Raw genomic sequence first — 112,562 nt, 5'->3', positions numbered from 1 at the left:
CGCCCTTCGTGTGGCCGATCAGGCCCACCGGTCCGCGCTTGATCCAGCCCGTCACGTACACGCCCGGGAGCTGGTTCTCGTCCAGGTCCAGCACGCGGCCGGCCTGGTTCGGGACCACGCCGCCGACGTGGTCGAACGGGAGCTCCGGCAGGTGCGACGACAGGTAGCCCACCGCGCGGTACACCGCCTGGACGTCCCAGTCGTGGAACTCGCCCGTGCCGCGCACGTTCCCGTCTCCGGTCAGCTCGGTGCGTTCCGTGCGCAGGCCGGAAACGCGGCCGTCCGTGCCGAGGACTTCCGTCGGCGAGTGGAAGAAGTGCAGGTGCAGCCGCTTCGGGCGCGAGCCGGGCTCGCGGATCGCCCACTCCTGCAGCGTCTTCACGACCATGTCGATCTGCTTCGACGCCCGCAGCGCCGCGATGCTGCCGTCGTCGAACTCGATGTCCTCCGGGGACACGATGACCTCGACGTTCGGCGAGTGGTCCAGCTCGCGCAGCTCCAGCGGCGTGAACTTCGCCTGGGCCGGGCCGCGGCGGCCGAACACGTGCACGTCGGTGATCGGGCTGGTCTTCAGTCCCTGGTAGACGTTGTCCGGGATGTCCGTGGTCAGCAGCTCGTCGGCCGTCTTCGCGAGGATGCGCGCGACGTCCAGCGCCACGTTGCCGACGCCGAGGACCGCGACCGAAGACGCGGTCAGCGGCCAGGTGCGCGGCACGTCCGGGTGGCCGTCGTACCAGGACACGAAGTCCGCGGCGCCGTGGCTGCCGTCCAGGTCGATGCCCGGGATGCCGAGCGCGCGGTCGGCGGACGCGCCGGTCGAGAAGACGACCGCGTCGTAGAACTCGCGCAGCTCGTCGAGCTTGATGTCGGTGCCGTAGTCGATGTTGCCCAGCAGGCGGATGTTCGGCTTGTCCAGGACCTTGTGCAGGGCCGTGACGATGCCCTTGATGCGCGGGTGGTCGGGGGCGACGCCATAGCGGATCAACCCGAAAGGCGCGGGCATCCGCTCAAAGAGGTCGATCGTCACGTCGGCGTCGGACTTGTCCAGGATGTCGGCGGCGTAAATGCCCGCGGGACCAGCGCCCACGACGGCTACGCGAAGAGATCGGCTCACACCCTCCACGGTAAGTTAGGTTGCCCTAACCTAAAATGTGATTTACGGTACGGTCCACTAGTTGAGAGCCGGTAAGCTCGCCGCCATGCGCGTTCTCGTCGTCGACAACTACGACAGCTTCGTCTACAACCTGGTCCAGTACCTGGCCCAGCTCGGCGCCGACTGCACGGTCTGGCGCAACGACGTCGTGGACCTCGACCGCGTGCCCGAGTTCGACGCCGTGCTCGTCTCGCCCGGCCCGGGGACACCCGAACGCGCTGGTCAGAGCATGGATGTCGTCCGCAAGTGCGCCGAGACGCGCACGCCGATGCTCGGCGTCTGCCTCGGCCACCAGGCGCTCGGCGTCGTCTACGGCGCGACCGTCGACCGCGCGCCCGAGCTGCTCCACGGCAAGACGAGCCAGGTCCGCCACACCGGCGCCGGTGTCCTCAAGGACCTGCCCGAAGAGTTCACGGCCACCCGATACCACTCCCTGACCGTGTTGCCCGACACCATCCGGGACGACGTCTTCGAGGTCACCGGCCGCACGGAGTCCGGCATCGTGATGGGCATGCGCCACCGCGAGCTGCCGCTGGAAGGCGTCCAGTTCCACCCCGAGTCGGTGCTCACCGAGGGCGGCCACCGGATGCTGGCCAACTGGCTGGCGGCGGCCGGTCATCCCGTCGACCCGGCCCGGGTGAACGAGCTCGAGCGCGCGACCAAGGCGCTCCAGAAGGCCGCTGTTGCGTGATCCGGCTCGAGGGAGTCGGCAAGCGGTACGGGCGCGGTGACTTCGTCCTCCACGACGTCGACCTGAGCATCGAGCCCGGGCGCGTAGTCGGCGTCCTCGGCAGCAACGGCTCCGGCAAGTCGACGCTGCTGCGGATCATGGCCGGCGTCTCGCACCCGACCACCGGCACGCTCACCGGCGCCCCGCGCATCGGCTACCTGCCGGACCGCTTCCCGGCCGGCCAGCGCATGGGTGCGCGGGCGTACCTGCGGCACATGGCGCGCATCCACGGGCTCGCCGACCTCTCGGTGATCGACCCGCTGCTCGAGCGGCTCGCGCTGGTCGGCGGTCCGACGGCGCCGCTGCGCACACTGTCCAAGGGCAACGCGCAGAAAGTCGGGCTCGCGCAAGCCGTCATGGTGCGGCCGGACCTGCTGATCCTCGACGAGCCGTGGTCCGGGCTCGACGTCGGGACGCACGCCATCCTCGGCGAGGTCGTCGCCGAGACGCGGGCGCGCGGCGCGAGCGTCGTGTTCACCGACCACCGGCCGCAGGTGGTGCACGACCACGCCGACGTCGTCCACCTCATGAACGACGGCCGGCTCACGGCGGAGAGCGCCGAGCCGACGACGCGGATCGTGCTGCGCGGCCACGGAACCGAGTGGGCGGACGAGCCCGGCGTGCGGCACGCGGTCCTCGAGGGCGCCCAGGTCGCGCTCACGGTCGAGGTCGCCTCGGTGGACGCGGTGCTGCTGCGGGCGTTGAAGGACGGCTGGTCGGTGCGGGAGGTGGCGCCGTGCTCGCCCTGACCCGCTACTACCTGGCTCTGCTCGGTCATTCGCAGCGGTACCTGCCGGCGCTGCTGGCTTACCTCGCGCTGTGCGTGATCCTTTACGCAGACCCGCATTCGCCGCCGTTGCCGCTGTTCGGCGTGAGCGCCGGCGGGCTGCTCGTCGTGTCGTGCTGGCTGACGATCGCGCTGCTCGACATCGAGGATCCGGTGCAGCGGCTGGTCACCCTGAGCCACGCGCGGCAGTGGCGGCGGATGATCACCGGCGCGATCCTCACGGTGCTGGCGTTTTCGGTGGTCCTCACCGTGATCACCGAGGCGTGGTCGGCGCTCAAGTCGTTCAAGTTCCAGCCGTCGGCGCTGGGCATCGGCCTGCTCGCCCACCTCGCGTGCGCGCTGCTGGGCATCGCGATCGCCCTGCCGTGCTCGCGGCTGCTCGTGCAGCGGGTCGGCTGGACGGTGCTCGCCGCCGTCGTCACGTTGATCGTCGTGCTGCTGGCGAAGATCCCGCTGGTCCACCCGCTGCTGCACGCCCTGACCGACGAGGAACCGGTCGCCGGCCCGCTCGTCTTGGCGGTGGTGACGTCGGCGGTGGTGCTCGCCGCGAGCTTCTTCGTCGTGGCGCGGCTCGTTCATCGTCGTTCCTGAGTGCAATTTGCAATCTTCAATTTCCGTAGCGGGGTTCCGGCGGGTGCTCGGAGCCGACTAGGGTTCGGGTCCTTCGGTTCTGGGCGAAGGGAGCACGGGTGACGGCTGGGATCGTCGCGATCACCGGGCCGGACTCCGACGGCGAGCTCCAGGACCTGGCCGCCTGGCTGCGCGGCGAGGACGAGCTCCGCGGCCGCGTCCAGCTGTTCGACGCCGTAGTGGTCGGCGTGACGAGCAATTCCGCCGGCGTTTTCTGCCGTTCATTGTTCGCCTGGCTCCGGCGCTACCGCGAAGGCCGCGTCTCCCTGAAGGTCAAACGCTCGGGAGCAGCCGAAGAACTGGAGCTCGACTGCGGTCCCGCGAGCGACGCCGAACAGGTTCTCGGTGCTGTCCAAGGATTTCTCGACAAAGCCTGAACAACGAAGAAGGCCCGCACGGCGAACCGTGCGGGCCTTCTTCGTGGAATCCGCTACTGACCGCCCGTCGACGTCGGGAACAACGGTTCCGACACTCCGACGGTGATGTTCTGGTCCTTGTCGATCTGCGTACCCGGTGACACGCTCTGCTTGGTGATCGTGCCTTCCGGTTTGTTGCTGGTCCGGTCGGCCTGCTCCCGGAGCTGCCCGTTCCAGCCCATGCTCTGCAGCTTCGCGTTGGCGTCTTCGGGCGTCATGCCGACCAGTTGCGGCATCTCGATCTTGTTGTCCGGCTGGCCCGACGACACGGTCAGTGTGATCTGGCTGCCGGCCGGCACCGACCCACCGACCGGGATCTGCTGGATGACCTGGTCCTTCGGCTGGTCGGACTGCTGGTCCACCCGCTTCACGGTGAACCCGAGACCGGTGAGCGTGGAGTTGGCGTCGCTGAAGGACTTGCCGATCACGCTCGGGACCTGCTTCTGCTGCTTGCCCTTGCCGATCGAGATGGACACGCTCTGGCCCTGCTGGACCTCGCTGTCCGCCTGGGGGGTCTGGCTGACGACCTTCCCGACCTGGTCCTGGTCGTTGGTGTCGACCTCCTGCACCGACTGGTTCAGGGTGAGGCCGACTTCCTTCAGCTTCGCCTCGGCGTCGTCGTGGCTGAGGCCCTTGAGCTCCGGCACCTTCACCTTGCCCGGTGCCGTGCCGATCGTGAGCGTGATCTGCGCCGTCGTGGCGACCGGCGTGCCGACGTCGGGGGTCAACGAGATGACCTGGTTGACCTGGTCGTTGGTGCACGGCGTGTTCCCGCTCGCGTCCGGCACCCCGCAGGGCACCGTCTTGTTGGGCGCGAAGTTGTTGAAGCCCTTCTCGCGCAACGTGTTCTTGGCCGCCAGCTCCGACTGTCCCTTGACGTCCGGGATCGCCACCGTGCCCGTTTCGTCGCCGCCGCCCTTGAAGGACCCCGACAGCCACATGATCAGCAGCACCGCGCCCAGCACGAACACCGCGGCCAGCGCGGCCAGGATCGTCCGCCGGCGGCGCTTGGCCTTCGGGTCTTCGTCGTCCGGGGCGTCGTACTCCTCGTAGCGCTGCGGCTGCCGCCGGTCGGTGTTCATCACCTGCGTGCGCTCGTCCTCGGACATCACCATCGGTGCCGCCGGGCGTTGGCCCGAGAGCGTGCGCACCAGGTCCGAGCGCATCTCCGCCGCCGACTGGTAGCGGTTCGCCGGGCCCTTGGCCAGCGCCTTCAGCACGACCGCGTCCAGCTCCGGCGCCACCGCCGGGTTGACCGACGACGGCGGGCTCGGGTCTTCCCGGACGTGCTGGTAGGCGACCGCGACCGGGGAGTCCCCGGTGAACGGCGGCTCGCCCGTGATGAGTTCATAGAGCACGCAACCGGCGGCGTAGACGTCGGAACGGGCGTCGACCGACTCACCGCGGGCCTGCTCCGGCGACAGGTACTGCGCCGTGCCGATCACCGCGGCGGTCTGGGTCATCGCGGACTGGCCGTCGTGCATCGCGCGCGCGATGCCGAAGTCCATCACCTTGACCGCGCCGTTCTTCGTGATCATCACGTTGGCCGGCTTGACGTCGCGGTGCACGATGCCGTGGCGGTGGGAGAAGTCCAGCGCCGCGCAGACGTCGGCCATGACCTCCATGGCGCGCTTCTGCGACATCGGACCCTCGGTCTTGACGATGTCGCGCAGTGTCCGGCCTTCGACGTACTCCATGACGATGTACGGCAGCGGGCCGAACTCGGCGTTCGCTTCACCGGTGTCGTAGACCGCGACGATCGCCGGGTGGTTCAGCGCGGCGGCGTTCTGCGCTTCACGGCGGAAGCGCTCCAGGAACTGCGGATCCCTGGCGAGATCGGCACGGAGGATCTTGATCGCGACTTCCCGGCCCAGACGCACGTCGTGGCCGTGATGGACCTCGGACATGCCTCCGTAGCCGAGCGTTTCGCCCAGCTCGTACCGGTTGGAGAGCAGTCTGGGTGTGCTCATCTCTGGGTGCCGTTCCATTCCGTCCAAGGTGTGGTCATGATGCCTTGCTGGCCATCGTCGGTCGTGCCGGGAGAATCCGCCGGGAACGCGCTCGATACGGGCGATTCCTCCGCGGGCGGCTGTCTGCCCGGGACCACCTGGCTCGTCTGGCTGGTGTGTGGTGGCGAGCCCGAGCTGCCGATCATCTTCGCCACCAGGACTATGGCCGCCACCAGGACAACGAGCAGGATGGCCGCGAGGAGCGCCCACCAGCCCCACTGGGACTTCTTCCGGTGCACCGGAAGCATGGCCGGGCGCAGCACGGGCCGGGACGGCGGGCCGATGGCGACCATCGGGTTCACCGCAGGCGACGGCGGGCCGACCGGCATGTGCTGCTGCTGCGGGACCGGCTGCTGCTGCACCGGTTGCTGCACCGGCTGTTGCTGCTGCGGTTGCTGCACCACCGGCTGCTGGCCCGTCGCGTACGTGGCGTTGACCAGCCCACGCGGCGTCGGCAGCGGCATCCCGGCGCGGACCGCGGCGACGGCGGCCGCGAACTCGCCGCCGCTGTTGTAGCGCTGCCGCGGGTCCTTCACCAGGGTCGCCTCGATCACCGCGCGCGCGGCGGGCGGGACGTCCGGCGGCAGCGGCGGCGCGATGTCGCGGATGTGCATCATCGCGACCGTCACGGCGTTCTCGGACAGGAACGGCCGGTGCCCGGCGAGGCACTCGTAACCGCACACCGCCAGCGAGTAGACGTCGGACGCCGGCTCGGCCGGGTGCCCGAGCGCCTGCTCCGGCGCGATGTAGTGCGCCGTGCCCATGACCATGCCGGACCGGGTGACCGGGGCGGCGTCGGCCGCCTTCGCCACGCCGAAGTCGGTGATCTTCACCTGGCCCGCCGACGTCACCAGGATGTTGCCCGGCTTGACGTCCCGGTGGACCAGGCCCTGTTCGTGCGCGGCCTGCAGCGCGTTGCCCGCCTGCTCGAGCATGTCGAGCGTGAACTCCGCCGACAGCCGCCCGTGCTTGGCCAGCAAGCCGGCCAGCGGGTCGCCGTCGACGAGCTCCATCACCAGGTACGCGATCGACAGGTCACCGTCGAAGATGGTCTCGCCGTAGTCGTGCACCGCGGCGATGCCGGGGTGGTTCAGGGACGCCGTCATCCGCGCTTCGGTGCGGAAGCGGTGGAGGAACTCGGCGTCGCCGGAGAGTTCGGCCTTGAGGATCTTGACGGCGACGGTCCGGTCCAGCCGGGTGTCGCTGGCCTGCCAGACCTCACCCATCCCGCCGACGGCGATCCGGCTCGTCAGCTTGTACCGCTCGGCCAGCAGGTGACCGGAGGACAGCATGCGCTATCCACCCCCGAGTTTCGCGTTGATCGCCGCGCGGCCGATCTCGGCGGCGACCGAGCCGCCGGTGGCCGCGAGCCCGCGGTTACCGCCGTCTTCGACGATGACGGCGACCGCGATCTGCGGGTCGTTCGCCGGGGCGAAGGCGGTGTACCAGGCGTGCGGGAAAGTGTTCTTGGAGTCCGTGCCGTGCTCGGCGGTGCCGGTCTTCGACGCGATCTGGATGTCCGCGCGCTTGCCGCCACCCTTGGTGAAGCCCTCGGAAGCGATCATCATGTCCTTGAGGATCGCGGCGTTCGACGACGAGAGTGCCGCCGTGCCGGTGAGCTCGGTGGGACTGTAGTCCTCGATGGTCGAGAGGTCCGGCGCCAGTACCGACTGCACCAGCTGTGGCTTCATCGCCATCCCGCCGTTGGCCACGGTGGCCGCGAGGAGGCAGTCCTGCAGCGGGGTCAGCCGGACGTCGCGCTGGCCGATGCCGCTCTGGTAGAGCGCGCCCTGGGAGTCGAGCGGGCCCACCGTCGACGGCGCCACCTTCATCGGCACGGTCAGGTCGGTCTGCCCGATGCCGAAGTTCGCCGCCGTCTTCTTCATCTTGTCCGCGCCGAGCTGGCCCGCGAACTCCGCGAACGGCACGTTGCAGGAGTGCGCCAGCGCGTCCTTGAACGTGTTCCCCGGGCAGGTCTCGCCGGCGTAGTTCTCGAGCGTGACGCTCGTGCCGGGCAGCTTCGTGTTCGGCGCCGGGTTGACCGGGGTGTCCGGGCCCTTGCCGTCTTCGAGCACGGCCGAAGCGGTGACCAGCTTGAACGTCGACCCCGGCGGGTAGGTCTCCGAGATCGCCCGGTTCAGCATCGGGTTCTTCGGGTCCTTGACGTAGGAGTTCCAGGCGTCGGTCTGCGCCTTCGACGTGTGCGACGCCAGCTTGTTCGGGTCGTACGACGGCGTCGACACCATCGCCAGGATCCGGCCGGTCTTGGGCTCCAGCGCCACGACGGCGCCGGTGTAGTTCCGCTGCGTCATCAGGTCGTACGCGGCCTTCTGGACGGCCGGGTCGATGGTCAGCCGGACGTTGCCGCCGCTGGGGTCGCGGCCGGTGACCATGTCCGACAGCCGGCGCACGAACAGCCGCGGGTCCGAGCCGTTGAGGACGTCGTCCTCGGAGCGCTCGAGCCCGCCGGAGCCGTAGTTGATCGAGTAGTAGCCGGTGACCGGGGCGTACATCGGCCCGTCGACGTAGGACCGGGTGTACTTGTACTTGTCGTTCGACGGGTCGACCTTCGCCAGCACTTCGCCGTTCGCCTGCGAAACGATCTGGCCGCGCCGGCGGGCGAACTCGTCGTAGAGGACCCGCGCGTTGCGCGAGTCGGTGCGGTAGTCGTCGGCCTTCACCACCTGGATGTAGGTGGCGTTCGCCAGCAGCAGGACGACCATGACGAGCATCGCCATGCCGACCTTGCGCAGCGGGGTGTTCATGCCTGGGCGCCCCCGTCCGCCGGCGGGCGCTGCACGAGCACGGTGTGCGCCTCGGCGATCGGTGCCTGGGGCTGGGCCTGCGGCTTCGGCCGCGCCGCGGGCCGCCGGGCGGCGTCCGAGACGCGGAGCAGCAGCGCGACGAGGATGTAGTTCGCCAGCAGCGACGAACCACCCTTCGACAAGAAGGGAGCGGTGATACCGGTCTCCGGGATGAGTTTCGTGACCCCGCCGACGACGACGAAGATCTGCATGACCATGGTGAACGCCAGCCCGCCGCCGAGCAGCTTGCCGAACGTGTCCCGCACCGCGAGCGCGCTCCGCATGCCGCGCATCGCGACCAGCAGGTACAGCATCAGGACGGCGGCGAGGCCGATGAAGCCGAGCTCTTCGCCGATCGCGGCGGTGATGAAGTCGGTGTTCGCCTCCGGGACCATGTCCGGGCGCCCGGCGCCGAGGCCGGTGCCCCCGATGCCGCCGGTGCCGAGCCCGAACAGGCCCTGCGCGATCTGGTAGCCGCCGCCGAGCTTGTCGTAGGTGGCCAGCGGGTCCAGCCAGTTGGCGACGCGCTGCTGGACGTGGGTGAAGAGGTTGTAGGCGATCAGGCAGCCGCCGACGAAGAAGCTCAAGCCCAGGACGACCCAGATGATCCGCTCGGTCGCCACGTACAGCATCATCAGGATGACGCTGAAGAACAGCAGCGACGTGCCGAGGTCCTTCTCGAACACCAGGATGCCGATGCAGGCGACCGCGGCGATGAGGATCGGGCCCAGGTCACGCGCGCGCGGCAGCTCGACACCGAGGAACTTCTTGCCCGCCACCATGAACAGGTCGCGTTTCGACACCAGGAACGAGGCGAAGAAGATCATCAGCAGGATCTTCGCGAACTCGCCCGGCTGGATCGAGAAGCCCGGCAGCTTCAGCCACACCTTGGCGCCGTTGACCTCGGACAGGCTCGACGGCAGCAGCGCCGGCAAGGCCAGCGCCACGATCCCGACCAGGCCCGCGGTGTAGCCGTAGCGGGTCAGCGTGCGGTGGTCGGTCACGAAGACCAGCACTGCGACGAAGAACGCCAGCGAGATGACCGTGAACAGCACCTGGGCGGTGACGGCGGGGGTGTAGTCCTTGCCGTTCTGCGCGGCGCGCTCCGCCAGTGCCAGGTCGATCCGGTGGATCATCACCAGGCCGATGCCGTTCAGCAGCGCGACGCAGGGGAGCAGCACCGGGTCCGCGTACGGCGCCCACTTGCGCACCGCCAGGTGCGCCGCGGCGAAGATCGCGAGGTAGGCGAGGCCGAGCCAGACGATCGACCAGGTGAGCTGCTGCTCCTGGTTCGCCTCCACCAGCACCAGGGCGATGGTGACGATGAACGCGGCGAACCCCAGCAGCACCAGCTCGGTGTTGCGGCGGGTCGGGACGTCGCGCGGCGGGTTCGTCTGGAACTGCGCGGCGAGCGGCTCGGCGGCGCGCGCGGCGGGCTGGCTCATCAGTTACCGCCTCCCGTCGTCGGTGCCGTCGAACTCGGCGTCGAGCAGTCCCTCCCCGCTGGCTGGTTCGCCGACGACGGAGCAGTGGAGCCGGCCGGGGCCGACGGTGTGGACGTCGGCGAGACCGTGGGGGTCGGCGTCGGGGACGGCTGGCCGCCCGCCGGCGCGCAGTTGTTCAGGCGCTTGTGCAGTTGCAGGAAGTCGTCGATGTACTTCCGGGCGTCGTCGAGGCTGTCCTTCTTGACGCCGTTCTGCACCGCCAGCCGCGCGTCTTCCTGGAGCTGGTCGACGCGCAGCTTGTCCGTGCACACCTGGTTCGGCGGGCACGAGCCCTGCTCGTAGGTGTGCAGGTCGATGCCGAGGATGCTGCCGGGAACGCCGCGGTAGATCACGACCTCCTGGTCCGCACCTTCGCCGACATAGTACTGACTCAGGACGAAGTACCGGGTGGCGATGGCGGCCGCGGCGAGCACGATCAGGACCACCAGCGCCCCGGCGAGCCAGCGGAACCGCTTCCGGCGCTTGGCCTTCGGATCTTCGCTCGGCTGCGGCAGCTCGGGCCGCGGCTGCGGCGCCGGCTGCGTGAGTGCCCTGGCCCGCGCCGCGGGCGAGTCGCCCTGGTGCAGCTCGTCGCTGCCGTCCCCGGCGGCGCCGCCCACGATGGGCGCGTCCTCACCGAAGTCGACGTCGACGACGTCGGCGATGATCACCGTGACGTTGTCGGTGCCGCCGCCCTTGAGCGCCAGCTCGATCATCCGGTCCGCGCACTGCTGCGGGTCCGGGATCTGCACGGCCTCGGTCAGCGTTTCGTCGCTGACCATGCCGGACAGGCCGTCCGAGCAGATCAGGTACCGGTCGCCGGAGCGGGCTTCGCGCACGGTCAAGCTCGGCTCGACCTCGTGCCCGGTGAGCGCCTTCAGCAGCAGCGACCGCTGCGGGTGCACCGCGGCTTCCTCGGGCGTGATCCGGCCTTGTTCGAGCAGTTCGTTGACGAAGCTGTCGTCGCGCGTGATCTGCGCGAACTGACCGCCTCGCAGGAGGTAGGCGCGCGAGTCGCCGACGTGCACCAGCCCCAGCCGGGTGCCGGCGAACAGGACGGCGGTGAGCGTGGTGCCCATGCCGTCCAGGTCCGGGTCCTGCGAGACGAGTTCGGCGATCGCGGCATTGCCGTTCGCCACCGCCTCTCGCAGCTGGGCGAGCAGGTCGTCGCGGGGTTCGTCGTCGTCGAGCGGCGCGAGCGAGGCGATGACGACCTTGCTGGCCACCTCACCCGCCGCGTGGCCACCCATACCGTCGGCGAGCGCGAGCAGGCGAGGGCCGGCGTACACGGAGTCCTGGTTGCTCGAACGCACCAGGCCCCGGTCGCTGCGGGCTGCGTAGCGGAGGACGAGAGTCATGGGCGAAGCTCGATCACCGTCTTGCCGATCCGGATGGGGACTCCGAGCGGGACCCGGAGGGGTGCAGTGACCTTAGCCCGGTCCAGATACGTGCCGTTCGTCGAGCCCAGATCTTCCACGTACCAGTCCTCACCGCGCTGGGCGATCCGGGCGTGCCGGGTCGACGCGTAGTCGTCGTCGAGCACCAGCGTGGAGTCGTCGGCACGGCCGATCAGGATCGGCCGTCCGTCGAGCGCGATGCGGGTTCCGGCCAGCGCACCATGGGTCACCAGCAGCTGCTGCGGCGACTTGCTGTTGCGCGGCTTCTTCTCTTTCTTGCGTCCGAAGGTCGGCACCTGGACGCGCATACCCGACGCCGCGTAGAGGTCCGAGCGGACGACTCTGAGCGCGGCGAACACGAAGAGCCAGAGCAGCACGAGGAAGCCCACCCTGGTGAGTTGTACGACCAGCTCTGGCACTTGGTGTGTCCGCTCCCGACTCGTCCGTGCAGCCGCGACGCGGGTACGCCGCGGTCCCCCCGCACGTCAATTCTGCGGGAACAGTATTCCGTGCCCCCAGTCAGCCCTGTGTACGGAACACGAGGGACGAGTGCCCCACCCGGATGACGTCGCCATCCGCGAGCTGCCAGGTCTGGACCGGAGTGCCGTTCACGGTCGTGCCGTTGGTCGAACCGATGTCGGCGAGCGTCGCGCTCTGGCCGTCCCAGGTGATCTCCAGGTGCCGGCGCGAGACGCCGGTGTCCGGGAGGCGGAAGTCCGCGTCCTGGCCGCGGCCGACGACGTTCCCGCCCTGCTTCAGCGAGTACGTCCGGTTCGAGCCGTCGTCGAGCTGCAGGCTCGCCGCGAGCTGGCGCCCGGCCGCGGGCGGGGCGTACCCACCCTGCTGCTGGGCGTACGGGTCGGCACCGGCCGGCTGGCCGTACGCCTGCTGCTGCCCGTACTGGTCGTAGCCGCCCTGCTGCTGGCCGCCGTACTGGTCGTAGCCGGGCTGCTGCTGGCCGGCGTACTGGTCGTACCCGCCCTGCTGGTAGCCACCCTGCTGCTCGTAGCCGCCCTGCTGGGGCTGGGCGTAGCCACCCTGGTCGTAGCCGGGCTGCTGGGCCTGGCCGTAACCCTGGTCGTAGCCGCCCTGCTGGGGCTGGGCGTAGCCGCCCTGCTCGTAGCCACCCTGCTGCTGGGCGTAACCCTGGTCGTAGGCGCCACCCTGCTGCGGCTGGCCGTACTGGTCGTAGCCGCCCTGCTGCTGGCCGTAACCCTGGTCGTACCCGGGCTGCTGGCCACCCTGCTGTCCGTAGCCGTACTGGCCCTGCTGGCCGTACGGGTCACCCTGGTCGTATTGGCCGTAGCCGGGGGGCTGGCTCATTGCTGGGTCTCCTGCGTTGCTGGGTCGTGCCGACCGCGGTGAACCGGCGCCTGAGGGGCGGGCGTCGGGATCGACGGACGAACGGGTCTTGAACTGTCCAGTATGCAGCGCCTCGTTGCGCTCGAGTGATACGACGACGTCACCATAGGTGTCCAGGCCTTCGGCGGCGAGGTGTTCCGCCACCGCCTTGGCCAGCACCTGGGTGACCCGTTGCTCGTCACCGGCCATGCGCTCGTGGTCAGCCGCCCCCAGGGACACGATGTAGTGATTGGGGGCGAGCTGCCGACCGCCTGCCAGCTCACGAACGTTCTCCTCACTCTCCCGCTCCAGGGCGATCGCCACTTCCTGCGTGACGACGTTGCCACCGAACATGCGCGCGAAAGTGTTCCCCACCAGGTTCTCGAGGCGTCTGTCAAAACGCTCGACGCGGCTCACCGGGGAAAACCTCCTCACACGTGTGCTTCCGCTATCGATCCTATCCGGGTGAGCGAGCCTCGACACGGCCCCCGGTGAAACCGGTGCAAACGACCTGCTAGTCTTCTCCTCGCTGTCGCAGAGAAGCACTCGGGCGAGTGGCGGAATGGCAGACGCGCACGGTTCAGGTCCGTGTGTCCGAAAGGACGTGAGGGTTCAACTCCCTCCTCGCCCACGCTGTTCAGGGGCCCCGGCTGACGCCGGGGCCCCTTTTCCGTTGGCCCTATATCTCCCGGGGGGCCGAGCCCCCCGGACCCCCCACGGTGCCTTACTCAGGTGGGGAATATCACCCGTTTGGCTCTGCGTGGTGTTCGCTCACGGCGGAGTTCGAGGTGTATCAAGCGGTCGTTTTGGCGATCCAGGCCGCCAGGATGTCGGCGCGGCTCGTCGTTTCGATGCCCGCGTGGGGGCAGCCCGGGCCCGTCGCCTCCAGGGCCACGAGTTCGGTCCCCGTGAAGTAGGGGGCTCCTGAGTCGTACGTGCACGCGCTCGTCGTGATCTCGGGAGCCGCGCCGCGGACGCCCAGGGTCGCCGGCTCCACCTTGGCCACCGCCACCGTGCCCTGCTGCATGCGGGAGGCCGGCTTGGGGTCGGTGCCCGTCAGGCTGCCCCAGCCCGCCAGGGTCAGCTGCTGTCCGACCTTCGGCACCGTGCGGTTCACCTTGAGGGGCTGGACCGTCGTCACCGCGGTGTCGAGCTTCACCAGTGCCACGTCGTTCTCTTTGGCCTGGACCACCTCGATCACCTTGCGGGCGACGCCGGATTCGGTGGCTTCGTCGACCAGCCCCAGCGTCGCCGTCGTCGGGTACGGGACCTTGCCCGAGACGCGGTTGCGGTTCGCGTCGTGGAAGCAGTGGCCGGTGGTCAGGACCCAGGCGGGGGCGATCAGGGAGCCGGTGCAGTAGCTGCTGTAGGTCGAGCCGTCCGGGCGCGGGATCTTCGTCATCGCGAGCTTCGCGACGAACCCGAACTGCCCCGGCGGGACGTCCGAGCCGTGGGCGACCCCTGGCGCGGCCAAGGCGGCAGGGGTGGCGGTGATGGTCAGGACAGCAGCGGCGAGCAGAGCGCGCAGGCGCATTCTTCCCCTTCGTCGAGTCGATGATCGACGTTCGACGTTAGGGCCGGGGCGCTCCCCGCGGAATTCCCTGGCCGGGCGTCACCCGATGGCCCACCGGGTGACGCCCGGAAGGAGGTCAGCCGATGTGCGAAGCGATCCAGTCCGCGACGACGTCCACGCGAGCCGTGGTCTCCGCCTGGTCGTGGGGGCAGTCCGGCCCATCGCTCTCGACCGAAACGATCCGGCCGCCCTTGCCCGACGGGACGAAGTACGGCGCACCGGAGTCGTACGTGCACGCGCTCGTCGTCGACGTCGGGGCGAAGCCCTTCACTCCCACGTACTGCGGGTCGACCGTCGCGACCTTCATCTGGCCCTGCTGCAGCTTCGTGCCCGGCGTCGGGTCGACGGAGGTGAGGGCGCCCCAGCCGGCGAGCGTGACTTTCTGGTCGATCGAAGGCGTCCGGCGGTTGAGCGTCAGCGGCTCGATGCCGAAGACCGGCTCGTCGAGCTCCGCGATCGCGATGTCGTTGCTCGGCGACTGGTACACCGTCACGACGTTGCGGGTGACGCCCGGCTTGTCCACGGTCGTCGTGCCCAGCAGGACCGACGTCGGGTACGGGACCGGGCCGGACACCGGGTTGCGGGCCGCGTCGTGGAAGCAGTGGCCGGCCGTGATGATCCACTTCTTGGCGATCAGGGAACCCGAGCAGGCGCTGTTGTACTTGGTGCCGTCGGGCTTCGGGATGTCCGTCATGGTCAGCTTCGCGGCGAACTTGAACGTCCCCTGCGGGACGTCGGAGCCGTTGGCCACGGCCGAAGCCGGTGCCGCGGTGACCACCGCCGCGGCGAGCGCGAAGAGCGTTGCGGAGAGCAAAGCGCGAGTGTGCATGGGAAAAACCCCCGGATCAGGGCCGGCTTCGAGAGCCGGCGACGGGGGCGAGGGTAGCGAAAAACGAAAAGGCGGTGGCGGGAATCCCCGCCACCGCCGGAAAGTCAGTTAACGCCGACCAGGTCGACGACGAAGATGAGGGTCTCGCCCGGCTTGATGACGCCGCCCGCGCCGCGGTCGCCGTAGCCCAGGTGCGGCGGGATGACGAGCTTGCGCCGGCCGCCGATCTTCATCCCGGCGACACCCTGGTCCCAGCCGGAGATGACCTGGCCGGCACCGAGGCCGAAGCGCAGCGGCTCGCCGCGGTTCCAGGACGCGTCGAACTCCTCGCCGGTCGAGTGCGAGACACCGACGTAGTGCACGGTGACAGCCTTGCCGGGCGTGGCCTCCGTGCCGTCACCGACCGTGATGTCGGTGATCTCGAGGTCGGCCGGAGGGTTGCCCTCGGGGCGGTCGATCTGGGGCTTTTCCAAGGTCATGGCACTCACCGTACCCACGCGCGCGAGGCTGCGCCGAACGGACTACGTCCAAGGGCTGAAAAACGCGAAAAGTCTTCACACTTGTCCTACTGGTGGGTAGCGTGCGCTTCGTCACTCTCCTTGACCGAGGGAGCCTTGATGCGACGCGGCATCCGCACCTTGACCTTGACGGCTTTGGCGGGCTTGGTCGCCGGGCTCACCCAGGTCGCTGTCACCGCTCCGGCCGCCGAGGCGGCCGCGGCGCCCAACGACTACTGCGGCGGGCAGTGCAGCGACATCCTGCCGCCCGGCGAAAACGGCAGCGCCACCCTCGCGGACATCCTGGCGCACAAGGTGCTCGGCACCCGCCCGGCGCACGCGAGCGACCAGCTCGGCAAGTACTCGTCCCTGGCCGGCGGCTACCAGACGCTGACCACCGGGGCGATCAACCAGTACTTCAACGACTCGTCGTTCGGCGTCGCCGCCGACCAGGTCGCCAGCACGATCCAGCCGCGCTCCGACGTGACGATCGTGCGCGACAAGTCCCTCGGCGTCCCGCACATCACCGGCACCACGCGCGCCGGCACCGAGTTCGGCGCCGGGTACGCGGCCGGGCAGGACCGGCTGTGGCTGATGGACGTCCTGCGCCACGCCGCCCGCGGCCAGGTGACGTCGTTCGCCGGCGGCGCCGAGGCCAACCGCGAGCTGGAGCAGAGCTTCTTCGCGAACGCGCCCTACACCGAAGCCGAGCTGCAGAAGCAGATCGACAACGTCGCCGCGAGCGGCCCGCGCGGCGCGCAGGGCCTCGCCGACGCGCAGGCGTACGTCGACGGGATCAACAAGTACATCACCGACTCCCACAGCGGCCGCTACTTCCCGGGCGAGTACGTCCTCACCGGGCACGTCGACGCGATCACCAACGCCGGCACCATCGACCCGTTCAAGCTGACCGACCTGGTCGCGCTCGCCTCGCTGGTCGGCGCCGAGTTCGGCGCCGGCGGTGGCGGCGAGGTGCAGAACGCCGTCGCGAAGCTGGCGCTGCAGGAGCAGTACGGCGCCACGCAGGGTGAGAAGGTCTGGCAGAGCCTGCGGTCCGAGGACGACCCCGAGGCCGTCAAGACCCTGCACGACGGCCAGAACTTCCCGTACGGCAAGACCCCGGCCAACGCCGTCGGGCAGGCCCTGCCGGACAAGGGGTCCGTGACGCCGCAGCAGCTGGTGTTCGACAAGACCGGCTCGGCGTCCACCGCGACGCCGTCCACCGTGGACGTCCCGGCGCCGGCCGCGCAGGAGCCCGCCCGCGGGATGTTCGACAACGGCGTGCTGCCGGGCGACATGCTGACCGACAAGCACGGCATGTCGAACGCGCTCGTCGTGTCCGGCTCGAAGACCGCCAGCGGCCACCCGGTCGCCGTCTTCGGCCCGCAGACCGGGTACTTCGCGCCGCAGCTGCTCCTGCTGCAGGAGCTGCAGGGCCCGGGCATCAGCGCCCGCGGCGCGGCCTTCGCCGGGCTGAGCATGTACGTGCTGCTGGGCCGCGGCCAGGACTACTCGTGGAGCGCGACGACGTCGGCGCAGGACATCATCGACACCTACGCGCTGAACCTGTGCGACCCGAGCGGCAAGGCGCCGACGAAGGACTCGAACTACTACACCTACCAGGGCCAGTGCGTGCCGATGGACACCGTGGAGGTCAAGAACTCCTGGAGCCCGACGGTCGCCGACGGCACCGCGGCCGGCTCGTACACCTTGCGCAGCTACCGGACGAAGTACGGCCCGGTGGCCAGCCGGGCGACGGTCGGCGGCAAACCCGTGGCGTACGCGCAGCTGCGGTCCTCGCTCTTCCACGAGGCCGACTCGCTGATCGGCTTCCAGGAGCTGAATGACCCGGGCTACGTCAAGTCCGCGGCGGACTTCCAGAAGGCCGCGGCCGACATCAACTTCACGTTCAACTGGTTCTACGCCGACTCGAAGGACATCGCGTACTTCAACTCCGGCGCCAACCCGGCTCGGCAGTCCAATGTGGACCCGAACATGCCGGTGTGGGGTGACCAGGGGCACGACTGGACCGGCTGGAACCCGAACGGCAACGTCGCGAACTACACCCCGGCGTCGCAGCACCCGCAGTCGGTCAACCAGGACTACTACGTCAGCTGGAACAACGCGCAGGCCAACGGCTACGCGGCCGCCGGTGCGGACAAGTCCGCCGTGCACCGCGTCGACCTGCTCGACTCGCGCGTGAAGCAGCTGATCTCCAGCGGCACCAAGGTGACCCGGGTCAACCTGACCCAGGCGATGGAGGACGCCGCGCTGTCCGACCTGCGCGCCGAGCGCGTCCTGCCGCTGCTGCTGCAGGTGCTCGACAAGACGCCGACCACCGGTGCGGCGGCCGACGCCGAGGCGAAGCTCAAGGCGTGGCTGACGCACGGTCAGCAGCGCAAGGAGACTTCGGCGGGCAGCAAGGCCTACGCCGACGCCGACGCGATCCGGATCTTCGACGCCTGGTGGCCGCTGCTGGTCCAGGCCGAGTTCAAGCCGGGCTTGGGCGACAACGCCTACAACGCGATGACGGGCGTGCTGGGCATCAACGAAAGCCCGTCCGGCTTCCAGAACGGCAACGGCCAGCACACCGGCCAGCCGCACAAGGGTTCGTCGTTCCAGTTCGGCTGGTGGGGTTACGTCAGCAAGGACATCCGGCAGGTGCTCGGCCAGCCGGTCGCGGGCCCGCTCGGCCAGACGTTCTGCGGCGGCGGCAACGTCACCACGTGCCGCCAGGCGCTCGTCGACTCGCTGACCACCGCCGCCGGCCAGGCCGCGAACACCGTCTACCCCGGTGACGCGAGCTGTTCCGCAGGTGACCAGTGGTGTGCCGACACGATCGTGCACAACGCGCTCGGCGGCATCACGCAGGACAAGATCAGCTGGCAGAACCGCCCGACGTTCCAGCAGGTCGTCGAGTACACCGCCCACCGCGGGGACAACATCGCGAACCTCGCGCCGGGGAAGACGGTCAGCGCCACGAGCGCCGAGACGGGCTTCTACCCCTCGCCGGCGTCGAACGCGATCGACGGCAACGCTTCGACCCGCTGGGCCAGCGACTGGAGCGACGACCAGGCGATCACCGTCGACCTCGGTTCGGTGCAGCAGGTCTCGCGGGTGGCGTTGAGCTGGGAATCCGCGTACGGCAAGAGCTACCAGATCCAGACCTCGCCGGATGCGGTGAACTGGACGGACGCGGCGGTCGTCACGGACGGGAACGGCGGGCAGGACAACGTGTCCTTCACACCGACGCAGGCCCGGTTCGTGAAGCTGCAAGGCGTCCAGCGAGGCACGAAGTACGGGTACTCGCTCTACGAGTTCGAGGTGTACTCGCACTGAAGGAGCCAGGCCGGTTCGCCCCTGGACGCGGGGGCGAGCCGGCCGTCTTCGTCACAGTGACCGGGGGATGACCTGCGGTTACCGTGATCGCATGGACGACTGGACGCCCCGCACCAAGGCCATCACCGCCGGCCGGCCGCACGGCCCCGGCGAGCCGCTGAACACCCCGCTCGTCGCCACCAGCACCTACCGGGCCGGTGGCGACTCCGTCTACGCGCGCGGTGACGGGACGCCGACCTGGCACGCGCTCGAAGAAGCCGTCGGGGCGCTGGAAGGTGGCCACGCGACGGCGTTCGCGTCCGGTGTCGCGACGCTGTCCGCGGTGCTGGACCTGCTGCCGGTCGGGTCGCGGGTGGTCGTGCCGACGTTCAGCTACGCCGTGACGCGCGGGGTGCTCGCCCACGCGCAGAAGCTCGGCAAGCTCGCCGTCACCGAGCTCGAGCCGACCGACACCGCAGCTTGGGTCGCCGAAGCCGCGACGTCCGATCTCGTCTGGCTCGAGTCGCCGACCAACCCGACCCTCGACGTCATGGACATCGAGATGATCGCCGCCGCCGCGCGCGGCCGGGTCGTCGTCGACAACACCTTCGCGACGCCGTTGCAGCAGCGGCCCCTCGAACTCGGCGCCGACGTCGTCGTGCACAGCGCGACCAAGCTGATCGGCGGGCACAGCGACCTGCTGCTGGGCATCACGGTGGCCAAAGACCCGGCCGTCGCGGCCGAGCTGAAGGGCGCGCGGACCCGCGTCGGCTCGACGCCGGGCGCGCTCGAAGCGTGGCTCGCGCTGCGGGGCCTGCGGACCATGCCGGTCCGGCTGGCCGAGCAGTCCCGCACCGCCGCGCTGCTGGCCGGGCGCCTCGGCGAGCACCCCGCGGTCCGGCGGGTGCGCTACCCGGGCTTCGGGATGATGGTCTCCTTCGACCTGGCCGACGCCGAGGCCGCCGACCGGTTCTGCGCGTCGACCCGGCTGATCGTCCCGGCGACCAGCCTCGGCGGTGTGGAAAGCCTGGTCGAACGGCGGGCGTGGCTCCCCGGCGAGGAGCGCGTCCCACCGGGGCTGGTCCGGTTCAGCGTCGGTCTCGAGGATCCTGACGACCTGTGGCGGGACCTGAACACCGCGTTAGCGGAGTAACGCCGGTCGACAAATCGTCGATAGTCGCGGCATCGCAGTTCAACCGCCGTTGGGAGTCATCGTGGGTAGAACGCTGAACCGGGTCGCGGGAGTCGTTTCCGCGGCGGTGCTGGCCACCTTCGTCGCCGCGCCGGTCGCGCTGGCGCAGGAGACGGACACCACCGCGCCCGAGTCGCCGACCACGACCGCCACGTCGGAGACGACGACCACCACGGCGCCGAGCACTTCGGAAACCACCACTCCGGTCACGACCACGGAGACCACGTCCGCGGACCCGACGACCGGCGTCACCACGACCAAGCCGCCGAAGACCACGACCACCACGTCGGACGAGTCCGAGCCGCCGGCGGACGACTACCAGGACAACACCGGCGCCGGTGTGGTCGGCGTCGGCGGCGAAGGCAGCCTCACCATCAACTGCGCGGCCGGCGCACCCGGGAACGTGGCGACCCAGTACCTGGACGTCACCGGCGGCCCGGACCAGGACGGGGCCGACGGCCGGATCTGGCACTACTCCGTGCGCGTCGCCCAGCTGCCGCCGGGCACGACCACCGGCAAGTTCAGCTGGACCTGCGCCGGCGTCGACGGAGAGGGTGTCGTCACCTTCGAGCAGGCGCCGCCGCCGGAGACCAGCACCACGAACCCGCCGACCACCACCAGCGTGCCGACCACCACCAGCACGCCGGCGAGCACCACCAGCGTGCCGTCGAGCACCGCGCCCGTCACCACCGCGCCCGTCACCACGGCGACCTCGGCCGCTGCCGGCAACGCCGCACCGAAGGCCCAGGTCAAGGTCACGCCCAAGGGCGGGATCGAGACGGGCTTCGGCGGCACGGCCCGGTGAACGTCCGCCGGGCAGCCGTCGCGGTCGCCCTCGCGCTGACGCTGGCCGGCTGCAGTTCCGCGACGGAACCACCCAAGGCGGCAGCGCCGGTGCCGTCGTCGGTTCCGGTGACCGCGCCGTTCAAGGGCCTGCGGCCGACGTCGGTGAAGATCCCCAAGATCGGCGCCGACTCCAGCCTCATCTCGGTGGGCCTCAAGACCGACGGCTCGATTTCCGTGCCGTCGGTGCACAAGCCGATGCAGGCCGCCTGGTACCAGCTCTCGCCCGTGCCCGGCGACGTCGGCCCGGCCGTCGTGCTCGGGCACGTCGACGGCGACAAGATGCCCGGCATCTTCTACAAGCTCAAGGACCTCGTGCCCGGCGACGAAGTCGACATCGACCGCAGCGACGGCAAGAAGCTGAAGTTCGTCGTCGACCGCGTCACGCAGGTCCAGAAGGACACGTTCCCGAAGGACGCCGTGTACGGCAACAGCGACAAGCCCGAGCTGCGCCTGATCACCTGCGGTGGCGTCTTCGACCACGCCGCGCACAGCTACAAGGACAACATCGTCGTCTACGCGAACCTCGCGGCCTAGACACCGCCCGGGTACGGGAACTCCGGCCGCACCGTCGAACCGGGACAGACCCAGCGCCGCATCCCGGCGTCGCAGACCGCGTACCCCCAGTTGACCAGGCGGTCCTGCACCTGCTCGGACGTCCGGGACAGCCGCGTCTTCGTCTCGGCCAGCTCGCGGGTCCGTTCGATCGGCGCCGGCAGCGCGTCCGGCAGCTCGAAGTGCGTGATGTCGCTGTAGGTCGCCCAGTACGTGCCGGCGAACTGCTTGTCCTGGTAGGACTTCAGCAGCGAGCCGGTGCGCAGCTCGCGGACCTGGTTGTCCATCACGGTCAGCACGCGGAACAGCTGCATCGGCCAGTTGTGCTTCGGCCGTTCCTCGTGCTTCATCTTCTTGCCCGCGTCGCTGACCAGGACGGTCGCGCGCTGGTTCTCGATCGGGTCGAGGCCGAGGTTGTCGTACACGCCCGCGTCGCTGAGCACGATCTTGCGGTCCGGCTGGTGCGGATCCGGGATCACGACCGGCGAGAGCAGCGGCGGGAAGGCCGACGACGCCGCGACCGCGGTCGCCAGCGGTACCTGCCCGTGCGGGCCGGGCTGCCGGAAGAACCACCACAGCGAGCCGTCCTGCAGGCTGGTCGCGGTGAACACGAAGTTCGGGCCGGCCGGGTCGAGGTCCGCGAGGCGGCAGTCGCCGAAGAGGTGCTTCGCGTAGCGGCGGGCCAGTTCCTCGCCGGCACTGCGCCACGGCATCACCATGGCCTTCAGCGTCACCGGGACGTCGAGGTTGGTGCGGGCCAGTTTCCGCAGCGGCTGCACGACTTCCTTGCCGAAGTTCTCCGCGACGCCGTCTTCGCCGAACCACAGCTTGTGCCACGCGTGCGCCAGGACGCCGGCGGCGATCGAACCGCCGGAGACGCTCGAGACGGTGGTCAGCTTCGGCAGCCAGCCGAGTTCGTTGAGCCGCCAGAGCGCGCCGGCGTGGAAGAGCATCGCGCGGTAACCGCCCCCGGACAGCGCGAGCCCGACGCCGTCCCGTTTCGCCGTGTCCATCCAGCCCAGTCTAGGACCGAAGCAACGGCGCGAGCAGCGGCCGTTGCGCGGCGGGTACGTATTCGGCGTAGTTGTCGTACAACGCCTGTTTGGCGAGGTGCGCCGCGCCGGCGCCGTCGGCCGAGCGGATCGCGTCGAGCACTTCGGCGTGGTGGGAGAGCCACGCGCGCATCAGCGACGTCCGGTTGCTGGCGTGTTCGAGCTTGTCCTCGATCAGTTCCAGGACGACCCCGCGGACGACTTCTTCGCTGACCACCAGCAGGGGATTGCGCGAGATGCGCGCGATGACTTCGTGGTAGGCGACGTCGGCGCGGCTGAACTCCGCATAGCCGTGCGAGACGCCTTCGCGCATCGCCTCCAACGCCGTGTCGAGGCCGGTCAGGTCGTCTTCGGTGCGGAGTTCGGCGGCGAGCAGGTGGGCCGAGCCGTCGAGGATCATCCGGAACTGCAGCAACTCCGCCAGCCCGACGTGGTCGGCCCGCGCGAGCCGGTGCATCGAGCGGTGCAACGCGGCGGGGGACGCGGCCAGCACCTCGGGTCCGCGCGGGTCGCCGGGCCGCGAGCGGATCATTTCCGCGGCCTGCAGCACTCGCAAGGCTTCCCGGACCGTCGAGCGGCCGACGCCGAACTGCGTCATCAGCTCGCGTTCGCTGGGCAGGCGTTCCCCCGGCTTGAGCGCGCCGCTGACGACGGCCTCCTCGATCTGCTCGACGACCCGCTCGTACGCGCGGACCGGAGCCACCGGTTCGAACCGCATCTTGACCTCGTCGTCCGCTCAGTGCAGGCTACTGGTCAGACCAGTGTACTGACCTGGAGGCCGAATGAAAGCCCGGATTCCCCTGCTGGCAGCGGTGCTGCTGCTCGTGGTGTCCGGCTGCTCGGCCGGCTCGTCGGCGAGCGTTTCCGCTGGTCCGGACACGCTTTCCGTCGGCTTCACGGCGGAGCCGGCGAACTTCGACTTCACCAAGACCGACGGCGCCGCGATCCCGCAGGCGCTGCTCTACAACGTCTACGAAGGCCTGGTGAAGCTCGACTCGCAGGGGCGCGTGGTCCCGCTGCTCGCGAAGTCGTGGACGATCAGCCCGGACCGCCGCACCTACGACTTCCAGCTGCAGCAGGGCGTCAAGTTCAGCAACGGCGCGCCGTTCACCGCCGAGGACGTCAAGTTCTCGCTGCTGCGCGTGAAGACCGACTGGACGATCTCGATCAAGTCCACGATGGACGTCGTCGACCACGTCGACGTCGTGGCGCCGGACCACGCGCGGGTCGTGCTCTCGAAGCCGTCGAACGGCTGGCTGTTCAGCCTCACCAGCCGGCTCGGCGCGATGTTCAGCCCGACCGGCGTCGCCGACCTGGCGAACAAGCCGATCGGCACCGGGCCGTACGTCGTGGCGGCGCGCAAGCGCGGCGACTCTGTGGTGTTGAAGGCGAATCCCGGGTACTGGGGCCGGGAGCCGGCGTACAAGACGGTGGTCCTCAAGTACATCAAGGACCCGACGGCGCTGAACAACGCGCTCTACAGCAACGGCATCGACGTCATCTCCGCGATCACCGCGCCGGACTCGATCCCGCAGTTCCAGGCGGACGACCGGTTCCAGGTCGTCCAGGGCACGTCGAACAGCGAGGTCACGCTGGCGATGAACAACGCGCGGGCGCCGCTGAACGACGTCCGCGTGCGCCAGGCGCTGACGTACGCGATCGACCGGAAGGCGTTGCTGGACACGGCGTGGGCGGGGCGCGGCACGTTGATCGGCAGCATGGTCCCGCCGACCGATCCCTGGTACGAGGACCTTTCGAACGTCTACCCGTTCGACCCCGCGAAGGCGAAGGCGCTGCTGACCGAGGCGGGTGCGACGAACCTGAACCTGCGGCTGCGGATCCCGAACCTGCCGTACGCGGTGTCGGCCGCGCAGGTCGTCCAGTCGCAGCTCGCCGACGTCGGAGTGCGGACCACGATCGAGCCCCTCGACTTCCCGGCGGTCTGGCTGAAGCAGGTGTTCACCGACCACGACTACGACCTGTCGATCATCCAGCACGTCGAGGCCCGCGACATCACGACGTTCGGGAAACCGAAGTACTACTGGGGTTACGACAGCAAGCGCGTCCAGCAGCTGCTGGCCGAAGCCGACAGCGGGACGCCGGAGCAGCAGGTCGCCGACATGAAGCAGGTGGCGCGGCAGCTCAACACCGATGCCGCCGCCGACTGGCTGTTCCTGTTCCCCAACGTCATCGTCGCGAAGGCGAAGGTCGGCGGGTTCGTGCAGAACCAGGTCAGCGAGTCGTTCGACCTCACCGGATTGGCACCGCGATGACCGCCAAGGTGCTGCGCCGGGTGGCGATCTTCGTGGTCAGCGTGCTGGTCGCGTCGATCGTGGTGTTCCTGTTCATGGCCGTGCTGCCGGGCGATCCGGCGCAGGTCGCGCTCGGTGTCAACGCGACGCCGGAGCTGCTGGCCAAGACGCGTGCCGAGTTCGGCATCGACCGCCCGCTGGTCACGCAGTACTTCGACTGGATCGGCGGCGTGCTGCACGGCGACTTCGGCCGCTCGTACGTCACGCGCGACACCATCGGCCCGCAGCTGCTCGACCGCCTCGGCGTCACGCTCTGGCTGGTCGGCGCCGGGATGGTGGTGGCGCTGGTGATCGCGATTCCCGCGGGCACGTTCGCCGCGGTGAAGCACCGGAAGGCGTCCGGCGCGGGCGTTTCCGTGCTGTCGCAGATCGGCGTCGCGATCCCCGCGTTCCTCGCCGGGATTGTTCTGGTGCAGATCTTCGCCGTGCAGCTGCGCTGGCTGCCGTCAGGTGGCTGGACTCCGCCGAACCAGGATTTCGGCGAGTTCTTCCGCGGCCTGATCTTGCCCGCGCTGTCCCTCGGCCTGGTGCAGGGCGCGGTGCTCACGCGCTACGTGCGCTCGGCCGTGCTGGACACGCTGGGCCAGGACTACTTGCGTACGGCGCGGTCGAAGGGCCTCAGGCCAGGGCAGGCGTTGGTGCGCCACGGGTTGCGCAACGCGTCGGTCCCGGTGGTCACCGTGCTCGGCCTGCAGCTCGCGACGCTGCTGATCGGCACGGTGGTCGTCGAGCGCGTGTTCGTGCTGCCGGGCCTGGGTTCGATGCTGCTGGACGCCGTCGCGTCCCGCGACCTGCTGACCGTGCAGGGGATCGTGCTCGTACTGGTGGTGGGCGTGCTGCTGGTCAACTTCGTCGTCGACGTCCTCTACACCGTGCTCGACCCGCGATTGCGAGGTTCGTGATGCGCAATCTGGTCATCGGCGGAGTGCTCGTCGGCCTGGTCGTGCTGGCCGCGGTGCTGTCGTTCTTCTGGACGCCGTTCGACCCGGTGAAGGTCGACGCCGCGCACCGCCTGCTCGGCTTCGGCGGCTCGAACCTGTTCGGCACCGACAAGTTCGGGCGTGACCTGCTGAGCCAGATCATGGTCGGCGCGCGCACCACGTTGTACGTCGGTGTCGTCGCGGTCGGTATCGCCGCGGTGATCGGCACGCCGCTGGGCATCCTGGCCGGGATGTCGCCGCGGTGGCTCGGCGAGTTCGTGATGCGCGTCAACGACCTCGTGCTCGCGTTCCCCGCGCTGCTGCTGGCGATCATGTTCGGCGCGGTGTTCGGAGCCGACACGCTCACGGCGATGGTCGCGATCGGCATCGCGACCATCCCGTCGTTCGCGCGGATCGCCCGGTCCGGGACGCTGCAGGTGATGAGCACGGAGTTCGTGCTCGCCGCGCGGGCCGGCGGCCGGTCGAAGCTGACCATCGCGGTGCGGCACGTGCTGCCGAACATCTCGGGACTGCTGATCGTGCAGGCGTCGGTGTCGTTCGCGATCGCCGTGCTCGCCGAAGCGGCGTTGTCGTTCCTCGGCTTCGGTACGCGCCCGCCGACGCCGTCGTGGGGCCGGATGCTGCAGGAGTCCCAGGAACTGCTGACGGTCCAACCGCGGCTGGCGCTGGTGCCGGGCATCGCGATCGCCGTCGCCGTGCTGGGCTTCAACCTTCTCGGCGACGGCCTGCGCGACCGCCTGGACCCCCGATTGGTGGCGAAGGTATGACCCTTTCCGTCACGGGGCTCAGCGTTTCTTCGCTCGTTCGCGACGTCTCGTTCGAGATCGGCGCGGGTGAGCGCGTCGGGCTGATCGGCGAGTCCGGCTCCGGGAAGTCGCTGACGGCGTTGTCGATCATGGGCGTGCTGCCCGAGGAACTGCGCGCGTCCGGCTCGATCCGGCTCAACGACCGCGAGCTGCTCGGAATGTCCGAAAAGGACTTTTCGCGCCTGCGTGGCGATGAGCTGGCCATGGTGTTCCAGGAACCGATGACGGCGCTCAACCCGGCCATGCGGGTGGGCCGCCAGGTCACCGAACCCGGGCGCATCCACGGTCGCCGTCAATCCGCTGAAGCGCTGCTCGACGCGGTCGGGTTGCCGGGCACGGCCCGCGCGTACCCGCACCAATTGTCCGGCGGCCAGCGGCAGCGGGTGGTGCTCGCGATGGCGCTGGCCAACGAGCCGTCCCTGCTGATCTGCGACGAGCCGACGACCGCCCTCGACGTCACGGTCCAAGCCCAGATCCTCGCCCTCATCAAGAGCGCACTTTCACGTGAAAGTGCGTTGCTGTTCATCACGCACGACCTCGCGGTGGTGGCGTCGGTGTGCGAGCGCGTCCTCGTGATGCTCGACGGCGAGATCGTCGAAGCGGGCTCGACGCGCGAAGTGCTGACGCAGCCGAAGCACGAGTACACGCGCAAGCTGCTGAACGCCTCGGACCTGGAGGCCCGGCGATGATCATCGAAGTCCGCGACCTCGAACGCCGCTACGCCCGGCGGGACGTCCATGCGCTGCGCGGCGTCAGCTTCGACGTCGAGGCGGGGCAGCGGTTCGGCATCGTCGGCGAGTCCGGTTCGGGCAAGTCGACGCTGGTCCGGTTGCTGGCCGCACTCGACAAGCCGACCGCGGGCACGGTCTCGTTCCAAGGCCGGCGCATCGACAACCTGCCCGAGCGCAAGCTGGGTTTCCTGCGCTCCGAACTGCAGATCGTCTTCCAGGACCCGATGGGTTCGCTCGATCCGCGCATGCGCGTCGCCGACATCATCTCCGAACCGCTGGGGCGCCGGAACCCGAAGCTCGTCGACGAGCTGCTGGCGGCGGTCGGGCTTCCCGTGGACGCGGCGGGGCGGTACCCGCACCAGTTCTCCGGCGGCCAGCGGCAGCGGATCTCGATCGCCCGCGCGCTCGCGCCGAACCCGAGCGTGCTGATCGCCGACGAGCCGGTCAGCGCCCTCGACGTCTCGGTCCGCGGTCAGATCCTCGACCTGCTCGCGTCGCTGGTGGAGCAGTTCGCGCTGACGCTGATCTTCGTGTCGCACGACCTCGGCGTCGTCCGGCACGTCTGCGACCGCGTCGCCGTGATGCGCCGTGGCGAGATCGTCGAGCTGGGTGACGTGGCGCAGGTCTACGACGCACCTGAGCACGAATACACCCGGGAACTCCTGGCCGCCGCGCCGAACCTGCGTGCGGAACTGGCCCGGTTGAGCGGAGGTGACGATGGCTGAGTACCCGGACGGCCTGCCGGTCGGCGCGGACTGGGTGTCCACTGTGGACGCCGCGGAAATCGTTTTCCCCTACGACGGGAGCGTCGTCGGCACCGCGCCCATCGGGACACCCGAGCTGGCGAAGCGCGCTGTCGACGAGGCTGTCGCCGTTGCGCGCGAAGTGGCTTCGCTGCCTTCGCGGACCCGCCGCAAGCTGCTCAACGACGTCGCTGCGGCACTGGCCGAGCGCCGCGAGGAGTTCGAGAACCTGCTCGTCCTCGAGACCGGCAAACCGCTGGTCGACTGCCGGGTCGAGGTCGCCCGCACGATCGTCACGTGGGAAGCCGCGGCCGAAGAGGTGTCGCGGCTGCACGGCGAGACCGTGCCGCTGGACCTCCTGCCCTCCGGCGACGGCTTGGTCGGGTTCTGGAAGCGCAAGCCCATCGGCGTGGTCGTCGGCATCGCGGGCTTCAACTACCCGCTGCTGCTCGCGTCGCACAAGATCGCGCCCGCCATCGCCGCGGGTTGCCCGGTGATCGTCAAGCCGGCACCGCAGACCCCGCTGGCCACGCTCTGGCTGGTGCACCTCGTGCGCTCGGCCGCGCCGCTCGTCGCCATGGTCCAGCTGGTCACCGGCGACGCGTCCGTCGGCTCCGCGCTGACGACCGATCGCCGGATCGGCGCGGTCTCGTTCACCGGATCGGCCGCGGTCGGGCACCGCATCGCGCGGGACGCGGCCCCGACGAAAACGCTGCTGGAGCTGGGTTCGAACGCGGCTTTGGTCGTCGCCGGCGACGCCGACCTCGAGGCCGCGGTGGACGCCGTGGTGCGTGGCGGCTTCTACGCGTCCGGCCAGGCGTGCATCTCGGTGCAGCGGGTCCTGGTCGTCGCGTCGGTCGCCGAGGAGTTCACCGAACGGCTGCTGGCCCGGCTCGACGAGGTCGTCGTCGGTGATCCCCGCGACGAGAAGACGCGGGTGTCCGCGCTGATCGACCCCGCGTCCACCGAACGCGTCCAGGCGTGGATCGAGAAGGCCGGTGCTCGCCGGGTCGGCGGGGGTATCGACGGCACCGTGCTGCGGCCAACCGTCCTGCTCGACGTCCCGGACGGCGTCGAGGCCTGGGACGAGGAGATCTTCGGCCCGGTCGTCTGCCTGCGCACGGTGTCCGATGTGGACGAAGCGTTCGCCGCGGTGAACGCGTCCCGCTACGGCCTCCACGCCAGCGTCTACAGCCGCTCCCTCAACACGGCGTTCCGCGCGCTCGACGAACTGGACGTCGGTGGCGTCGTCGTCAACGAGGTGCCCGGCTTCCGCTCGGACACCATGCCCTACGGCGGGGTGAAGGACTCCGGCATCGGCCGCGAAGGGCCGCGGTTCGCCGTCGAAGAGCTGACCGTGACGAGGATGGCGGTGCTGCGCCCGTGAACTACGAGAACCTGTTCCGGCTGGACGGCCGCCGGGCCGTCGTGCTCGGTGCGGGCGGGATCGGCCGTGAGGCGGCGCGAGCGTTGGCCGCCCACGGTGCTTCAGTCGTGTGCGCGGACCGGGACGTCGAGGCCGCGCGCGAGTCCGGCGTCGGCGAGGCGTACGAGGTCGACCTGCTCGAACCCGGCGCGATCGACCGCGCGGCGACGGACCTCGGCCCGCAGGACATCGTCGTGCTGACCGCCGCGACGAACGTCCGCAAACGTTTGCTGGACTACACGCGGGAGGAGTTCGACCGCGTCATCGCGCTGAACCTCGGTGTGTCATTCGAGGTCGTCCGCGTCTTCGGCGCCGACATGGTCGCGCGGGGGCGGGGGAGCATCATCGGCTTCTCGTCGATCCGCGGGACGACCGTCGAGCCCGGTCAGGGCCCGTACGCGGCGACGAAAGCCGGGCTCGTCCAGCTGTTCCGGACGGCCGCCGCGGAGTTCGGCCCGGCCGGGGTGCGGGTCAACGCGATCGCCCCCGGCGTCGTCGAGACCCCGCTGACCGCGCAGATCAAGGCGAACCCGGAGTGGTACGACGCGTACGCGCAGAAGGGCGCGTTGGGCCGCTGGGCGCGTCCGGACGAACTGGCCGGCGCTGTCGTCTACCTCGCTTCGGACGCTTCGTCGTTCGTGACCGGCTCCGTGCTCGCGGTCGACGGTGGCTGGACCGCCGTCGACGGCCGCTTCGAACCGCCCGCCTCTTGAGGAGCGTTCATGCCTGAGTTGCCCGACCTGACCGCTGTCGACCTCGTCGCGCAGTACCGCGCCAAGACGCTCTCGCCGGTCGAGGTGACCGAAGCCGTTCTCGCGCGCATCGAGGCGCGAGAGCCTGAGTTGCACGCGTTGTACGCGTACGACCCTTCGGCGGCTCTCGATGACGCGAAGGCGTCCGAAGCTCGCTGGGCGTCCGACGAACCACTGGGCCCGATCGACGGCGTCCCGCTGACGCTCAAGGAGAACATCGCCACGCGCGGCACCCCGGTGCCGCTGGGCACGGCGGCGACCGCGCTGGTCCCGGCCGCCGAGGACGCACCGGCGGCCGCGCGCGTCCGCGAGTCCGGCGGCGTGCTGCTGGCCAAGACGACGATGCCGGACTACGGGATGCTGACGTCCGGGCTGTCGAGCTTCCACGAGACGGCGCGGAACCCGTGGGTGACGTCCGCGAGCCCGGGCGGGTCGAGCGCGGGTGCGGGTGCGGCGGCCGCGGCGGGGTACGGCCCGCTGCACGTCGGCACCGACATCGGCGGCTCGATCCGGCTGCCCGCGGGCTGGTGTGGCCTGGTCGGGCTGAAGCCGAGCTTCGGGCGCGTGCCGGTCGCCCCGCCGTTCCTCGGCCGCGTCGCCGGCCCGATGACCCGCACGGTCGCCGACACGGCGTTGCTGATGAGCGTGCTGTCGGCGCCGGACGCGCGTGACCACCTGAGCCTGCCGCCCGCCGACCTGCCGTGGTCTTCCCTCGACGGCTCCCTCGAAGGACTGCGCGTCGGCCTGCACCTCGACCCCGGCGTCGGTCTCCCGGTCGACCCGGCGACGCGCGACGCGGTCACGGCCGCGGCGAGGGCTTTCGAAGCCGCGGGCGCGCTCGTCGAGCCCGTCGGCCCGTTTCTCACCCGCGACATGCTCAGCGGCCTGGACGTTTTCTGGCGCACGCGTGCGTGGTCGGACATGCTCGGGCTGTCGGCGGAGCGGCGCGCGAAGGTCCTGCCGTACATCGCGGACTGGGCCGCGGGCGGCGCCGAGGTGTCCGGAGTGGACGTCTACCGCGGCTTCGCCCAGATCGACGTGATCAGCGTGGCGGCCCTGCGCGCGACGGCTCCTCATGACGTCGTGCTGTCCCCGACGTGCCCGGTCGCGGCCCCGCCGGCGGAGTGGGCGTCCCCGACGAACGACCCGGCGAGGCCGTTCGAGCACATCGCGTTCACGGTGCCGTACAACATGTCCGGCCAGCCGTCGGTGTCCGTGAACTGCGGCTACACCGACGACGGCCGCCCGATCGGCCTCCAGCTCACCGGCCGCCGCTTCGACGACGTCGGCGTCCTGCGCGTCGCGGCCGCATACGAGCGCCTTCGCGAGCCGCAGCGGCCCTGGCCGATCGGATAGGGAAGAAGATCCGGGCCCGCGGCGAAGTGGTGGTGGAACTGTCGCCGACGGGAAGGATCTCCATGACAGAGGCAGCCACATGACGGCGGCCCCGGTGCTCGGCACCGAGCTGTTCACCGAGGTGCACGACCGGCACTTCGCGGCCATCTACCGGTATGTCGCCGGACGGCTCGGCGCCCAGGCGGCGGAGGACGTCGCGGCCGAGACGTTCCTCGTCGCCTTCGACCGCCGGAAGACGTTCGACGCCACCCGCGGCGACCTGCGCGCCTGGCTGTTCGGCATCGCCACGAACCTGGTGTCGAGGCATCGCCGTAAGGAGGCCCGGCACTATCGCGCGCTTTCGCGGCTCGAGGTGCCCCGGCCCACCGAGGGGCACGAAAACCGCGTCCTCGACGCCGGTCGGCTGGGAAAAGCGTTGTCGCGGCTGACCGCGGGGGAGCGTGACGTCCTGCTGCTGGTCGCTCTCGCCGACCTCGGGTACGCGGAAGTCGCCGAGGCACTCGGCATCTCCCCGGGCACGGTCGGCTCCCGGCTCAGCCGCGCCCGCAAGAAGCTCACCCCCGTACTCGCCCAGGAGGCGCGTGATGAATGACCTGCAGACGCTGCGTGCGGCGCTGACCCCCGACGAGCCCGCCCAGGACGTCGCCGACCGCAGCCGGCACCGGCTGCAGAACCACATGCTCGGCGGCGGCCGCCGCCGACGCGTCGGCCCGCTGGCGATCGGCGCCGGGCTCGCCGCCGCCGCGGCGGCCGTCGCGGTCGTGGTGACGACCGTGCCCGGTCCGCCGGCCGCACCGCCGCCTCCCCAGGCCGTGGCGCCGGTCGACCCCGGCCGGCAGATCCTGCTGGCGGCGGCCACGGCCGCCGAGCACGCCCAGGTCGGCACCGGCAAGTACTGGCACACGACCACGAAGGTGGGCAAGGCAACCTGGGAGTACTGGACGACCACCGACGGGCAGGAGTGGTACCGCGGCGAGAACACCCACGGCAAAGCCGAGCTCCTGCCCCGCGCCCGGCCCATCCGGATCAACGGCGACGACGACCTCACCCTCAGCACGATCCTGACGCTGCCCGCGGATCCGGCGGCCTTGCGTGACTGGCTCGCGGAGGGGCTGACGCGGCACGGGACCCCCGCGAACCAGCGGGACACGGCGGTGCTCCAGTCCTTGATCGACCTGGTCTCCGTCGTGCCGTCGCCCCCTGCGGTCCGGGCGGCGGCGTTCCGCGCGGTCGCCGAGTACCCGGGCGTGACCGGGCTACCCGACGGCAAGGGCGTCCGGCTCCCCGGCGGTGGCCGTCTCGTCGTCGACCCCGCGACCGGCCAGGTGGACAGCTCGTCGGTGTTCCTGGGCCCGGACGGCAAACCGGCCCACGACGCGAACGGTGACACGTACGCGGTGAGTGGCGAGTGGACGGACGACCTGCCGAAGTGAACCGGCCCGAGGCCGTCAGCTCTTGACGGCCTCGGCCAGCGCCAACACTCGCCGCGCGTTGTCGACGTGCAGGTTCTCGATCATCCGGCCGTCCACAGTGACCACGCCGCTGCCGGCGTTCTCGAAGGCCTCGATGATCCGCCGAGACCGGTCGATCTCCGCTTCGGACGGCGCGAAGATCCGGTTGCACGGCTCGACCTGGCCCGGGTGGATGAGCGTCTTGCCGTCGAAGCCGTACTGGCGGCCCTGGACGCATTCCTCTTCGAACCCGGGAAGGTCCTTCACGTCGTTGTAGACGCCGTCGAGGATCACCTTGCCGGTCGCGCGCGCGGCCAGCAGGCACAGCGACAGCCCGCCGAGCAGCGGGCCGCGGCCCGGGACGAACTCCGCGTGCAGCTCCTTGGCCAGGTCGTTCGTGCCCATCACCAGCACGGTCAGCCGCTCGGACGCCGCCGCGATCTCCTCGGCGTGCAGCATCGCGACCGGCGTCTCGACCATCGCCCAGATCTTCGTGTGCTCCGGCGCGCCGCCGAGTTCCAGCGCGCGCTCGATGTTGTGCACTTCGGACGCCGAGTTCACCTTCGGCACGACCACCGCGGCCGGGCCGGCGGACGCGGCCGCGCGCAGATCGGCGTCGTGCCACTCGGTGTCCAGGCCGTTGACCCGGATCGTCACTTCCCGCGAACCGTAGTTCCCGACGGCCGCGCACACCCGCTCGCGAGCGGCTTCCTTGGCGTCCGGCGCGACGGCGTCCTCGAGGTCGAGGATCAGCGCGTCCGCCGGGATGGTCTTGGCCTTCTCCAGCGCGCGTTCGTTGGCGCCGGGCATGTAGAGAACGGAACGTCTCGGCTTCAGCTCGGTCATCCGAGGATCTCCTTGGTGGCGGCGTCGTAGGCGGCCGCGAGCTCGGGGTCGTCCGCCGCGAGGGCGTCGGCCAGTTCGGCGACCACGCGGCACTGCTTCACCGACGCGTCGTCCTGCATCTTCCCGTCGATCATCACCGCGCCGGTGCCGTCGCCCATCTCGGCGATCACCTTGCGCGCCCAGGCCACATCGGACGGCGAAGGCGAGAACACCTTCTTCGCGATGTCGATCTGCACGGGGTGCAGGCTCCACGCGCCGACGCAGCCGAGCAGGAACGCGTTCCGGAACTGGTCTTCGCACGCGACGACGTCGCGGATGTCCCCGAACGGCCCGTAGTACGGCAGGATCCCGTGCATCGCGCAGGCGTCCACCATCCGCGCGACCGTGTAGTGCCAGAGGTCCTGCTGGTAGGTCGTCCGGCCTTCGGTCAGGTCGTCGCCGATCGGGTCGGTGCGCACCAGGTAGCCGGGGTGACCGCCGCCGACGCGGGTCGTCTTCATGCGACGGCTCGCGGCCAGGTCGGCCGGGCCGAGCGAGATGCCCTGCATGCGCGGGCTCGCGCCGGCGATCTCCTCCACATTGGCCACGCCGCTCGCCGTCTCGAGGATCGCGTGCACCAGCAACGGCTTCGTCAGCCCGGCGCGCGCTTCGAGCTGGGCCAGCAGGCGGTCGACGTAGTGGATGTCCTGCGCGCCCTCGACCTTCGGCACCATGATCACGTCGAGCTTGTCGCCGATCTCGGTGACGAGCGTCACCAGGTCGTCGAGCACCCACGGCGAATCCAGGCTGTTGACCCGGGTCCACAGCTGCGTCTTCCCGAAGTCGTTGGCCTTGGCGATGGCGACGAGCCCGGCGCGCGCGGCCTCCTTGCGGTCGGCGCGCACGGCGTCCTCGAGGTTGCCGAGCAGGACGTCTACCTTCTTCGCGATGTCCGGCACCTTCGCGGCCATCTTCTCGTTGCCCGGGTCGAAGAAGTGGATCATCCGGGACGGCGTCACCGGGATCTCCCGCACGGGGGCGGGCGCGCCCAGGGCGAGCGGGGCGAAGAAGTCCTTCGGGGAGCGCATCGGTCCTCCACGGCGACGACTAAGTGACTGATCGGTAACTTTAGTCCGGGGCGCCCGGCGCCGCTGCGGCGCAAGTCACCGCCATGTGGGTGACGGTGGACATGCGCAGCTCAGCGGCCTGCGTCCACTGTGGATTTTCCCCGGGTTGCGCCGAACGGACCAGTCGGGCGCGAAGCGCGATTCCTGCCCCCGGTAGTCGGTCGCGGGCGGACGGTAGTGCCACTCACCTCGCGATCACTCGGTTGGCCGCACCGTTCGACCGAAGTCGGATGACCGCCTACCGACCGGTCATCGACCGCTGGGCGCCGCCGATCGCAGCCACTCGCACTACCCGGCGACGCCGCGCCGCCACGCTGTTAGACAGATTGGGTGCCGGTTTTCACCGGTCACGAAGCGGTGCAGGTTAGAAGGAGGCGGACTCGTGGCGGCTACACCTCAGAACACCGAGCGCTCGACGGTCGCCGGTGGCGCGAAGCGCAGCCGGTCGATGCCGAGCCGGGTGGTGCCGCCGATCGAGCTCCCCGCGAGCGTCGACGAACTCGCCCGCACCGCCGCCGCCCAGCTGGGCTGGAACGGCGTCGTCCTCCCCGAGACCACGATCCTCGGCCGCAAGGTCTGCGTGGTCGCCAAGCTTCGCACCGACGTGCACGCCGAACGCATCGCGATGGGTGCCGGCCCGGTGGCCGACCGCGCCACCGTCGACACCTGGACCTGGCCGGAGCTGGCCGGAACCGCCCCCGCCCCGGCCGCCGAGATCGTCGGCGTCCTGGCCGTCGCGCGCCACTGGCGCACCGCGATGGCCTCCGCGGTTCCGTTCGCCCGCTACGGCGAGGCCGCGATGGTGCTGCCGTCGCCGGCCGTCCTCACCGAGGACTACGTCGGCAACTGCCTGCCGCGTGCCCGCGCGTACGGCCTCGCCGTCGTGACGGCCGACCCGAACGCGGTCGTCGACCTCGACCTCGAGGGCCGCACCGAGCGCGTCCTGCTGGCCGAGGACCCGGTCTCCCGCCTGGTGAACGAGCTCGTCTACGACCACCTGCTCCGCACCGCCGAGGCCCCCGCTTCCCTCGACTGACGGTCTTGATCGATCCCTACTAGGGTCGGGCTCATGCGAGTCGTCATTGCAGGTGGACACGGTCAGATCGCGCTGCGGCTCGAGCGGCTGCTCGCCGCGCGCGGTGACGAAGCGGTCGGGATCATCCGGAACCCCGCCCACGCGGCGGACCTTGAGGCCGCCGGCGCCCAAGGCGTCGTGCTCGACCTGGAGAGCTCCGATGTGGACGCCGTCGCCGAGGTCCTGAAGGGCGCCGACGCGGCGATCTTCTCGGCCGGCGCCGGCCCGGGCAGCGGCACCGCCCGCAAGGACACTGTGGACAGGGGTGCCGCGGCGCTGTTCGCCGAAGCGGCCGAGCGCGCCGGAGTCCGGCGGCACATCCAGGTCGGTTCGATGGGCGCCGACAACCCGGACAACCCCGACGTCACCGAGGAGTTCCGCCACTACCTGCGCGCCAAGCGCGCGGCGGAAGACGACCTCAAGGCCCGCGACCTCGACTGGACGATCCTCCGGCCGGGGCAGCTCACGGACGACGCCGGCACGGGCTTGGTCCTGCTGGCCGGGAAGACCGGCCGCGGCCCGGTGCCGCGCGACGACGTCGCCGCGGTGCTCGTCGCTCTGCTCGACACGCCCGCGACGGCGCGGCGGACCTTGGAACTGATTTCCGGCGAAGACGCGATCAGTAAGGCGATTTCAGCACTGTGATCACTCAGGCATCGAGAGAAATCGCCGTCTTCAGCGGCAGCGCGCACCCCGAACTGGCCGAAGAGATCTGTGAGCACCTCGGCATCCCGCTGCAGCCGACGGAGATCCGGCGGTTCGCGAACGACTGCCTCGAGGTCCAGTTGCAGGCGAACTGCCGCGAGCGGGACGTCTTCATCATCCAGCCGCTGGTGAAGCCGGTGCAGGAGCACCTGGTCGAGCTGCTGCTGATGCTCGATGCGGCGCGCGGGGCGTCGGCGTCGCGGATCACCGCCGTGATGCCGCACTACTCGTACGCGCGCTCGGACAAGAAGGACGCGCCGCGCATCTCCCTCGGCGGCCGGCTGGTCGCCGACCTGCTGACGACCGCCGGCGCGAACCGCGTGCTCGCGATGACCCTGCACTCGCCGCAGGTCCACGGCTTCTTCAGCGTCCCGGTCGACCACCTGCACGCGCTGCAGGAGCTGGCCAAGCACTTCCGCCAGTACGACCTCTCGCGCACCACCGTCGTCTCACCCGACCTGGGCAACGCGAAGGAGGCGTCGCACTTCGCGCGGCTGCTCGGCGTCCAGGTCGCGGCCGGCGCGAAGGAGCGTTTCCCCGACGACCGCGTCCAGATCAGCTCGGTGATCGGGGAGATCACCGGCCGCGACGTCATCGTGCTGGACGACGAGATCGCCAAGGGCAGCACGGTCATCGAGCTGCTGGACAAGCTCACCGAGCTGGAGCCGCGGTCGGTCCGCGTCGCCTGCACGCACGGGCTGTTCGCCGCGAAGGCCATCGAGCGCATCGGCAGCCGGGCGGAGGTGCTGGAGATCGTCTGCACCAACACGGTTCCGGTGCCGGAGGAGGAACGCACCGAGAAGCTGAAGATCCTGTCGATCGCGCCGGCCATGGCCGAGGCGATCCGCCGGATCCACAACGGCGAATCGGTCTCGGCGCTCTTCTAGGCCGGGCCCAGCACCCGGTCCAGGTAGGTGTTCGTGAAGACGCCGTTCGGGTCGGTTTCCTTGCGCACGCGCAGGAAGTCGTCGAAGTGCGGGTAGCGCGAGCGGAGGACGCCGGCGTCGAGGTCGTGCATCTTGCCCCAGTGCGGGCGGCCGCCGACCGCGCCGGCGATCTTCTCGAACGCGCTGAAGTACTCGCGGTACGGCATGCCGGTGAACTGGTGGATGGCGATGTAGGCGGAGTCGCGGCCCTGCGCGGTCGACAGCCAGATGTCGTCGGCCGCGGCGACCCGCACCTCGACCGGGAACATCACCGGGTCCTTCAGCGTCGGCACTACGGCCCGTAGTTCGGCGAGCACGTCGAGCACTGATTCACGTGGAACAGCGTATTCCGTTTCGGTGAAGCGGACGTTGCGCGCGGTGACGAAGACGCGGTGCGAGATGTCGCTGTACTCGCGCGCCGAGAGCATGTTCGACGCGAAGCTGTTCAGCGGGCGCACGAGCCGCGGCATCAGCCGGCCCGTACGGCAGAGTCCGCCGAACGCGACGTTCTCCATGATCTGGTAGTCGACGAACTCGCGGACCTTGCTCAGCGGCTCCGCGGTCTCGCACCGGTTGTTGCGCTTGACCAGCGCGTTCTTGCCGTAGGGGAACCAGTAGAACTCGAAGTGCTCGTTCTGGTCGGCGAAGTCGTGGAAGCCTTCGAGGACCTGCTCCAGCGGCTCCGGCCGTTCCTGCGCGCGCAGCACGAACGACGGCTCGCACTGGAGCGTCACCGTGGTGATCACCCCGAGCGCGCCGAGGCCGACGCGGGCGGCCGAGAAGAGGTCGGGCTTTTCTTCCGCCGAACAGGTGACGACCGAGCCGTCGGCCAGGACGAGCTCGAGCGCGGCGATCTGGGTGGCGATGCCGCCGAGGCGCGCGCCGGTGCCGTGGGTGCCGGTGGAAATCGCGCCGGCGATGGTCTGTGCGTCGATGTCGCCGAGGTTGGTCATGGCCAGCCCGAGCACGTCGAGCTCGGCGTTGAGCTGCTTGATCGTGGTGCCCGAGCGGACGGTGACCTGGCCGGTTTCGAGGTCGACGCGGTCGATGCCGGTCCAGTGGCGCAGGTCGAGCGCGTCGGAGTCGGCGACCGCAATCGCGGTGAAGGAATGTCCGCTGCCCCAGGGGCGCACGGTGCGGCCGGCCGCGGCGATGCCTTCGACGGCCGCCGCGATCTCGGCCGCGCTGCGCGGCTGGTGAACGTGTTGTGGCGAGGCGGACGCCGTGCCCGCCCAGTTGGTCCACCGGGTCATGCGCGCGCACCCTTCATCCGTCGAGTGCCCGAAACAGTATGTGAACAGTATTCGCGTTTCAAGCCTTCGTGTCGTACTTTAGACCTCGTGACCAGTGCGACGGTGTACGACTTGGCGACCAAGGACCTCGATCCGCCCTTGGCCGTCGTCGACTTGGCTGCCTTCGACGCGAACGCGGACGACCTCCACCGCCGCGCGGCGGGCAAGCCCATCCGCGTCGTCAGCAAGTCGGTCCGCTGCCGGGCGTTGCTGGAGCGCGTGCTCGCGATGCCGGGCTTCCAGGGCCTGATGTGCTACTCGCTGGCGGAAGCCATCTGGCACGTCGAGCAGGGCACGACGGACGACGTCGTCGTCGCCTACCCGACGGCCGACCACGAGGCGCTCCGCCGCCTGGCCGCGTCCGATCTCGCTCGCGCGTCGATCACGATCATGGTGGATTCGCCCGAGCACCTGGACCTGGTGGACGCCGCCCTCGGCCATGGCCACCCGGAGATCCGGGTGTGCCTGGAGCTGGACGCGTCGTGGCGCCCGGTGCCCGGGATCCACGTCGGCACCCGGCGTTCCCCGATCTTCACGCCGAAGCAGGCGTCGACGTTCGCCCAGCAGGTCGTGGCGCACCCGGGTTTCCGCCTGGTGGGCGTCATGGCGTACGAGGGTCAGATCGCCGGCCTCGGCGACGCGGTGGGCCGCCGGGTGAACCAGGCGGTGATCGGCTGGATGCAACGCCGTTCGGCGGCGGAGCTGAACCGCCGTCGCGGCGAAGCGGTCCGCGCGGTCGAGGCGGTGACGCCCCTGGAGTTCGTGAACGGCGGCGGCACGGGAAGCATCGAGTCCACGGGCGCGGACGCGGTGGTCACGGAGATCGCGGCGGGTTCGGGCCTGATCGGCCCGACGCTCTTCGACGGGTACACGCGTTTCAAGCCCCGCCCGGCGGCGCTGTTCGCGTTGCCGGTGGTCCGCCGCCCGACGCGCAAGATTGCCACGCTGTACTCCGGCGGTTACATCGCTTCGGGGCCCACGGGTCCTTCGCGCCAGCCGACGCCGTACCTCCCGACAGGCCTGAAGTTCCTCGGTTTCGAGGGAGCGGGCGAAGTCCAGACCCCGGTGACGGGCCGAGCGGCCCGCACCTTGAACCTGGGCGACCGGGTTTGGCTGAGGCACGCCAAGGCAGGCGAGCTGGCGGAACGCTTCACGCACTACCACCTGGTGATGGGCGACCGGGTGGAGCGAACGGTCCCGACGTACCGGGGCGAGCACCGGAACTTCGGCTGACCCAGAGGTTGTCCACAGCTGTGCATACCTGTGGACAACTTCTGTGGACAGCTAGGACTGCTCCCCGAACCGAGCCGCCAAATACCCCTTCACCACGTACTTGGCCTCGGCGACGATCTTCTCGTCCCCGCTCGGCTCCTGCCGGAAGGCCAGCTTCAGCAACGCGTCGGCCACCTCGTTGGCGATGCCGATCGCGAACCGGAGGTCCTCCACCGGCCGATCCACCTGCGTCGCCACCAGGTCCGTCAGCGAATCGACGAGCACCGCGTTGTTGTCGCGGGTCTCGTCCAGCAGCTGCCGGTCGATGATGTCGCCGAAGTGGACCTTGGAGAAGCCCGGCACGGATCGGTGCATCTCCAGGTAGATGTCGAGGATCGAGTCCACGACGTCCCACCAGTGCTCGGGCCCGAGCTGCTTCAGGCGCTCGTTGACCGCGCCCACGAACCGGTCCAGGTTGCGGGCGGTAAGCGCTTGCACGACCGCTCGCTTGTCCGGGAAGAACTGGTACAGCGAACCGACTGCCACGCCCGCTCGTTTGGCGATCAAGGTCGTCGTCAGTGCGTCGTAGCCGAGCTCGTCGATCAACGCCGCGCTCGCGTCGAGCATCTGCTCGACCCGCTTCGCGCTTCGCTGCTGGACCGGCTGGCGACGCAAGGGGGTGGCTTCTGCCGGCACCTTCGCGGCCTGGATGTCGGACACGGCACTCCTCCTCGTCTGATCTGGGACTTTATCGTGCCGACGGGCTTCCCCACGGACGAGTGAAGACCTAGTATATGAGAACTTTTCATGTTCACCCAGAAGGGTGGCCTGACGAAAGGGTCAGCACCGGTGCAGAACCCGATCTTCCCGCCCGGCTTCCTCTGGGGTGTTTCGACTTCGGCGTTCCAGATCGAGGGCGCCACCAGCGAAGGTGGGCGCGGACCGTCCATCTGGGACACGTTCACCGCGACCGAGGGCAAGATCGCCCGCGATGAGACCGCAAACGTAGCGGCCGACCACTACCACCGCTACCCCGAAGACATCGCCCTGATGGCGGAGCTCGGCGTCGGCGCCTACCGGATGTCCATCGCCTGGCCTCGCATCCAGCCCGACGGCAAGGGCGCACCCAACCCCGAGGGGCTCGGCTTCTACGACAAGCTCATCGACGCCGTCTGCGAAGCCGGAATCGCTCCCGCCGTCACGCTCTACCACTGGGACACCCCGCAGGCGATCGAAGACGACGGCGGCTGGCTCTCCCGCACGACCGCTGAGCGCTTCGCGGAATACGCTCACATCCTCGGGGAACGCTTCGCCGACCGGGTGAAGCTGTGGATTCCGCTCAACGAGCCGATGGTGATGTCCATCTTCGGCTACGCGATCGGCGAGTACGCGCCCGGCAAAACCCTCCTGCTCGACGCCATCCCGACCGCACACCACCAGAACCTCGCCCACGGCCTCGCCGTCCAGGCCCTCCGCGCGGCGGGCGCGACCGAGGTCGGCACGGCCAACAACCACTCGCCGATCTGGCCGTCCGACGACTCCGCCGAGGACGAAGCAGCCGCCGAGTGGCTCGACGCGCTGCTCAACCGGCTCTACGCCGACCCCGTGCTGCTCGGCAGCTATCCCGAGCAGCTCCACGAGCACCTCCCCGCCGGGTTCGCCGACGACCTGCCGACCATCGCGCAGCCGCTCGACTTCTACGGCGTCAACTACTACGAGCCGCAGGGGGTCGCGAAGCCGAGCCCGGGCAACCCGCTGCCCTTCGACCTTCGCCCGATCGAGGGTTATCCGATGACGACCAACGACTCGCCGATCGTCCCGCACGCCCTGCGCGAGCTGCTGCTCGACTTCCACCGGCGCTACCGCGACAAGCTGCCGCCCGTCCAGATCACCGAAAACGGCTGCAGCTTCGCCGACGTCGTCGCCGAAGACGGTGGCGTGCACGACCCCGAGCGCATCGACTTCCTGCACAGCCACCTCGTCGCGCTGCGCGAGGCGATGGATGCCGGCGTCGACGTCCGGGGTTACTTCTGCTGGTCCCTGATGGACAATTTCGAGTGGTCCAAGGGCTACGCGCCACGCTTCGGCCTGGTGCACGTCGATTACGAAACCTTGCGGCGCACGCCGAAGGACTCGTTCCACTGGTATCGGAAGCTGGTGCGGGATGAGCAGTGAGACGACCGAGGCGACCGGCCTGCCGGAAGCCCTCGCCGAGCCCGTCGTACGGGTGCGCCCCGGCTGGATGAGCCTGCTGTTCTTCGCGAACATCGCGCTCTGGCTGGGGATCTACGCGCCGATCCAGGTGCTGCTGCCACAGCAGGCCGAACTGCTCGACCAGGTGAACAAGGAGTTCGTGCTCGGCCTGGTGATGGGTGTCGGCGCGATAGTGGCGCTGGTCGTCAACCCGGCCGTCGGGCTGCTGTCCGACCGGACGTGCTCGCGCTTCGGCCGTCGCCACCCCTGGACGGTCATCGGCGCCGCCGTCGCGGCTGCCGGGCTGCTGGTGCTGGGTTTCGCGCCGAACGTCGCGCTGCTGATCGTCGGCTGGTGCCTCGTGCAGGCCGGGCTCAACGGCATGCTCGCCACGCTCATGTCCGCCATCGCCGACCGCGTCCCGGTGGGGCAGCGCGCGCAGGTCGGCGGGCTCGTCGGCATCGCTCAGATGCTCGGCACGGTGCTGGGCGCGGTCGTGGTCGTCGTGATGCTCGGCATCGCCGGGATTCCGCTGGCGTACGCGGTCTGCGCGGTGATCGTCGTCGTGGGCGCCGCGTTCTTCGTGCTGCGGACGCCGGACGCGCGGCTGCCGGTCGAGTTCCGCCCGTCGTCGCAGGCCGGCGAGGTCCTGCGCAACCTGTGGGTCTCGCCGCGCCGGCACCCGGACTTCGCGTGGGCGTGGTCGTGCCACTTCATGATCAACCTCGGCAACGCGTTCGGGACGCTCTACCTGCTGTTCTTCCTCAAAGACGCGGTGCACTACGAGGACCCCGATACGGGGCTGCTCATCATGATGGGGCTGTACGGCGTCGCGCTCGTCATCGGTGCCGTGCTCGCCGGCCACTTCTCCGACAAGTCCGGACGGCGTAAGCCATACGTCCTTGCGGCGTCCGGTGTGATGGCGTTGGCCGCTTTGCTGCTGGTCATTTGGCAGAGCTGGCCGGTCGCGCTCGCCGCGTCCCCGCTGCTGGGCGTCGGTTTCGGTGCGTACATGGCCGTCGCGCTGGCGATGCTGACGCAGGTGCTCCCGACGGCGCAAGACCGCGCGAAGGACCTGGGTGTCATCAACATCGCGAACTCGCTGCCGCAGGTGGTCGCGCCACTGCTGACCCCGCTCGTGCTCGCCTACCTGGGCGGCTACTCGGGATTGTTCGCGGCTTCGGCCGTCGCGACGCTGCTGGCCGCGGTGCTCGTGCTGCGGGTGAAGGCAGTTCGCTAGAGAAATGGAACCGCGGGCCGGTGCCGGTCGGGGGAGGGGAGTGCAACGGCACCGGCCCGCGGAATTCAGGGGCCGCTCACAGGCGGGTCACGTCGAGGCGAACCAGTGGTCCAGGCCTCTTCGATGATCAATCTAGCGGGGGATTACCGCCTGGGCTAGGCCTAACGCGTAATTTTTTCGATTAATCGCGATGGGGACCGGGGTGAGGCGGCCGGGGACCGGTTCGCGCTGCTCGGGGGTGCGGGCGAAACAGTCCCCGGCCGGGCGAGAGCCGGCACGGGTCGATGGGGCGATCGGCCCGGCCGCAGTCGCCGGATCGGGGGCGGAACGGGGTCCGGGGCCGCCACCGCGGGAGGTGGCGACGGCCCGGGTCCGTCAGGCCGTGACCGCTCGGCGCGGGTTCACCAGCGCGTGGCGACCGGTGGTCTCCGCCGCGGTGGGGGCCGGGGCCGGCCGTCCCTGCGCCGGAACCGGGCTGGTGCGGCGGCCCTGCAAGCGGCTGTCCGTGGAGGCCTGCTGCTGCGGAGCGAGCCCGCCGGCCACCAGGTGTTCGTGGGCGACCTGCCAGACCGAGCACGGCGCCTTGCAGCGGTGCCACCGGGTCGAACAGGTCGGGCAGTCGCCGCGCTCGTCCGGCTCGTGCATCTTCAGCATCGCGCGCCACGCCTCCGTCAAGCGGGGGAGTTCGGAGCGCGCGACCGAGACGAGCGACTGGGCGTCGGCGCGGTTCGCCAGGTCGGTCAGCATGTCGAGGCGCTCCCAGACCGCATTGCGGAGGACCTGCCCGAGTACCTGATCCATGTCAGCTCACCGTTACCTTTCCGCCATCTTGGCGGCTTCGTTGAGCGCGGCGCGCAGCTGTCCGAGCTGGCCGGACGTCAACCGCGCGGTCTCGCCGGGGGGCGAGACCAGTACCACCTGGTTGTCCTCGACGAACACCGTCACCGCGCGTTCGCGGCTGATGAGGTCGCCGCACTGCACGCGCCACACCAGCTGACCGCCCTCGTAGTGCCGGACGTTCGCGGTGCGGGGGTCCACCGCGGCGGCGGGGGTGACCGGGCGGACGGCGGAGATGGGAGAGACCACCGGCCGCACGGCGCGGGTCGCCGTTCCGGCATGTCCCCCTACTGCGAACGAGTCCACGAACTCCACGCCCTTCTCCGCTCTGTCGTGCCGTCTCCGAACCCCTCGGGGCTCTGAAGATGCCTTCTGCAACATCGCCTTGTCATAAGCACTGCGGTTTTCGTAGCTCTCCGTGATCGCTGCCGGTGTCCGGGCGGTGACGGAGATCTGACAACTACAGTGAGGTGAAACCGGGTGCGATAGAAGGTCGAAATGGCGTCATAGCGGTGACCGGACCAGGTTCCACGGTAAGCGGTCAACGGACTTCGCCCGGACCGATCAGGGCACCAGTTCGGCTGTTCACACGGTTCCGCAGGTTTGCCTACGCTGTTTCACAGACGCCCGACCGGACAGTGGAGGGGGCGCGATGGACGCCAGTAACGGTGGCAGTGCCGACGCCCGGCAGAGCCACGCAGTTCCCGCTGACGCGTGGGAGCAGCCGGAGATGAGAGCGGCTCTCGCGTCCCGCGAGATCAGCGCCGTCTACCGGCTCCTGCGCAAGCACGGTGTCTCGCAGCGCCAGATCGCCGCGATGACCGGCCAATCCCAGTCCGAGGTGTCGGAGATCCTCAAGGGTCGCCAGGTCATGGCCTACGACGTCCTCACGCGGATCGCCGACGGCCTGGGTGTCCCCCGTGGATACATGGGCCTCGCCTACGACGAGGCCACGGCGATACGCGTCGTCGGCTCCGCCGACGGCCAGCAGGCTGAGGAGGACGAGTCCGTGAAGCGACGGAGGTTCCTCGCGCACGCCGCCCAGGTCACGATGGGTGCGGCGGTGTTCGGTCCGGAATCCGGCACGTGGTCGGCGGGGCCGGCGCGCACGCCGGCGCCCGGGCGCATCGGCATGACCGACGTGCGGCAGGTGGAGGCCGCCACGCGCGCCCTCCGCGCGCTGGACTACCAGTACGGCGGCGGGTTCTGCCGCGACGCCGTCGTCGCGCAGCTGTCCTGGGGACAGCAGATGCTCGAGGCGCACGGCACGGACATCGTCAAGAACCGGCTGTACGTGGCGCTCGCCGACCTCCACTCGCTGGCCGGCTGGACGTCCTTCGACACCGGGCTGATGGACTCCGCCCGCGGCCACTTCGCGAACGCGCTGGACCTGGCCAAGCAGGGCGAGAACCACCCGCTGGTGGCCAACGTCCTCTACCGCATGGGCCGCGTCTACCTGCACCAGGACGCCCCGAACGACGCGCTGAAGCTGTTCCAGCTGGGCCAGATCGCCGCCCAGGAATCCGGCTCCGAGCTGGCGGTTTCCGTGCTCTGCGCGAACGAGGCCTGGGCCTACGCGATGATGGGCAACGAGGAGCAGGCGGTGAAGCTGCTCGGCCGGAGCAAGGACGAGTTCGAGCGCGCCAACCTGGCCGAGGCCGAGTCGTGGGTGAAGTTCTTCACCGAGACCGACGTCTACGCCATGGTCGGCACCGTCCACACGGTCCTCGCGCAGCAGAACTCCGAGCACACGAAGTACGCGATCCCGGCGCTGACCAGGGCCGTCGAGTCCTACGACGACGAGATGGCCCGCTCCAAGACGTTCATGCTGAGCGCGCTGGCCACCAACCACCTGCTGGACGGCGACCTCGACCACGGCGCGAAGGTCGGCGGCAAGGCCATCGACTGCGCCGAGGGCATCAAGTCCGAGCGGGTCAAGGACCGCATGCGGCCTCTGCAGGACGAGGCCGAGCGCCGCCGCAACAACGCCGACGCCCGTGACCTCGCCGACCGCCTCAACGCTTTCTACGCCGCATAGCGCCGAAGGCGCCGGCGTCTTGGACGGCCGGTTCACCTCCGGCAAGCTGCGTGGCGTACTGGCCGAGACGTGCGCGCTGCTGGGTTTCGACCCGGCGGGCGCACGGCTGCTGCGGTTCACCAACAACGCGGTGTACGCGCTGGTCACCGCGCCTGTCGTGATCCGGATCGTCGGCTCGACCCGGCTCCGGCACCGCGTCGAAACCGTGGTGCGCGTGGCCCGGCACTTCGAACGCCACGACGTCCCCGCGATCCGGCTGCTCGGCTCGATGGAGCAGCCGCTGCCGGTCGGCGAGCACCTGGTGACCGTGTGGCACCAGGTGCCGAGCATCGGCCGGCCGGCGACGTCCACCGACCTGGCCCGGCTGCTGCGCCAGGTGCACGCGCTGCCCGCGCCCGACGGTCTCGCCGAGTGGGCGCCGTTCGCCGCGGTCCGGGCCCGGGTGTCCGACGCCGAAGAGCTCACCGCCGGCGACCGCGAGTTCCTGCTCGACCGCTGCGCCGAGCTCGAAGCCGCGCTGGCCGAGCTGGAGTTCCCGCTGCCCAGGGGCCTGGTCCACGGCGACGCGTACCCGGGCAACGTCATCCCCGGTCCGGACGGGCCGGTGCTCTGCGACTTCGATTCGTCGTGCGTCGGCCCGCCGGAGTGGGACCTGACGCCGCTCGCCGTCGGCCGTGAGCGGTTCGGGGACCCGGCGGTGCGCTACCGGACGTTCGCCGCGGCGTACGGCTTCGACGTCACGTCGTGGTCCGGGTTCGCCGTGCTCCGGGCGATCCGCGAGCTGAAGCTGACGACGAGCGTGCTGCCGATCCTGCGCAGCCGCCCGCGGGTTCGGCCCGAGCTCTACCGCCGTTTGGACGATCTCCGGAACGCCCGGACGGACTCGCGGTGGACCCGTTACCGCTGACCGTGATCTGTCACTTCATGTGACCGGCGCCACAATCTGCACGTGCATTCGACGACGGCAAATGACCGTTCGTCGCTTCCGAAATGCGGTCAGCTCTGGGTAGAAAGTTCGGTCCGACAGGTCGCCCCCAATGGTCTACCCCTCATCCCAATGCGCAAGTTGCAGCTACTCGCCGTGACCTGAGACCGGCTCTACCAGCGGGGAAGGGCTTTCAGGACGCGACGACCGGCGCCCGCGTCAGCACCACGGCGAAACCGAACGCCAGTCCCATGACGGTCAGCTCGAGCGTCGCCCACGCGGCGAGCGCCGTCCGGTTGTGCCGGACGATCTGCGGCAGCAGCCGGAAGCGGGTGTACGCGCCGAGCAGCGCGATGACCCCGGTGCACAGGAACTTCAGGACGAAGAGCTGCCCGTACGGCGTCGTGAAGATCGCCGCCCAGAACCCGATGGTCGGGTTGAGCGAGATCTCGACGAGCCCGTTGAACAGACCGGTCGCCGCGGAGAGGACCAGGCAGAGCGTCGCGAGCTTCGAGAACCGGGGCAGCGCGTGCGCCAGCAGCGTCCGGTTGGCGACGAGGAGCACGGTCATCGCGCCGAGGCCGCCGGTCCAGGCGACGGCGCTCATGACGTGCAGCTCCATCGAGATCATCGTGTAGTCGTGGTAGTTCCAGTTCGACGCGTGCCCGGTGACCGGCAGCGGCAGCAGCGCGAACAGGCCGAGCCCGACCCGGACCTCGGCGGGCACCTTCTCGCCGAAGCGCAGGGCCAGTGCGCCGATCCCGGCGTGGACGAGCGCGAGCACCGCGACGATGACGAGCGCCTTGCCGGCGCCGACGGCCGCGATGTAGTCGCCGATGTCGCCCGGCGAGAGCGTCGACGAGCCAGGCTTGAACTCCGCGGTCTGCAGGATCAGCGCGACGACCGCGGTCGTGGCCCAGACGAGCGCGGCCGCGACGCCGGCCGGCCGGGCCAGCCGCATGATCGGCTCGGTGAGCTTCGGCCGGTCGTAGCCGACGAGCACCGACAGCAGCGCCAGGCCGATGGTCGTGACCGCGGCCAGGTCGAGCAGCACTCGCACGAGGGGGATGCCGGCCGAGACCACCGCGCTGGGCTGCACCACGCCGGGGACCGGGGTGGTGGCCATGAGCGCGACGCCGATCAGGGCGCCGAGCAGGCCCGCCGTCACGACGCACAGCAGCGTCGAATAGCGGGGTTTCGCGGTGGTCTCGGCTTGGGTCATCGCTACTTCTTCTCTTCGACGGCCTTGCCGCCCGACCGTAGGGCCACGGTCAGCCCGATCGCCAGCAGGACGACCGCGCCGGCGATCCAGACCCAGATCGGCACGCCGGTCGAGCCGGACTGCGGGGCCGCGGACGACGAGCTGCCCGGCGACTTCGCCGCGTCGACGGTCGCCGGCGTGCCGGTGCCCGCCGAGGTGAGGGTGAACGTGAGCTCACCGGTCACCGGGTGGCCGTCCGCGGACAGCACGCGGTAGCCGATGGTGTACTTCCCGGCCGGGCCGAGCGGCCGCAGGGGCGCGCTGATGACGTTGTTCACCACGCTGATCGGTCCCTCGGCCCACTGGCCGCCGCCGGGTCCGGTCACCGCGATCTGGTTGACGTCCGCGCCCTGCACGTACTGGTCGAACGTCAGGCTGATCTTCTGCGGGCCGGCGGCGACGGACGAGCCGTTCGCCGGGTCCGAAGAGATCAGCACGTTGTGCGCCAGCGCCGGGGTGGCCGTGCCGAGGACCGGCCCCACCCGCCAACCCCCCCCGCCCAGCGCCCTCCGCAATTAGCTGTTGCCTCCCGGCTTCGCCGTGGCCTTGCGGGCCCGGATGGTGGCGCCGGCTCCGACGCCGAGGCCGACGGCCCCGACGAGCAGGCCCGCCCCGCCGAGCCAGCGGGCCGTGTTGTCCGACGTCGCCGCGGCGGCTTCGGAATGCTCACCGGTCGTCGACGCCGTGTCCGCCGACATCCCGGCGTGCTCGTCACCTTCGGCGGCCTTCGCGGCCAGCTTGACGGACGGCGCCGGGTGCTCCGGCTCCTCGCCGCCCGTGGGGGTCGCCTGGTTCCAGTCGACGACCTTGCCGTCGCTGTAGGTCTGGTGCGCGGGGAACTCCACCTGGTCCACATTGGTCGGCAGTGGGCCGAAGCTGACCTCGAACTCCTGGTAGTTCACGGCCTTGAGCTCGCTGCCCGCCTGCGCGGTCCACGTCACCGCGGTGACGGCTTCGGTGATCTGGGTGCCGTTGTCCTTGGTGATCGGCGTCGGCAGCTTCGACTTCGTGACTTCGGCGGTCCAGCCGGGGACCGGCTTGGTCCGCACCGAGCCGATGCCGTAGTCCGCCTTGAAGTCGACGGCCACCTTCGTGGTGGTGATGGGGTCCTTCTCCTCGCTCGGCACGCGGAACACGATCGCCGCGTACCCGCCCTTCGTCGGCTGCGCGCCGTAGACGTTGGCGGTGACGTGCGCGGAGGCGACGCCCGCACCGAGGAGACCGGCGACACCGACGGTGGCGGCGAGGAAACCGGCGCGCTTGAAGACGTGCTGGGACATGGTGGGTTCACTCCTGATGAACTCAAGAAAGGGCAGCGAACTCGGGGGTTCGCTGTTCGGGGGATGAGCTGGGTCTCAGGAGTGGACGGGTGGGCCGCGCCGCCCGCGGATCCGGCGCAGGTCGACGCCGACGAGGTGGCCCGGCGCGTCGACGCGCACCGGGACGAGCGCGGGAGCCGCCGGGACCGGCAGCGGAGTGAGCAGCCGCGGCAGGATCGCGCGCAGCACCGCGAGGACGGTGAGGAGCATCGCGTCCGCGCGGGCGAGCAGGAGCGCCGTGACCAGGGTCGCGACCGCGTGCGCGGCGACCATGCCGAGCCCGGTGCTGCCGGGCATCGCGTACATGTCGTGGTGCCCGGCGAGCGTGGTGAGCAGCAGGTGCATCACGAGCTGGGCGGCGCCGAGCAGGGTGATCGTGGTGACGGTCCCGCGTGCCTTGCGGGCCAGCGCGCTCGCGGTCCAGCCGAAGAGGCCGGCCAGCAGCACGGTCATCGCCGGGTCGGGCAGGCCCCCGTCGGCGAGCCGGTGCGCGGTCACGGAGAGCACCCCGGCGCACACGGCGAGCGACATGCCACGGGTAGCACCCAGCGCGGCGGGACGCCGGGCCGGAACGCTCATGAGGAGCAGCCTAAGGGACTTGCTCCCGGCTGAACGTGTGATCCCGTGAAGTGAGCACACACCCGGTTCACGGCCCGCGCCACGCCGTGGTTCAGGTCATTTCTTGCCGATCACGCTCGGAAAGGCCAAGGTTGGCGAAACCGGTAGGCCGAAGCGGGGGTTTGGTCCGGCGTCGCGCTGGGTACTGAGCCGTCGGTCAGGAACTAGCCCGATCGGGTGAAGGCCTGCGCAAAGGCGGGAGAGCGGACACGGATGAACCTCTTCGACTACATCTCCGACCGGGCGAGCAAGCTCTGGCTGGAGGCTTACCTGCACACCAGCATGGTGGTGCAGTGCACGATCCTCGCGGCGGTCCTCGGCGTGCTGATCGGGGTGGCGGTCTACCGCAGCCCGATCGGTTCGGCGGTGGCCACCGCGCTGGCGAGCACGATCTTGACGGTCCCGTCGTTCGCCCTCCTGGGCCTGCTGATCCCGATCTCCGGGCTCGGGCCGACGACGGCCGTGATCGCGCTGGTGCTCTACGGCCTCCTGCCGATCGTCCGGAACACCATCGTCGGGCTCGACGGCGTCGACCCGGCGATCACCGATGCCGCGCGCGGCATCGGGATGAGCCGCTTCGGCGTGCTCACCCGGGTCGAGCTGCGGCTGGCCTGGCCGGCGATCCTCACCGGCATGCGGGTGGCCACGCAGATGCTGATGGGTATCGCGGTGATCGCCGCCTACGCGAAGGGCCCCGGCTTCGGCGCCGAAGTCTTCTCCGGGCTCACGAACGCGGGGAGCACGAACTCCCTGAACCAAGCCGTCACCGGCACGGTCGGGGTGGTCATTCTCGCCCTGCTGCTCGACGGCATTTACGTCCTGATCAAGCGTTTCACCATCTCTAGGGGTGTCCGTGGCTGAGAACGAGGAAGTCTCCGGCGTCGAGATCGAGCTGGAGCACGTGACCAAGCGGTACCCCGGCACCCGCGAAGCGGCGGTCGACGACTTCTCGATGGTCGTGCCCGCCGGCAAGATCGTGGTCTTCGTCGGCCCGTCCGGCTGTGGCAAGACCACGACCATGCGGATGATCAACCGGCTGGTCCAGCCCACGTCCGGCCGGATCACCATCGGCGGCGACGACGCGCTGAAGCTCGACGTCGACACCCTGCGCCGCCGGATCGGCTACGCGATCCAGCAGGCCGGCCTGTTCCCGCACTTCACCGTCGCGCAGAACATCGGCGTGGTGCCCGGCCTGCTCGGCTGGGACAAGAAGAAGGTCAACGACCGGGTCGAGGAGATGATGGACCTGGTCGGGCTGGACGCGGGCGACTTCCGCGACCGCTTCCCTCGCCAGCTCTCCGGCGGGCAGCAGCAGCGCGTCGGCGTCGCGCGGGCGCTCGCCGCGGACCCGCCGGTGCTGCTGATGGACGAGCCGTTCGGCGCGGTCGACCCGATCACCCGCGGCAACCTGCAGGACGAGCTGCTGCGGCTGCAGAGCGAACTGAAGAAGACGATCGTGTTCGTCACGCACGACTTCGACGAGGCCGTGAAGCTCGGCGACAAGATCGCGGTGCTCGGCAACCAGTCGTCGATCATGCAGTACGACACGCCCGAGGCGATCCTGGCCAACCCGGCGAACGACACGGTCGCCGGCTTCGTCGGCGCGGGCGCGTCGCTGAAGCAGCTGACGCTGCTGCGGGTCCGGGACGTCGAGCTGGCCCAGGACGCGCTGACCGCCGGGGTCGACGAGGACCCGGCCGAGCTCCGCAAGAAGCTCGAAGACCAGCGCAAGCACTTCGCGCTGGTGCTGGACGCTCGCCGCCGGCCGACGCGCTGGGTGCACGCCCGCGACCTGACCCCGGGTGCGTCGCTGGCCAACGCGGGCAAGCCGCTGCGGGACATCGTCAGCCTGCAGTCGACGCTGCAGGACGCGCTCGAGGCAATGCTCGCCGAAGGCGGTTCGGTGCCGGTGACCGGCGCGCGCGGCGAGTACGCGGGCACCATCCAGCTGGACACCGTGATCGCGACCATCCAGCAGCTGCGCGAGGAGCACACGAACGGCGAGGAGGTGTCCGCATGACGGCTGCCGTCGATACCGGTTTCAGTACCGAGTCCGGCTCCAAGCGCGCCGAACGCGTCCGGCTGTTCGCGCAGCCCGTCGTGGTGCTGGTGATCGTCGCCGTCACGCTGATCTGGGTGTTCTCCAGCGGGCTGACCGCGACCGAGAAGGAGACGCTCAACGCCTCTTCGCTGTTCACGGCGTTGTGGGACCACGTGCTGATGACGCTCGTGGTGGTCGCGATCGTCGTGGTGGTCGCGGTGCCGCTCGGGGTGATCGTGACTCGCCCGTGGGCACGTTTCCTCGCGCCGATCTTCCTGGCGATCGCGAACATCGGCCAAGCCGCGCCCGCGCTCGGTGTGCTGGTGCTGTGGTTCATCGTCACCGGCTCGGTCGGCGGGCTGTGGGTGGCGGCGCTGCCGCTGGCCTTCTACTCGCTGCTGCCGGTGCTGCGGAACACGATGGTCGGGATCCAGCAGGTGGACCCGGCGCTGATCGACGCGGGCCGCGGAATCGGCATGTCGGCGGCCGCGGTGCTGTGGCGGGTCGAGATGCCGCTGGCCGTTCCGCTGATCCTGGCCGGCCTGCGCACCTCGCTGGTGCTGGCGGTCGGCACGGCGACGTTCGGCATGTTCGTCAACGCCGGCGGCTTCGGGCTGCTCATCGACACCGGGTACAAGCTGAACCTGACCTCGGTGCTGGTCACCGGCTCGGTGCTGGCCGTGGCGCTCGCGCTGCTGGTCGACTGGCTGGGCGCGGTCGCGGAACAGTTCTTCGGACCGAAGGGGCTGCGATGAAACTCCGCCGGATGAAGGCACTCGCCGGGGTGGCCCTGCTCTGCGGCACGCTCTCGGCGTGCGGTCTGTCGATCAACCAGGGGGTGCCCTACGACATCCAGCCGGGCACGATCCAGCCGATCCCGTCGCTGAACGGGCTCAAGGTCACGGTGGGGTCGAAGGACTTCACCGAGAACATCATCCTGGCCTACATGGCCGAGATGGCGTTGACCGCGTCGGGCGCGGACGTCGTCGACCTGTCGGACATCAAGGGGTCCAACTCGTCGCGGCAGGCGCTGCTGTCCGGTCAGACGGACGTCACGTGGGAGTACACCGGCACGGGCTGGATCAACTACCAGGGCAACGAGCTCCCGGTGCCCGGCGGCGAGAAGGCCCAGTACGAGGCGACGGCCAAGGCGGACGAAGAGAAGTTCGGCGTCACGTGGCTGAACTACTCGCCGCTCAACGACCAGTACGCGTTCGCCGTCACCGAGGCGTACGGCGCGCAGAACAACCTGAAGACGACGTCCGACCTCGCGGCGTTCATCAAGCAGAAGCCGGACCAGGCGGTGTTCTGCCTGGAGACGGAGTTCACCAGCCGCCAGGACGGGTTCCCGGCCGCGGTGAAGGCCTACGGCTTCCAGAACCCGAAGATCGAGAACTTCGGCATCGGCACGATCTACTCGGCGGTCGCGGGCGGCACGTGCCCGGTCGGCGAGGTGTTCACCACCGACGGCCGGATCTCCGGGCTCAACCTGCGGGTGCTCGAGGACGACAAGAAGGCGTTCCCGCAGTACAACGCGGTCGCGACGCTGCGCACGGAGTTCATCAAGGCGCACCCGGACCTGCGCGGCCCGCTGGAGAAGATCAGCGCGGCGATCACCAACGAGCAGATGGTCCAGCTGTGCAAGCAGGTCGACGTCGACGGCCAGGACGCGGGCAAGGTAGCCCACGACTGGATGGTCTCGAAGGGCTTCGTGAAGTAACCCGGACCGAAACGGCCCCCGGTGCGCGCACCGGGGGCCGCTTTCGTCTCCGGGTCAGATCCCCAGCCGGTTGAGCAGCTTGCCTTCCAGCCGCTCCAGCTCGCCGGCCACCGCGCGGTGCACGGCCTTGCGCCGCGCCGCCGGCATCCGCTCCGCCGCTCGCACCGACGCCGACAGCTGCTCCAGCGTGCTCAGCGACTCGCTCACGAACGTCTTGTCCGCGGCCGACGCCTTCTCCGACTTCTCGAGATCCCGGCACCCGTCGGCCAGCCCGGCGATCCGGGCGTGCAGGGCCGCGCCGCGACCGGTGTAGGACCCCAGCTGGTCGACCGCGACGCCGAGCTTGCGTGCCTGGTAGCGGTCGTACAGCTCCCGGGCGGAGCCCGCCGCGCGCACCGCGAACGGCGCGACCACCGGGATCACGACGGGGCCGAGCACCTTCGCCACCGCGACCGCGTTCTTCGCCTTCTTGGGGGTGAACCTGGCTTCACCCTCGACCTTGGCCTTGCGCGCCATGGCACCTCCTGCGACGTGTCGAGGTCGAACTTACTGGTCGCCCGGGTGGCGGGCATGTCGGCTCGGCGGTGGGAATCTAGAGTGATCTCCATGAAGGGCGAGGTGGTACTCGACGCGGGAGCGGTGAGCCGCTGCCGCCGTCGCGTGCACCTGGAGCACGACCCGGCGATGCGCGAGGTACCGCTTTCCCCGCCGGACCCCACCGCGCAGCAGCGGATCGACGACGCCGCCGCCCACCGCGAGGACATCGTCACGCGGCTGATGGCGGCCAACCCCGGCCACTGGGTGAAGATCGGCCGCGACCTCCCGGCCCACGAACGCGTCGAGCTCACCGAACAGGCTTTCGCCGCCGAAGCGCCCTACATCTGGGGCGCGCTGCTGCCGGTCGACCCGGCCGGGCACCGGCGCGGCGGCATCGACCTGCTCGTGCGCACGGGCCGCGGTTACGTCCCGGTGCTCGTCGTGCGCCACCGGATCTCCGACCGCGGCACCGGCGCGATCGTCACGGACCTGACCGACCTCGACCCGGCCCACCGCGGCGCCGACGAGAGCCGCAAGGTCCGGTCGCAGCCGCGTGACCAGCTCCGGCTCGTGCACATCCGCCGCATGCTGCAGACGCTCGGGCAGGCCGACGAGAGCCTCACCCTCGGCGGCGTCATCGGCCTCGACGCCGACGTCGTCGTCTGGCACGACCTCACCGCGGGCACCTGGCCGGGCGGGCGCAGCGCGCTCACCGAGTACCAGGCCCGGTTCGCCGACCGGCTCGCGATCGCCAGCGCGGCCGCGAACGGCGAGGAGCCGCTGGCCGAGCCGTCGCGCGTGCTGGAGTGCCGTCGCTGCCCGTGGTGGCCGACGTGCGAGGTGGTGCTCACCGAGACCCGCGACGTCAGCCTCGTGGTCCGCGGCGAGGACGCGGTGGAGCTGCGCCGCGCCGGCGTGTCCACTGTGGACAAGCTGGCCGCGCTCGACCCGGCGGGCGAGGCGCCGGAGATCAACTGGACCGGCGTGACGTTCCCGGACGCCGTCGTGCTCGCCCGCGCCTGGCTGGCCGACCTGACGCTGGTGCGCCGCGTCGACCGCGTCGAGGTGCCGCGCGCCGACGTCGAGGTCGACGTCGACATGGAGAGCTTCGGCGACGCCGGCGCGTACCTCTGGGGCTGCCTGCTGACCGGGGCCGACATCGGGCTGGAGCCCGGCTACCGCGCCTTCGCGACGTGGGATCCGCTGCCCACCGACGACGAAGCCCGGTCCTTCGCCGAGTTCTGGGCCTGGCTCACCGACGTCCGCGAGCGCACCGAAGCGGCCGGGCTGACCTTCCGCGCCTACTGCTACAACGCGCTCGCCGAGAACCGCTGGCTCTTCGGCTCGGTCGAGCGCTTCGGCGAGCACCCGGGCGTCCCCACGAAGAAGGAAATCCAGTCCTTTGTGGACTCCGAGGAGTGGGTCGACCTCTTCCGCAGCGTCACCGACCAGTTCCTGTGCTCCCAGGGCAAGGGCCTGAAGGTGATCGCCCCGGTCGCCGGGTTCGCCTGGCGTGACCCGGAGGCGGGCGGCGAGGCGTCGATGCGCTGGTACCGCGACGCCGTCGGCATGGACGGCGAGACGCCGGACGCCGGCCAGCGCGAGCGACTGCTGCGCTATAACGAGGACGACGTCCTGGCGACCCACGCACTGCGGGAGTGGATCGACGTGCGGGCGCAGGCCGAAGTGCCGTACATGTTCGATCTCTGAGTAGTTCGCCGACTAAGACACTTGCCTGCTGGCACGTCTTGCGTATACTCGTCTGCGAGTACTCGTGAACGAGGAGTCGACATCAAGAAGCGGAAAGTCGCCAGCATGCTGGGCCTGGCCGTGTTGTCCGTCGCGCTGGAACGCGCGATGCACCCGTACGAGATGGCGGCCGTGCTGAAGGAACGCGGCAAGGACGCCGACATGCCGATCAAGTGGGGCTCGCTCTACACGGTCGTCGCGAACCTGGAGAAGCACGGCTTCCTGGAGGCCGTCGAGAGCGTCAAGGACGGCGGGCGGCCCGAGCGGACCGTCTACCGGATCACCCCGGCCGGGCGGGCGGAGTTCGAGGACTGGGTCCGCGAGCTCGTCGGCACGGCCGAAAAGGAACCACCGCGGTTCCGGGCCGGGCTGTCGATGATCGGCATCCTCGGCCCCGACCAGGCGATCAGCCGGCTCCGGCAGCGGCTTGCCCAGCTCGACGACCACGTCGAGGCGCAGCGGGCGGCCCTGGAGCAGCTACGGCCGTTGATGCCGCGGCTGTTCCTGGTGGAGGTCGAGTACGACATCGCGATGACGGAGGCCGAGGGGCGCTGGGTGCGCGGCTTCCTCGAAGAACTGACCACCGGCGCCCTGCCCGGCATCGAAGCCTGGCGGCGCTTTCACGAAACCGGCGAATTCCCGGACGACCTGGGGGAGTTCGTGGAGAGGTAGGAACCGATGGAGACGACCCGCAAGCACCGCGTGCCCGAGATGGAGGGCTTCCAGGCGCGCTGGTACGCCAAGAACCGGGGCACCGAGCCGCAGCTCGCGCAGTACCGGCGGCAGGCCGCCGAGGTCACGTCCGGGCTGGCGGAGGGCGCCGACGTCCTGGAGGTGGCACCCGGGCCGGGCTTCTTCGCTGTGGAGCTGGCGAAGCGCGGCTTCCACGTCACCGGGCTCGACATCAGCCACACGATGGTGGAGATCGCGCTGGAAGAAGCGCGCAAGGCCGGGGTGGACGTCGACTTCCGGCAGGGTGACGTCACACGCGCGCCGTTCGCCGACGAGTCGTTCGACTTCCTCGTCTGCCAGGCGGCGTTCAAGAACTTCCGGCAGCCGGTGGCCGCGCTGAACGAAATGCACCGGGTGCTGCGCCCGGGTGGGTTCGCGGTGATCCACGACCTGAACCACGAGGCCACCGGCGCGGACATCGGCCGCGAAGTCGCCGGCATGAACGTCGGCGCGGTCAGCGGCTTCACCGTGCGGCAGACGCTGGGGTGGCTGCGACGCCGGGCGTTCACGCGGGAGCAGTTCGAGGAGCTGGCCGCGGAGAGCGCTTTCGGCGGCTGCTCGGTGACGACCGACGGCATCGGCCTGGAGGTCCGCCTCACCCGCTGAGGGCCCAGGGCGGCACTTTCCTGACGAAAGTGCCGCCCCTGGCGTCAGCGCGGGGCCATCCGCAGCGAGCCGTCCATGCGGACGACCTCGCCGTTCAGGTAGTCGTGGTCGATGAGCGACAGCGCGAGCTGCGCGTACTCGTCCGGCCGCGCGAGGCGCTTCGGGAACGGGATGCCGGCGGCGAGCGTCGCGCGGAACTCGTCGCTGACCGTGGCGAGCATCGGGGTGTCGACGATGCCCGGCGCGATGGTCAGCACGCGGATGCCGTGCGAGGCCAGGTCGCGGGCCGCGGGGAGCGTCATGCCGACAACGCCGCCCTTGGACGACGAGTAGGCGACCTGTCCGATCTGGCCGTCGAAGGCGGCGATGGACGCGGTGTTGATGACGACACCGCGGGCGTTGTCCTCGAGCGGCTCGGTCTTCGCGATCGCTTCGGACGCGACCGTGAGCACGTTGAAGGTGCCGATCAGGTTGATCTGGATGACCTTCGCGTACAGCGCGAGGTCGTGGCGGCCCTTCTTCGACAGGATCCGCGCGGACGGCCCGATGCCGGCGCAGTTCACCACCGTCCGCAGCGGCACCCCCGACCCGGCCGCGGTCGCGACGGCCGCCTCGACCTGCTCGACGTCGGTCACGTCGGCCTCGACGTAGGTGATGCCGTCGACCTGCTCGGCCTTCTCGATGGACGGCGCGAGGTCGAGCGCGAACACCCGCGCGCCCTTGGCCGCGAGGGCCTTCGCCGTCGCCCCGCCGAGGCCGGACGCGCCCCCGGTGACGAGCGCCGCGGTGTCGGTGATCTGCATCTGTGCGGTTCCCTTCGCTGCTCTGACTCGAGACACAGGTTAACGCTCGTTCGCAGGGGCGATTCGTGTCTTCGCTCACCGCTTTCGGGTACGACCGGTTCCGTTAGCGTCGTGGTCAACTCCGGCTGTCACCTTCAGCACCATGACGCCAGCTCGGATCGTGGTGGTAGGTACCGGTTACGTCGGCTTGACCACGGGGGCCTGCCTGGCCGGCCTGGGTCATTACGTCACCTGCGTGGACGTCGACCGCGCGAAGGTGTCCCGGCTGAGCGCGGGGCGCGTCGACATCCTCGAACCCGGGCTGACCGACCTGGTCGCCCGCGGGATCGCGGCCGGCCGCCTCCAGTTCGTCGTCGGCGCGCGCGACGCGGTCCGCGACGCCCAGGCGGTGTTCCTCTGCGTACCGACGCCGATGGGGGCCGGTGGCTCCGCGGACCTGCGCGCGGTCGAGGCGGTGGCCGCCGAGATCGGCGACGTCCTGCCCGCAGGTTGCGCGCTGGTCACCAAGTCGACCGTGCCGGTCGGCACGTCGAAGCGGATCGAGGAGATGCTCGGCCGCACCGACGTGCCGGTGGTGTCGAACCCCGAGTTCCTCCGCGAAGGCACCGCGGTCGCGGACTTCCTGGGCCCGGACCGGATCGTCGTCGGCTCGGACGACCGCGCGGCCGCGCACTGGGTCGGCGAGCTGTACGCCGAGCTGGACGCGCCGGTCGTCGTCGCCGATGCCGCCAGCGCCGAATTGGTCAAGTACGCCGCGAACTGCTACCTCGCGCTGAAGCTCTCGTACGTCAACTCCATCGCCGAGCTCTGCGAACGGCTCGGCGCGGACATCGACCTCGTCACCGAAGGCATGGGCCACGACCGCCGGATCGGCCGGACGTTCCTCAAGCCCGGCCCGGGCTGGGGCGGCTCGTGCCTGCCGAAGGACACGAGTGCGCTGGTCAAGGTGGCCGAGTCGGTCAACTACGACTTCCGGATGCTGACCTCGGCGATCGACGAGAACATCGCCCAGCGCGACCGGATCGTCGCGAAGATCGCCGGCGCGGTCGGCGGCACGCTGGCCGGCGCGCGCATCGGCGTGCTGGGCCTGGCGTTCAAGGCGGGCACGAACGACCTGCGCGACTCGCCCGCGCTCGCCGTGTCTTCGGTGCTGTGCGCGCTGGGCGCCGAGCTGATCGCCTACGACCCGGCCGTCGACGGCGGGATCGACGGGATGACCGTGGTCGACGACGCCTACCAGGTCGCGAAGGACGCGGACGCCGTCGTCGTGCTGACCGAATGGGCCGAGTTCAAGCACCTCGACTGGGCGGCGATGGCCGAGCTCATGGAGGGCATCGACGTCGTCGACACGCGCAACCTGCTCGACCCGCGGGTGATCGTCGACGCGGGACTGTCCTGGCAGGGCGTCGGGCGGCCGCGGGCGGCGGCGCGAATCAAGGTTTCTTGACGGCCGCCTCTTGGCTAGGCTGGCCGCACGGCATCGCGTGTCGGTCACCGGCTGGGTGAGGCATGGAGGTGGCGGGAGTGCCCCGGAGGCATTTCACTCGTGTCAGTATCCGTTTCCGTTGAATTGAACCATCTGATCGTCCCGTCCCGGAACCACCGGGAATCCGCCGAATTCCTGGCGACCCTGCTCGGCCTCGAAGTCGGGGAGGAATGGGGTCCGTTCATTCCCGTCGAGACGCGCAACGGCGTCCGGCTGGACTTCGCGACCATCCCTGAGCAGGACCTTCGCCTGCAGCACTACTGCTTCCTGATCCCGGAGGACGACTTCGACGCCGTGTTCGCGCGGCTCGTCGAAACGGGCGTGACCTACCACGCCGATCCGATGGGGAAGCAGATCGGCGAAATCAACCACAACCACGGCGGCCGCGGAGTCTATTTCCTCGACCCCGGCGGCAACGGGATGGAAATCATCACGCAGCCGTACGAGCCGGAACGGCGTCGCCCGGCTCGCTGGTAAGTTCCTTAGCTTTGCGTACTATCGGGGCATGTTCACGACGAGGCCCGAGCTGGCCGGCACCTTCGGGATGGTGGCATCGACGCACTGGCTGGCTTCGGCCACCGGGATGGCGGTGCTGGAAGACGGCGGCAACGCGTTCGACGCGGCGGTCGCCGCCGGGTTCGTCCTGCAGGTCGCCGAACCGCACCTCTGCGGCCCGGCAGGCCAGGTACCCGGCCTTTTCGTGACGGCGGACGACCCGACCCCGCGGGCGCTGGCCGGTCAAGGCCCGTCGCCCGCGGGGGCCACGCCGGAGCACTTCGCGTCGCTGGGGCTGGACCTCATCCCGGGCAGCGGCCTGCTCCCGGCGACCGTCCCCGGCGCTTGGGACGGCTGGCTGTTGCTGCTTCGCGACTACGGCACGAAGCCGCTTCGCTCGGTGCTGTCGTACGCGATCGGCTACGCGCGCAACGGCACCCCGCTGGTGTCGCGGGTCGGCGACACGATCCGAGCCGTCGAGCGGCTGTTCGTCGAGCACTGGCCGACGTCGGCGTCGCTCTGGCTGCCGGACGGCAAGCCCGCGTCCGGCCTACACCGGAACCCGACCCTGGCGGACACCTGGGAACGGCTGCTGAGCGAGGCGGAGTCCGTCTCGGGTCGCGAGGCGCAGATCGACGCGGGACGTCGTGCCTGGTCACAGGGCTTCGTCGCCGAAGCGATCGAAGCGTTCAGCCGGACGGCGTTCCGCGACGACTCCGGCCGCGACCACGCGGGCCTGCTGACCGGCGAGGACCTGGCGTCGTGGTCGGCGTCGTACGAGGACGCGGCGTTCGTGGACGTCGACGACTGGCGCCTGGTCAAGATGGGCGGCTGGACGCAGGGGCCGGCGTTGCTCCAGCAGGCGTTGCTTATGCACGGCTTCCGCGACGAGCTGTCCTATGTGGACGGCGTGCCCTCGGAGCGCACGGTGCACCTGGCGACCGAAGCGGCGAAGCTGGCCTTCGCCGACCGCGAGGCCTGGTACGGCGACACCGACGTCCCGCTGGACGTGCTGCTTTCGGCTGCTTACACGGATTCCCGGCGTGCCCTGATCACCGATACGGCGTCTGCCGAGCTTCGCCCCGGGGACGCGCGTGGTCCGGCCCGGCTCCCGGCGATCCTGGATTCGCTGCAGGGCGTGAAAGCGGAAGGCGGCGCGACGGGCGAGCCGACGGTCGGCCCCCAGGGCGAAACCCGCGGCGACACGGTCCACCTCGACGTCGTCGACGCGGCGGGCAACCTGGTCTCGCTGACCCCGTCGGGCGGCTGGCTGCAGTCGAGCCCGACGATCCCGTCACTCGGGTTCTGCCTCGATTCGCGCGGGCAGATGTTCTGGCTGGAGCAGGGGCTGCCCAATTCGCTGGCCCCGCGCAAGCGCCCCCGCATCACGCTGTCGCCGTCCCTGGCCCTGCGCGACGGAGTCCCGACGCTGGCATTCGGCACCCCGGGCGGCGACCAGCAGGACCAGTGGCAGCTGTGCTTCTGGCTGGCCCACGTGTACGGCGGCCTGAACCTCCAGGAGTCGATCGATTCCCCGGCCTGGCACACGACGGCGTTCCCGAGCTCGTTCTACCCGCGCTCGTGGAACCCGCGCGAGCTGGTGGTCGAGTCCCGCCTGGGTACGTCCACTTTGGACGCCCTCCGCGACCGCGGCCACTCCCTGATCGACGCGGGCGACTGGGCTTTGGGCCGCTTGTCAGCGGTCTCCCGTTCCGACGGCCTGCTGCGCGCGGCGGCCAACGCCCGAGGCATGCAGGGCTACGCGGCGGGACGTTAGCTGCCTGGGCGTTCCCAGAGCCAGAACTCGATGCCCTGGTTGTCGGTGCAGTCGGCCGTGGTGCCGTACGGGTGGTTCTCGACCTCGCCCGCCCGGCCGCCCTGCTCGCCGACCCGCGTCAGGGCCGCCGCGAGGTCGTCGACCGCGTACATCAGCTTCCAGCCGACCTGCCGGTCGCCCGCCCACAGGCCGCCTTCGAGGCCCGGGCCCGAGAACGACCAGGCGTCCGAGACCGAACCCGGCGTGAACTCCCAGCCCAGCACCGCGCCGTAGAACGTCTTCGCCGGCTCGGCCTCCGGGACCTGGAACGTGAAGTACATGGCCTCGCCCGGCTTCGACGCGGGTGCCGGCTTGGGCGTCGCCTGCGAAACCAGCCAGCGCTGGCCGAACGGGTCGCGGAACGAGCCGCCCCGGCCGTACGGCGAGTCGCTCACCGCGCGGATCAGCGTCGCCCCCAGCTCCAGAGCCCGGGTCACGCTGACGTCCGCGTCCGGCACCTCCACCCGCACCGACGCGCCCCCGGCCTGCGGGGCGACGTGGCCGATCTCCGGGTACTCCTCGGCGAGCATCAGCACCGCGTCGCCGATCGCCAGCTCGGCGTGCCCGATGCGGCCGTCGTCCATGAGGATCGGCTCGCCGCGTCGCACGGCGCCGAAGACGTCGACGTAGAAGTCGAGCGCGGCGCGCGCGTCGGACACCGCGAGGTAGGGCGTCAGCGAGCGCAGTTCGGCGTCGGTGGCCGGTGCCTCGGAAGTGGTCGTCATATCGGCTCCGTTCAAGATGACGCGACGCAGGTTGTCGCGCAGTTCGGCGGCGAAGTCCGGGTCGGGGGCGACCCGCTCGGAGGGCCGGCGAAGCGCGTCGAAAGGCTCAGGCATCGCGACCCTCCTTCTCCTCGTAGGCGCGCCGGAACGCGGCACGGGCCCGCACGAGCAACGCCTCGGTGGCGTGCACGCTGCGTCCCAGGTGGCCGGCGACCTCGGGCACGCCGAGGCCGTCGACGTACCGCAGGGTCAGGGCCGCGCGGTGGTGCGACCCGAGGGAATCGAGCACCTGTCTCGCGCGCAGGGCGTCGAGCCGCTCGTCCCACGGGTCGTCGACGTCCGGTTCACTGTCGTGCACCAGCCGCAGCCCGCGTTCCTCACGTTCTTTGCGCCGCCAGTGGTCGGCGAGCTTGTGCCGGGCGACGCCGATCAGCCACCCGGTGCTCACTGGAGGTGCGTACTCCTTGCGACAGGCGGCGACCGCCCCGAGGAACGTCTCGGACGTGAGTTCCTCGGCGAGCGTGCGGTCACCGCACCGGGACAGCAGGTACCCGTAGACCTCCGGCAGCGCGGTCTCGTAGAGCCCGAGCAGCGCGAAGGCCGGGTCCGGTCGTACCCGCGGTTCCGTCACACCCTCATAGTCGTCCGGCGCGCACCTTTTCCGACGGGTGAATCCCGGACTTTTTCAGACCCGCGGGTCGGGCAGCCGCCGCCCGGTGACCGCGACGATCGCCGCCAGCACCGCCACCACGCCGATCACCAGCGCGAACGCGTCCCGGCTCCCCAGCGAACCCGAAAGGGAGGCGTACAGACTCCCCAGCGTCGCCACGCCCAGCGCCAGCGCCGTCTGCTGGTTGGTCGTCATCACGCCCGACCCGACCCCGGCCAGGTCCGTGGGCACGTGCGACAGCACGATCCGGAACAACGTCGTCATCGCGAGCGCGTTGCCCACGCCGATCGCCACCATCGCCGGGGCCAGATCGAGAATCGTCACGTGCGGCCACGCCGCCAGCGTCGTGCACAGCAGGGCCACCATGCCGAGCGCCGTGATCGCGCCGCCGATCGGCACGACCTTCTGGCCGTAGCGCGCCACCAGGCGGCTGCTCAGCATCGACACCGTGAAGTACGCGACCGCCAGCGGGGTCAGCGCGCCGCCCGCGCCGAGCGGCCCGAAGTGCAGGCCCTCCTGCAGCGTCATCGCGAACACGAACATGAACGAGCCGAACGCGGCGAAGAACGGCACCGCCACCATCAGCCCGCGCCGGACGCTCGGCAGGCGCAGCACCGACGGCGGCAGCAGCGGCGTTCCCCCGAGCCGCTCCGAGCGCCGTTCGACGTGCACGAGAGCCGCGGCCGAGAACGGCGACAGCGCCAGCAGCACGATCGTCCACAGTGGCCAGCCCAGTGCCCGGCCCTCCATCAGCGGGACCAGCAGCGACAGCAGGGTCACCGCCAGGAGGAGCGTGCCGAGGCGATCGACGCCCAGCGGGTTGTGTGCGCGGCTCTCCGGCAGCCGGCGGGCCATCACCAGTACCACCAGCCCGATCGGCACGTTCAGCAGGAAGATCGGCCGCCAGCCGGTGCCGAACAGGTCGGCCGCCACCAGGCCGCCGCCGAGGAGCTGGCCGACCACCGTCGACAACCCGCCCGTCGCGCCGAAGAGCCCCAGCGCGCGCGAACGTTCTTCGCCGGACGTCGTCGCCTGGATGATCGACAGCACCTGCGGCAGCAGCATCGCCGACGCCGCCCCCTGCGCGGCGCGGGCGATCACCAGCGTCGTCGCCGTCGGGGCGATTCCGCAGGCCAGGGACGTCAACGTGAAGAGCCACAGGCCCACGAAGAACAGCCGCCGCCTGCCGAACGCGTCGCCGAGGCGGCCGCCGACCACCAGCAGCACCGCGTACGCGATGCCGTAGGCGGCCACCACCAGTTCGAGGGTCGCCGTGGACGCGTGGAGGTCGGCATCGATCGTCGGTAGCGCGACGTTGACGATGAAGAAGTCGATGATCGGCAGTGCCGCCCCCAGCAGCACGGTGACCAGGCCGGCGGGGGTCAGTCCCGGCCGGGCAGGAGCGCCGAGGGTGGTCGGCGCGAGTTGAGTCGTGGTCATGGGTACTACGATCGGCCCACTTCCAAACTGGTACCAGTTGTTGTTTATCCAGGTACCATCACTACCTGGTACCAGTTTCGGGCGCGTGCGATCCTGGCACCATGACCACCGCCGTCGAATCCGAACTCCGCCGCCAGGAGCTGGCGAGGTTCCTGCGCAGCCGGCGTGAGCGGATCACGCCCGAGCAGGTCGGCCTCCCGCTGCTGGGCCGCCGCCGGACGCCGGGGCTGCGCCGCGAAGAGGTCGCGCAGCTCGCCGGCGTCGGGGTCACCTGGTACACGTGGCTCGAGCAGGGGCGCGACATCAACGCGTCCGAGCAGGTGCTGCAGGCGATCGCCCGCACGCTGCGGCTCGACCCGCACGAGCACACCCACCTCTTCCGCCTGGCCGGCGCGCCCGAGCCGGAGAGCGAGAAGGACTGCCAGGTCATCTCGCCGCAGCTGGAGCTGATGCTGAAGAAGCTGGAGCCGTACCCGGTCGCGGTGCGCAACGCCCGCTGCGACCTCCTGGGCTACAACCGCGGCTACAGCTGGCTGATGGGCGACGTCGACGCGATCCCGTTCGAGGACCGCAACACCCTGGTCCAGTGCCTGCTCAACCCGCAGTGGCGCGAGCGGATGCTCGACTGGGACACGAACATCCCGCGCGTCATCGCGTCCTTCCGGGCGGCGATGGCCGAGCACGTCGCCGAGCCGGCGTGGAAGAACCTGGTCAAGCGGCTCAAGGCGGAGTCGCCGCTGTTCGCCGAGCTCTGGCCGCACCACGACGTCAACTCCGAGCCGATCCGCACGAAGCGGTACCTGCACCCCGACGTCGGGCTGCTGCAGTTCAACTTCACCTACCTCTACTCGGGCCGCCGCTCGGAGATCACGGTGTCGACCTACACCCCGGCCGACGAGGAGACGGCGGCCAAGCTCCCGCTGATGTTCGACTGACGACGTACGCGGACTGTCGCTCTGTGACGGACGCGCGGACCCGCGGCGACCGGTAGTTTTCGCGACATGAGATGGCAACCGGGCTGGTCCCCGTGGGTGGGGCGCGTGGTGCGCACCATCGTGGTCACGGGGTTCGTGCTCGGGGCGACCAGCGGGGCGTCGCGATGGGATCCCAGCTCGCCGCAGATGACGCCGGGCGCCGGGCTGTGGCTCGTCGCCACCACGCTGACCCTGCTCGTCGTGCACCGCTTCCCGCTGACGCTGTTCCTGGTGACGGCCGCGTCCGCGTTCGGCTACTACACCTCGGGGCTGCCCGGCGGGCCGATCATCATCGTGCCGACCATCGCGTTGTTCGTGCTGACCCGGCAACGGGGGCCGCTCACGGCGGGCATCACCGGCTCGGCCGCGCTCGCCGCGGCCTACCTCGCGCACATCGTGACGACCGGGTCGTTCACGCTGGCGGCCGGCGCCGGGTTCGTCGTGGTGTGGCTGATCGCCGTCATCGGGGTCGGGACCGCCGTCCGCTACCAGCTCGACGCGCTCGCCGCCCGCCGCGAGCAGGCCGACGAGCACCGCCACCGGCTCGCCGAGCAGGAACGGCTGCGGATCGCCCGCGAGGTGCACGACGTCGTCGCGCACAGCCTCGCCATGATCAACGTCCAGGCGGGCGTCGCCGCGCACGTCGCCGACCGGCGGCCCGAGCAGGCGAAAGAGGCGCTGCTCAACATCAAGGCGGCCAGCGCGTCCGCGCTCAAGGACCTGCGCGCGACCCTGGCCGTGCTGCGCTCGGGTGAGGACAAAGCGCCCGCGCCGAGCCTCGCCCAGGCCGCCGAGCTGCTGGAACACGCGCGGGACGCCGGTCTCACGGTCGACGTCCACGGCGAGCCCGGCGACCTCCCGGCTCCCGTCGACGCGGCCGCGTACCGGATCCTGCAGGAGTCGCTGACCAACGTCGTCCGGCACGCCGACCAGCCGAAACGCGTTGACGTCCGGTTCGAGCGGAAGCCGGGAAGCTTCACGCTGCGAGTGCGTGACGACGGCCGCGGCACCGCCCCGCCGACACCGGGCCACGGCCTGCGGGGGATGTGCGAACGTGCCGCCGCGCTGGGCGGCCGGTGCACCGCCGGGCCGGTCGACGGCGGTTTCGAAGTGTGCGTCGAGCTACCGATCGAGGGGGAAGCATGATCCGCGTCCTGCTGGCCGACGACCAGGTTCTGGTCCGCGCCGGGTTCCGCGTGCTGCTGGAGACCGAAGACGGCTTCGAGGTCTGCGGCGAGGCGGGTGACGGCGAGCAAGCCGTGGCCGGCGCGATCGCGCACAAGCCGGACATCGTGGTGATGGACGTCCGGATGCCCGGCGTCGACGGTCTCGAAGCCACCCGCCGGATCACCGCGAACCCCGACCTCGCCGCGACGAAAGTGCTGGTCCTGACCACTTTCGACGTCGACGAGTACGTCTATGAAGCCCTGCGCGCGGGTGCCAGCGGGTTCTTGCTGAAGGACACCGAGCCGGTCGAGCTGCTGCGCGCGCTGCGGGTGGTGGCGAGCGGAGAGGCGCTGCTGGCGCCGACGGTGACGCGGCGGCTGATCCAGGAGTTCGTCGGCCGCCCGGAGAACCGGCGCATCGACACGAGCGCGGTCCGCGAGATCACCGACCGCGAGCGCGAGGTGCTGGGCCTGGTGGCGGGCGGCATGTCGAACGACGAGATCGCGGCCCACCTGGTGATCTCCACGGCGACGGCGCGCACCCACGTCAGCCGCATCATGACGAAGATCGGCGCCCGCGACCGGGCGCAGCTGGTGGTGCTGGCCTACGAGTCGGGGCTGGTCACCCCGCGCCACTCCGCCTGACCCGGCGCACGACGCGGAACGCCCGGAACAGGAACACCACCGCGAGGGCGGCGACCAGGCAGATCCAGATCATGTCGCCTCCTTCCCCCGGCCGATGCTCTGCTTACAGGGCGTTCGGGAGTGGGACGGCGTTCACCGACACGGCGGAAGTCACACCTTCGGGCTACTCGGAGACCTTCTGCAGCCAGATGTTCCCGCCGGAGTTACCCGCCAGCTCAGGGACCCGGCCCTCCAGCAGATCGCGGTGGCAGGCCCACATGAACTGCTGGTACCAGCGGATCTCGAAGCGCCGGTTGTACATCAGGAACGCCCGGAGCAGGTAGTCCTCCTGCCACGCGCGCCCTTCGACCAGCCAGTCCATCGGGTACTCGAACGGGAAGAAGACGTCGTGGACGTGCACCCACACGCCGTCGTTGAGCCGGGGGAGCACCTCGAAGAACAGGTAGTTGACGTCGGAGCCCGCCTTGACCACGTGGGTCGAGTCGATGAACAGCACGTCACCGGCCTGCAGCTGCGCGAACGTCTCCAGCGGGACGTCCTGCACCGCCTGGCCGAGCACCCGGACGCGCTCTTCGTCGCCCGGCCGGAACAGGCTCTCCAGCAGCTGCGGGTACGGCTCGACGCAGGTCAGCTCCAGGTCGGGGAGCCAGCCGTCGGCCGTGTCGAGCGTCATCGCCGTCGAGTAACCCGAGCCGACCTCGATCATCCGCTTCGGGCGCAGGTGCCGGAGCATCGTGTGCAGGACGATCGCGTCCGACCACGAGTACGCGGTGTTCTCGTAGAAGTACCGGTGCTTTTCCGTGCGCTCGGCGGTGAACGGGAGGTCGGCGGCGAGGTCCGCGAGCGTGCCGAACAGCTCGATCTGCTCCGCCTCCCGCAGGTCGACCGCCGGCGGGCGGGCGGTGATGTCGAACATCGCCGCGGCCCGGTTCCCGATCTCCTCCTTGGAGGCGAACGGCGAGTAGAAGTGCCCGGGCGGCACCCACGTGCGGTACTGCTCCTCGAACGCCTGCTTCTCCTCGACGACCTCGGCGTGGCGCGCCAGCAGCTCGTCGTGGTGGTTCATCAGGCTGTCGTAGCGCGCGGACAGCTGGTCCAAGCGCGCCGTCAGCCGGCTTTCGCGGACCTCGAGGTCGTCGTACGACTTCCGGGCGACGGCGTAGCGCTTGACCAGCTTGCGGAGCCGCTTCTCGAGCTGCATGTCAGTTGTTCGTGCGCTCGGTCGGCGGGGCCTTCTGGACCTGTGCGTTCAGCAGGGTCTTGAACGAGTCGAGCGTCGCGTCCTTGTCCGTGCCGTACGCGTCGACGATGATCACCCGGCTGTACAGGACGTACACCGCGCGGTAGACCGTCTGGCCACCGCCGTCCGGCGCGGCGAACACCGGCACGCCGTGCAGCGACAGGTCGCGGCTGGCGGTCAGGCCACCCTCCTGCTGGGCGTTCGCGTACTCCTGGGCCACCGGTCCGGTGGACTGCTTGTCCGGCATTTCGAGCGCGTACAGGCCGAGCGTCACGTCGCCGTCGGTCGTGGTCTTGAGCAGGCCCTCGGTCATCCCGCCCTGCTTGAGCCGTTCGGTCACCGTGGGCGGCAGGAACTTCGCCGACTCCAGCTTCGCGATGTCGAACGTGCCCCCGCCGGCGCGGGTCTTGCCGGCCGGCGTCACCAGCGACGCCGCGTTGTCGCTCGGCTCGGACTTGGCGGCGGGCGGCTCCGGCAGCGGCTTGGTCGTCGGTGCCGGCGGCGGCTGCTGGCTGGTGCTCTGGGCGACCGGGGTGGTCCCGCCGTTGTCCTTGATGAACAGCGCCCAGACGCCGAACCCGAGGCCGGCCAGCACGACCAGCCCGATCGCGGCGAACGCGATCTTCTTGCCCTTGCCGGACGAAGGCTGGGTCTGGAACGTCTCGGGGCCCTGGCTGATCCAGCCCGCGTTGCCGGCGTTCGGCGGCCCCATCGGCGGGAAGTCCGAGCCACCCCACGGCGGGCTGACGTCCTGCGGGGCCGCGCCCCACGGTTCCGGCTGCTGCGGCCGGGCGAACCCGCCGGCGGGCGAGGGCTGGTTGTAGTTCGGCTGCTGCATCGGCTGGGGGAACCCGCCCGAGGGCGAGTTCGGGTGCTGCTGCTGCCACGGCTGCACGACCTGGGTGCGCTCCCCGCCGCCCGCGTCGGCGTTGGACACGACCTGCGTCGCGTCCGCCGAGCCCGCCGAGTCGGAGCCGGGCTGGTGCTGCTGCGCCGGCGGTGACACCGGCGTGATGATCTGGGTCTCCGCGGCGGTCGACGGCTGCTGCTGCGACGGGCTGTCGTTGGCCGTGACGGCCATGCTCAGCACGCGATCACGCCGGGTCCGGTACTCGTCCGCGGTCAGGCTCCCCGCTGCGAGCTCCTCGTCCAGCCTGCGCAGCTCTTCCTGCCAGGTCACCCCGGTACCCCCTTCGGGTAGGTCGTCCCGAAACCATGCGAACGTGCGGCCGAACACCTTCCTGGCCGCACGCAGTCATTGTGCACGGGTGCTCTCACTCGTTGGCGGCCACCACCCCGTCGTTACCGACGTGAGTCGGTAGCCGACCGGCGAGGTCAGCGCGGGTGCCGGGCGAGTGCGTTCGCCAGCTCCCCGATCGTCTGGTCGCGCAGCAGCGACGACGACCCGCCGGTGACGCTGCGCTCGACGAATTCGAAAGTGACGACGTCCCGGTCGGCGAACATCTCGGCCAGCTGGGCTTCGTTGCTTTCGGCCACGGTGTCGCCGTGCACGATGGTGACGTCCTGGCAGGTGGCGGCCAGGTAGGGCGTCGCGAACTGGGTGAAGGAGTCGGCCACGATGCCGACCTTCGGGGCGATCGAACCGACCGGCCGCGCGCCGTCCGGCTGCGTCAGGTGCAGCGGCGACCGGAAGTCGCTGGCGATGTAGCGGGTGCGGTCGACGCCGCCGTCGGTGCTGAGGCTGTACGTCGGCAGCTGGCGCTGCTCGGTGCGGCCGAGCACGCGGGCCAGGTCCGCCGGCCACGGCCGGACGCCGTCGGGCGCGGCCCGCCAGTTCGTCGTGCTGCCGGGCGTGATCGCCTGGCCCAGCGCGTAGGTCATGACCAGGCCGCCGTCGTAGGACCAGTGCGTGTCGTTCGGGTCGTAGAGCGGCCGGCCGAGCCGCTGCTTGGCGTCGGCGAGCGCGGGGCGCAGGTCCAGCCCCCCGGTCTCGCGCGGCACCCGGTTCCAGAAGTCGGTGGTCCTGGCCTGGGCGCAGGACTTGCCGACGTAGTCGTCCGGCAGGTGGGACGGCTCTTCGGTGTACTTGTCCGGCGCGAAGACCAGCACGAACTTGCGTCCGGAGTTCTCGACGGCCGCGCGCAGCCGCTGCAGCGCGGAGACGACGTGGTCGATGTCCATCACCGGCCGGCACTTCGCGTTGACGTCCTCGCCGAGGTACAGCCAGCCGTCCTTGCCCGGGATCACCTGCGGGTAGACGTACCCGGGGACGTCGCCGGTGCCGGCGGGCCGCTGGCCCTGGTCGATGCCGACGGTGTCGTGGTTGGTCCCCTGCCCGGAGCCGGGCGGGTCGCCGAAGACGCCGGTGCCGATGCCGTCCGCGGCCTGGACGCCGGCCTGCCGCAGCGGCAGGTGGTCGGTGGCCCAGCCGGTCAGCCCGGTGAAGAACCCCCAGCCGTCGCCGAGGCTGGGGAACGGCCGCAGCGGCCGGTTCTCGAACGCCGTCGGCTGCACGCCGACGACCCACAGCAGCACCGGGGCCATGAAGAAGACGATCGCGCACGTCAGCGCCGTGCGCTGCCGGCTGCTGTGCCGCGGGCGGTAGAGGTTGTGCTCCTTCGGGAGCCACGACTCCGGCGTCAGCGGCAGTTTCCCGGTGGCGGGTGACTGCGGACGGAGTCGGGACGGCACGCCCGTATCCTAGCGCCGGGCCGGAACCGGACGAGCCGGAACCGGGGATGCGGGGATGGCGATGAGCGACCGGGGACCCGGCTACGAGCAGCGTCTGGCGCGCGAGCGGGAGACGTTCGCCGGTCAGGTCGAGGTGCACGGCAACCTGCCGCCGTCGGCGCACCACTGGTCCGAGCGGCACACGCGGCCGAAGCTCGAAGCACTCGGCGTCCCGAGCATCGAAGAGCTGATCGTCGGCGAGATCGCCGAGCGGGCGCAGCGGCTCGACCGGGACGTCGTCGTGCTCTCGCTCGGCAGCGGCAACGGCGACCAGGAGCTCGGCTGGCTGCGCACGCTGGCCGCGGCCGGGCAGCACAACGTGCGGCTGCGGCTGCTGGAGCTGAACCCCGACATGCAGGCGCGCGCGGAAGCGTCGGCGCGGGAACTGGGCTTCGCCGGCCGGGTCGAGCTGATCACCACAGACTTCAACACCTGGCGCGCCGACACCGCCCACGACGTCGTCGTCGGCTACCAGGCGCTGCACCACGTCCTCGACCTCGAACACCTCTACGGCCAGATCCGGGCGGGGCTCGATCCCGCCGGCGTCCTCGTCGTGCACGACATGATCGGGCGCAACGGCCACCGCCGCTGGCCCGAGGCCCTGGAGGTCATCGACCGGATCTGGGCGACGCTGCCGCCGCGGCTGCGCCGCAACGCCATGACCGGCGAGGTCGACGAGCGGTTCGTCGACATCGACTGCGCGGCCGACGGGTTCGAAGGCATCCGGGCCCAGGACGTGCTGCCGGTGCTGCTCGACCACCTGCACCCCAGCCTCTTCTTCCCCTACGGCAACGTGATCGACCCGTTCGTCGACCGGATCTACGGCCCCGGCTTCGACCTCGCCGAACCCGCGGACGTGCGGCTGCTCGACCACCTCGGCACCCTCGACGACACCCTCGTCGACCTGGGCGTCGTCAGCCCGACGCACCTCATCGGGCTCTTCCACCCGACCGAGCAGCCCTTGCGGGTGCACGGCTCGCGGACGCCGGAGCGGTCCGTGCGCGACACCGGTGTCGTCGATCCGGCCGGGCGCGTGTCGTTCCGGCCCGGCACGCCCGGCGACCGGCTGGTGCGCGGCGCCGGCGTGGTGACCGGCCGGATGAACGGCGTCGCCCACGACGACTGGGCCGCGCCGTCGGTCGAGTTCCCGCTCCTCACCACGGCCGCGATCGGGGCGCTCGAGCTGCGGACCTTCGTCCCGGACGAGTCCGCCGACCACGGCAGCGTGACGATCGCGGTCGACGGCGTGCCGGTCGCGAAGGCGGACGTCGGCCCGGGGCTGGTCGAGCAGGTCGTGCCGGTCCCGATCGACGCGCACCGGCAGGTCCGGCTCTCGTTCGACGCCGACTGGTCGATCACCGCCGGTTCCGGCGCCGACCGGCGCACGCTGTCCTACATCCTGGTCGGGCTGCGCCTCCTCGAAAGGTGAGGCCCGCCCCCGCGTCCCTGCTCGGACGGCTAATCTGCCCGCCATGGGCAAGGGGACGAACGGCGAGCGGCTGATCGAGTGGACCGGCGAGCGGTGCGTGCCGTGGACCGAAGATCTCCAGGTGATCTACGAGCACTACCACCGCTACGCGTTCGCGGCCCGCTTCGTCGCCGGCAAGCGGGTGCTCGACCTGGCCAGCGGCGAGGGCTACGGCAGCGGGCTGATGGCGAAGTCGGGCGCCGAGGTCGTCGGCCTCGAGCTGGACCCGGTCACCGTCGAACACGCCAGGAAGAACTACCCGGGCGTCCGCTTCGAGACCGGTTCGATCACCGACCCCACGGCCCTCGACGGCGAACGCTTCGACGTCATCACCTGCTTCGAGGCGATCGAGCACGTCGACGAGCAGGACCGGCTCATGGAACTGGTTCGCAACCGGCTCACGCCGTCCGGGATCTTCCTGTGCAGCACGCCGGACATCGAGGTCTACTCCCACGACCACGGCAACGAGAACCCGTACCACGTGCACGAGCTGACCGGCCCGGCGTTCCGCTCGCTGCTCTCGGAGAGCTTCGAGCACGTCGTCGTGCTGCGCCAGAACGTCGCGGTCGGTTCGCTGATCCACGACGACGGCGCGGGCACCGGCGCCGAAGTGCTCACCGTGCGGCCGGACGACGCCGACGGCTGGGTCGTCGAGCCGGGGGCGCCGCACACCTACTTCATCGCCGTCGCGTCGGCCGGGCCGGTCGAGGTCCCCACGACGTCCGCGATGCTCGACCCGAAGCTGACGCTCGTCGCGCGCGCCGCGGCCGAAGCCGGGCGCCTCCACGCCGAGCTGGCCCGTACCGAAGCCGAGCGTGAGCGGGCCGCGGCCGCCGAGACGCGCCTGACCGCCGAACTGGCCGACGCCACCACCACCGGACGGCAGGCCGCCGCCGAGCGCGACGAGGCGCTCGGCCAGGCCGAACGCGCCCGCGTGGACCGGCGTCGCGCGGCCGAAGAGCTGAATCTCCTCAAGCGCAAGGCCGGTTACGACACCGAACGCCTCGCGTGGCTGGCGGGCAACAACACCGGGCTCGCCGACACGATCGGCCGGCTCGCCGCCGAAAACGACAAGCTGCGCGCGGAGACCTCCGCCCTGGCCCAGCGGCTGATCGGCAAGTACCGGGGGTCGATCGAGAAGTTCGCCCCGCGCGGCACGCGCCGGCGCGACCTCTACGAGACGGCGCTGGGGCGTCAGGCGGGCGCGGCGCCGGCCACGCCGGCGGTGCCCGGGCCGGTCACGGTGACCACCAGCGACCAGCCGATCGTCAGCGTCGTCATCCCGGTCTACGGCAACTGGGCGTTCACCCGGACCTGCCTCGACTCGATCCAGCGGCACCTGCCCGCGACGCCGTTCGAAGTGATCGTCGTCGACGACGCCTCCCGCGACGACTCGGCCGACCGGGTCGCCGGCTGCGCCGGGGTCCGGCTGGTGCGCGCACCGAAGAACCTCGGGTTCGTCGGCGCCTGCAACCTGGGTGCCGAGAACGCGCGCGGCGACTTCATCTTCTTCCTCAACAACGACACCGAGGTCCGGCCGGGCTGGCTCGACGAGCTGGTCGCCGTGGTCGAGTCCCGGCCCGACGTCGGTCTCGTCGGCTCGAAGCTGGTCTACCCGGACGGCCGTCTCCAGGAGTGCGGCGGCATCATCTGGGCCGACGGCACCGGCTGGAACTACGGCAGGCTGCAGTCGCCGGACGCGCCGTGGTTCCAGGCCCTGCGCGACGTCGACTACTGCTCGGGCGCGGCCGTCCTGGTCCGCCGCGAGCTGTTCGAGCGCGTCGGCGGCTTCGACAAGCGCTTCGCGCCCGCGTACTACGAAGACACCGACCTCGCCTTCGCCGTGCGGGCCGCCGGGTACCGCACGATGGTCCAGCCCGCGTCGGTCGTCGTGCACCACGAAGGCATCACCAACGGCACGGACGTCTCCTCCGGCGTGAAGCGCCACCAGGAGCTCAACCGCGGCGTCTTCGTCGACAAGTGGAGCGTCCAGCTGCGCGACCACTTCCCCGAGGCGAGCCCGCGCGCGGTCTGGGCCGGGCGGCAGCGCACGAAGGACGGCCACCGCGGCGGCACCGTGCTGGTCGCCGACCACCAGGTGCCGATGCCGGACAAGGACTCCGGCTCGGTGCGGATGTTCCGCATCCTCGAGCTGCTCGTCGGCCTCGGCCACCGGGTCGTGTTCATGCCGCTCAACAACGCCCTCCCCGAGCCGTACGCGGACGCGCTGTACCGCGCGGGCGTCACGGTGGTGACCGGGCTCGGCGAACAGCAGGAGTTCCTGCGCGACGCCGGGGCCGACCTGCGGCTGGCGGTGCTGTCGCGGCCGCACGTCGCCTGGCAGCTGCTGGAGCAGGTCCGCGAGCACGCCCCGGACTGCGTCATCGCCTACGACACCGTCGACGTCCACTTCGTCCGGCTCAACCGGCAGGCCGACCTGGCCGCGCGGCTCGGCGAAACCCGGGAGGAGCTGACGCTGCGGCGGCGGGCCGAAGTGCTGCGCGAGTCCGAGCTCGGGCTCACCCGCGCCACCGACGTCACGTTCACCGTGTCCGATGTGGAGCGTGCGCTGCTGCGGGAGCTCGTGCCCTCGGCGCGCGTCGAGGTGCTGTCCAACGTGCACCACGCCGACGCCGTGCCCGCCGTCCCGGACGGCCGCTCGGGCGTGCTCTTCGTCGGCAGCTTCGACCACGTGCCCAACCGGGACGCGGCGCGCTGGCTGGCCACCGAGATCATGCCGCTCGTGCGGCGCCGGTGCCCGGACGCGGTGGCGCAGATCGTCGGCAGCAACCCGCCGCGGGAGATGTTCGACCTCGCCGGCGAAGGCGTCGTCATCCGCGGCTGGGTCCCGGACCTCGACAGCGCTTACCGCGAGGCCCGGGTCGTCGTCGCGCCGCTGCGCTTCGGCGCCGGGGTGAAGGGGAAGCTGGGGGAGAGCCTCGGTTACGGCGTCCCGGCGGTCGTCACCCCGCTGGCCGCCGAGGGCATGCACCTGACCCACGGCCGCGACGTCCTCGTCGGCGGCACGGCCGAGGAGCTCGCCGAGGAGATCGTCACCCTGATCGAGGACGACAAGCTGTGGCAGCGGCTGTCCGAAGAGGGCAAGACCGTGGTGGACCGCCTCTTCGGCGCCGACGTCGCCCGCCGCACGCTGGCCGGGCTCCTCGACCAGCCGGCCTGATCAGCTGGGCGGCAGCGCTTTCTGGAACACGGCGAGCGCGTTGTCCAAGCTGGTCTTCAGCTCGTTCTTGTCCTGCGCGAACGGCTGGGACGCCCAGAGCACGAGCGCGACCTTGCCCGAGGTGTACCAGGTGCCGTCCATCCGCCGGTCGCCGCTGCGGCCGGTGACGGCCTTCGGATCGGCGGCGACCGGGACGAACCCGCCCGCGTCGGCGGCCGCGCGCAGGTAGTCGATGACGGCCTTCGCGTCGTCCGCCGAGCGGGTGGGCAGGGCGAACGCGATGTACCCCGTGTCCCCGGTGGCCGAGCCGCGGTAGACGAACTGCGTGACGCCGTGCTGCGAGAAGACCTGGGCGCTCTCCTTGGGGTAGAGGTTCAGGTCCAGGCCCTTGGCCAGCGACATCGTCGAGCTCTCCGGGTACTGCTTGCCGGGCAGCGGCGGAACCTGGTCCTCCAGCTGCGGCTGGGCCGCGGCGGCCGGGGGCTGCGGCACGAAGGTGGTCAGCGGGTCGTCGGGCTTCGGGTCGTCCTGCCCGAGCCACATCGTCCCGCCGATGATCATGCCGAGCACCACCAGCACGCCGAGCGCGATGAACGGCCAGGCGCGCCAGGACGACGAGCCGTCCCCGCCGAAGCGGTGCTTCCCCGGCGGCTCTTCCGATCCGGCGTCCCGCGGCGGCGGCAGGTGGGTTTCGCCGCGGGGCGGGGTGATCGGCGGGAACCGGCTGCCCGGCTCGTGGGCGGCCGGGCCGTCGATGCGCAGGTAGCGGGTCGGGACGATGTCGGCCGGGCTCGGCGCCGTCATCATGTGGTCCGGGATGGCCGGCACCGGGCTCGAATTCGCCGACACCGGCAGCCCGGTGCGCTGCCAGGGCGGGTGGGGCTTCTGGTACGGCACCGCGGGCCGCGGCGATTCGACGCGCTGCGGCGGCGGCACCGGGTGGCTGACCGGGTGGCTCGCGGGGTTGGCGCTCCGCCAGGTGTCACCCGGACGGCGCAACGGCGAGGGGACGGGTGAGGGCACGGTCGAACCGGAGGCCTGCGCGAGCAGCTCGTCGCGTTGTTTCCGGTGTTCAGCAGGCTCGATGCGGCCTTCGGCAAGCTCCGCGTCGAGGCGGCGAAGCTCTTCCTGCCAGCTCATCCATGGACCCCCATCCACCATTCGGGGCATCAGTTTGGCACGTGGGGCCGACCTGCGAGGTTGCGGTTCGAGGTTGATCGGCAACTTAGCGCAAGTCAGCGCGTTCCGGGAGTCCCCGCCACCCGTCACCTCGTCGGCCGCCGAAAACTGTCGTACATATGTTCTAAAATAGGCGTTGTCCAGGGGAGATGCCACCCGCGTGCGCGGGTGGTGCGATGGAGGAAGGCAGGGCCATGGCCTACATCACCCTGCCCACGTTCGTGGGCTACAGCGCGAGTACCGGTCCGTCGCGGTCGTCGTTCGTCCGGCGGCAGCGCAAGTTGTACGAAGACCCGGCGCGAGCGGCGTTCAACTACTACCGGAGGGCGGCGAACGCCGTGCGGTCCGGGCGGGCGGCGGGGCAGGACGCGACGGCGTTGCGCGCCCTCGTCAACGCCGCCGACGACCGGACGAAGCCGCATTACGCGGCGATAGCCGAGGGCTGGCTGCGCTACCTCGGCCGGAAGTCGCCGCGGCTGGTCGAGGTAGGGCGCGGCCGCTGCCGGATCGGCGACCTCGAGATCGGTGTCAGCCCGCAGCTCGGGCTCCGCAAGAGCGACGGCCGCCGGTACGCGACCTGGCTCTACTTCAAGGAGGAACCGCTGACGAAGAACTCGGCGCAGCTGGCGCTGTGGGTGCTGGAGCAGGCGATGCCGGACGTCCTGCCGGGTGGCCACGCGCTGGTGATCGACGTCCGCCGGAGCAAGGAGTTCCAGCTCTCCGCCCGCGACCGTGAACGGCTGCGGCCCTGGGCCCGCAGCGAGGCTTCGGCGTTCCTCACGCTCTGGGACGCCGCCTGAGCCGGGGAGGCGCCGGGTCCGTCCGGCGCCTCCCTTAGCATCGCCCCCGAGCGTTCAGGGGGGCGACGATGAGACTGGTCGCGGGACGGTACGCGATCTCGGCCGAGCTGGGCCGCGGCGGCATGGGCGTCGTCTGGCGCGCCGAAGACACGGTGCTCGGGCGGCCTGTTGCGCTGAAGGAGCTCGCCACTCCGCCGGGCGCGTCGCCGGCGCACCTCGAGCGGGTCATGCGCGAGGCGCGCACCGCGGGGCGGCTAAACGATCCTGGTGTCGTCACGGTCTACGACGTCGTCAGCGAGCAGGGCGCGACTTTCATCGTCATGGAGCTGGTGATCGCGCCGACGCTCGCCGACGTCATCGGGCGCGAAGGACCGCTGGCGAACGACCGCGTCGCCGCGCTCGGCCTGCAGGTGCTGGGCGCGCTGGAGAGCGCGCACGCGGCCGGCGTCGTGCACCGGGACGTCAAGCCCAGCAACATCATGGTGCTGCCCGGCGACCGCGTGAAGCTCGCCGACTTCGGCATCGCACGGGCGATGGACGACCCGTCGCTGACCCAGACCGGCGGCGTCATGGGCTCGCCCGGGTACATGGCGCCCGAGCTGTTCGCCGGGGCCGGGCCGTCGCCCGCGTCGGACCTCTGGTCCCTGGGCGCGACGCTCTTCCACGCCGCCGAAGGCCGCGCGCCCTTCCAGCGCACCACCACGGCCGCGACCCTGCACGCGATCATGTACGACCAGCCGGTGCTGGAGCGCTGCCGCGGCCCGCTCGCCGACGCCGTCCGCGGGCTGCTCACGCAGTCCGCTTCGGACCGGCTGACCGCGCCGGGCTTGCGTGGGCTGCTTTCCGCCGCGCGCAGCGCGATCACCGACTCGCCGACCCAGGCGGTCGACCCGGCTTCGCTGCCGACGATCGTCTTCGAGCCGGTGACGGCGAAGGTGGCGGCGCCGTCACCGACCACTGTGGACTGGGAGCGGCCCCGGAAGAAGCGGCTGCCACTGGTGTTGACGGGGGTGGCGGTCGCCGTCGTGGCCGCGCTCGGCGCGATCTTCTTCCTCAAGCCGGACAAGACCACGCCGGCGGCCGCGAGCGCCCAGGGGCCCGCGTCGACGTCGTCGTCCGCGCCGTCGACGACCAAGAAACCCAGCAGCAAGAAGCCCACACCGTCCCCGAGCACGTCGGCGTTGCCGGGCGCGAGTTCGACCACGCCGACTTCGACCGCCGGCGACAAGCCACACCCGGCCGAGGTGCCGCTGATCCGCTACCACCAGCCGGACGGCGGGCACTTCAGCGGAACGAAGAAGATCGGCCCACCGGCCGGGTTCACGAAGGAGGGCGTGTTCGGCAACCTCGTCGCGACGGACGAGCCGGGCACGCGGAAGCTGTTCGCCTGCAAGGTGAAGGACCAGAAGGACTGGTTCACCTCAACCGACCAGAGCGGCAAGTGCGAGGGCCAGCAGTCGCTCGGCCAGCTCGGCCACATCTACGCCAACCCGCCATCGTGGGGCACCGCGCGCCCGATCTACCGCTGCAACGCGGGCGCGAGCCACTTCGACTCGCTCGACGCGGGCTGCGAGGGGAAGACCAAGGAGTTCGTGATGGGCTACGTCATCGTCTGAACCACGCCGGCCACCAGCTCCGACTGTGGCTGTCGCCGCGCGAATCGGCCTTGCGGCTCGGCAGCACCGCCGCTGAGCTGCGCAAACCGTCTCGGACGAACGCGCCGTGGACGAAGAGGACTCGCATGGTGACAATCTGCCCGAACCCACCCGGTCGAGTGACACAGTTCGCGCCGAGCGAATGAGGGCTGGACAAACCGGATGCCGAACACGAAGCTTTCGCGTGTTCTTTCGTGCCCGGCCAAGTCAGAGGTCCTCACAGTGAATGCTGCCTGGGAAGCCGTCTCCCGCGTCGCCGACGAACCCGCTTGGTACTGGGTGTACGACAAGCTGGGGTTCTGGCCGAGCACCTACGCCCACGCGTGGCCGGGCTTCCGCGAGCCGGCGCCGTCGCGGACCTGGGACCTCTCGCCCGGCGATCTGGACCGCGCCTCGGCCGAGTTCCGCCTCGGCCCGTACGCGGTCGAGGAGCACCAGGTCTCGGCCATCGCGATGGCCGCGTTCCGTGAGGCCTGCGGCCCCGACGACTGGATGTGGGCGCTGCATTGGCAGCACCAGTCCTACCGCGTCCGCCCGCACCTGATGACCCCCGGCGCGCGCTGGCCGGTGCCGGTCTTCCCACGTGCGGACTACCACCTGTTCCTGGCTGCGGACTTCTCCTTCGGCACGCTCGGCCACCCGTGGGAGCGCACGCTCTGCGTGTTCGGCGAGAAGCTCGTGCCGGCGTTCGAGCGGCACGGCGAAGGCGTCCTGACGAACGTCCTGCGCAGCGATGGGAAGCCGTCCGCGCTGGCCCGCTGAGCTCGCGGTTGATCTCTTGCTACCGTTCTCCTGGTGTTCGAATATCACGGCTGGGTGACCATCCAGGCGACCGCGAGCGGCGATGACGACGCGGCGCTCCTGGAGCGCCTGGTCGACCGCGTGCACCGCGCTGTCCGCGACGCGGGTGACTTCGACCTGATCGACCTCCGCTGGAGCGCGGGCATGCCGATGCTCCACCTCGCGGGCTTCGACAAGCACGGCGGCCCCGGCTTGGAACTCCTCGACCTCTTCACCAGGGTCGGAGAACTGGCCGCGGGCTCGTACGGCCTGCTGCACGTGTGGGACGACCAGGACACCGAGCACGACAACGAGTTCCGCGTCTACCGGATGGCCCGGGGCCAGGTGACGGAACGCGAAGACCCGCACCTGACCCCGGTCGCCCCCACGGTTCTCGACGTCTACGAGCTCTAGCGGCGCGGCACCCGCGGCCGTCCGCCCGGCTCCTGCTTCGGCGGCTTCTGGCCGGTGCCCGGGAACGTCGGCGCCGGCAGGTTGGCCTGCTCGTAGCGGGACAGCGTCAGCGGTCCCGACGTGTCGGGCAGCACCGGCGGCTGCGCCTTGTGGTCGTCGAACCGGAACGCCGAGGTCAGGTCGCCGAACGTGTGGCGCCGCCACTGCGAGATGTTCGGCTCGGCCACGCCCGTCACCTTCTCCAGGAACTGCAGCGTCGACGTGTGGTCGAAGTTCTCGCTGCACACCCAGCCGCCCGCGGTCCACGGCGACACGACGATCGCCGGCACGCGGTAGCCCGCGCCGACCGGGAGGCCGTTGCCCGGGGTGCCGCCCGGCGACGTCTTCGTGACGAACTCGCCCGGCGTCCCGGCCGGCGGCGTCGGCGGCACGACGTGGTCGAACAGGCCGTCGTTCTCGTCGTAGTTGAGGATGAACACGGTCTTGGCCCAGACCTCGGGGTTGGCGGCGATCGCGTCGATCTTCGACGCGACGAACGCGGCGCCCTCGGCCGGCGTGTACTGCGGGTGCTCGGACGCCGTCGAGGTGCAGATGATCCACGAGACCGTCGGTAGCTTGCCGTTGCGCGCGTCGTACTCGAACTGGCCTTCGGGCCGGTGCGTGAGGCCGTTGACCGCCAGCGGCGAGTCCGCGGGCGCGTTCTTGAAGTTCGCGAAGTTCTCCAGCATGTTGCAGCCGTAGGTGTCGCTCTGCTCGTACACCTTCCAGCTGACGCCCGCCGCCTGCAGCCGCTCGGCGTAGGTCGTCCAGGTGTAGCCGCCGGCCGGAGCCTTGTTGTCGAGGATCGGGCCACCGTGCTCGCCGTCCGGATCGATCGTGCCGGTCATCCACATCATCCGGTTCGGCCAGGTCGGGCCGAACACCGAGCAGTGGTAGCTGTCGCAGATGGTGAACGCCTCGGCCAGCGCGAACTGGAACGGCAGGTCGGCGCGGGTGTGGTAACCCATGACGTAGGGGCCGTTCTTGCCGTCGGCCTTGCGGTGCGCCGGCAGCCAGCTGTCCATCTTCCCGCCGTTCCAGGCGTCGTGCTGGACCTGCCACGCGTGCGACGTCGACGGGATCTTCTGCGCGTTGGTGGCGTGCGTGTCCAGGTGGAACGGCAGCGCGTAGCCGGCGGGGTTCTCGGCGTCGGGCTGGTAGAAGATGGGCTTGCCGTTCGGCAGCCGCGCGGCGTGCGGGTCGCCGAACCCGCGCACCCCGGACAGCGTGCCGAAGTAGTGGTCGAAGGACCGGTTCTCCTGCATGAGCAGCACGACGTGCTCGATGTCGTCGAGCGAACCGTGCTTGGGGGCGCCCTGGGCGAGCGCCCGCTGGACGTTCGGCGGCATGAGGGTGGCGGCAGCGGCGGTGGCGGCGGCACCGGCGGCCCCACCGAGGAGACGACGACGGGTCAGTTCGGTCATGCTCAGCACGATCACGTCCGAGCATCACCCGAAGAGGTGGCATCGCGAAAACGTGGCCGGAACACCAGATGAAAACCATTGCCGAACCGGCACGAATCCGGCCAGAAGGCAACCGTTCGTCTGTGACGGCAGTCACCCGTGCGTCCGGGGCTTGGGGCCCAACGACAAAGAACCGCTGCCCGGGCGTCCCGAGCAGCGGTTCTTTGATCTTGAGCGGATGACGGGATTCGAACCCGCGACCCTCACCTTGGCAAGGTGATGCGCTACCAGCTGCGCTACATCCGCACTGCCTTGCTGATGAGAAGTACTCTACATCGTCTCGAAACTGCTCCGATGAGCGGGTCCCCCGGTGCCCTGACCCGGTACTTCGGCGTCACAGCTGGCGTACAAGGGGTGACGACGGCTGATTCCCTCCGTATGGTGTCCCCATTCGACCGAACGGGGAGACCTTCGGGGAGGAGGTGCCGGGCCGGATGACCGAGCTGGGCACGGCGCCGCCACCAGCGGCCTCGGAATCCGACGAGCAGGCACTGCTGCAACGACTTCGAAACGGCGAGGACGCCGCGTTCGGGGAGCTGTTCGAGCTGCACGCCGCCGCCGTCCGGAGACTGGCGCAGAGCCTGGCTTCCGACCGGTCCGAGGCCGAGGACATCACCGCGGAGACGTTCTTCCGCGTGCTCCAGGCCCTTCGCCGTGGCTCCGGCCCCCGGGACTACGTCCGCGCCTACCTGCTGACCGTCGCCCGCCGGGTCTCCTGGGAGTGGCACGGTGCCCGCCGCGACGTCCCCGTGTCGGACGACGAGCTGACGTTCCGCGCCGGCGCGGGTGCCGACACGCACGCCCGCACGGCCGAGCACACCCTGATCACGACGGCGTTCACCAGCCTGCCCGAGCGCTGGCGGACCGTCCTGTGGCAGACCGAGGTCGAGGGCGAGCAGCCCGCCATGGTCGCCACCCACTTCGGGTTGAGCGCGAACGCCACGGCCGCGCTGGCCCGGCGTGCCCGTCAGGGCCTCCGCGCGGCGTACTTACAGGCACACCTTTCGGTGAATCGCGGGCCGGATTCGTGCCGCGCGGTCGTCGAGAAGCTCGGCGGGTTCACCGCGGGCAGCGTCACCGGCGCCGAGGCGGAGCGGATCAAGGCGCACCTGCACGGCTGCCCGTCGTGCCGCGCGACCCAGGACGAGCTGCGCGACGTCTGCTCGTCGCTGCGCGCGCACGCCGGGGTGCTGGTGCTGCTGGTGCCGGCGGCGGGTGCCGCCGCGAGCGGCAGCGGCGTGCTGGCCGGGCTCGGCGCGACGATCAAGGGCGTGCTGGTCGGATCGAAGGTCAAGGTCGGGCTCGCGCTGGCGTCGACCGCGGCCGTGGGTGCCGTCGGCGTCGCGGCCGGTCCCGTCCTGTTCGGGACGACACCGGTGCAGGACGTCAGCCTGACCGGCGGCGCGCCCGAGCTCGTGGTGGTGCCGCCGACCGAGAGCCAGCACCAGCCGCCGCCTCAGCTGCAGCAGGACCCGCAGATCGGCATCGGCGTGCTCAACGGCCGCGGCACCGGGGCCGTCCCGGTCCGCCAGCGGAGCGGGAGCCGTCAGCTCGGGGCCAACGAAGTGCCCGACGTGCCGGGCGGCGACGTCCCGGCCGGGGACACCGGCACCGGCACCGGCGGCGACGGGCTGACCCCGCGCGACGACGTCACGTCGTCGACGTTCAGCACGCCCGACCACTCGTCGACGTCACCGAGGCTGGACTCCGAAACGCCGACCCCGGACCTGACGATCACCGAATCCGGTGACCCGACCGTGCCGGAGAGCGCGGACGCGCCGGAGCTCTCGCCGGACGGCTCGCCGACGGTGACCGGCAAGCCCGAGCCGACGGACGGGGACACCGGGACCACGGAGCCGTCGACCTCGGTGACCCCGACGTCGGGGAAGCCGTGCCCGAGCAGCACGTCCACCGTCACTGGTTCGAGCGAACCGGGCGATTCGACCTCGACCGGTCCGTCGGGTTCCTGAACTGCGGTGATCAACTTCCTCGGGGTGGGATGTCCGATTCCTCCCTCGCGCGGGCGAGCCCGGGCACGGTACCGTTGTGGGGCTCACCCTGCGGGCGTCCCGGGAGGCAACTGAATGAACCGGCTGGTGCGCGGCGAAGACGGCCGCGACTGGGTGGTCCGTGCGCAGATGGAATGGCGCGCACCGGCGACGGCCGACGACTTCGAGCACGATGTCGCCGGCAGCTACGGTCCCGGCATCGCGATGATCGTGGTGACCGTGCTGCTCGCCGTGATCCTCGTCGTGTGGACGCCGAACGAGGTGAACATCCCCGCGTGGGTGCTGCTGGCACTGCTGCTCGTGGTGCTGTTCTTCCCGCTGCGGTGGATCCTGCGCCGGCCGTGGACGGTGGTCGCGGAGACCGAGGGCGACATGACCGGCGACCGGCCGTCCGAGCGCTGGGTCGGCACCATCCGCGGCATGTTCACCGTGCAGGGCGAGGTCAAGAAGATCTCCAAGACGATCCAGCGCCACTCGCTGCCGGACTTCGACGGGCCACTGCACCCGGTCGAATAGCCGGTACCGGAATTCGGCCGAAGGGGTGAAACTGGGGGCATGCCCGAGCTACCCGAGGTCGAAGCGCTGGCGCACCACCTGCGTGAGAACGCGGTCGGCCAGACGATCTTCCGCATCGATGTCGCATCGTTGAGCGTCCTGAAGACGGCGACCCCGCCGTGGACCGAGCTGCACGGCCGCGAGATCACCGGCGCGACCCGGCACGGCAAGCACCTCGACGTCGTCGCGGGCGACCTGCACCTGGTCGTGCACCTGGCCCGCGCGGGCTGGCTGCGCTGGTCCGACGGCCTGGCCGCGGCGCCGCTCAAGCCGGGCAAGGGCCCGATCTCGCTGCGCGTGCACCTCGAGTCCGCCACCGGGCCCGGCTTCGACCTGACCGAAGCGGGCACGAAGAAGGGCCTCGCGGTGTGGATCGTCAAGGACCCCCAGGAGATCGCGAGCGTGGCCCGCCTCGGCCCGGACGCCCTTACGGTGGACGCCGTTCAGCTGCGCGAGCTGTTCGCCGGGCGGAACACCCGGCTGAAGTGGGCGCTGACCGACCAATCGCTGATCGCGGGCATCGGCAACGCGTACTCCGACGAGATCATGCACCGCGCGAAGCTCTCCCCGTACGCGACGATCGGCAAGCTCGACGAAGGCGCGCTGGAGACCCTGGCGGAGGCGATCGTCGAGATCGAGTCCGACGCGGTCGGGCGCTCGGTGGGCCAGAAGGCAGCGCGCCTGAAGGGCGAGAAGCGCTCAGGCCTGCGCGTCCACGCGCGCACGGGCCTCCCGTGCCCGGTCTGCGGCGACACGATCCGCGAGATCTCGTTCGCCGACAAGTCGTTCCAGTACTGCCCGACCTGCCAGACGGGCGGCAAGCCGCTCGCCGACCGACGGATGTCGCGGCTGCTCAAGTAGCCGGGTGACACCTGTGGTTACCACGTCACGCACCGGGATTCCCCCGTTCGGCCGCAGGTGCTGTGCCGTCGGCGGCCCGGACCCCGGCAGCCCCGCGATCGCCCTCAGCGAAACCGCCCTCTTCCTGGGACTTTCCCCGGATCCGGTGGAACAGGACGCCCCTCCCGCGTGTTGCGGACAGTGATCGGTCGGCCGGTCAACCGACTCTTAGTAGGGTCACCCCAACCCTCGGTCATCACAGTTGGACAGAAAGTGGGATCAGGCCTTGCACCCGGTTGGTCGAGCGCAGAGCATGGACGCCGTGTCCGGGTTTCCGCTTGCGCAGGTCGTCCCCTGGGGGGTCGCGGCCCTGCTCGGCATCGTGGTGATCGTTTTGCTCGTCAAGCAGCGCAAGCCGGCCAGTGTGGTGGAGGACGCCATGCTGCAGGCCGTCCACCGGATGTCGAAGGCCGCGCCGAACCTCCGCTCCGGCCTGGACGAGGACGCCGCCGACAAGATCACCACCCAGCTGCTGCAGATGCTCGACTGCGTCGCCGTCGGCATCACCGACAGCGAGGGCACGCTGCTGTCGTGGGACGGCGAGGCGAACGAGCACTACGTCGACCTCGTCGACGCGATCGGCGCGGCCATCCGCAAGCACCGCCGTGAGGTCGTCGCGCACGACCGGATGCCGTGCAACCACCGCGGCACCTGCCGGATGAAGACCGCCGTCATCGTGCCGCTGCTGGTCGAGGGCGAGACCGAGGCGGCGCTGATCGTCGTCGGCCGCACCCGCGGACGCCTGGTGCAGATGGCCGACGCCGTCGCCCAGTTCGTCTGCACGCAGTTCGAGCTGTCCCGGCTCGACGAGTCGAAGCAGCAGCTCCAGCAGGCCGAGATCAAGGCGCTGCGCGCGCAGATCTCGCCGCACTTCGTCTACAACGCGCTCAACACGATCTCCGCGCTGATCCGCACGGACCCCGAAGAGGCGCGAGAGCTGCTTCAGGACTTCGCCGACTTCACGCGCTACTCGTTCCGCTCGTCGGGCATGTTCACCTCGCTCGCCGAGGAGCTGCGCAACATCGACCGCTACCTGACCATCGAGAACGCCCGCTTCGGCGGCCGGCTCGAGGTGCGGATGAAGATCGCGCCCGAGGTGCTCAGCGTCGTCGTGCCGTTCCTGATCATCCAGCCGCTCGTCGAAAACGCGGTCAAGCACGGCCTCGCCAGCAAGCCCAGCGGCGGCTGCGTCACGGTGATCGCGCAGGACCACGGCACCGAGGCGCTGATCAGCGTCGAGGACGATGGCATCGGCATGGACCCGCGGCGGCTGAAGGACGTCAAGAACGCGCACAGCACCGGCGCGCACGTCGGGCTCGGCAACATCAGCCAGCGCATGCAGCAGGTCTTCGGCAACGACTACGCGGTGATGGTCGAGACCGCGCCCGGCGCCGGCATGAAGGTGACGCTGCGGGTGCCGAAGTTCGTCCCCGGCGTCCGCCCGAACATGCCGGACTACAGCTCCGAAAACGACACCGCGCCGGCCGACGTCCCGTCGCAGGGCGGTCCGGTCCAGCTCAACGGCGCCGAGGTGAACGGCGTCAACGGCACCCGGTCGGGCATCCTCCCCATGGGCTGAATCCCGGCTAGCCTGGCGTTATGAGCGTTACGGACAAGCTGGCTTCGCGGATCCCGGTCCTCGCCGACCGCGTGGAGCGCAAGGACGTCGTGGCCGTGGTGAAGCTGCACGGCGTGATCACGCCGTCGCCGTCGCCGCTGGCCAGGGGCGCGATCAACCTCGCCGCGGTGGAGACGGCGCTGACCAGGGCGTTCGGCCACGAGCGGCTGAAGGCGGTCGCGCTGCTGATCAATTCGCCGGGCGGCGCGCCGACGCAGTCCGGGCTGGTCGCGGAGCGGATCCGCCAGCTGGCCGACGAGAAGGGCGTGCCGGTCCTGGCGTTCTGCGAGGACGTCGCCGCCTCCGGCGGGTACTGGCTGGCCTGCGCGGCCGACGAGATCTACGCGCACCGCACGTCGATGGTCGGCTCGATCGGTGTGATCAGCGGCGGCTTCGGGTTCACCGGGCTGCTGGAGCGCTTCGGCATCGAGCGCCGCCTGCACACGGCGGGCGCGAACAAGTCGCGCCTCGACCCGTTCTCGCCCGAGAAGCCCGAAGACGTCGAGTGGCTGAAGAAGATGCACTCCCAGCTCCACGAGCTGTTCGTGAGCTGGGTGAAGGAACGCCGCGGCGACCGCCTGACCGGGACCGAGGACCTGTTCACCGGCGACGTCTGGCTCGGCGCGAAGGCGCAGGAGCTCGGCCTGATCGACGGCTTGGGCAGCCTCCGTCAGATCATCACCGAGCGCTACCCGGACGCCGAAATCTCGGTGGCCGAGCCGAAGCGGCCGTTCCTCGCCCGCCTCGGCATCGGTGCCCCGGCGGCGGCATCGGCGGTGCTGGACGCGGTGACCCAGAAGGCCGCGTGGTCCCGCTTCGGCCTCTGAAACCGGGTGTCCGGTTTGGGTACTTCCGGGCAGACTTTGTGACCTGTATCACTCTTCCCGCGTAACCCCTCTGGAGTTGCCGTGGGGCGTCGGGTGTCCTTGTGAACGGGCTTTGTTGCGATCGGCAACAAATCCGGACGACGAGGAGGTCGTACCCGATGCCCCACTCCCGAAGACTCGCCCTCGGTGCCGTGCTCGGCGCCGCGCTCATCGCCATTCCGCTGACCTTGCCCGCCGCCGCGTCCATCCCGCCGCCCGAATCGGGCTGGACCACGGTCTTCGCGGACGACTTCACCGGCGGCGCGAACACCCTGCCGTCGGGCTCGAACTGGATCATCGACACCGGTCACGCCTACCCCGGCGGCCCCGGCAACTGGGGCACCGGCGAGATCCAGAACTACACGTCGAGCACGTCGAACCTCTCCCAGGACGGCGCCGGCAACCTCCGCATCACGCCGTTGCGGGACGGCTCCGGCACCTGGACGTCGGCGCGGATCGAAACCCAGCGCACCGACTTCAAGCCGCCGGCCGGCGGTGTCCTGCGGATCGAAAGCCGGATCCAGATGCCGAACGTCACCGGCGCGGCCGCGCTCGGCTACTGGCCGGCCTTCTGGGCCCTCGGCGGCCCCTACCGGGGCAACTGGTGGAACTGGCCCGCCGTCGGCGAGTTCGACATCATGGAGAACGTCAACGGGATCAACTCCGTCTGGGGCGTCCTGCACTGCGGCGTCAACCCGGGCGGCCCGTGCAACGAGACCACCGGCATCGTCGCCAACCGGGCGTGCCCCGGCAGCAGCTGCCAGTCGGCCTTCCACACCTACCGCTTCGAATGGGACGCGAGCGTCAGCCCGCAGGTGTTCCGCTGGTTCGTCGACGGGCAGCAGTTCCACTCCGTCAGCCAGAACCAGGTCGACGCGACGACGTGGGCCAACATGACCAGCCACTCCGGTTACTTCGTGCTGCTGAACGTCGCGATCGGCGGCGCGTTCCCCAACAACAACTCCGGCACGACCACGCCGGGCGCGGGGATCGTGCCGGGCCGCCCGATGGTCGTCGACTACGTGACGGTCACCACCCGCGGCGGCGGTGGCGGCGGCACGACCACCCCGCCGACCACGACGACTCCGCCCGGCGGCGGCAGCAGCGCGTACAGCACGATCCAGGCCGAGTCGTACACCCAGCAGACCGGCCTGGCCAAGCAGACGACCAGCGACACCGGCGGCGGCCAGAACATCGGCCCGGCCGGCAACGGTGACTGGGCGCTCTACCCGAACGTCGACTTCGGCGGCAGCGCGGCGACGAACTTCCAGGCGCGCGTGGCGTCCGGGGCCGCGGGCGGGGTCAGCGGGCTGGTCGAGGTCCGGCTGGACAGCCTGTCCAACGCGCCGATCGGCAGCTTCGCGGTCGGCAACACCGGTGGCTGGCAGAGCTGGCGCACCGTCCCCGCGAACATCAGCGGGGTGACCGGGACGCACAACGTGTACGTGACGTTCACGAGCGGCCAGCCCGCCGACTTCGTGAACCTCAACTGGTTCACGTTCGTGCATTGATAGCGAGGGACCCCGCTGGTGGCGGCGTCACCGGCGGGGTCCCGCCACATCAGGCGGACGGGGGCTGGACATTGCACTCGGCAATGGGCAGGATGCGTTTCACTGTGAGTGCTCACGATGACACCCGGAAGCTCGTGGTCCTGGCTGTGGACGACGAGCCTCGAGGTCTGGACGAACTAGTCCACTGCCTGCGCAACAGCCCGCACGTCGCGAAGGTGTTCCCGGCGATCGACGCGTCGGAGGCCCTGCGGCTGCTGTCGACCGACGACCCGAGGCTACGCGACCGCAAGGAGCGTGGCCTGCCGATCGTCGACGCCGTCTTCGCCGATATCGACATGCCCGGATTGTCCGGGATGGAGATGTCCCGCGTGTTCGCCGCGCTCCGGCCCTCGCCGGCGCTCGTGTTCGTCACGGGGCACGCCGAAGAGGCGGTCAACGCCTTCGACCTCGGTGCCCTGGACTACGTGCTGAAGCCGTACCAGCAGGATCGCCTGGACCGCGCGATCTCGCGGGTGATCGAGAAGCTGGCCTCGGCCGCGGCGCCGGCCCCCGGCGCTCTCGGCGGCGAGCCGGGCGTGAAGAACGACGACGAGGTCATCCCGGTCGAGCTGGCGGGCACCACCAAGCTCATCCCGCGCTCCTCGGTCCGCTGGGTCGAAGCGCAGGGTGACTACGCGCGGTTGTTCACCACCGAAGGCAGCCACCTCGTCCGCATCCCGCTGGCCCAGCTGGAGGAACGCTGGGAGAAGGCCGGGTTCGTCCGGATCCACCGGTCGTTCCTGGTCGCGCTGCCGCTCATCACCGAGCTGCGCATGGGCCAGGGCGGCTACCAGGTCGTCATCGGCAACGAGGAGAAGGTGCTGCCGGTCAGCCGGCGGCACACTCGCGCGCTGAAGGACCGGCTGGTCGGTTCGGGCCGGAACGGCTGAGCCGGGCCAGGGCATGAGCGACGACTTCTACGACCGCCGCGCGAACGGCGTGCGAGAGCCCGATCCGACGCTCGGGCGGCGCGTCCGCCCGCAGCGGCCGCTGCCGCAGCCGTCGGAGCAGGCCGTCGTCGAGTCGCTCCCGCCGGCGCCGGAGAACGAGCCGGCACCGAAGCCGGACCACCACGCCCGGCCCAAGCGCGAACGAGTGATCCTCAACGACCCGCGTCGCGGCAGCGGCACCCTGCGCGCCCGGGTCGAGCTGGAAGAGCAGACCAGCTGGGGAAAGCTGCTCGTGAAGGACCACCTGGTGAAGGTCCAGCTGCGCACGGCGTTGCTGCTGGCCGGCCTCGTCGTCGTCGTGTTCGGTTCGCTGCCGGTGCTGTTCTACTTCCTTCCCGGGTTCTCCCGGCTGACCGTGGTCGGCATCCCGGTGGCCTGGCTGATCCTGGGCGTCCTGCCGTTCCCGTTCCTGTTCGGCGTGGGTATCTGGTACAACCGCCTGGCCGAACGCAACGAGCGCGCGTTCGTGGACATGATCGAAAACTAGTTTCCGCACGACTCGTGCGAGGATTCCCCCGTGCAGCTGAACCCGTGGGCCTTGACCGGCATCGTGCTGGTCGCCGTGGTGACGTTCTTCCTCGGCCACCGCTCTTCGCGTTCCGCCACGAGCACGCACGACTTCCTGGTCGCCCGGCGGACCGTGCGGTCCCGCCGCAACGCCGCCGCGATCTCCGGTGAGTACCTGTCCGCGGCGTCGTTCCTCGGCATCGCGGGGATCGTGCTCAAGGACGGCGCCGACGCGCTGTGGTTCCCGATCGGCTTCACCGCGGGTTACCTCGCCCTGATGCTCTTCGTCGCTGCGCCGCTGCGGCGCTCCGGCGCGTACACGCTGCCCGACTTCGTCGAGATGCGGCTCGGCTCGAAGGGCCTCCGCCGGTTCTCCACGGCGTTCGTCGTGTTCATCGGGATCCTCTACATGGTCCCGCAGCTGCAGGGCGCCGGCCTGACGCTGGCGACGATCCTGCCGGTGCCGGTCTGGGCCGGCGCGGTCGTGGTGATGATCCTGGTGGCGTTCAACGTGATCGCCGGCGGCATGCGCGCGATCACCGTCGTCCAGGCCTTCCAGTACTGGCTCAAGCTGTTCGCGATCTCGGTGCCCGCGTTCGCGCTGTGCATGGTCTTCTTCGCCGGCGGCGGCCCGGACGGCTTCCGCCCGCTCGGCGCGGCCGCACCGCCGGTGTTCACCAGCGACACCACAGTGGACGTCCAAACCGACGTCACCCTGCACGTCCGGAGTGACACCTACCTCTGGGCCTACGGGCGCACCGACAACGGCCCAGCCGCCGGGCCGACGCACTGGACCCCGCTGGCCCCGCACGTGGTTTCCGAAGGCACCACGCTGAAGTTCCTGGCCGGCACGCCGGTGCCGGTGGTCAGCGACGCGAGCGCGGACAACGCGAACTGGCTGCACCCGGGGTCGGGCAGCTTCACCGACCTGCTCCAGACGTACTCGCTGATGTTCGCGACGTTCCTGGGCACGATGGGCCTGCCGCACGTGCTGGTCCGCTTCTATACCAACCCCGACGGCAAGGCCGCGCGCCGCACCACCGTGCACGTCCTGCTGCTGCTCGGCCTGTTCTACCTGTTCCCGACGCTGCTGGGCGCACTGTCCCGGATGTACGTCCCGGAGCTGCTGGTCACCGGCAAGACGGACGCGGCGATCCTGCGGTTGCCCTCGGCGATGCTGCCGGGCGTCGGCGGCCAGCTCCTGGGCGCGGTCACCGCGGCCGGCGCGTTCGCCGCGTTCCTCTCCAGCACGTCCGGGCTGCTGGTCAGCGTCGCCGGGGTGGTCTCGACCGACCTGCTGCCCGGCCGGGTCCGCGACTTCCGCGTCGCGACCGGGCTGGTCGCGCTCTTCCCGATCGCGCTGGCGGTCGCGTTGCGGCCGGAGGACATCTCGCTGTCGATCGGGCTGACGTTCGCGCTCGCCGCGTCGACGTTCAGCCCGCTGCTGGTGCTGGGCATCTGGTGGCGCAAGCTGTCCTGGCCGGGTGCGCTGGCGGGGATGTTCGTCGGCGGCGGGCTCGTGCTGGCCGCGCTGATCGTCAACGTCGTGAGCGGCTACACCGGCGGCTGGGCGCCGTGGTTCGTCAACCAGCCGGCGCTGATCACCGTGCCGGCCGCGTTCGTGACGACGTACTTCGTCAGCCGCGCGACCGGGTACGGCCGGCCGGACCACGTGCACGACATCATGCTGCGGTTGCACGCGCCCGATCCGCTCGGCTTCATGCGGGACAGGGCGGTCGCGCGATTCGGACAAGCCGAAGAAAAGACGCGAATCGCCGGCCGGGGCCGGCACCGCAAGTAACGCGCTGACAGTCAGTAAGAAAGTATTACCCGATCGAGGGATTACGAACAACACGGTCGCCCCATACGTTCCGTTGGTTTCTGCCAGTACGGCCAGTACGAAAACGGAAAAGAGGTGGAGATCCGCTGTGAGCAGCACCGAACACGACGTCGGTGGCGCGGAGCCGCAGACCGACTGGGAGAGCATCCAGGGGAGTCCCGAATTCACGGACCTGCGCCGCCGATTGCGGGTGTTCGTGTTCCCGATGACCGCGCTGTTCCTGCTTTGGTACCTCCTGTACGTGCTCCTCGCCGACTACGCGCACGGCTTCATGAGCACCAAGCTGGTCGGCAACATCAACGTCGGCCTGGTCTTCGGCCTCCTGCAGTTCGTGTCGACGTTCGTCATCACGGGCCTTTACGTCCGCTACGCCAACCGCAAGCTCGACCCGGTCTCCGACGAGATCCGTGCCCAGATCGAAGGAGAGCCCGGCAAATGACCCTCGCGGCGGGCGTGGAGGGCAGCAACTCCACGCTCAACATCATCATCTTCCTGGTCTTCGTCGCGATCACGCTGGTGATCGTGTTCCGGGCCAGCCGGAACACGAAGACGGCGTCGGACTACTACGCCGCCGGCCGCGCGTTCACCGGTCCCCAGAACGGCATCGCGATTTCCGGCGACTACCTTTCGGCGGCGTCCTTCCTCGGCATCGCGGGCGCGATCGCCGTCAACGGTTACGACGGCTTCCTCTATTCGATCGGTTTCCTGGTGGCGTGGCTCGTCGCGCTGCTGCTGGTCGCGGAATTGCTGCGCAACACCGGCAAGTTCACGATGGGCGACGTCCTCGCGTTCCGCATGAAGCAGACGCCGGTGCGCGCGGCGGCCGCGATTTCGACGCTGGTCGTTTCGTTCTTCTACCTGCTCGCGCAGATGGCGGGCGCCGGTGGTCTGGTCAACCTGCTGCTGGGCATCGAAGGCGAGGCCGGGCAGGACGTCGTGATCGCCGTCGTCGGCGTGATCATGATCTTGTACGTGCTGATCGGCGGCATGAAGGGCACCACCTGGGTGCAGATCATCAAGGCGGCGCTGCTGATCGTCGGCGCGTTCGCGATGACGCTGTGGGTGCTCGGCAAGTACGGCTTCAACCTGTCCAGCCTGTTCCAGGCCGCCGTCGACAAGGGCGGCAAGGGCGGCGCGGCGTTGCTCGACCCGGGCAAGCAGTACGGCAAGACGGGCACGACGAAGCTCGACTTCCTGTCGCTCGGCATCGCGCTGGTGCTCGGCACCGCGGGCCTGCCGCACGTCCTGATGCGCTTCTACACGGTCCCGACCGCGAAGGACGCGCGGCGCTCGGTGGTCTGGGCCATCGTGCTGATCGGCGTGTTCTACCTGTTCACGCTGGTCCTCGGCTACGGCGCGGGCGCGATCGTCGGGCCGGACAAGATTTCCAAGGCCCCGGGGACGACGAACGCGGCGGCCCCGCTGCTGGCTTTGGAACTCGGTGGCCCGGTGCTGCTGGGGTTCATCTCCGCGGTCGCGTTCGCGACGATCCTCGCGGTGGTCGCCGGCCTGACGATCACGGCGTCGGCGTCCTTCGCGCACGACGTCTACGCGAACGTGATCAAGAAGGGTCAGATCTCGACCGGCGGCGAGGTCCGCGTCGCCCGGATCACGGCGCTGGTGATCGGCGCGCTGGCCATCGCGGGCGGCATCCTGGCGAAGAGCCAGAACGTCGCGTTCCTGGTGGCCCTGGCGTTCGCGGTGGCGGCGTCGGCGAACCTGCCGACGATCCTGTATTCGCTGTTCTGGAAGCGGTTCAACACCCAGGGCGCGCTGTGGTCGATCTACGGCGGCCTGGTCGTCACGATCGTGCTGATCGTCTTCTCGCCGGCGGTCTCGGGCAAGCCGGTGGACGCGAAGACCGGCAAGAGCGCGTCGATGATCCAGGGCGTCGACTTCCACTGGTTCCCGCTCGACAACCCGGGCCTGGTCTCGATCCCGGCCGCGTTCCTGCTCGGCTGGCTCGGCACGGTCCTGTCGAAGGAGCGCAACGCCAAGAAGTACGCGGAGATGGAGGTGCGCGCGCTGACCGGCGCGGGCGCCGAGAAGGCCGTCACGCACTGATTTCCCGGCGAAAGGGCCTCCCGGTGTCCGGGAGGCCCTTTCTCTTGTCCACCTCACGCGCGGGCAACGCCCCCGCATGGCAGCATGGAGATCGTGGTGAGCCCTGCTGAACTGCCGACCGCCGAGGTCCGCGACCTGCCCAAGGACGGCCTCGTGCTGCTCGACGTCCGCGAAGACGACGAGTGGGCCGCCGGACACGCGCCCGGCGCGGTGCACATCCCGATGGGGGAGCTGCCCGCCCGCGTCGGCGAGCTGACCGGACTGCCCGACGACCAGCCGATCCACGTGATCTGCCGCAGCGGCGGCCGGTCCGCCCGCGCGACCGCGTGGCTCAACCAGAGCGGCTGGGACGCGGTGAACGTCGCCGGCGGCATGGGCGCGTGGCAGCGCGAAGGCCGGCCGATGGTCGGCGAGCACCCCGGCATCGATCCCGAAGTGATCTAGCCTTGCAGCCGGGTCAGTCTCCGATGGGATCCCAGTACCCCCCGGGGTACTGGCCGCGCCAAGCGCCGCCGCCGAACGCCCAGCAGCAGCAGGGCCGGACGCTGGCCGCCCAGCCGGAGCCGTACCCGTACCACCGCCGTCCCGCGCACCGGCCGAAGCTGCGCTGGGTGGCGACCCCGCCGCCGGGCGCGTGGCCGCGTCGCCGCGTGACCCCGCCGGAGCGGTACTACGGGCCGCCGTCGTACCCGGTGCCGCCGCGCTGGGGCTTCCCCAACCTGGTCTGGCGCCGCCCGACGTCGGTGCCCGGCACGGCGTCCGACGAAGTCCGCCCGATCGACCGGATGCCGGTGCTCAGCCGCAGCCTGATCGGCGTCCTCTTCGCGTTCGCCGTCCTCTCCGTGGTCGCCGCGGGCGCGGAGGTCTGGCGGTACGTGCTGCTCGTCCAGGGCCGCGAGTCCGCGCTGAACCGCTCGGTGGTGGCGTTCTCCGACGGCTTCGTGCTCACCGCGGGCCTGCTGGCCTCGATCCTCGCGCTGCTGCCGTCGGGGCTGTCGCTCTGGTGGCTGCTGGTCGCCCGCCGGGCGGCGGCGGACGTCTCGGGCGACGACCCGCCGCGGCCGGTGTGGCAGGTGCTGGTCGGTGTCCTCGTCCCGATCGCGAACCTGCCGATGGCGCTGTCGGTCGCCGGCGAGCTGGAGCACGCGGTGCTGGGCCGCCCGCGCGACGTCCGGCCGAAGCCGTCGCGGCAGGTGCTCGTGTGGTGGGGCGCCTGGCTGCTGAACTGGGTGCTGCTGGGCGTGACGATCGTCTGGCGCTTCCGCGACGACGTCCAGTCGATGGCCGACAGCGTCGTGCTGGTCGCGCTGACCGACCTGGCGGCGGCTGCGCTGGCCGTGGTCACGGCGCTGGTCGTGCGGCGGTTCTCCGCGCTGCTGGCCCCGTCGGACGCGCGGGCTGTGCGCTCGATGCGCGTGCTGAAGGTGGCCGGGGCGCCGGAGCCCGAGCTGCGCAACGCGCGGCCCGCCGGCGCCGCGCGCTAGTACCGGCCGAGCACCGGTTCCAGCTGGTCGAAGGCCAGTTCGGCGGTGGGCCACACCGCGTCGGCGATCCCCTTCTCGTCTTCGAGGGTCCGGTCGGAGACCTCCTGGAAGAGCACCCGCAGCACGGTGGCGAGGTGCGCGGCGGCGAGCACCGGCTCGAGCCCCCGCTCGGGGTGGCGCCGGATCAGGAGGTGTGTGAGGGCGGCCTCGCGCTCGCGGTGCATCTCGTGCAGGGCGTTCGTCAGGACCTGGCTCTCCTTGATCATCCGCACGAATCCGGGACCCGAGAAGCCGACCAGCGCGTGCTCGGCGCCCAGCGCTTCGAAGTAGAGCTCGCGGGTGTCGTGGAAGACGCTGTCGCGGACCAGGGTGGCGGGCCAGGCCGTGAAGTCCGCGCGGATGTCGAAGACCAGGTCTTCCTTGCGCGGGAAGTGGTTCGTCACGGTCATCTTGGCGACCCGCGCCTCGGCGGCGATCTCGGCGATCGTCACGTCCTCGAAGCCGTTGCGGATGAACAGCTTCGTCGCCACGTCCGAGATGGTCTTCCTGGTCTCGTGCTTCTTCTGGGCCCGGAGTCCCTCGCTCATGGGTGTCACTCTACTGGGTCGGACCCAAGATTGTGCTTGACCCAGTGAGTGGGTCGGACCTAATCTGAGGTTCGACCTAATGTTCTGGGGGGTGGATGTGACGACGGCTGTGGCCCGGCCCGACGCGGCTTTGTGGAAGCTCGGTGGCGTCCTGATCATGGGCGCGGTGCTGTCGATCCTCGACGCGACGATCGTGACCGTCGGGATCGACTCGATCGCGCGTGACCTGGGCAGTCCCGTGACGACGGCGCAGTGGGTGGCGAGCGCGTACCTGCTCGCGGCGTCGGCGGCGATCCCGCTGTCGGGCTGGCTGACCGACCGCTTCGGCGGCCGCGCGGTGTGGCTGACGGCGGTGGCGATCTTCACGGCGGGCACCCTGCTGTGCGGCTTCGCGTGGTCGGCTCCGGCGCTCATCGCGTTCCGGGTGCTCCACGGCCTGGGCGGCGGGCTGATGCAGCCGGTCGGGCAGGCGGTGTTCGCACAGGAGGCCGGGCCGGCGCTGGGCCGCATGATCGGGGTGATCACGCTGCCGGCCACGGTGGCCCCGGCACTGGGCCCGCTGCTCGGCGGCGCCCTGGTGGCGGACTTCGGCTGGCGCTGGATGTTCTTCGGCGTCGTCCCGCTGGGCGTGGCGACGTTCGTGGTCGCCCGCCGGCTGCTCCCGGCCCCTGCGCCTTCCGGTGCTCGTGCGCCGTTGGACGTCCGTGGGATTCTGCTGCTCTCGCCAGGGCTCGCCGCGTTCGTCTACGGCCTGGCCGAGGGCGTGGCCATCGCCTGGATGGCCGGAGCTGCGCTGCTGCTGGTGTACGGCATCCACGCGTCCCGGACGCCGTCGCCGGTGCTCGACCTGAAACTCTTCCGGGACAGGGGGTTCACGGTGGCTTCGGTCAGCACCTTCCTGCTGGGCGCGTCGCTGTACAGCTCGATGTTGCTGCTGCCGCTGTACTACGAGCAGGTGGAGCACGCGAGCCCGTGGGAAGCGGGGTTGCTGCTGGCTCCCCAGGCCGTCGGCTCGGCGGCGGTCCTGCTCGCGGGCGGCCGGCTCTTGGCCTGGTTCGGTCCCCGGCGGATGATGCTGGCCGGAATCGGCTTGTCCTTGCTGGGCACGGTCGCGTTCACTCAGCTCGGCTCGGCACCCAGCGGAGTCCTGCTGACGGTCTCGCTCCTGATCCGGGGAGCCGGCCTGGGCGCGGCGACGGCACCGGGAATGACCACGCTGTACGGCTCTCTCGAGCGGTCCCGCATCCCGCGCGCTGCGAGCGCGTTCAACGTGATCAACCGCGTCGGCGGTTCGCTCGGCACGGCCCTGCTGGCGGCGATCCTCCACCACGCACTCACGTCATCGGCGCCTCCCACGGCGTTCGGCACGACGTTCACGTGGGCGCTGGCGCTGTCCGCCTTGACCCTGGTTCCCGCGGCTTTCTTCCCTCGGAGGAGTACCCGATGACCTTCCGTCTCTTGAGCGTCCACGCCCACCCGGACGACGAGTCCAGCAAGGGCGCGGCGACCCTGGCCCGTTACGCGGCCGAGGGCGTCGACGTCCTGGTCGCCACCTGCACCGGCGGCGAACGCGGCGACATCCTCAACCCGGCTGTGGACACTCCCGAAAACCGCGCGGACCTCCCGGCGGTCCGCCGTCGCGAGATGGCCGCGGCAGCCGAGATCCTGGGCGTCCGGCACCGTTTCCTCGGCCTGGTCGACTCCGGCTTACCCGGCGAAGGGGAACCACTACCGGAAGGCTGCTTCGCCGCCCTCCCGTTGTCGACGGCGGCCGCTCCGCTGGTCGCGCTGATCCGCGAGTTCCGCCCGCACGTCGTGATCACCTACGACGAAACCGGCGGTTACCCCCACCCGGACCACATCCGCACCCACGAGGTCACGCTCGAAGCCTTCACAGCGGCCGCCGACCCCACCCGCTACCCGGGCACCGGCGAACCCTGGCGTCCCCAAAAGCTGTACTACCAGGCAACCCTGAGCCGAGCGTGGTTCCAAGCCCTGCACGACGCGACCCTGGCCGCCGGCCTGGAGTCCGCGATGGCTGACGTCCTGGCCGAACTCCCACTCGAAGACCCCTTGCCCGTCACCACCCGAATCCGCTGCGAGTCCCACTTCGCGACGCGCGACCAAGCCCTCCTGGCCCACCGAACCCAGGTCGACCCGGCCCACCCGTTCTTCTCCCACTCCCGCGAAATCGAACGAAAAGCCTGGCCCCACGAGGACTACCACCTGGCCCACCCAACCCCAGGCCCCAACCTGGAGGAGGACCTCTTCACCGGAGTTACCCCATGAGACCCCGTGTCGCCCCTTCAATCACGCGTGATGCCTCCCCAATCACGCGTGATGCCTCCCCAATCACGCGAGATGCCTCCCCAATCACGCGTGATGCCTCCCCAATCACGCGAGATCCCCCTCCAATCACGCGAGATCCGCCTCCGATCACGCGAGTTCCGTGTCCAGTCACGCGAGATCCGCCCCGGATCACGCCGGATCCGGCTCACACCGTGACGCGAAGCTCCCGCAGACCCCGGATCACGAACTCGGGCCGTCGCCGCGGAGCCTCGGCGATCCGCAATCCCGGCAGCTTCGCGGCCAGCGCACTCAACGCCGCGGCGATCTCCACCCGAGCGAGAGGAGCCCCCACGCAGTAGTGGATCCCCAGGCCGAACCCGAGGTGCGCGTTCGGCGTCCGTCCGATGTCGAGGGTGTCCGGCGCGTCGAACACCTTCGGATCGCGAGCCGCGGCACCCAGCAGCGCGCCGATCTTCTGCCCCTGCGGGACGACATGTCCGCAGATCGACACGTCCTCGGTCGCCGTCCGCTCGAACAGCTGCAACGGCGCGTCGAACCGGATCAGTTCCTCGACGCAGGAATCCAGCAAGGAAGGAGCCGCCAGTAAGCGTTCCCACTGGTCCCGGTGCGTGAGCAGCGCCGTGATGCCGTTGCCGAGCACGTTGACTGTCGCCTCGTGGCCGGCCATCAGCAGCAGCACCGCGGTCGCGACCAGCTCGTCCGGCGTCAGCTCGCTGCGCAGGAGGTCGCTGATGATGTCGTCCCCCGGGGCGTCGGCGCGCGCCGACGCCACCGACCGGACGTACTCGACGAACTCGGCGGACGCGCGCTCGGCGGCGTCGCGGCCCTCCTCGGGCAGGCCGTACTCGTACATCTTCACGATCGCGTTCGACAGCTCGACCATCCGCGGCCCGTCGGTGCCGGGGACGCCCAGCAACTCGGCGATCACCGCGACCGGCAGTGGCTGGGCGAGGTGTTCGAGGAGGTCAGCGCTGCCGTCGGCGGCGATCGCGGCCGCGAGGTCGCCGACCATGCGGTCGGCGAGCGTCGCGACCATCGGCCGCAGCCGCTGCACGTGGCCGCGGCCGAACGCGCCCGCGATCAGGCGGCGCAGGCGGGTGTGCGCCGGCGGCTCGTTCTCGAGCAGCGAGTTGCGGTGGAGCAGGTTGAACGACGCGAACCGTTCGAGCGGCTGCGCGTCCTGCCAGATCCGGCCCAGCCCGCGATGCCGCAGCACCGCCGACGACGCGGCGTGCGACACCGCCACGGCGAGACCGAGCTCGTCGTGGAAATGGACGTCGCCCTTCTCGCGCATGGCGGCGAATGCCGGGTACGGGTCTTCCAGGAACGCGGGATCGCGGGGGTCGAACACGTCGCGAGACTAACCCTTCGATAGCGTTCAAAGCTGAGCCAGAGGAGGCAGCAGTGGGCAAGGGCGCGCGCAAGAAGGGTCCCAAGCAGGCGACGGACCGCAAGCCGAAGGTGCGCGACGTCTTCGTCGGCCAGCCGTTCGAGGGACTGGTGGCGGAGCCCGAGCTGATCGCGCTGCGCGAGTTCGTGCCGTCCGCGACGGCCAAGCTGACTCTCGCCGACGGCGGCGACGTCACCCTCGGCACCGTGCTGCCGATGGCCGCGGCCGCGTTCGTCCGCTCGGACGGCGAGCGGTACCTCGGCCTGCAGGTGCAGACCCGCTCCTCCGACATCAGCCGCGACCTCGGCCGTTCGCTGAAGTGGCTGCTGGACGCCAAGGAGGGTGACGTCCTCGGCGTGCCGGACACGACGACCCCGCCGTCCGCCGACGAGAACGCCCGCCTCCAGGACTTGCTGACGCCGGGCGCCGAGCTCGACGTCACGCTCCACAAGGACTTCGCCTGGTGGCTGCCGGAGGACGCGGACGCGACCGGCGACGTCGCGGTGTCCCTGGAGCGCGCGAACGCCGCGATCATGCCGACCGAACGGCTGGGCTCGGGTGCGTACTGGGTCCTCGCCGGCGAGAAGGCGCACTTGCGCTGGGTCCGTCCGGAGCCGGAGAACCTGCTGCTCCAGGCGCTGGCCCGGCTGTCCGCGGCCGGCGAGCTCGGCCTCGGCGAGGGTTCCCGCTACGCCGGTTCGTTCCGGGCGCACGGCCTGCTGGTCCCGGTCTGGGACCTCGACTCCGAGGCCCACGCCCGCGAGTGGGCGGACGCCAAGGACGCCCTCGGCACCCGCCTCGAGACGGCCCTGAAGTCCCTCGACGCGGAACCGCTGAACGCGGCCGAGCGCCGCGCCCGCGACGGCCTGATCGGCCGCCAGCTCACCCTGCGCTGACCGCGCGCGAGACGACGCCCGCCGCCGAGCACCCCGCTCGGCGGCGGCCCGATCGCGCGCTGGGCGGCGGCTGACAGATGCGCCGCCCGGGGCGCGCGCGATGGTTATCGCTCGGCTGCGGCCCGCGCGCGGGCCATTATCCGGAGGCAGCCGCGCCTCGCGGCGGCTATCCGGCAGCAGCCCGCTCGCGATGGCTATCGCGCGGCGGCGGTCCGCGCGCGACAGCTATCCGGCGGCAGCTCCCGCCTCGCGACAGCTCCCGCCTCGCGACAGCTATCGACGGCAGCCCCCGCCTCGCGGCGGCTATCCGGCAGCGGCCCGCTCGCGGAGCGGCCTGCCCGCGGCGGCCAGGCCGGACCTGCCCCGGGATAGCCCACCCGCCCGCTGCGCGCGGCGCCAGATCCAGCCGGCTGCTCCAAGCGGCCTCACCGCCGCGCCCGGGCGGCCCAAACCGTCGCCGACCCGGTCGGAAAGCACCGAACCGCCGGTTCGTACCGGTGACCGGAAACCGCTCGATGAGCGTTCAACCAGGCCTTATGTGGCGCACGAGACACCGCCGCCGGATCGCCGTGGTGGGACCATTCTTCGCGTGATACTCCACATCTGCGGGGCGGCCGACTGGGCCGAAGTGGGCGAAGACGGCGAGTACAAGCCGTCTTCACTGGGGGAAGTCGGGTTCGTCCACTGTTCCGACTTCGGCACGGCGCACCTGCCGGCCAACGCGCTCTACCGGGGCCGTACCGATCTGGTGCTGCTCGAGATCGATCCGGCCAAGCTCGACGTCGCCGTCCGGTGGGAAGACGGCGAGCCGCCGCATCCGGCCGGTGTCTGGTTTCCGCACGTCTACGGGCCGATTCCGCACGCCGCCGTCGTCGGTGTGCACCAGTTCGCCGAAGCGGCTGACGGTGGCTTCCGGCTGCCGGACTCGCTCGCGCATCGCTGACGTGGGCAACTCATCACCCGTCCGGGCGTCTACGAATCCGGGCGGGAACGCAGGCAACCTGAGGGGGCTGTGATGCGTGTGCAGGGGGAAAGCGACTGTCCGACCCCGATGGGAGGCGATACGGTGACCGCTGCGGCACCCGTCTTCACCGGGGGAGATACCTGGGTGACCAGCGCAGGCCGAGGGAGGGCCGCGACGTTGCCGGGTGAGCTGGTCGACTTCGGCGACTTCGTGCAGGCCACCCTGCCGGGGCTGCTGCGGTACGGCCACGCGCTCACCGGCAACCCGCACGACGCGGCGGACCTGGTGCAGACCGTGCTGGAGAAGATCGGTTCGCGCTGGACGTACGTGCACGAGAAGACCGGCGACCCGCTGGCCTACGTCCGCCGGTCGATGGCGAACGCGCACGTCAGCCGGTGGCGCCGCACGCGCCGCGAGAACCTCGTGGCCGATCTGCCGGACACCAGCCCGCACGTGCCGGACGACCCGTTCGAGCACGAACCACTGTGGCGCGCGTTACGAACGCTGCCGCCGAGACAACGGGCCGTCATGGTCCTGCGTTACTACGAAGGTCTCTCGGAAGCGGAGATCGCCGGTGCCCTCGGCGTCACACAGGGCACCGTCAAGAGCCAGGCCAGCAAGGCGATCACGTCACTGCGGTCGAAGCTGACCGTTGCCGACATCCAAGGCGAAGGGAGTGACGCGGGTTGAACATCTCCGAGGACGAGCTGGAGCAGCGCCTGCGTGAGCTGTTCGCCGACGAGCGGCTGGACCTGCCGCCACCGCCGGAAGCCGGCACGACCATCGTCGCCGGTGCGCGACGGCGTCGTCGCCGTCGTCAGGGCGTCCTGGCCGTGACCGGGGTCGCGGCGGCCGTGGTGGCCGTCTCGGGCGGGCTCACCATGGTGCGCCTGCACGCCGAGGACGGCACCGCGGTGATGTCCGCCGACGGCTCTTCGATCAGCGTCAAGCCGCCCGAGAACCTCACGGCCGGGCGGCAGCCGCAGACCTCGGTCCCGGGACCGACCAGCACCCAGGACATCGAGGCCTCCTCGCCTCCCGCTCCGCCGACGTCGAAGGCTTCACGGCCGCCGTCGGCCCAGCCGCCGTCGAAGCTGCCGCCCGTGCTGAGCGGGCCGCTGCTCGGTTCGGACGGCTTCGGCACCATCAAGCTCGGCATGTCCGAGACCCAGATCGCCGCGCAGGGCGTCACGCTCACCGAAGCGCAGGCCGGCGCGAGCTGCACCGTCTACACCGCGCAGGGCAGCGGGGTGCCGTCGGTCGCGACCGTCGTGGTCTCGAAGGCAGTCGGGCTCACGGTCGTCACCCCCGAACAGGTCGCGCACACCGCCGAGGGCATCGGCGCCGGGTCGAGCAAGGAGCAGGTGCTCGCGACCTACCCGGCCGCGAAGGACGAGTCGGGGGGCGTCGTCGCCCCGGCCACCGACGCCGCCGACTACCACTTCCGGCTCGGCGACTCCGGGGTCGTGCAGACCAGCCTGATGAGCGTCAGCCAGGACTGCGCCGGCTGAACGCCGGCGACATGCGAAAACCCGGGCTGTCCACAGGGGGAGAGCCCGGGTTTTCGATCCTCGTGGTGGGAGGCTGTCAGAGTGCCCCGCCGGCCACCGGCGGCATCTGCGAGTCGGAGCCGCCGTCGCCGACGGACTCGCGGTGCAGGTGGTTCTCGACCTCGAACAGGTTGCCGTTCGCGCGCTTGACGACGTTCAGCAGCGTGCTCATCTGGGAGATCTCTTCGACCTGCTCCTTGAGGAACCACTGCGTGAACTGCTCGCTGATGTAGTCCTCTTCGGCGCGGGCGGCCTTGGCCATCGCGGAGATGTCGGTGGCGACTTCCTTCTCCTGCTCGAGCGCGAGCTCGATGACCTCGGTGACGCCGGAGAAGTCGTTGCGGACTTCACCCGTGCCGGGGATCTCGACGTGGTGGTCGCGGTCGAGCATGTACTGCACGAGCGCCATCGCGTGGTTGCGCTCTTCGACGGACTGCTTGTAGAAGTGCTTCGCCAGCTGAGGCAGGTCCTCGGCGTCGAACCAGACCGCGAGCGCGATGTACTGCTGGGACGCGTTGAACTCGTTGTGGATCTGCGCCTGCAGCAGTTCATAGAACTTCGAGCGCGGTTCTTTTTTCTTCGTGAGGGCCATGTGAATCAGAATAGATCAAGTTTCACTCGAATGCCACTCGGGACTGGTGATCTACCACCTATTAGGGTTACCATTCCTAAAGAAGACGAACCTAATTTAAGTAAGCCTTCCCTAAATCGTCGAAACCATTTAGGGAAGGCTTACTTCATTCAGCGCAATGGTTCCCGGCGGATCGGGCAGGACATGCACCGCGGCCCGCCCCGGCCGGAGCCCAGCTCGGACCCGGCGATCGGCAGCACCTCGATGCCGGCCGCCTCCAGGCGCTCGTTCGTCTCGACGTTCCGCTCGTAGCCCACGACCACGCCCGGCGCCAGCGCCAAGGTGTTGTTGCCGTCGTCCCACTGCTCGCGTTCGGCCGTCACCGGGTCGAGGCCGGTGTCGATGACGCGCAGCCGGTCGATCTCCATCGCCTCGGCGGCGGCCACCAGGAACGGCGAGGGGCCGGCCACCTTGACGCCGCCGTCGCCGGTCGGGCGGATGGTGAACGCCGTCAGCGAGTCGCGGGCCAGCGGGTACATCACCACCGCGTCGGCGTCGACCATGGTGCACACCGTGTCCAGGTGCATCGTCGCGCGGGACTGCTCGATCGGCACCGCCAGCACGGTGTGGGCGATGCCGTCGGCGAACACCGACCGCGCGAGCGACTCCGCGCCGGCCGCGGTCGTCCGCTCGCCGACGCCGATGGCGAGCACACCCGGCGCCAGCAGCATCACGTCGCCGCCCTCGATCGGCGCCGAATGCGCGCCGTACGCGCGGGCCGCGTGCCGGAAGTACGGGTGGTAGGCGTAGATCAGGTCGAGCACCGCGGTCTCGCGGCGGCGCGCGGGCATGGTCAGCGACGAGATCGCGACGCGGTCGGCGATCCACGCCGACGAGTCGCGCGTGAACAGCAGGTTCGGCAGCGGGTCGACGGCGAAGTCGTGCGGGTGGTTCATCATCCGCACCAGCGACGCGCCCTCCGCGGACGGCAGCTCCTCGAACGTCATCCCGGCCATCAGCACCTCGGCGAGGCCGGGCGCGGTGACGCCGGACAGGTGCGAGCGCAGCGAGTCCGCGAGGTCGCTCCCGAGCCGCCGGTCGTCGACCGCCGCGTGGACGCCGGCCGCGTGGGCGCGGCTGTCTTCGAGGGCCGTTCGCAGCGCGTCGGCCAGCAGCAGTACGTCGACGCCGCGGCTGCGCAGCACGTCGGCGAACGCGTCGTGCTCGGCCTGGGCCCGGTCGACCCACGGGATCGAGTCGAACAGGAGCTGGTCGTTGTTGCGGGGCGTCAGCCTTTTGAGCTCGTTGCCGGGCCGGTGCAGCAGCACCGCGCGCAGGGGTCCGACTTCGCTGTCCACCCGGGGAGGTGTCGTTTCGTCGATCACCCCCCGAGCTTAGTCAGGGCAACCAGGAAACGTGCCCCTTCAGCAGGGCATATCCGACGAAAGAAACGAAGTCGAACAGCGTGTGCGCGGCGACGAGCGGCCACAGCCGGTTCGTCTTCTGCCACAGCCGCCCGAACACCAGGCCCATGATCAGGTTGCCGACGAAGCCGCCGAAGCCCTGGTACAGGTGGTACGACCCGCGCAGCACGGCGGCGCCGAACAGCGCGTTGTTCTCCCGGACGCCGAGCTGCCGCAGCCGGGTCAGCAGGTAGCCGATGACCAGGACCTCTTCGGCGAACGCGTTGCCGAACGCCGACAGCGTCAACGTGATCGGGCGCCACCACGTGTCGTTCAAAGTGGACGGTTGCACCGCCAGGCTGAACCCCAGGTGGTAGGAGATGAAGTACAGCGCGAGGCCGGGGATCCCGATCAGCGCGGCCAGCCCGAGGGTCAGCAGCGCGTCGCGGCCGGGCGACCGGCGGTCCAGCCCGACCTGCGCGATCTTGATCCCGGCGCGCCACAGGAAGTACAGCCCGAGCGCGCCCCAGCCGACCAGCTGGGCGGCCGAGAGCAGCTGCTTGAGCAGGTCGATCAGGCTCGCCGCGGCCTGGGGCACGTTGAGCTGGACCTGCTGCTGGGCCAAGGGCGTCGGCTGCAACAGGGAGTCCACAAGGGACAGCAGGCTGCGCACGCCGGACAGCCCGAGCGTGATGCCGAAGACGATCAGCAGCTCGAGCTTGATCGCGCGGCGCTCCCGCGGGTCGTCGATCGGTTCCGGGAACGCCGGCCGGGCCGGGGCCAGCCACGATCGCGCGGTGAACGTCATGAGCGCACGCTACCTTCGGGGTATGCCGAGGAGCATCGCCACCAACGAAACCGTCGACCGCGCAGCGCTCGTCGAATTCCTGTCCACCCGCCACCGCGCGATCCTGCTGGCCACGAAGGCCGACGGGAGCCCGCAGCTCTCGCCGGTGACCTGCGGCGTCGACGCCGAGGGCCGGCTGGTCATCTCGACCTATCCGAAGCGCGCCAAGGTCGTGAACGTCAAGCGCAACCCGAAGGTCTCGGCCTGCATCCTCTCCGACGAGTGGAATGACCAGTGGGTACAGCTCAACGGGACCGCCGAAGTGCTGGACATCCCGGACTCCGTCGAGCCGCTCGTGGAGTACTTCCGCGCCATTTCGGGCGAACACCCGGACTGGGACGAATACCGCGAAGCCATGGTCAAGCAGGGCAAGAGCATCATCCGCGTGACGATCGAGAGCTGGGGTCCGCTCGCGAAGGGCGGCTTCCCCGCCGAACTAGCCTGACGCACCCCGCAGGAACGGGCAGCCGACCAGCCGCCGCAGCTCCATCGCGAGCTGCGGCGGGCTGTCGACGGACTTCGAGAACGCCAGCCGGACGTCGTGGTCGCCGGCCTCGGACTCGACGCGCAGCCGCAGCCCGAACCGGTCGAGCCCGAGCGGGCGGATCCGGCCGCCGCGCAGCTCCGCCGGCAGGTGCTTGGCCAGCTGCTCGACGACGTCGGAGTGGTCGCTCTCCAGATGTCGCAGCCACTGGGCCTCGTAGTCGTGGAACGGGTCGGGTGGCGCCGCGCTGAACATGTGCGGGCGCAGCGAGTGCGTGCCTTCGGCGTCCGCGAGCACGAGTGACGCCGGGGTGAGCCGCAGCAGCGTGACGCCGTGGCCGACGTCGAGCAGCCGTTCGTCCGGCCGCGACTCGGCGATCGACAACGCCCGCGCGCGGGCCGACACCGGCGAGAGCGGCCGCAGCCAGCCGGTGATCCACAGCAGCCCGCGGATCGGCTCCCGCAGGGCGACCGGCGCCTGGTCGGCGAGCTCGACCATCACGGCCAGCTCGCCGCGCTCGGTCTGCTTGGCCGCGCGGACCATCGCGTGGTCGTCGGGCAGCAGCACGCTCACGCTCCCGCTGTGGTGCACGTGGTGCAGGACCGGGACGACGCGCTCGCCGTCCAGACCGGCGCGTTCGCAGGTGGGCATCAAGGACGCCGGACCGTTGCGGGTCGCGATCGTCTTGGCGCGCTCGGCGGGGTTCGGCGCCGGCGGGCGGCGGATGGATGTCGGGGCCTCGGTCACGGCTCACCTCCTACTTAGGTGAGCCTAACCTGAATCCGGCGGTCTGGATAGTCGCTCGATTGCGGTCCGGGTCACGCGGGCGTTCCGCTGAACGGAGTATCGGTAACGCCGCTGTGCAAAATTCCGAAAAGACCGGTGACCAGTGTCGACACGGTGGGGGCCAGCGTGCAGATCGTCCCGGTTCCCGAACGCGTGCCCGCGTTCGAACTCGACCCCGCGATGCCGTCCGGCGCGCTGCCGATCTTCGGCGAGTACCTCGACCGGATCGGCCGCGACATCGCGAACCAGCGGGTGCTGGCGTGGTTCTTCCTGGCGTTCGGGGTCGCCCAGTTCTTCACCGGGGCCGGGGTGGCGCTGGCGATCGGCACGATCGCCCTGGCCGGCTCGGTCGAGGTGTGGTGGCTCTACCGCGCGTACGTCCGGGTGCCCGAAACGCGGCTGAAGCGGGAGGCGTTCCGGCGGGTCGACCTCACTGCCGACGCCTTGGTCGCGGCGGGGCGGACGGTCGGCCTGCGCCTGCCGGACGGCCGGTGGCTGCGCGTCCGGCTCGACGAGGCGCACCGGTTGCTGGTGGCCGGGCACCGGCGGGTCTGGCTGCTGGGCCGCGGCCCGAAGGTGTTCGTCGGCTTCTCCGGCGTGGTGCGGCTCCGCCGCGCCCGGATCCACGACGCGCCGCCGGCGGGTGCCGTGGCGGTGCCGGAGCCGGCCGGGTCCGCCTCCCCGAGGCTCGATCCCGTGCTGACCGCGCACCGCCGCGAGATCGCCCGCGAGCAGCGCGCGACGGCCGCGTTCCTGCTGGTGCTGGCGGGTTTCGCGAGCTGGGTCCGGCTCGACTTCCCGATCATGGGCTGGGTCGCGTGGACGTTCGCGGCCGGCGCGCTGCTGGGCGCGCTCGTGACCGCGGCGCGCGCGTTCGCCTACCGCCGTCCGCTGCCGGCGGACCACTGGACGGAGCTGCGCGCGGTCCTCGACGGCCCGGTCCGCATGGGCCGCCACGGCACGGCCCGGCTGAGCGGCCTGACCATGCTCGCCGACGGGACGGTGATCGGGTTCCGCCTGCCCCGGGCCGACCCGTCGATGGCGGCGAACATCGCCGCGACGGGCCGCCTGTGGATCGCGGGCGTTCCCCGGCCGGGCGCGGCGAAGACGGGCGTGCCGGGTTACCCGGTGCTCGGCACCGTCTGGCTGGGCTGAGCGGGCGTCCGGTCTCGGCGGGGCAGCAGGAGCGGCGTCCCCAGCACCAGAACCCCGGCGACGCCGATCGCGACGCGCGTGCCGGTGAAGCTCGCGAGCACACCCCAAAGCGCCGTCAACGTGGCGATCGACGCCTTGGTGCTGACCGACCACGCCGAGAGCGTGCTCGCCACGCGGTCCGCCGGCAGCTGCTCGAGCCGGTAGGTCGCGAGCACCGGGTTGAACACGCTGCAGGAGACGATCAAGCCGAGCTCGACGAGCATGACGAAGGCGAGCCCGCCGGGGCCGGCCGGGAGGAAGGCCAGGGCGAGCAGCCAGCACGCCCTGACGGCGCCGGCCACCACCAGGACGGGATGCCTGCCGAACCGCTGGACGAGCCGTGGAGTCAGCCGTGAACCGGCGAGCCCGCCGAGGCACGGGACCGCGAACGCGAGCCCGTACTGCCACGGCGTGAACCCGAGCTGGTTCAGCATCAGCACGGCGAGCAGTGGCTCGGTGCCCATGATCAGGCCGTTGAACACCAGGACGTTGAAGTACAGCGGCCGCAGCCCGGGGTGCGTCAGGATCGTGCGCCACCCCTCGGCCAGGTCCCGCGCGCGCAGGCGAGTGGTCTGCCGCGGGCGCGGTTCGTCCCCGCCGATGGCCCGGATCCCGAGCGCGGAGAGCAGGAAGCTGACGGCGTTGGCGGCCACCGACGTCACCGGCCCGAAGAGCGCGAACGCCGCCCCTCCGAGCGGCGGGCCGAGCGCGGTGGCCGTCCAGCTCGTCGACTCGAACCGCCCGTTCGCGACGAGCAGGTCTTCGGGCGGTACAAGGCCCTTGAGGTAGGCGCCGCTCGCGGAGGTGAAGGTGATGTCCGCCGCGGCGACGATCACGGACACGACGAGGAGCTGGCCGAAACTCAGCGACCCGAGGGCGTAGAGGGCAGGCACGCTGATCAGCGCGCCGAACCGGACGAGGTCCATGGCCACGAGCACCGGCCGCTTGCGCCGCCGATCGACCCAAGGCCCCATCGGCACGGCCACGAGAGCACCGACGGCCGGCCCGACCGCGGCGAGCGTGGAGACGGCCGCGGGCCCGGCGTGCAGCACGAGGATCGCCAGCATGGGAAAGGCCCCGAAGCCCAGCCAGGTCCCGAACGCGCTCACGGCGTAAGCCGTCCACAGCCACCTGAACCGCCGCCCGAGCCGCCTGCGCATCACCGAAGGATCAAAGCGAAAGAGGGGCGCGGGAGCAACCAGCCGCGCGGCGAGCCGTTGCACCACAAGGGTTATCCACAGCCATCGCCGAATGTGGACAGCTCCGCCGCCGGCAGTCGTTTCGGGCTTTTCCGTCGCATCCCGCCGATAGACTGGAGCCGGGGACGCCCCCCTGGGAGGGCGGTTTCTAGCGGTCGTTGCAACATTGCTGTTGGTGGGCGGTGTTGAGTAACTGTGTCACGCGTTCGGCTGGGCTGTCCCAGCCGAGGGTCATCCGGGGGCGGTCGTTGAGCTCGGCCGCGACGGTGTCGAGGTGCCCGGCGGTGTGGGTGGCGAGGTCGGTGCTTTTGGGGAAGTACTGGCGCAGCAGGCCGTTGGTGTTCTCGTTGGAGCCGCGTTGCCAGGGTGCGTGCGGGTCGCAGAAGTAGACCGGCATCCCGGTGGCCTGGGTGAACTGGCCGTGCAGGTGCATCTCGCTGCCCTGATCCCAGGTCAGCGACCGCCGCAGCTGATCAGGCAGCGTCGCGATCTTCGCGATGAGGGCGTCGCGGACCAGGGCCGGGGTGTAGCCGGCGGGCAGGTGCAGCAGCATCACGTAGCGGGTGGTGCGTTCAACGAGGGTGCCGATCGCCGTGCGGTTGAACGCTCCCATGATCAGGTCGCCTTCCCAGTGCCCGGGCACCGCCCGATCCGCGACCTCGGCGGGCCGGTCGCTGATCATCACCATCGGGGTGGCCATCCGCGGCCGCCGCTGGTCCGGGCGCACGTGAGGCCGCCGCTGGATACGGCCGGACCGCAGCCACCCGGCGACCTCACGCCGCAAACCGCCTCGGGCCTGCAC

General features: G+C 70.5%; 107 protein-coding genes and 2 tRNA genes (1 of these 109 running past the window's edge). 67 read left to right on the top strand and 42 right to left on the bottom strand.

Annotation, left to right across the window (positions count from 1 at the left end; genetic code table 11):
- On the bottom strand, nt 1-1,087 hold the 5' portion of the coding sequence (locus QQ657_RS18420) for an FAD-dependent oxidoreductase (RefSeq protein WP_284743397.1). It extends 233 nt beyond the left edge of the window; the window shows 1,087 of its 1,320 coding nt (coding positions 1-1,087); it begins with the start codon at nt 1,085-1,087; its stop codon lies off the left edge, out of view.
- 112 nt (nt 1,088-1,199) lie between these two features.
- Here QQ657_RS18420 and QQ657_RS18415 point away from each other — a divergent pair, with 112 nt between their 5' ends.
- From QQ657_RS18415 to QQ657_RS18400, 4 genes are all read left to right on the top strand, one after another.
- Nucleotides 1,200-1,844, top strand: coding sequence for an aminodeoxychorismate/anthranilate synthase component II (locus QQ657_RS18415; protein ID WP_284743396.1), 645 nt, complete (start codon nt 1,200-1,202; stop codon nt 1,842-1,844).
- Nucleotides 1,841-2,632 carry an ABC transporter ATP-binding protein gene (locus tag QQ657_RS18410; RefSeq protein ID WP_284743395.1) on the top strand — a complete coding sequence of 264 codons (792 nt, stop codon included), beginning with the start codon at nt 1,841-1,843 and terminating at the stop codon, nt 2,630-2,632. The genes QQ657_RS18415 and QQ657_RS18410 overlap by 4 nt, the downstream gene beginning before the upstream one ends.
- A complete protein-coding gene (locus tag QQ657_RS18405; RefSeq protein ID WP_284743394.1) occupies nt 2,620-3,261 on the top strand; it encodes a hypothetical protein in 642 nt (213 codons plus the stop codon). Before QQ657_RS18410 ends, QQ657_RS18405 begins: the two co-directional genes overlap by 13 nt.
- 98 nt (nt 3,262-3,359) lie before the next feature.
- Complete coding sequence (locus QQ657_RS18400; protein ID WP_284743393.1) at nt 3,360-3,677, top strand: effector-associated constant component EACC1; 318 nt, start codon at nt 3,360-3,362, stop codon at nt 3,675-3,677.
- Nucleotides 3,678-3,730: 53 nt separating this feature from the next.
- On the opposite strand, the gene pknB is transcribed toward QQ657_RS18400, so the two are convergent.
- The 7 genes from pknB to QQ657_RS18365 all read right to left on the bottom strand — a co-directional run bounded on the left by pknB (nt 3,731) and on the right by QQ657_RS18365 (nt 13,168).
- Complete coding sequence (pknB, locus tag QQ657_RS18395) at nt 3,731-5,686, bottom strand: Stk1 family PASTA domain-containing Ser/Thr kinase (RefSeq protein WP_284743392.1); 1,956 nt, start codon at nt 5,684-5,686, stop codon at nt 3,731-3,733.
- Nucleotides 5,683-7,017: a serine/threonine-protein kinase gene (locus tag QQ657_RS18390; protein ID WP_284743391.1), complete on the bottom strand. Its 1,335-nt coding sequence runs from the start codon at nt 7,015-7,017 to the stop codon at nt 5,683-5,685. Before QQ657_RS18390 ends, pknB begins: the two co-directional genes overlap by 4 nt.
- Nucleotides 7,018-7,020: 3 nt before the next feature.
- The gene (locus tag QQ657_RS18385; protein ID WP_284743390.1) at nt 7,021-8,490 is read right to left on the bottom strand and encodes a peptidoglycan D,D-transpeptidase FtsI family protein; all 1,470 of its coding nucleotides are present in this window, start codon (nt 8,488-8,490) and stop codon (nt 7,021-7,023) included.
- Complete coding sequence (locus QQ657_RS18380; protein ID WP_284743389.1) at nt 8,487-9,974, bottom strand: FtsW/RodA/SpoVE family cell cycle protein; 1,488 nt, start codon at nt 9,972-9,974, stop codon at nt 8,487-8,489. Before QQ657_RS18380 ends, QQ657_RS18385 begins: the two co-directional genes overlap by 4 nt.
- Nucleotides 9,974-11,371 (bottom strand): PP2C family protein-serine/threonine phosphatase, encoded by a 1,398-nt coding sequence (locus QQ657_RS18375; RefSeq protein WP_284743388.1) that lies wholly within the window; start codon nt 11,369-11,371, stop codon nt 9,974-9,976. Before QQ657_RS18375 ends, QQ657_RS18380 begins: the two co-directional genes overlap by 1 nt.
- On the bottom strand, nt 11,368-11,829 hold the full coding sequence (locus QQ657_RS18370) for an FHA domain-containing protein FhaB/FipA (RefSeq protein WP_003079002.1): 462 nt from the start codon (nt 11,827-11,829) through the stop codon (nt 11,368-11,370). The genes QQ657_RS18375 and QQ657_RS18370 overlap by 4 nt, the downstream gene beginning before the upstream one ends.
- 100 nt (nt 11,830-11,929) lie before the next feature.
- The gene (locus QQ657_RS18365; protein WP_284743387.1) at nt 11,930-13,168 is read right to left on the bottom strand and encodes an FHA domain-containing protein; all 1,239 of its coding nucleotides are present in this window, start codon (nt 13,166-13,168) and stop codon (nt 11,930-11,932) included.
- A 131-nt stretch (nt 13,169-13,299) separates the two neighbouring features.
- Here QQ657_RS18365 and QQ657_RS18360 point away from each other — a divergent pair.
- Nucleotides 13,300-13,382: transfer RNA gene (locus QQ657_RS18360), tRNA-Leu, on the top strand.
- A gap of 162 nt (nt 13,383-13,544) precedes the next feature.
- Here the strand turns inward: QQ657_RS18360 and QQ657_RS18355 are convergent.
- The 3 genes from QQ657_RS18355 to QQ657_RS18345 all read right to left on the bottom strand — a co-directional run bounded on the left by QQ657_RS18355 (nt 13,545) and on the right by QQ657_RS18345 (nt 15,632).
- Entirely contained in the window at nt 13,545-14,285 is a 741-nt protein-coding gene (locus tag QQ657_RS18355) for a S1 family peptidase (protein WP_284743386.1), read from the bottom strand.
- Between the two features lie 115 nt (nt 14,286-14,400).
- Nucleotides 14,401-15,153, bottom strand: coding sequence for a S1 family peptidase (locus tag QQ657_RS18350; protein WP_284743385.1), 753 nt, complete (start codon nt 15,151-15,153; stop codon nt 14,401-14,403).
- Between the two features lie 104 nt (nt 15,154-15,257).
- Nucleotides 15,258-15,632 (bottom strand): FKBP-type peptidyl-prolyl cis-trans isomerase, encoded by a 375-nt coding sequence (locus tag QQ657_RS18345; RefSeq protein ID WP_284743384.1) that lies wholly within the window; start codon nt 15,630-15,632, stop codon nt 15,258-15,260.
- Between the two features lie 138 nt (nt 15,633-15,770).
- Here QQ657_RS18345 and QQ657_RS18340 point away from each other — a divergent pair, with 138 nt between their 5' ends.
- The 4 genes from QQ657_RS18340 to QQ657_RS18325 all read left to right on the top strand — a co-directional run bounded on the left by QQ657_RS18340 (nt 15,771) and on the right by QQ657_RS18325 (nt 21,540).
- Nucleotides 15,771-18,989: a penicillin acylase family protein gene (locus QQ657_RS18340; protein ID WP_284743383.1), complete on the top strand. Its 3,219-nt coding sequence runs from the start codon at nt 15,771-15,773 to the stop codon at nt 18,987-18,989.
- A 91-nt stretch (nt 18,990-19,080) separates the two neighbouring features.
- Nucleotides 19,081-20,121 carry a trans-sulfuration enzyme family protein gene (locus QQ657_RS18335; protein ID WP_284743382.1) on the top strand — a complete coding sequence of 347 codons (1,041 nt, stop codon included), beginning with the start codon at nt 19,081-19,083 and terminating at the stop codon, nt 20,119-20,121.
- A gap of 61 nt (nt 20,122-20,182) precedes the next feature.
- Nucleotides 20,183-20,965 (top strand): hypothetical protein, encoded by a 783-nt coding sequence (locus QQ657_RS18330; RefSeq protein WP_284743381.1) that lies wholly within the window; start codon nt 20,183-20,185, stop codon nt 20,963-20,965.
- Nucleotides 20,962-21,540 carry a class F sortase gene (locus tag QQ657_RS18325; protein WP_284743380.1) on the top strand — a complete coding sequence of 193 codons (579 nt, stop codon included), beginning with the start codon at nt 20,962-20,964 and terminating at the stop codon, nt 21,538-21,540. The genes QQ657_RS18330 and QQ657_RS18325 overlap by 4 nt, the downstream gene beginning before the upstream one ends.
- Here QQ657_RS18325 and QQ657_RS18320 read toward each other — a convergent pair.
- The gene (locus QQ657_RS18320; protein ID WP_284743379.1) at nt 21,537-22,571 is read right to left on the bottom strand and encodes a patatin-like phospholipase family protein; all 1,035 of its coding nucleotides are present in this window, start codon (nt 22,569-22,571) and stop codon (nt 21,537-21,539) included. The two genes, QQ657_RS18325 and QQ657_RS18320, sit on opposite strands and share 4 nt — an antisense overlap.
- A gap of 10 nt (nt 22,572-22,581) precedes the next feature.
- A complete protein-coding gene (locus QQ657_RS18315; RefSeq protein WP_284743378.1) occupies nt 22,582-23,328 on the bottom strand; it encodes a FadR/GntR family transcriptional regulator in 747 nt (248 codons plus the stop codon).
- A gap of 64 nt (nt 23,329-23,392) precedes the next feature.
- Here QQ657_RS18315 and QQ657_RS18310 point away from each other — a divergent pair, with 64 nt between their 5' ends.
- The 10 genes from QQ657_RS18310 (at nt 23,393) to QQ657_RS18265 (ending at nt 33,110) form a co-directional block, all read left to right on the top strand.
- A complete protein-coding gene (locus tag QQ657_RS18310; protein WP_284743377.1) occupies nt 23,393-24,883 on the top strand; it encodes an ABC transporter substrate-binding protein in 1,491 nt (496 codons plus the stop codon).
- Nucleotides 24,880-25,824 (top strand): ABC transporter permease, encoded by a 945-nt coding sequence (locus tag QQ657_RS18305; protein WP_284743376.1) that lies wholly within the window; start codon nt 24,880-24,882, stop codon nt 25,822-25,824. The genes QQ657_RS18310 and QQ657_RS18305 overlap by 4 nt, the downstream gene beginning before the upstream one ends.
- Nucleotides 25,824-26,630, top strand: coding sequence for an ABC transporter permease (locus QQ657_RS18300; RefSeq protein WP_284743375.1), 807 nt, complete (start codon nt 25,824-25,826; stop codon nt 26,628-26,630). Before QQ657_RS18305 ends, QQ657_RS18300 begins: the two co-directional genes overlap by 1 nt.
- Nucleotides 26,627-27,358: an ABC transporter ATP-binding protein gene (locus tag QQ657_RS18295; protein ID WP_284743374.1), complete on the top strand. Its 732-nt coding sequence runs from the start codon at nt 26,627-26,629 to the stop codon at nt 27,356-27,358. The genes QQ657_RS18300 and QQ657_RS18295 overlap by 4 nt, the downstream gene beginning before the upstream one ends.
- Entirely contained in the window at nt 27,355-28,125 is a 771-nt protein-coding gene (locus QQ657_RS18290; protein WP_284743373.1) for an ABC transporter ATP-binding protein, read from the top strand. The genes QQ657_RS18295 and QQ657_RS18290 overlap by 4 nt, the downstream gene beginning before the upstream one ends.
- Entirely contained in the window at nt 28,118-29,530 is a 1,413-nt protein-coding gene (locus tag QQ657_RS18285) for an aldehyde dehydrogenase family protein (protein WP_284743372.1), read from the top strand. The genes QQ657_RS18290 and QQ657_RS18285 overlap by 8 nt, the downstream gene beginning before the upstream one ends.
- A complete protein-coding gene (locus QQ657_RS18280) occupies nt 29,527-30,282 on the top strand; it encodes an SDR family NAD(P)-dependent oxidoreductase (RefSeq protein WP_284743371.1) in 756 nt (251 codons plus the stop codon). Before QQ657_RS18285 ends, QQ657_RS18280 begins: the two co-directional genes overlap by 4 nt.
- Nucleotides 30,283-30,291: 9 nt before the next feature.
- Nucleotides 30,292-31,677, top strand: coding sequence for an amidase (locus QQ657_RS18275; protein ID WP_284743370.1), 1,386 nt, complete (start codon nt 30,292-30,294; stop codon nt 31,675-31,677).
- A gap of 79 nt (nt 31,678-31,756) precedes the next feature.
- Nucleotides 31,757-32,269: an RNA polymerase sigma factor gene (locus QQ657_RS18270; RefSeq protein WP_284743369.1), complete on the top strand. Its 513-nt coding sequence runs from the start codon at nt 31,757-31,759 to the stop codon at nt 32,267-32,269.
- Complete coding sequence (locus QQ657_RS18265) at nt 32,262-33,110, top strand: CU044_5270 family protein (protein ID WP_284743368.1); 849 nt, start codon at nt 32,262-32,264, stop codon at nt 33,108-33,110. The genes QQ657_RS18270 and QQ657_RS18265 overlap by 8 nt, the downstream gene beginning before the upstream one ends.
- Nucleotides 33,111-33,125: 15 nt before the next feature.
- On the opposite strand, the gene QQ657_RS18260 is transcribed toward QQ657_RS18265, so the two are convergent.
- Complete coding sequence (locus tag QQ657_RS18260) at nt 33,126-33,974, bottom strand: HpcH/HpaI aldolase/citrate lyase family protein (RefSeq protein ID WP_284743367.1); 849 nt, start codon at nt 33,972-33,974, stop codon at nt 33,126-33,128.
- Nucleotides 33,971-35,041 (bottom strand): HpcH/HpaI aldolase/citrate lyase family protein, encoded by a 1,071-nt coding sequence (locus QQ657_RS18255; protein WP_284743366.1) that lies wholly within the window; start codon nt 35,039-35,041, stop codon nt 33,971-33,973. The genes QQ657_RS18260 and QQ657_RS18255 overlap by 4 nt, the downstream gene beginning before the upstream one ends.
- A 421-nt stretch (nt 35,042-35,462) precedes the next feature.
- Between QQ657_RS18255 and QQ657_RS18250 the strand changes: the two genes are divergently transcribed.
- From QQ657_RS18250 to QQ657_RS18240, 3 genes are read left to right on the top strand one after another with little or no spacing between them, the layout of a single operon-like run.
- Complete coding sequence (locus QQ657_RS18250; protein ID WP_284743365.1) at nt 35,463-36,116, top strand: hypothetical protein; 654 nt, start codon at nt 35,463-35,465, stop codon at nt 36,114-36,116.
- Nucleotides 36,117-36,149: 33 nt separating this feature from the next.
- Complete coding sequence (locus QQ657_RS18245; protein WP_284743364.1) at nt 36,150-36,800, top strand: SDR family oxidoreductase; 651 nt, start codon at nt 36,150-36,152, stop codon at nt 36,798-36,800.
- Nucleotides 36,797-37,747: a ribose-phosphate diphosphokinase gene (locus QQ657_RS18240; RefSeq protein ID WP_284743363.1), complete on the top strand. Its 951-nt coding sequence runs from the start codon at nt 36,797-36,799 to the stop codon at nt 37,745-37,747. The genes QQ657_RS18245 and QQ657_RS18240 overlap by 4 nt, the downstream gene beginning before the upstream one ends.
- On the opposite strand, the gene QQ657_RS18235 is transcribed toward QQ657_RS18240, so the two are convergent.
- Nucleotides 37,744-39,039: a D-arabinono-1,4-lactone oxidase gene (locus QQ657_RS18235; RefSeq protein WP_284743362.1), complete on the bottom strand. Its 1,296-nt coding sequence runs from the start codon at nt 39,037-39,039 to the stop codon at nt 37,744-37,746. The genes QQ657_RS18240 and QQ657_RS18235 overlap by 4 nt on opposite strands.
- 87 nt (nt 39,040-39,126) lie before the next feature.
- On the opposite strand from QQ657_RS18235, the gene QQ657_RS18230 reads away from it, so the two are divergent.
- The gene (locus QQ657_RS18230) at nt 39,127-40,311 is read left to right on the top strand and encodes an amino acid deaminase/aldolase (RefSeq protein ID WP_284743361.1); all 1,185 of its coding nucleotides are present in this window, start codon (nt 39,127-39,129) and stop codon (nt 40,309-40,311) included.
- Between the two features lie 51 nt (nt 40,312-40,362).
- Here the strand turns inward: QQ657_RS18230 and QQ657_RS18225 are convergent, their stop codons facing one another.
- A complete protein-coding gene (locus QQ657_RS18225) occupies nt 40,363-41,010 on the bottom strand; it encodes a TetR/AcrR family transcriptional regulator (protein ID WP_284743360.1) in 648 nt (215 codons plus the stop codon).
- 129 nt (nt 41,011-41,139) lie between these two features.
- Between QQ657_RS18225 and QQ657_RS18220 the strand changes: the two genes are divergently transcribed.
- Nucleotides 41,140-42,465, top strand: a complete 1,326-nt coding sequence (locus QQ657_RS18220) for a GH1 family beta-glucosidase (protein WP_284743523.1) — start codon at nt 41,140-41,142, stop codon at nt 42,463-42,465.
- Complete coding sequence (locus QQ657_RS18215) at nt 42,455-43,723, top strand: MFS transporter (protein WP_284743359.1); 1,269 nt, start codon at nt 42,455-42,457, stop codon at nt 43,721-43,723. Before QQ657_RS18220 ends, QQ657_RS18215 begins: the two co-directional genes overlap by 11 nt.
- 375 nt (nt 43,724-44,098) lie before the next feature.
- Here the strand turns inward: QQ657_RS18215 and QQ657_RS18210 are convergent, their stop codons facing one another.
- The gene (locus QQ657_RS18210; RefSeq protein ID WP_284743358.1) at nt 44,099-44,524 is read right to left on the bottom strand and encodes a hypothetical protein; all 426 of its coding nucleotides are present in this window, start codon (nt 44,522-44,524) and stop codon (nt 44,099-44,101) included.
- Nucleotides 44,525-44,536: 12 nt separating this feature from the next.
- Nucleotides 44,537-44,875 (bottom strand): hypothetical protein, encoded by a 339-nt coding sequence (locus QQ657_RS18205; RefSeq protein ID WP_284743357.1) that lies wholly within the window; start codon nt 44,873-44,875, stop codon nt 44,537-44,539.
- Nucleotides 44,876-45,212: 337 nt separating this feature from the next.
- On the opposite strand from QQ657_RS18205, the gene QQ657_RS18200 reads away from it, so the two are divergent.
- Nucleotides 45,213-46,598 (top strand): helix-turn-helix transcriptional regulator, encoded by a 1,386-nt coding sequence (locus tag QQ657_RS18200; protein ID WP_284743356.1) that lies wholly within the window; start codon nt 45,213-45,215, stop codon nt 46,596-46,598.
- Nucleotides 46,599-46,617: 19 nt separating this feature from the next.
- The gene (locus QQ657_RS18195; RefSeq protein WP_284743355.1) at nt 46,618-47,505 is read left to right on the top strand and encodes an aminoglycoside phosphotransferase family protein; all 888 of its coding nucleotides are present in this window, start codon (nt 46,618-46,620) and stop codon (nt 47,503-47,505) included.
- 211 nt (nt 47,506-47,716) lie between these two features.
- On the opposite strand, the gene QQ657_RS18190 is transcribed toward QQ657_RS18195, so the two are convergent.
- From QQ657_RS18190 to QQ657_RS18175, 4 genes are all read right to left on the bottom strand, one after another.
- Nucleotides 47,717-48,745, bottom strand: coding sequence for a copper resistance D family protein (locus QQ657_RS18190; protein WP_284743354.1), 1,029 nt, complete (start codon nt 48,743-48,745; stop codon nt 47,717-47,719).
- Nucleotides 48,746-48,747: 2 nt separating this feature from the next.
- Entirely contained in the window at nt 48,748-49,299 is a 552-nt protein-coding gene (locus QQ657_RS18185; protein ID WP_434056749.1) for a copper resistance CopC family protein, read from the bottom strand.
- Nucleotides 49,300-50,064, bottom strand: coding sequence for a YcnI family copper-binding membrane protein (locus QQ657_RS18180; RefSeq protein ID WP_284743352.1), 765 nt, complete (start codon nt 50,062-50,064; stop codon nt 49,300-49,302).
- 75 nt (nt 50,065-50,139) lie between these two features.
- Entirely contained in the window at nt 50,140-50,682 is a 543-nt protein-coding gene (locus QQ657_RS18175; RefSeq protein ID WP_284743351.1) for a hypothetical protein, read from the bottom strand.
- Between the two features lie 252 nt (nt 50,683-50,934).
- Here QQ657_RS18175 and QQ657_RS18170 point away from each other — a divergent pair, with 252 nt between their 5' ends.
- From QQ657_RS18170 to QQ657_RS18155, 4 genes are read left to right on the top strand one after another with little or no spacing between them, the layout of a single operon-like run.
- Nucleotides 50,935-51,582 carry an ABC transporter permease gene (locus QQ657_RS18170; protein WP_284743350.1) on the top strand — a complete coding sequence of 216 codons (648 nt, stop codon included), beginning with the start codon at nt 50,935-50,937 and terminating at the stop codon, nt 51,580-51,582.
- Nucleotides 51,575-52,741: an ABC transporter ATP-binding protein gene (locus QQ657_RS18165; protein ID WP_284743349.1), complete on the top strand. Its 1,167-nt coding sequence runs from the start codon at nt 51,575-51,577 to the stop codon at nt 52,739-52,741. Before QQ657_RS18170 ends, QQ657_RS18165 begins: the two co-directional genes overlap by 8 nt.
- A complete protein-coding gene (locus QQ657_RS18160) occupies nt 52,738-53,517 on the top strand; it encodes an ABC transporter permease (RefSeq protein WP_284743348.1) in 780 nt (259 codons plus the stop codon). The genes QQ657_RS18165 and QQ657_RS18160 overlap by 4 nt, the downstream gene beginning before the upstream one ends.
- Nucleotides 53,514-54,482 carry a glycine betaine ABC transporter substrate-binding protein gene (locus QQ657_RS18155; RefSeq protein WP_284743347.1) on the top strand — a complete coding sequence of 323 codons (969 nt, stop codon included), beginning with the start codon at nt 53,514-53,516 and terminating at the stop codon, nt 54,480-54,482. The genes QQ657_RS18160 and QQ657_RS18155 overlap by 4 nt, the downstream gene beginning before the upstream one ends.
- 54 nt (nt 54,483-54,536) lie before the next feature.
- Here QQ657_RS18155 and QQ657_RS18150 read toward each other — a convergent pair whose 3' ends face one another.
- A complete protein-coding gene (locus QQ657_RS18150) occupies nt 54,537-54,998 on the bottom strand; it encodes a DUF6474 family protein (protein ID WP_284743346.1) in 462 nt (153 codons plus the stop codon).
- A 90-nt stretch (nt 54,999-55,088) separates the two neighbouring features.
- Here QQ657_RS18150 and QQ657_RS18145 point away from each other — a divergent pair, with 90 nt between their 5' ends.
- The 3 genes from QQ657_RS18145 to QQ657_RS18135 all read left to right on the top strand — a co-directional run bounded on the left by QQ657_RS18145 (nt 55,089) and on the right by QQ657_RS18135 (nt 58,106).
- A complete protein-coding gene (locus tag QQ657_RS18145; protein WP_284743345.1) occupies nt 55,089-56,729 on the top strand; it encodes a TM0106 family RecB-like putative nuclease in 1,641 nt (546 codons plus the stop codon).
- A gap of 81 nt (nt 56,730-56,810) precedes the next feature.
- Nucleotides 56,811-57,440: a PadR family transcriptional regulator gene (locus QQ657_RS18140; protein WP_284743522.1), complete on the top strand. Its 630-nt coding sequence runs from the start codon at nt 56,811-56,813 to the stop codon at nt 57,438-57,440.
- Between the two features lie 6 nt (nt 57,441-57,446).
- The gene (locus tag QQ657_RS18135) at nt 57,447-58,106 is read left to right on the top strand and encodes a class I SAM-dependent methyltransferase (RefSeq protein WP_284743344.1); all 660 of its coding nucleotides are present in this window, start codon (nt 57,447-57,449) and stop codon (nt 58,104-58,106) included.
- A gap of 44 nt (nt 58,107-58,150) precedes the next feature.
- Here QQ657_RS18135 and QQ657_RS18130 read toward each other — a convergent pair whose 3' ends face one another.
- On the bottom strand, nt 58,151-58,909 hold the full coding sequence (locus tag QQ657_RS18130) for an SDR family NAD(P)-dependent oxidoreductase (RefSeq protein WP_284743343.1): 759 nt from the start codon (nt 58,907-58,909) through the stop codon (nt 58,151-58,153).
- A gap of 142 nt (nt 58,910-59,051) precedes the next feature.
- On the opposite strand from QQ657_RS18130, the gene QQ657_RS18125 reads away from it, so the two are divergent.
- From QQ657_RS18125 to QQ657_RS18115, 3 genes are all read left to right on the top strand, one after another.
- Nucleotides 59,052-60,356: a UDP-glucose dehydrogenase family protein gene (locus tag QQ657_RS18125; RefSeq protein WP_284743342.1), complete on the top strand. Its 1,305-nt coding sequence runs from the start codon at nt 59,052-59,054 to the stop codon at nt 60,354-60,356.
- 123 nt (nt 60,357-60,479) lie between these two features.
- Nucleotides 60,480-60,872 carry a VOC family protein gene (locus tag QQ657_RS18120; RefSeq protein ID WP_350310683.1) on the top strand — a complete coding sequence of 131 codons (393 nt, stop codon included), beginning with the start codon at nt 60,480-60,482 and terminating at the stop codon, nt 60,870-60,872.
- Between the two features lie 28 nt (nt 60,873-60,900).
- Nucleotides 60,901-62,667 (top strand): gamma-glutamyltransferase family protein, encoded by a 1,767-nt coding sequence (locus QQ657_RS18115; protein ID WP_284743341.1) that lies wholly within the window; start codon nt 60,901-60,903, stop codon nt 62,665-62,667.
- Here QQ657_RS18115 and QQ657_RS18110 read toward each other — a convergent pair.
- Genes QQ657_RS18110 through QQ657_RS18100 form a run of 3 tightly spaced genes read right to left on the bottom strand, consistent with a single transcriptional unit; the run spans nt 62,664 to nt 65,541 of the window.
- The gene (locus QQ657_RS18110) at nt 62,664-63,545 is read right to left on the bottom strand and encodes a VOC family protein (RefSeq protein ID WP_284743340.1); all 882 of its coding nucleotides are present in this window, start codon (nt 63,543-63,545) and stop codon (nt 62,664-62,666) included. The two genes, QQ657_RS18115 and QQ657_RS18110, sit on opposite strands and share 4 nt — an antisense overlap.
- Complete coding sequence (locus QQ657_RS18105; RefSeq protein WP_284743339.1) at nt 63,538-64,062, bottom strand: RNA polymerase sigma factor; 525 nt, start codon at nt 64,060-64,062, stop codon at nt 63,538-63,540. Before QQ657_RS18105 ends, QQ657_RS18110 begins: the two co-directional genes overlap by 8 nt.
- A 54-nt stretch (nt 64,063-64,116) precedes the next feature.
- Nucleotides 64,117-65,541 carry an MFS transporter gene (locus tag QQ657_RS18100; RefSeq protein ID WP_284743338.1) on the bottom strand — a complete coding sequence of 475 codons (1,425 nt, stop codon included), beginning with the start codon at nt 65,539-65,541 and terminating at the stop codon, nt 64,117-64,119.
- Nucleotides 65,542-65,642: 101 nt separating this feature from the next.
- On the opposite strand from QQ657_RS18100, the gene QQ657_RS18095 reads away from it, so the two are divergent.
- From QQ657_RS18095 to QQ657_RS18085, 3 genes are all read left to right on the top strand, one after another.
- Nucleotides 65,643-66,476, top strand: a complete 834-nt coding sequence (locus QQ657_RS18095; RefSeq protein WP_284743337.1) for a helix-turn-helix transcriptional regulator — start codon at nt 65,643-65,645, stop codon at nt 66,474-66,476.
- A gap of 66 nt (nt 66,477-66,542) precedes the next feature.
- Nucleotides 66,543-67,661 carry a sensor histidine kinase gene (locus QQ657_RS18090; RefSeq protein ID WP_284743336.1) on the top strand — a complete coding sequence of 373 codons (1,119 nt, stop codon included), beginning with the start codon at nt 66,543-66,545 and terminating at the stop codon, nt 67,659-67,661.
- Complete coding sequence (locus QQ657_RS18085; protein WP_284743335.1) at nt 67,658-68,326, top strand: response regulator; 669 nt, start codon at nt 67,658-67,660, stop codon at nt 68,324-68,326. Before QQ657_RS18090 ends, QQ657_RS18085 begins: the two co-directional genes overlap by 4 nt.
- A 163-nt stretch (nt 68,327-68,489) precedes the next feature.
- Here the strand turns inward: QQ657_RS18085 and QQ657_RS18080 are convergent, their stop codons facing one another.
- From QQ657_RS18080 to QQ657_RS18070, 3 genes are all read right to left on the bottom strand, one after another.
- Nucleotides 68,490-69,527, bottom strand: a complete 1,038-nt coding sequence (locus QQ657_RS18080) for a class I SAM-dependent methyltransferase (protein ID WP_284743334.1) — start codon at nt 69,525-69,527, stop codon at nt 68,490-68,492.
- A 1-nt stretch (nt 69,528) separates the two neighbouring features.
- Complete coding sequence (locus QQ657_RS18075; RefSeq protein WP_284743333.1) at nt 69,529-70,746, bottom strand: DUF1707 domain-containing protein; 1,218 nt, start codon at nt 70,744-70,746, stop codon at nt 69,529-69,531.
- A 155-nt stretch (nt 70,747-70,901) separates the two neighbouring features.
- On the bottom strand, nt 70,902-72,218 hold the full coding sequence (locus QQ657_RS18070; protein WP_284743332.1) for an alginate O-acetyltransferase AlgX-related protein: 1,317 nt from the start codon (nt 72,216-72,218) through the stop codon (nt 70,902-70,904).
- 61 nt (nt 72,219-72,279) lie between these two features.
- On the opposite strand from QQ657_RS18070, the gene QQ657_RS18065 reads away from it, so the two are divergent.
- Together QQ657_RS18065 and QQ657_RS18060 are read left to right on the top strand one after the other, a co-directional pair.
- Nucleotides 72,280-73,686 carry an SAM-dependent methyltransferase gene (locus QQ657_RS18065; protein ID WP_284743331.1) on the top strand — a complete coding sequence of 469 codons (1,407 nt, stop codon included), beginning with the start codon at nt 72,280-72,282 and terminating at the stop codon, nt 73,684-73,686.
- A gap of 43 nt (nt 73,687-73,729) precedes the next feature.
- Nucleotides 73,730-76,906, top strand: a complete 3,177-nt coding sequence (locus QQ657_RS18060) for a glycosyltransferase (RefSeq protein WP_284743330.1) — start codon at nt 73,730-73,732, stop codon at nt 76,904-76,906.
- Here QQ657_RS18060 and QQ657_RS18055 read toward each other — a convergent pair whose 3' ends face one another.
- Nucleotides 76,907-78,046 carry a hypothetical protein gene (locus QQ657_RS18055; RefSeq protein WP_284743329.1) on the bottom strand — a complete coding sequence of 380 codons (1,140 nt, stop codon included), beginning with the start codon at nt 78,044-78,046 and terminating at the stop codon, nt 76,907-76,909.
- A gap of 215 nt (nt 78,047-78,261) precedes the next feature.
- Here QQ657_RS18055 and QQ657_RS18050 point away from each other — a divergent pair, with 215 nt between their 5' ends.
- The 4 genes from QQ657_RS18050 to QQ657_RS18035 all read left to right on the top strand — a co-directional run bounded on the left by QQ657_RS18050 (nt 78,262) and on the right by QQ657_RS18035 (nt 81,734).
- Nucleotides 78,262-78,885, top strand: a complete 624-nt coding sequence (locus QQ657_RS18050) for a hypothetical protein (RefSeq protein WP_284743328.1) — start codon at nt 78,262-78,264, stop codon at nt 78,883-78,885.
- A 68-nt stretch (nt 78,886-78,953) separates the two neighbouring features.
- Nucleotides 78,954-80,501 carry a serine/threonine-protein kinase gene (locus QQ657_RS18045; protein WP_284743327.1) on the top strand — a complete coding sequence of 516 codons (1,548 nt, stop codon included), beginning with the start codon at nt 78,954-78,956 and terminating at the stop codon, nt 80,499-80,501.
- Nucleotides 80,502-80,762: 261 nt separating this feature from the next.
- The gene (locus QQ657_RS18040; protein ID WP_284743326.1) at nt 80,763-81,302 is read left to right on the top strand and encodes a DUF2716 domain-containing protein; all 540 of its coding nucleotides are present in this window, start codon (nt 80,763-80,765) and stop codon (nt 81,300-81,302) included.
- A 33-nt stretch (nt 81,303-81,335) separates the two neighbouring features.
- Complete coding sequence (locus QQ657_RS18035) at nt 81,336-81,734, top strand: immunity 7 family protein (RefSeq protein WP_284743325.1); 399 nt, start codon at nt 81,336-81,338, stop codon at nt 81,732-81,734.
- Here the strand turns inward: QQ657_RS18035 and QQ657_RS18030 are convergent.
- Entirely contained in the window at nt 81,731-83,197 is a 1,467-nt protein-coding gene (locus tag QQ657_RS18030) for a phosphocholine-specific phospholipase C (protein ID WP_284743324.1), read from the bottom strand. The genes QQ657_RS18035 and QQ657_RS18030 overlap by 4 nt on opposite strands.
- 212 nt (nt 83,198-83,409) lie before the next feature.
- Nucleotides 83,410-83,482 (bottom strand) — tRNA-Gly (locus QQ657_RS18025).
- A 188-nt stretch (nt 83,483-83,670) separates the two neighbouring features.
- On the opposite strand from QQ657_RS18025, the gene QQ657_RS18020 reads away from it, so the two are divergent.
- From QQ657_RS18020 to QQ657_RS17960, 13 genes are all read left to right on the top strand, one after another.
- Entirely contained in the window at nt 83,671-85,206 is a 1,536-nt protein-coding gene (locus QQ657_RS18020; protein ID WP_284743323.1) for a sigma-70 family RNA polymerase sigma factor, read from the top strand.
- Nucleotides 85,207-85,320: 114 nt separating this feature from the next.
- Nucleotides 85,321-85,761: a DUF983 domain-containing protein gene (locus QQ657_RS18015; protein WP_284743322.1), complete on the top strand. Its 441-nt coding sequence runs from the start codon at nt 85,321-85,323 to the stop codon at nt 85,759-85,761.
- Between the two features lie 39 nt (nt 85,762-85,800).
- Nucleotides 85,801-86,661, top strand: a complete 861-nt coding sequence (locus QQ657_RS18010; protein WP_284743321.1) for an Fpg/Nei family DNA glycosylase — start codon at nt 85,801-85,803, stop codon at nt 86,659-86,661.
- Between the two features lie 292 nt (nt 86,662-86,953).
- Nucleotides 86,954-88,279, top strand: a complete 1,326-nt coding sequence (locus QQ657_RS18005; RefSeq protein WP_284743320.1) for a histidine kinase — start codon at nt 86,954-86,956, stop codon at nt 88,277-88,279.
- 20 nt (nt 88,280-88,299) lie between these two features.
- Entirely contained in the window at nt 88,300-89,145 is an 846-nt protein-coding gene (locus QQ657_RS18000) for a S49 family peptidase (RefSeq protein ID WP_284743319.1), read from the top strand.
- 158 nt (nt 89,146-89,303) lie between these two features.
- Nucleotides 89,304-90,695, top strand: a complete 1,392-nt coding sequence (locus tag QQ657_RS17995; protein WP_284743318.1) for a carbohydrate-binding protein — start codon at nt 89,304-89,306, stop codon at nt 90,693-90,695.
- 92 nt (nt 90,696-90,787) lie between these two features.
- Nucleotides 90,788-91,624, top strand: coding sequence for a LytR/AlgR family response regulator transcription factor (locus QQ657_RS17990; protein WP_284743317.1), 837 nt, complete (start codon nt 90,788-90,790; stop codon nt 91,622-91,624).
- A gap of 13 nt (nt 91,625-91,637) precedes the next feature.
- Nucleotides 91,638-92,171 carry a hypothetical protein gene (locus QQ657_RS17985; RefSeq protein ID WP_284743316.1) on the top strand — a complete coding sequence of 178 codons (534 nt, stop codon included), beginning with the start codon at nt 91,638-91,640 and terminating at the stop codon, nt 92,169-92,171.
- A gap of 30 nt (nt 92,172-92,201) precedes the next feature.
- On the top strand, nt 92,202-93,992 hold the full coding sequence (locus QQ657_RS17980; protein WP_284743315.1) for a sodium/solute symporter: 1,791 nt from the start codon (nt 92,202-92,204) through the stop codon (nt 93,990-93,992).
- Between the two features lie 127 nt (nt 93,993-94,119).
- Nucleotides 94,120-94,470: a DUF485 domain-containing protein gene (locus tag QQ657_RS17975; RefSeq protein WP_284743314.1), complete on the top strand. Its 351-nt coding sequence runs from the start codon at nt 94,120-94,122 to the stop codon at nt 94,468-94,470.
- Nucleotides 94,467-96,095 carry a monocarboxylic acid transporter gene (locus tag QQ657_RS17970; RefSeq protein ID WP_284743313.1) on the top strand — a complete coding sequence of 543 codons (1,629 nt, stop codon included), beginning with the start codon at nt 94,467-94,469 and terminating at the stop codon, nt 96,093-96,095. The genes QQ657_RS17975 and QQ657_RS17970 overlap by 4 nt, the downstream gene beginning before the upstream one ends.
- A gap of 84 nt (nt 96,096-96,179) precedes the next feature.
- Complete coding sequence (locus QQ657_RS17965; RefSeq protein ID WP_284743312.1) at nt 96,180-96,539, top strand: rhodanese-like domain-containing protein; 360 nt, start codon at nt 96,180-96,182, stop codon at nt 96,537-96,539.
- A gap of 2 nt (nt 96,540-96,541) precedes the next feature.
- On the top strand, nt 96,542-97,579 hold the full coding sequence (locus QQ657_RS17960) for a DUF4328 domain-containing protein (RefSeq protein ID WP_284743311.1): 1,038 nt from the start codon (nt 96,542-96,544) through the stop codon (nt 97,577-97,579).
- Here the strand turns inward: QQ657_RS17960 and QQ657_RS17955 are convergent.
- Nucleotides 97,576-98,166: a TetR/AcrR family transcriptional regulator gene (locus QQ657_RS17955; RefSeq protein WP_284743310.1), complete on the bottom strand. Its 591-nt coding sequence runs from the start codon at nt 98,164-98,166 to the stop codon at nt 97,576-97,578. The genes QQ657_RS17960 and QQ657_RS17955 overlap by 4 nt on opposite strands.
- Before the next feature lie 97 nt (nt 98,167-98,263).
- Here QQ657_RS17955 and QQ657_RS17950 point away from each other — a divergent pair, with 97 nt between their 5' ends.
- Entirely contained in the window at nt 98,264-99,613 is a 1,350-nt protein-coding gene (locus QQ657_RS17950) for a DHA2 family efflux MFS transporter permease subunit (RefSeq protein WP_284743309.1), read from the top strand.
- Nucleotides 99,610-100,455 (top strand): mycothiol conjugate amidase Mca, encoded by an 846-nt coding sequence (gene mca, locus QQ657_RS17945; RefSeq protein ID WP_284743308.1) that lies wholly within the window; start codon nt 99,610-99,612, stop codon nt 100,453-100,455. The genes QQ657_RS17950 and mca overlap by 4 nt, the downstream gene beginning before the upstream one ends.
- Nucleotides 100,456-100,660: 205 nt before the next feature.
- Here mca and QQ657_RS17940 read toward each other — a convergent pair whose 3' ends face one another.
- Nucleotides 100,661-101,827: a cytochrome P450 gene (locus QQ657_RS17940; RefSeq protein ID WP_284743307.1), complete on the bottom strand. Its 1,167-nt coding sequence runs from the start codon at nt 101,825-101,827 to the stop codon at nt 100,661-100,663.
- A 53-nt stretch (nt 101,828-101,880) separates the two neighbouring features.
- Between QQ657_RS17940 and QQ657_RS17935 the strand changes: the two genes are divergently transcribed.
- The 4 genes from QQ657_RS17935 (at nt 101,881) to QQ657_RS17920 (ending at nt 105,237) form a co-directional block, all read left to right on the top strand.
- The gene (locus QQ657_RS17935; protein ID WP_284743306.1) at nt 101,881-102,762 is read left to right on the top strand and encodes a DUF5926 family protein; all 882 of its coding nucleotides are present in this window, start codon (nt 101,881-101,883) and stop codon (nt 102,760-102,762) included.
- Nucleotides 102,763-103,351: 589 nt separating this feature from the next.
- Nucleotides 103,352-103,705, top strand: a complete 354-nt coding sequence (locus QQ657_RS17930) for a DUF952 domain-containing protein (protein ID WP_284743305.1) — start codon at nt 103,352-103,354, stop codon at nt 103,703-103,705.
- A 198-nt stretch (nt 103,706-103,903) separates the two neighbouring features.
- Nucleotides 103,904-104,416: a SigE family RNA polymerase sigma factor gene (locus QQ657_RS17925; protein WP_284743520.1), complete on the top strand. Its 513-nt coding sequence runs from the start codon at nt 103,904-103,906 to the stop codon at nt 104,414-104,416.
- Entirely contained in the window at nt 104,413-105,237 is an 825-nt protein-coding gene (locus QQ657_RS17920; protein WP_284743304.1) for a hypothetical protein, read from the top strand. Before QQ657_RS17925 ends, QQ657_RS17920 begins: the two co-directional genes overlap by 4 nt.
- A 76-nt stretch (nt 105,238-105,313) precedes the next feature.
- Here the strand turns inward: QQ657_RS17920 and QQ657_RS17915 are convergent, their stop codons facing one another.
- From QQ657_RS17915 to QQ657_RS17905, 3 genes are all read right to left on the bottom strand, one after another.
- Nucleotides 105,314-105,868: a ferritin gene (locus QQ657_RS17915; protein WP_284743303.1), complete on the bottom strand. Its 555-nt coding sequence runs from the start codon at nt 105,866-105,868 to the stop codon at nt 105,314-105,316.
- 149 nt (nt 105,869-106,017) lie between these two features.
- A complete protein-coding gene (locus QQ657_RS17910) occupies nt 106,018-107,205 on the bottom strand; it encodes an arginine deiminase (RefSeq protein ID WP_284743519.1) in 1,188 nt (395 codons plus the stop codon).
- A gap of 40 nt (nt 107,206-107,245) precedes the next feature.
- Nucleotides 107,246-108,058 carry a CPBP family intramembrane glutamic endopeptidase gene (locus QQ657_RS17905; RefSeq protein WP_284743302.1) on the bottom strand — a complete coding sequence of 271 codons (813 nt, stop codon included), beginning with the start codon at nt 108,056-108,058 and terminating at the stop codon, nt 107,246-107,248.
- A gap of 22 nt (nt 108,059-108,080) precedes the next feature.
- On the opposite strand from QQ657_RS17905, the gene QQ657_RS17900 reads away from it, so the two are divergent.
- The gene (locus QQ657_RS17900) at nt 108,081-108,542 is read left to right on the top strand and encodes a PPOX class F420-dependent oxidoreductase (protein ID WP_284743301.1); all 462 of its coding nucleotides are present in this window, start codon (nt 108,081-108,083) and stop codon (nt 108,540-108,542) included.
- Here the strand turns inward: QQ657_RS17900 and QQ657_RS17895 are convergent.
- Entirely contained in the window at nt 108,534-109,328 is a 795-nt protein-coding gene (locus QQ657_RS17895; protein WP_284743300.1) for a DUF2470 domain-containing protein, read from the bottom strand. The two genes, QQ657_RS17900 and QQ657_RS17895, sit on opposite strands and share 9 nt — an antisense overlap.
- 135 nt (nt 109,329-109,463) lie before the next feature.
- Here QQ657_RS17895 and QQ657_RS17890 point away from each other — a divergent pair, with 135 nt between their 5' ends.
- Complete coding sequence (locus tag QQ657_RS17890; protein ID WP_284743299.1) at nt 109,464-110,522, top strand: hypothetical protein; 1,059 nt, start codon at nt 109,464-109,466, stop codon at nt 110,520-110,522.
- On the opposite strand, the gene QQ657_RS17885 is transcribed toward QQ657_RS17890, so the two are convergent.
- The gene (locus tag QQ657_RS17885; RefSeq protein ID WP_284743298.1) at nt 110,489-111,724 is read right to left on the bottom strand and encodes an MFS transporter; all 1,236 of its coding nucleotides are present in this window, start codon (nt 111,722-111,724) and stop codon (nt 110,489-110,491) included. The genes QQ657_RS17890 and QQ657_RS17885 overlap by 34 nt on opposite strands.
- A gap of 184 nt (nt 111,725-111,908) precedes the next feature.
- On the bottom strand, nt 111,909-112,562 hold a 654-nt coding region (locus QQ657_RS17880), incomplete at its 5' end, for an IS30 family transposase (protein WP_284743297.1).

Source organism: Amycolatopsis ponsaeliensis, assembly GCF_030182635.1.
Taxonomy (GTDB): Bacteria; Actinomycetota; Actinomycetes; order Mycobacteriales; family Pseudonocardiaceae; genus Amycolatopsis; species Amycolatopsis ponsaeliensis.
This window is presented reverse-complemented; position numbering and strand designations above follow the sequence as displayed.

Bases quoted from the DNA above. Each gene is read 5' to 3' on its own strand.
- QQ657_RS18255 (WP_284743366.1), bottom strand. From the start codon at position 35,041: ATGCGCTCCCCGAAGGACTTCTTCGCCCCGCTCGCCCTGGGCGCGCCC.
- QQ657_RS18065 (WP_284743331.1), top strand. From the start codon at position 72,280: ATGAGCGACCGGGGACCCGGCTACGAGCAGCGTCTGGCGCGCGAGCGG.
- QQ657_RS18175 (WP_284743351.1), bottom strand. From the start codon at position 50,682: ATGAGCGTTCCGGCCCGGCGTCCCGCCGCGCTGGGTGCTACCCGTGGC.
- QQ657_RS18190 (WP_284743354.1), bottom strand. From the start codon at position 48,745: ATGACCCAAGCCGAGACCACCGCGAAACCCCGCTATTCGACGCTGCTG.
- QQ657_RS18340 (WP_284743383.1), top strand. From the start codon at position 15,771: ATGCGACGCGGCATCCGCACCTTGACCTTGACGGCTTTGGCGGGCTTG.
- QQ657_RS18335 (WP_284743382.1), top strand. From the start codon at position 19,081: ATGGACGACTGGACGCCCCGCACCAAGGCCATCACCGCCGGCCGGCCG.
- QQ657_RS17995 (WP_284743318.1), top strand. From the start codon at position 89,304: ATGCCCCACTCCCGAAGACTCGCCCTCGGTGCCGTGCTCGGCGCCGCG.
- QQ657_RS18215 (WP_284743359.1), top strand. From the start codon at position 42,455: ATGAGCAGTGAGACGACCGAGGCGACCGGCCTGCCGGAAGCCCTCGCC.
- QQ657_RS18160 (WP_284743348.1), top strand. From the start codon at position 52,738: ATGACGGCTGCCGTCGATACCGGTTTCAGTACCGAGTCCGGCTCCAAG.
- QQ657_RS18180 (WP_284743352.1), bottom strand. From the start codon at position 50,064: ATGTCCCAGCACGTCTTCAAGCGCGCCGGTTTCCTCGCCGCCACCGTC.
- QQ657_RS18305 (WP_284743376.1), top strand. From the start codon at position 24,880: ATGACCGCCAAGGTGCTGCGCCGGGTGGCGATCTTCGTGGTCAGCGTG.
- QQ657_RS18055 (WP_284743329.1), bottom strand. From the start codon at position 78,046: ATGAGCTGGCAGGAAGAGCTTCGCCGCCTCGACGCGGAGCTTGCCGAA.
- QQ657_RS18135 (WP_284743344.1), top strand. From the start codon at position 57,447: ATGGAGACGACCCGCAAGCACCGCGTGCCCGAGATGGAGGGCTTCCAG.
- QQ657_RS18270 (WP_284743369.1), top strand. From the start codon at position 31,757: ATGACGGCGGCCCCGGTGCTCGGCACCGAGCTGTTCACCGAGGTGCAC.
- QQ657_RS18015 (WP_284743322.1), top strand. From the start codon at position 85,321: ATGAACCGGCTGGTGCGCGGCGAAGACGGCCGCGACTGGGTGGTCCGT.
- QQ657_RS17905 (WP_284743302.1), bottom strand. From the start codon at position 108,058: ATGACGTTCACCGCGCGATCGTGGCTGGCCCCGGCCCGGCCGGCGTTC.
- QQ657_RS17970 (WP_284743313.1), top strand. From the start codon at position 94,467: ATGACCCTCGCGGCGGGCGTGGAGGGCAGCAACTCCACGCTCAACATC.
- QQ657_RS17985 (WP_284743316.1), top strand. From the start codon at position 91,638: ATGAGCGACGACTTCTACGACCGCCGCGCGAACGGCGTGCGAGAGCCC.
- QQ657_RS18100 (WP_284743338.1), bottom strand. From the start codon at position 65,541: ATGACCACGACTCAACTCGCGCCGACCACCCTCGGCGCTCCTGCCCGG.
- mca (WP_284743308.1), top strand. From the start codon at position 99,610: ATGACCTTCCGTCTCTTGAGCGTCCACGCCCACCCGGACGACGAGTCC.
- QQ657_RS18170 (WP_284743350.1), top strand. From the start codon at position 50,935: ATGAACCTCTTCGACTACATCTCCGACCGGGCGAGCAAGCTCTGGCTG.
- QQ657_RS18200 (WP_284743356.1), top strand. From the start codon at position 45,213: ATGGACGCCAGTAACGGTGGCAGTGCCGACGCCCGGCAGAGCCACGCA.
- QQ657_RS17965 (WP_284743312.1), top strand. From the start codon at position 96,180: ATGGAGATCGTGGTGAGCCCTGCTGAACTGCCGACCGCCGAGGTCCGC.
- QQ657_RS18375 (WP_284743388.1), bottom strand. From the start codon at position 11,371: ATGACTCTCGTCCTCCGCTACGCAGCCCGCAGCGACCGGGGCCTGGTG.
- QQ657_RS18130 (WP_284743343.1), bottom strand. From the start codon at position 58,909: ATGCAGATCACCGACACCGCGGCGCTCGTCACCGGGGGCGCGTCCGGC.
- QQ657_RS18300 (WP_284743375.1), top strand. From the start codon at position 25,824: ATGCGCAATCTGGTCATCGGCGGAGTGCTCGTCGGCCTGGTCGTGCTG.
- QQ657_RS18050 (WP_284743328.1), top strand. From the start codon at position 78,262: ATGGAGGAAGGCAGGGCCATGGCCTACATCACCCTGCCCACGTTCGTG.
- QQ657_RS18000 (WP_284743319.1), top strand. From the start codon at position 88,300: ATGAGCGTTACGGACAAGCTGGCTTCGCGGATCCCGGTCCTCGCCGAC.
- QQ657_RS18095 (WP_284743337.1), top strand. From the start codon at position 65,643: ATGACCACCGCCGTCGAATCCGAACTCCGCCGCCAGGAGCTGGCGAGG.
- QQ657_RS18210 (WP_284743358.1), bottom strand. From the start codon at position 44,524: ATGGATCAGGTACTCGGGCAGGTCCTCCGCAATGCGGTCTGGGAGCGC.
- QQ657_RS18285 (WP_284743372.1), top strand. From the start codon at position 28,118: ATGGCTGAGTACCCGGACGGCCTGCCGGTCGGCGCGGACTGGGTGTCC.
- QQ657_RS17915 (WP_284743303.1), bottom strand. From the start codon at position 105,868: ATGGCCCTCACGAAGAAAAAAGAACCGCGCTCGAAGTTCTATGAACTG.
- QQ657_RS18380 (WP_284743389.1), bottom strand. From the start codon at position 9,974: ATGAGCCAGCCCGCCGCGCGCGCCGCCGAGCCGCTCGCCGCGCAGTTC.
- QQ657_RS18110 (WP_284743340.1), bottom strand. From the start codon at position 63,545: ATGCCTGAGCCTTTCGACGCGCTTCGCCGGCCCTCCGAGCGGGTCGCC.
- QQ657_RS18350 (WP_284743385.1), bottom strand. From the start codon at position 15,153: ATGCACACTCGCGCTTTGCTCTCCGCAACGCTCTTCGCGCTCGCCGCG.
- QQ657_RS18030 (WP_284743324.1), bottom strand. From the start codon at position 83,197: ATGACCGAACTGACCCGTCGTCGTCTCCTCGGTGGGGCCGCCGGTGCC.
- QQ657_RS18125 (WP_284743342.1), top strand. From the start codon at position 59,052: ATGACGCCAGCTCGGATCGTGGTGGTAGGTACCGGTTACGTCGGCTTG.
- QQ657_RS18345 (WP_284743384.1), bottom strand. From the start codon at position 15,632: ATGACCTTGGAAAAGCCCCAGATCGACCGCCCCGAGGGCAACCCTCCG.
- QQ657_RS18145 (WP_284743345.1), top strand. From the start codon at position 55,089: ATGAAGGGCGAGGTGGTACTCGACGCGGGAGCGGTGAGCCGCTGCCGC.
- QQ657_RS18090 (WP_284743336.1), top strand. From the start codon at position 66,543: ATGAGATGGCAACCGGGCTGGTCCCCGTGGGTGGGGCGCGTGGTGCGC.
- QQ657_RS17990 (WP_284743317.1), top strand. From the start codon at position 90,788: ATGCGTTTCACTGTGAGTGCTCACGATGACACCCGGAAGCTCGTGGTC.
- QQ657_RS18290 (WP_284743373.1), top strand. From the start codon at position 27,355: ATGATCATCGAAGTCCGCGACCTCGAACGCCGCTACGCCCGGCGGGAC.
- QQ657_RS18265 (WP_284743368.1), top strand. From the start codon at position 32,262: ATGAATGACCTGCAGACGCTGCGTGCGGCGCTGACCCCCGACGAGCCC.
- QQ657_RS18150 (WP_284743346.1), bottom strand. From the start codon at position 54,998: ATGGCGCGCAAGGCCAAGGTCGAGGGTGAAGCCAGGTTCACCCCCAAG.
- QQ657_RS18260 (WP_284743367.1), bottom strand. From the start codon at position 33,974: ATGACCGAGCTGAAGCCGAGACGTTCCGTTCTCTACATGCCCGGCGCC.
- QQ657_RS18235 (WP_284743362.1), bottom strand. From the start codon at position 39,039: ATGACCCGGTGGACCAACTGGGCGGGCACGGCGTCCGCCTCGCCACAA.
- QQ657_RS18275 (WP_284743370.1), top strand. From the start codon at position 30,292: ATGCCTGAGTTGCCCGACCTGACCGCTGTCGACCTCGTCGCGCAGTAC.
- QQ657_RS18045 (WP_284743327.1), top strand. From the start codon at position 78,954: ATGAGACTGGTCGCGGGACGGTACGCGATCTCGGCCGAGCTGGGCCGC.
- QQ657_RS18010 (WP_284743321.1), top strand. From the start codon at position 85,801: ATGCCCGAGCTACCCGAGGTCGAAGCGCTGGCGCACCACCTGCGTGAG.
- QQ657_RS18415 (WP_284743396.1), top strand. From the start codon at position 1,200: ATGCGCGTTCTCGTCGTCGACAACTACGACAGCTTCGTCTACAACCTG.
- QQ657_RS18060 (WP_284743330.1), top strand. From the start codon at position 73,730: ATGGGCAAGGGGACGAACGGCGAGCGGCTGATCGAGTGGACCGGCGAG.
- QQ657_RS18310 (WP_284743377.1), top strand. From the start codon at position 23,393: ATGAAAGCCCGGATTCCCCTGCTGGCAGCGGTGCTGCTGCTCGTGGTG.
- QQ657_RS17900 (WP_284743301.1), top strand. From the start codon at position 108,081: ATGCCGAGGAGCATCGCCACCAACGAAACCGTCGACCGCGCAGCGCTC.
- QQ657_RS17955 (WP_284743310.1), bottom strand. From the start codon at position 98,166: ATGAGCGAGGGACTCCGGGCCCAGAAGAAGCACGAGACCAGGAAGACC.
- QQ657_RS18295 (WP_284743374.1), top strand. From the start codon at position 26,627: ATGACCCTTTCCGTCACGGGGCTCAGCGTTTCTTCGCTCGTTCGCGAC.
- QQ657_RS18390 (WP_284743391.1), bottom strand. From the start codon at position 7,017: ATGCTGTCCTCCGGTCACCTGCTGGCCGAGCGGTACAAGCTGACGAGC.
- QQ657_RS18385 (WP_284743390.1), bottom strand. From the start codon at position 8,490: ATGAACACCCCGCTGCGCAAGGTCGGCATGGCGATGCTCGTCATGGTC.
- QQ657_RS18085 (WP_284743335.1), top strand. From the start codon at position 67,658: ATGATCCGCGTCCTGCTGGCCGACGACCAGGTTCTGGTCCGCGCCGGG.
- QQ657_RS18155 (WP_284743347.1), top strand. From the start codon at position 53,514: ATGAAACTCCGCCGGATGAAGGCACTCGCCGGGGTGGCCCTGCTCTGC.
- QQ657_RS18020 (WP_284743323.1), top strand. From the start codon at position 83,671: ATGACCGAGCTGGGCACGGCGCCGCCACCAGCGGCCTCGGAATCCGAC.
- QQ657_RS18115 (WP_284743341.1), top strand. From the start codon at position 60,901: ATGTTCACGACGAGGCCCGAGCTGGCCGGCACCTTCGGGATGGTGGCA.
- QQ657_RS18320 (WP_284743379.1), bottom strand. From the start codon at position 22,571: ATGGACACGGCGAAACGGGACGGCGTCGGGCTCGCGCTGTCCGGGGGC.
- QQ657_RS18245 (WP_284743364.1), top strand. From the start codon at position 36,150: ATGCGAGTCGTCATTGCAGGTGGACACGGTCAGATCGCGCTGCGGCTC.
- QQ657_RS18080 (WP_284743334.1), bottom strand. From the start codon at position 69,527: ATGCAGCTCGAGAAGCGGCTCCGCAAGCTGGTCAAGCGCTACGCCGTC.
- pknB (WP_284743392.1), bottom strand. From the start codon at position 5,686: ATGAGCACACCCAGACTGCTCTCCAACCGGTACGAGCTGGGCGAAACG.
- QQ657_RS18355 (WP_284743386.1), bottom strand. From the start codon at position 14,285: ATGCGCCTGCGCGCTCTGCTCGCCGCTGCTGTCCTGACCATCACCGCC.
- QQ657_RS18005 (WP_284743320.1), top strand. From the start codon at position 86,954: ATGGACGCCGTGTCCGGGTTTCCGCTTGCGCAGGTCGTCCCCTGGGGG.
- QQ657_RS18315 (WP_284743378.1), bottom strand. From the start codon at position 23,328: ATGCGGTTCGAACCGGTGGCTCCGGTCCGCGCGTACGAGCGGGTCGTC.